The 115,343-nt window shown below is 54.5% G+C and carries 102 protein-coding genes (1 of these 102 running past the window's edge); 48 read left to right on the forward strand and 54 right to left on the reverse strand.

Annotated elements, in window-relative coordinates:
• Window positions 1-130: 130 nt before the first annotated feature.
• The gene (gene gmhB, locus ACWKXX_RS14515; RefSeq protein ID WP_017694475.1) at window positions 131-697 is read right to left on the reverse strand and encodes a D-glycero-beta-D-manno-heptose 1,7-bisphosphate 7-phosphatase; all 567 of its coding nucleotides are present in this window, start codon (window positions 695-697) and stop codon (window positions 131-133) included.
• A gap of 188 nt (window positions 698-885) precedes the next feature.
• On the opposite strand from gmhB, the gene metN reads away from it, so the two are divergent.
• The 6 genes from metN (at window position 886) to proS (ending at window position 6,465) form a co-directional block, all read left to right on the forward strand.
• Window positions 886-1,917, forward strand: coding sequence for a methionine ABC transporter ATP-binding protein MetN (gene metN / locus ACWKXX_RS14520; protein ID WP_006810022.1), 1,032 nt, complete (start codon window positions 886-888; stop codon window positions 1,915-1,917).
• The gene (locus ACWKXX_RS14525; RefSeq protein ID WP_003856130.1) at window positions 1,910-2,563 is read left to right on the forward strand and encodes a methionine ABC transporter permease MetI; all 654 of its coding nucleotides are present in this window, start codon (window positions 1,910-1,912) and stop codon (window positions 2,561-2,563) included. Before metN ends, ACWKXX_RS14525 begins: the two co-directional genes overlap by 8 nt.
• Window positions 2,564-2,603: 40 nt before the next feature.
• Window positions 2,604-3,419: a methionine ABC transporter substrate-binding lipoprotein MetQ gene (metQ, locus tag ACWKXX_RS14530; protein WP_003856132.1), complete on the forward strand. Its 816-nt coding sequence runs from the start codon at window positions 2,604-2,606 to the stop codon at window positions 3,417-3,419.
• A 106-nt stretch (window positions 3,420-3,525) separates the two neighbouring features.
• Entirely contained in the window at window positions 3,526-3,930 is a 405-nt protein-coding gene (rcsF, locus tag ACWKXX_RS14535; protein WP_015572735.1) for an Rcs stress response system protein RcsF, read from the forward strand.
• Entirely contained in the window at window positions 3,927-4,634 is a 708-nt protein-coding gene (gene tsaA, locus ACWKXX_RS14540; protein WP_017694476.1) for a tRNA (N6-threonylcarbamoyladenosine(37)-N6)-methyltransferase TrmO, read from the forward strand. The genes rcsF and tsaA overlap by 4 nt, the downstream gene beginning before the upstream one ends.
• Before the next feature lie 112 nt (window positions 4,635-4,746).
• A complete protein-coding gene (gene proS, locus ACWKXX_RS14545) occupies window positions 4,747-6,465 on the forward strand; it encodes a proline--tRNA ligase (RefSeq protein ID WP_003856138.1) in 1,719 nt (572 codons plus the stop codon).
• 45 nt (window positions 6,466-6,510) lie between these two features.
• Here proS and nlpE read toward each other — a convergent pair whose 3' ends face one another.
• Genes nlpE through ACWKXX_RS14560 form a run of 3 tightly spaced genes read right to left on the reverse strand, consistent with a single transcriptional unit; the run spans window position 6,511 to window position 8,207 of the window.
• Window positions 6,511-7,209 (reverse strand): envelope stress response activation lipoprotein NlpE, encoded by a 699-nt coding sequence (gene nlpE / locus ACWKXX_RS14550; RefSeq protein WP_017383734.1) that lies wholly within the window; start codon window positions 7,207-7,209, stop codon window positions 6,511-6,513.
• Window positions 7,210-7,248: 39 nt separating this feature from the next.
• Window positions 7,249-7,665 (reverse strand): alternative ribosome rescue aminoacyl-tRNA hydrolase ArfB, encoded by a 417-nt coding sequence (arfB, locus tag ACWKXX_RS14555; RefSeq protein WP_006810027.1) that lies wholly within the window; start codon window positions 7,663-7,665, stop codon window positions 7,249-7,251.
• The gene (locus ACWKXX_RS14560) at window positions 7,662-8,207 is read right to left on the reverse strand and encodes a YaeQ family protein (protein ID WP_003856144.1); all 546 of its coding nucleotides are present in this window, start codon (window positions 8,205-8,207) and stop codon (window positions 7,662-7,664) included. Before ACWKXX_RS14560 ends, arfB begins: the two co-directional genes overlap by 4 nt.
• Before the next feature lie 195 nt (window positions 8,208-8,402).
• On the opposite strand from ACWKXX_RS14560, the gene ACWKXX_RS14565 reads away from it, so the two are divergent.
• Both ACWKXX_RS14565 and rof read left to right on the forward strand, forming a co-directional pair.
• The gene (locus tag ACWKXX_RS14565) at window positions 8,403-8,603 is read left to right on the forward strand and encodes a YaeP family protein (RefSeq protein WP_003856146.1); all 201 of its coding nucleotides are present in this window, start codon (window positions 8,403-8,405) and stop codon (window positions 8,601-8,603) included.
• Complete coding sequence (gene rof, locus ACWKXX_RS14570) at window positions 8,590-8,850, forward strand: Rho-binding antiterminator (protein ID WP_003856148.1); 261 nt, start codon at window positions 8,590-8,592, stop codon at window positions 8,848-8,850. The genes ACWKXX_RS14565 and rof overlap by 14 nt, the downstream gene beginning before the upstream one ends.
• A gap of 26 nt (window positions 8,851-8,876) precedes the next feature.
• Here the strand turns inward: rof and tilS are convergent, their stop codons facing one another.
• The 20 genes from tilS to rpsB form a co-directional block, all read right to left on the reverse strand.
• Entirely contained in the window at window positions 8,877-10,163 is a 1,287-nt protein-coding gene (tilS, locus tag ACWKXX_RS14575; protein WP_086524269.1) for a tRNA lysidine(34) synthetase TilS, read from the reverse strand.
• 58 nt (window positions 10,164-10,221) lie between these two features.
• Window positions 10,222-10,611 carry a VOC family protein gene (locus tag ACWKXX_RS14580; RefSeq protein ID WP_003856151.1) on the reverse strand — a complete coding sequence of 130 codons (390 nt, stop codon included), beginning with the start codon at window positions 10,609-10,611 and terminating at the stop codon, window positions 10,222-10,224.
• A 66-nt stretch (window positions 10,612-10,677) separates the two neighbouring features.
• Entirely contained in the window at window positions 10,678-12,810 is a 2,133-nt protein-coding gene (locus tag ACWKXX_RS14585) for a lysine decarboxylase LdcC (protein WP_261666430.1), read from the reverse strand.
• A 100-nt stretch (window positions 12,811-12,910) separates the two neighbouring features.
• The gene (accA, locus tag ACWKXX_RS14590; RefSeq protein WP_003856154.1) at window positions 12,911-13,870 is read right to left on the reverse strand and encodes an acetyl-CoA carboxylase carboxyl transferase subunit alpha; all 960 of its coding nucleotides are present in this window, start codon (window positions 13,868-13,870) and stop codon (window positions 12,911-12,913) included.
• Between the two features lie 12 nt (window positions 13,871-13,882).
• Window positions 13,883-17,365, reverse strand: a complete 3,483-nt coding sequence (dnaE, locus tag ACWKXX_RS14595; protein WP_017694479.1) for a DNA polymerase III subunit alpha — start codon at window positions 17,363-17,365, stop codon at window positions 13,883-13,885.
• A 38-nt stretch (window positions 17,366-17,403) separates the two neighbouring features.
• Complete coding sequence (gene rnhB / locus ACWKXX_RS14600) at window positions 17,404-18,000, reverse strand: ribonuclease HII (protein ID WP_193136285.1); 597 nt, start codon at window positions 17,998-18,000, stop codon at window positions 17,404-17,406.
• Window positions 17,997-19,145: a lipid-A-disaccharide synthase gene (lpxB, locus tag ACWKXX_RS14605; protein WP_003856161.1), complete on the reverse strand. Its 1,149-nt coding sequence runs from the start codon at window positions 19,143-19,145 to the stop codon at window positions 17,997-17,999. The genes rnhB and lpxB overlap by 4 nt, the downstream gene beginning before the upstream one ends.
• Complete coding sequence (gene lpxA / locus ACWKXX_RS14610; protein ID WP_003856164.1) at window positions 19,145-19,933, reverse strand: acyl-ACP--UDP-N-acetylglucosamine O-acyltransferase; 789 nt, start codon at window positions 19,931-19,933, stop codon at window positions 19,145-19,147. The genes lpxB and lpxA overlap by 1 nt, the downstream gene beginning before the upstream one ends.
• 3 nt (window positions 19,934-19,936) lie before the next feature.
• Window positions 19,937-20,392, reverse strand: coding sequence for a 3-hydroxyacyl-ACP dehydratase FabZ (gene fabZ, locus ACWKXX_RS14615; protein WP_003856165.1), 456 nt, complete (start codon window positions 20,390-20,392; stop codon window positions 19,937-19,939).
• Window positions 20,393-20,496: 104 nt separating this feature from the next.
• Window positions 20,497-21,522: a UDP-3-O-(3-hydroxymyristoyl)glucosamine N-acyltransferase gene (lpxD, locus tag ACWKXX_RS14620; RefSeq protein WP_003856168.1), complete on the reverse strand. Its 1,026-nt coding sequence runs from the start codon at window positions 21,520-21,522 to the stop codon at window positions 20,497-20,499.
• Window positions 21,523-21,525: 3 nt separating this feature from the next.
• Complete coding sequence (gene skp / locus ACWKXX_RS14625) at window positions 21,526-22,020, reverse strand: molecular chaperone Skp (protein ID WP_006810039.1); 495 nt, start codon at window positions 22,018-22,020, stop codon at window positions 21,526-21,528.
• 123 nt (window positions 22,021-22,143) lie between these two features.
• Window positions 22,144-24,561 (reverse strand): outer membrane protein assembly factor BamA, encoded by a 2,418-nt coding sequence (gene bamA / locus ACWKXX_RS14630; RefSeq protein WP_003856172.1) that lies wholly within the window; start codon window positions 24,559-24,561, stop codon window positions 22,144-22,146.
• A gap of 31 nt (window positions 24,562-24,592) precedes the next feature.
• Window positions 24,593-25,945, reverse strand: coding sequence for a sigma E protease regulator RseP (gene rseP, locus ACWKXX_RS14635; RefSeq protein ID WP_261666431.1), 1,353 nt, complete (start codon window positions 25,943-25,945; stop codon window positions 24,593-24,595).
• Between the two features lie 11 nt (window positions 25,946-25,956).
• Window positions 25,957-26,814 (reverse strand): phosphatidate cytidylyltransferase, encoded by an 858-nt coding sequence (gene cdsA, locus ACWKXX_RS14640; RefSeq protein WP_003856175.1) that lies wholly within the window; start codon window positions 26,812-26,814, stop codon window positions 25,957-25,959.
• 12 nt (window positions 26,815-26,826) lie between these two features.
• Entirely contained in the window at window positions 26,827-27,585 is a 759-nt protein-coding gene (gene ispU, locus ACWKXX_RS14645) for a (2E,6E)-farnesyl-diphosphate-specific ditrans,polycis-undecaprenyl-diphosphate synthase (RefSeq protein ID WP_003856176.1), read from the reverse strand.
• A gap of 185 nt (window positions 27,586-27,770) precedes the next feature.
• Window positions 27,771-28,970 carry a 1-deoxy-D-xylulose-5-phosphate reductoisomerase gene (gene ispC, locus ACWKXX_RS14650; protein WP_015572723.1) on the reverse strand — a complete coding sequence of 400 codons (1,200 nt, stop codon included), beginning with the start codon at window positions 28,968-28,970 and terminating at the stop codon, window positions 27,771-27,773.
• A gap of 92 nt (window positions 28,971-29,062) precedes the next feature.
• Window positions 29,063-29,620, reverse strand: a complete 558-nt coding sequence (gene frr / locus ACWKXX_RS14655; protein WP_017383739.1) for a ribosome recycling factor — start codon at window positions 29,618-29,620, stop codon at window positions 29,063-29,065.
• Window positions 29,621-29,787: 167 nt separating this feature from the next.
• Complete coding sequence (pyrH, locus tag ACWKXX_RS14660) at window positions 29,788-30,513, reverse strand: UMP kinase (protein ID WP_002889306.1); 726 nt, start codon at window positions 30,511-30,513, stop codon at window positions 29,788-29,790.
• A 149-nt stretch (window positions 30,514-30,662) separates the two neighbouring features.
• Window positions 30,663-31,514, reverse strand: coding sequence for a translation elongation factor Ts (gene tsf / locus ACWKXX_RS14665; protein WP_015572722.1), 852 nt, complete (start codon window positions 31,512-31,514; stop codon window positions 30,663-30,665).
• Between the two features lie 117 nt (window positions 31,515-31,631).
• Window positions 31,632-32,357, reverse strand: coding sequence for a 30S ribosomal protein S2 (rpsB, locus tag ACWKXX_RS14670; protein WP_003856207.1), 726 nt, complete (start codon window positions 32,355-32,357; stop codon window positions 31,632-31,634).
• Between the two features lie 321 nt (window positions 32,358-32,678).
• Between rpsB and map the strand changes: the two genes are divergently transcribed.
• The 4 genes from map to ACWKXX_RS14690 all read left to right on the forward strand — a co-directional run bounded on the left by map (window position 32,679) and on the right by ACWKXX_RS14690 (window position 37,569).
• A complete protein-coding gene (gene map / locus ACWKXX_RS14675) occupies window positions 32,679-33,473 on the forward strand; it encodes a type I methionyl aminopeptidase (protein WP_015572721.1) in 795 nt (264 codons plus the stop codon).
• Window positions 33,474-33,535: 62 nt separating this feature from the next.
• Window positions 33,536-36,211, forward strand: coding sequence for a bifunctional uridylyltransferase/uridylyl-removing protein GlnD (glnD, locus tag ACWKXX_RS14680; protein WP_261666432.1), 2,676 nt, complete (start codon window positions 33,536-33,538; stop codon window positions 36,209-36,211).
• A gap of 32 nt (window positions 36,212-36,243) precedes the next feature.
• Window positions 36,244-37,068: a 2,3,4,5-tetrahydropyridine-2,6-dicarboxylate N-succinyltransferase gene (gene dapD, locus ACWKXX_RS14685; protein ID WP_003856214.1), complete on the forward strand. Its 825-nt coding sequence runs from the start codon at window positions 36,244-36,246 to the stop codon at window positions 37,066-37,068.
• A 111-nt stretch (window positions 37,069-37,179) separates the two neighbouring features.
• The gene (locus ACWKXX_RS14690; protein ID WP_015572719.1) at window positions 37,180-37,569 is read left to right on the forward strand and encodes a DUF3461 family protein; all 390 of its coding nucleotides are present in this window, start codon (window positions 37,180-37,182) and stop codon (window positions 37,567-37,569) included.
• Window positions 37,570-37,658: 89 nt separating this feature from the next.
• Here the strand turns inward: ACWKXX_RS14690 and ACWKXX_RS14695 are convergent, their stop codons facing one another.
• From ACWKXX_RS14695 to dgt, 3 genes are all read right to left on the reverse strand, one after another.
• Window positions 37,659-38,816, reverse strand: coding sequence for a CdaR family transcriptional regulator (locus ACWKXX_RS14695; RefSeq protein WP_003856217.1), 1,158 nt, complete (start codon window positions 38,814-38,816; stop codon window positions 37,659-37,661).
• 146 nt (window positions 38,817-38,962) lie between these two features.
• The gene (gene degP / locus ACWKXX_RS14700) at window positions 38,963-40,396 is read right to left on the reverse strand and encodes a serine endoprotease DegP (protein ID WP_015572718.1); all 1,434 of its coding nucleotides are present in this window, start codon (window positions 40,394-40,396) and stop codon (window positions 38,963-38,965) included.
• A gap of 132 nt (window positions 40,397-40,528) precedes the next feature.
• Window positions 40,529-42,043: a dGTPase gene (dgt, locus tag ACWKXX_RS14705; protein WP_045344480.1), complete on the reverse strand. Its 1,515-nt coding sequence runs from the start codon at window positions 42,041-42,043 to the stop codon at window positions 40,529-40,531.
• 82 nt (window positions 42,044-42,125) lie between these two features.
• On the opposite strand from dgt, the gene mtnN reads away from it, so the two are divergent.
• The 3 genes from mtnN to ACWKXX_RS14720 are packed head-to-tail and all read left to right on the forward strand — an operon-like array spanning window position 42,126 to window position 44,273.
• Window positions 42,126-42,824 carry a 5'-methylthioadenosine/S-adenosylhomocysteine nucleosidase gene (mtnN, locus tag ACWKXX_RS14710; protein ID WP_003856223.1) on the forward strand — a complete coding sequence of 233 codons (699 nt, stop codon included), beginning with the start codon at window positions 42,126-42,128 and terminating at the stop codon, window positions 42,822-42,824.
• Window positions 42,817-43,626: a vitamin B12 ABC transporter substrate-binding protein BtuF gene (gene btuF, locus ACWKXX_RS14715; protein ID WP_017383741.1), complete on the forward strand. Its 810-nt coding sequence runs from the start codon at window positions 42,817-42,819 to the stop codon at window positions 43,624-43,626. Before mtnN ends, btuF begins: the two co-directional genes overlap by 8 nt.
• A 23-nt stretch (window positions 43,627-43,649) precedes the next feature.
• Entirely contained in the window at window positions 43,650-44,273 is a 624-nt protein-coding gene (locus ACWKXX_RS14720) for a TRIC cation channel family protein (protein ID WP_003856227.1), read from the forward strand.
• A 58-nt stretch (window positions 44,274-44,331) separates the two neighbouring features.
• Here the strand turns inward: ACWKXX_RS14720 and erpA are convergent, their stop codons facing one another.
• Both erpA and clcA read right to left on the reverse strand, forming a co-directional pair.
• Window positions 44,332-44,676: an iron-sulfur cluster insertion protein ErpA gene (erpA, locus tag ACWKXX_RS14725; protein ID WP_003856230.1), complete on the reverse strand. Its 345-nt coding sequence runs from the start codon at window positions 44,674-44,676 to the stop codon at window positions 44,332-44,334.
• Window positions 44,677-44,761: 85 nt separating this feature from the next.
• Window positions 44,762-46,162 carry a H(+)/Cl(-) exchange transporter ClcA gene (gene clcA / locus ACWKXX_RS14730; protein WP_033486481.1) on the reverse strand — a complete coding sequence of 467 codons (1,401 nt, stop codon included), beginning with the start codon at window positions 46,160-46,162 and terminating at the stop codon, window positions 44,762-44,764.
• 177 nt (window positions 46,163-46,339) lie between these two features.
• On the opposite strand from clcA, the gene hemL reads away from it, so the two are divergent.
• The gene (hemL, locus tag ACWKXX_RS14735) at window positions 46,340-47,620 is read left to right on the forward strand and encodes a glutamate-1-semialdehyde 2,1-aminomutase (RefSeq protein ID WP_015572714.1); all 1,281 of its coding nucleotides are present in this window, start codon (window positions 46,340-46,342) and stop codon (window positions 47,618-47,620) included.
• Window positions 47,621-48,148: 528 nt separating this feature from the next.
• Here the strand turns inward: hemL and fhuB are convergent.
• The 10 genes from fhuB to hrpB form a co-directional block, all read right to left on the reverse strand.
• On the reverse strand, window positions 48,149-50,131 hold the full coding sequence (gene fhuB / locus ACWKXX_RS14740) for a Fe(3+)-hydroxamate ABC transporter permease FhuB (RefSeq protein WP_017383744.1): 1,983 nt from the start codon (window positions 50,129-50,131) through the stop codon (window positions 48,149-48,151).
• Complete coding sequence (gene fhuD, locus ACWKXX_RS14745) at window positions 50,128-51,018, reverse strand: Fe(3+)-hydroxamate ABC transporter substrate-binding protein FhuD (RefSeq protein ID WP_003856240.1); 891 nt, start codon at window positions 51,016-51,018, stop codon at window positions 50,128-50,130. The genes fhuB and fhuD overlap by 4 nt, the downstream gene beginning before the upstream one ends.
• The gene (fhuC, locus tag ACWKXX_RS14750; protein WP_048973393.1) at window positions 51,018-51,815 is read right to left on the reverse strand and encodes a Fe3+-hydroxamate ABC transporter ATP-binding protein FhuC; all 798 of its coding nucleotides are present in this window, start codon (window positions 51,813-51,815) and stop codon (window positions 51,018-51,020) included. Before fhuC ends, fhuD begins: the two co-directional genes overlap by 1 nt.
• Before the next feature lie 50 nt (window positions 51,816-51,865).
• On the reverse strand, window positions 51,866-54,076 hold the full coding sequence (gene fhuA, locus ACWKXX_RS14755; RefSeq protein WP_015572711.1) for a ferrichrome porin FhuA: 2,211 nt from the start codon (window positions 54,074-54,076) through the stop codon (window positions 51,866-51,868).
• 204 nt (window positions 54,077-54,280) lie between these two features.
• Window positions 54,281-55,228, reverse strand: coding sequence for a fimbrial protein (locus tag ACWKXX_RS14760; RefSeq protein WP_223259294.1), 948 nt, complete (start codon window positions 55,226-55,228; stop codon window positions 54,281-54,283).
• 44 nt (window positions 55,229-55,272) lie between these two features.
• A complete protein-coding gene (locus tag ACWKXX_RS14765; RefSeq protein WP_214586585.1) occupies window positions 55,273-57,750 on the reverse strand; it encodes a fimbria/pilus outer membrane usher protein in 2,478 nt (825 codons plus the stop codon).
• Between the two features lie 20 nt (window positions 57,751-57,770).
• Window positions 57,771-58,484 carry a fimbrial biogenesis chaperone gene (locus ACWKXX_RS14770; RefSeq protein WP_454540828.1) on the reverse strand — a complete coding sequence of 238 codons (714 nt, stop codon included), beginning with the start codon at window positions 58,482-58,484 and terminating at the stop codon, window positions 57,771-57,773.
• Between the two features lie 43 nt (window positions 58,485-58,527).
• Window positions 58,528-59,136: a fimbrial protein gene (locus tag ACWKXX_RS14775; protein ID WP_048984305.1), complete on the reverse strand. Its 609-nt coding sequence runs from the start codon at window positions 59,134-59,136 to the stop codon at window positions 58,528-58,530.
• Between the two features lie 272 nt (window positions 59,137-59,408).
• Window positions 59,409-61,934 (reverse strand): bifunctional glycosyl transferase/transpeptidase, encoded by a 2,526-nt coding sequence (gene mrcB, locus ACWKXX_RS14780; RefSeq protein ID WP_261666435.1) that lies wholly within the window; start codon window positions 61,932-61,934, stop codon window positions 59,409-59,411.
• A 152-nt stretch (window positions 61,935-62,086) separates the two neighbouring features.
• Window positions 62,087-64,516, reverse strand: coding sequence for an ATP-dependent helicase HrpB (hrpB, locus tag ACWKXX_RS14785; RefSeq protein WP_454540829.1), 2,430 nt, complete (start codon window positions 64,514-64,516; stop codon window positions 62,087-62,089).
• Window positions 64,517-64,589: 73 nt separating this feature from the next.
• On the opposite strand from hrpB, the gene thpR reads away from it, so the two are divergent.
• The 16 genes from thpR to ACWKXX_RS14865 all read left to right on the forward strand — a co-directional run bounded on the left by thpR (window position 64,590) and on the right by ACWKXX_RS14865 (window position 78,815).
• Window positions 64,590-65,144 (forward strand): RNA 2',3'-cyclic phosphodiesterase, encoded by a 555-nt coding sequence (gene thpR, locus ACWKXX_RS14790; protein WP_003856249.1) that lies wholly within the window; start codon window positions 64,590-64,592, stop codon window positions 65,142-65,144.
• Window positions 65,134-65,838: a DNA/RNA nuclease SfsA gene (gene sfsA / locus ACWKXX_RS14795; protein WP_017694492.1), complete on the forward strand. Its 705-nt coding sequence runs from the start codon at window positions 65,134-65,136 to the stop codon at window positions 65,836-65,838. Before thpR ends, sfsA begins: the two co-directional genes overlap by 11 nt.
• A 176-nt stretch (window positions 65,839-66,014) precedes the next feature.
• Window positions 66,015-66,470 (forward strand): RNA polymerase-binding protein DksA, encoded by a 456-nt coding sequence (dksA, locus tag ACWKXX_RS14800; RefSeq protein WP_001155232.1) that lies wholly within the window; start codon window positions 66,015-66,017, stop codon window positions 66,468-66,470.
• 59 nt (window positions 66,471-66,529) lie between these two features.
• Window positions 66,530-67,420 (forward strand): tRNA glutamyl-Q(34) synthetase GluQRS, encoded by an 891-nt coding sequence (gene gluQRS, locus ACWKXX_RS14805; RefSeq protein ID WP_032647293.1) that lies wholly within the window; start codon window positions 66,530-66,532, stop codon window positions 67,418-67,420.
• A gap of 42 nt (window positions 67,421-67,462) precedes the next feature.
• Window positions 67,463-68,860, forward strand: a complete 1,398-nt coding sequence (gene pcnB, locus ACWKXX_RS14810) for a polynucleotide adenylyltransferase PcnB (protein WP_026080645.1) — start codon at window positions 67,463-67,465, stop codon at window positions 68,858-68,860.
• Entirely contained in the window at window positions 68,857-69,336 is a 480-nt protein-coding gene (gene folK, locus ACWKXX_RS14815; RefSeq protein WP_015572706.1) for a 2-amino-4-hydroxy-6-hydroxymethyldihydropteridine diphosphokinase, read from the forward strand. Before pcnB ends, folK begins: the two co-directional genes overlap by 4 nt.
• A gap of 123 nt (window positions 69,337-69,459) precedes the next feature.
• Window positions 69,460-70,251: a 3-methyl-2-oxobutanoate hydroxymethyltransferase gene (gene panB / locus ACWKXX_RS14820; RefSeq protein WP_015572705.1), complete on the forward strand. Its 792-nt coding sequence runs from the start codon at window positions 69,460-69,462 to the stop codon at window positions 70,249-70,251.
• A gap of 11 nt (window positions 70,252-70,262) precedes the next feature.
• Window positions 70,263-71,114 (forward strand): pantoate--beta-alanine ligase, encoded by an 852-nt coding sequence (gene panC, locus ACWKXX_RS14825; RefSeq protein ID WP_003856282.1) that lies wholly within the window; start codon window positions 70,263-70,265, stop codon window positions 71,112-71,114.
• Between the two features lie 32 nt (window positions 71,115-71,146).
• On the forward strand, window positions 71,147-71,527 hold the full coding sequence (panD, locus tag ACWKXX_RS14830) for an aspartate 1-decarboxylase (RefSeq protein ID WP_003856284.1): 381 nt from the start codon (window positions 71,147-71,149) through the stop codon (window positions 71,525-71,527).
• A 277-nt stretch (window positions 71,528-71,804) separates the two neighbouring features.
• A complete protein-coding gene (locus ACWKXX_RS14835; RefSeq protein WP_032647291.1) occupies window positions 71,805-72,413 on the forward strand; it encodes a fimbrial protein in 609 nt (202 codons plus the stop codon).
• Between the two features lie 80 nt (window positions 72,414-72,493).
• On the forward strand, window positions 72,494-73,237 hold the full coding sequence (locus ACWKXX_RS14840) for a fimbrial chaperone (protein WP_032670544.1): 744 nt from the start codon (window positions 72,494-72,496) through the stop codon (window positions 73,235-73,237).
• 81 nt (window positions 73,238-73,318) lie between these two features.
• Window positions 73,319-75,910 (forward strand): outer membrane usher protein, encoded by a 2,592-nt coding sequence (locus ACWKXX_RS14845; protein WP_049017530.1) that lies wholly within the window; start codon window positions 73,319-73,321, stop codon window positions 75,908-75,910.
• 28 nt (window positions 75,911-75,938) lie between these two features.
• Window positions 75,939-76,514, forward strand: coding sequence for a fimbrial protein (locus tag ACWKXX_RS14850; RefSeq protein ID WP_015572703.1), 576 nt, complete (start codon window positions 75,939-75,941; stop codon window positions 76,512-76,514).
• Between the two features lie 26 nt (window positions 76,515-76,540).
• Window positions 76,541-77,104, forward strand: a complete 564-nt coding sequence (locus tag ACWKXX_RS14855; protein WP_111962173.1) for a fimbrial protein — start codon at window positions 76,541-76,543, stop codon at window positions 77,102-77,104.
• Window positions 77,105-77,118: 14 nt separating this feature from the next.
• Window positions 77,119-77,727: a fimbrial-like protein gene (locus ACWKXX_RS14860; RefSeq protein ID WP_045337993.1), complete on the forward strand. Its 609-nt coding sequence runs from the start codon at window positions 77,119-77,121 to the stop codon at window positions 77,725-77,727.
• A gap of 11 nt (window positions 77,728-77,738) precedes the next feature.
• Window positions 77,739-78,815, forward strand: a complete 1,077-nt coding sequence (locus tag ACWKXX_RS14865) for a fimbrial protein StkG (RefSeq protein ID WP_045350060.1) — start codon at window positions 77,739-77,741, stop codon at window positions 78,813-78,815.
• Between the two features lies 1 nt (window position 78,816).
• Here the strand turns inward: ACWKXX_RS14865 and ACWKXX_RS14870 are convergent, their stop codons facing one another.
• The 4 genes from ACWKXX_RS14870 to ACWKXX_RS14885 form a co-directional block, all read right to left on the reverse strand.
• Window positions 78,817-80,064 (reverse strand): polysaccharide deacetylase family protein, encoded by a 1,248-nt coding sequence (locus ACWKXX_RS14870; RefSeq protein ID WP_047726209.1) that lies wholly within the window; start codon window positions 80,062-80,064, stop codon window positions 78,817-78,819.
• A gap of 63 nt (window positions 80,065-80,127) precedes the next feature.
• Window positions 80,128-80,568 carry a PTS sugar transporter subunit IIA gene (locus ACWKXX_RS14875; protein WP_015572698.1) on the reverse strand — a complete coding sequence of 147 codons (441 nt, stop codon included), beginning with the start codon at window positions 80,566-80,568 and terminating at the stop codon, window positions 80,128-80,130.
• Between the two features lie 105 nt (window positions 80,569-80,673).
• Window positions 80,674-81,444 (reverse strand): ABC transporter permease, encoded by a 771-nt coding sequence (locus tag ACWKXX_RS14880; protein WP_006810078.1) that lies wholly within the window; start codon window positions 81,442-81,444, stop codon window positions 80,674-80,676.
• Window positions 81,441-82,367 carry an ABC transporter ATP-binding protein gene (locus ACWKXX_RS14885; protein ID WP_017383763.1) on the reverse strand — a complete coding sequence of 309 codons (927 nt, stop codon included), beginning with the start codon at window positions 82,365-82,367 and terminating at the stop codon, window positions 81,441-81,443. The genes ACWKXX_RS14880 and ACWKXX_RS14885 overlap by 4 nt, the downstream gene beginning before the upstream one ends.
• Window positions 82,368-82,474: 107 nt before the next feature.
• Between ACWKXX_RS14885 and can the strand changes: the two genes are divergently transcribed.
• Window positions 82,475-83,137 carry a carbonate dehydratase gene (gene can, locus ACWKXX_RS14890; protein WP_003856301.1) on the forward strand — a complete coding sequence of 221 codons (663 nt, stop codon included), beginning with the start codon at window positions 82,475-82,477 and terminating at the stop codon, window positions 83,135-83,137.
• Between the two features lie 64 nt (window positions 83,138-83,201).
• On the opposite strand, the gene hpt is transcribed toward can, so the two are convergent.
• Window positions 83,202-83,738 (reverse strand): hypoxanthine phosphoribosyltransferase, encoded by a 537-nt coding sequence (gene hpt / locus ACWKXX_RS14895; RefSeq protein WP_003856303.1) that lies wholly within the window; start codon window positions 83,736-83,738, stop codon window positions 83,202-83,204.
• A 206-nt stretch (window positions 83,739-83,944) separates the two neighbouring features.
• On the opposite strand from hpt, the gene ACWKXX_RS14900 reads away from it, so the two are divergent.
• Complete coding sequence (locus ACWKXX_RS14900) at window positions 83,945-86,335, forward strand: glucose/quinate/shikimate family membrane-bound PQQ-dependent dehydrogenase (protein ID WP_003856304.1); 2,391 nt, start codon at window positions 83,945-83,947, stop codon at window positions 86,333-86,335.
• Between the two features lie 86 nt (window positions 86,336-86,421).
• Here the strand turns inward: ACWKXX_RS14900 and cueO are convergent, their stop codons facing one another.
• The gene (gene cueO / locus ACWKXX_RS14905) at window positions 86,422-87,981 is read right to left on the reverse strand and encodes a multicopper oxidase CueO (protein ID WP_045344470.1); all 1,560 of its coding nucleotides are present in this window, start codon (window positions 87,979-87,981) and stop codon (window positions 86,422-86,424) included.
• Between the two features lie 145 nt (window positions 87,982-88,126).
• Here cueO and ACWKXX_RS14910 point away from each other — a divergent pair, with 145 nt between their 5' ends.
• The 3 genes from ACWKXX_RS14910 (at window position 88,127) to speD (ending at window position 90,240) form a co-directional block, all read left to right on the forward strand.
• Complete coding sequence (locus ACWKXX_RS14910) at window positions 88,127-88,474, forward strand: YacC family pilotin-like protein (protein ID WP_003856306.1); 348 nt, start codon at window positions 88,127-88,129, stop codon at window positions 88,472-88,474.
• A 101-nt stretch (window positions 88,475-88,575) separates the two neighbouring features.
• Window positions 88,576-89,445, forward strand: a complete 870-nt coding sequence (gene speE / locus ACWKXX_RS14915; protein ID WP_015572694.1) for a polyamine aminopropyltransferase — start codon at window positions 88,576-88,578, stop codon at window positions 89,443-89,445.
• Complete coding sequence (gene speD / locus ACWKXX_RS14920; protein ID WP_017694500.1) at window positions 89,446-90,240, forward strand: adenosylmethionine decarboxylase; 795 nt, start codon at window positions 89,446-89,448, stop codon at window positions 90,238-90,240.
• Window positions 90,241-90,271: 31 nt separating this feature from the next.
• Here speD and yacL read toward each other — a convergent pair whose 3' ends face one another.
• Together yacL and acnB are read right to left on the reverse strand one after the other, a co-directional pair.
• A complete protein-coding gene (yacL, locus tag ACWKXX_RS14925) occupies window positions 90,272-90,634 on the reverse strand; it encodes a protein YacL (protein WP_015572693.1) in 363 nt (120 codons plus the stop codon).
• Window positions 90,635-90,846: 212 nt separating this feature from the next.
• Entirely contained in the window at window positions 90,847-93,444 is a 2,598-nt protein-coding gene (gene acnB, locus ACWKXX_RS14930) for a bifunctional aconitate hydratase 2/2-methylisocitrate dehydratase (protein ID WP_017383766.1), read from the reverse strand.
• 449 nt (window positions 93,445-93,893) lie between these two features.
• On the opposite strand from acnB, the gene ACWKXX_RS14935 reads away from it, so the two are divergent.
• Both ACWKXX_RS14935 and ACWKXX_RS14940 read left to right on the forward strand, forming a co-directional pair.
• Entirely contained in the window at window positions 93,894-95,348 is a 1,455-nt protein-coding gene (locus ACWKXX_RS14935) for a DUF3300 domain-containing protein (protein WP_047733152.1), read from the forward strand.
• Between the two features lie 10 nt (window positions 95,349-95,358).
• Complete coding sequence (locus ACWKXX_RS14940) at window positions 95,359-96,150, forward strand: DUF2950 family protein (protein WP_023295924.1); 792 nt, start codon at window positions 95,359-95,361, stop codon at window positions 96,148-96,150.
• Between the two features lie 52 nt (window positions 96,151-96,202).
• Here the strand turns inward: ACWKXX_RS14940 and lpdA are convergent, their stop codons facing one another.
• The 4 genes from lpdA to pdhR form a co-directional block, all read right to left on the reverse strand.
• Window positions 96,203-97,627, reverse strand: coding sequence for a dihydrolipoyl dehydrogenase (gene lpdA / locus ACWKXX_RS14945; RefSeq protein WP_003856313.1), 1,425 nt, complete (start codon window positions 97,625-97,627; stop codon window positions 96,203-96,205).
• Window positions 97,628-97,802: 175 nt separating this feature from the next.
• Window positions 97,803-99,698 (reverse strand): pyruvate dehydrogenase complex dihydrolipoyllysine-residue acetyltransferase, encoded by a 1,896-nt coding sequence (aceF, locus tag ACWKXX_RS14950; RefSeq protein ID WP_017694504.1) that lies wholly within the window; start codon window positions 99,696-99,698, stop codon window positions 97,803-97,805.
• A gap of 14 nt (window positions 99,699-99,712) precedes the next feature.
• Window positions 99,713-102,376, reverse strand: coding sequence for a pyruvate dehydrogenase (acetyl-transferring), homodimeric type (aceE, locus tag ACWKXX_RS14955; protein WP_003856315.1), 2,664 nt, complete (start codon window positions 102,374-102,376; stop codon window positions 99,713-99,715).
• Window positions 102,377-102,499: 123 nt separating this feature from the next.
• Window positions 102,500-103,264, reverse strand: coding sequence for a pyruvate dehydrogenase complex transcriptional repressor PdhR (gene pdhR / locus ACWKXX_RS14960; RefSeq protein WP_015572686.1), 765 nt, complete (start codon window positions 103,262-103,264; stop codon window positions 102,500-102,502).
• A gap of 537 nt (window positions 103,265-103,801) precedes the next feature.
• Here pdhR and aroP point away from each other — a divergent pair.
• From aroP to ACWKXX_RS14975, 3 genes are all read left to right on the forward strand, one after another.
• On the forward strand, window positions 103,802-105,172 hold the full coding sequence (gene aroP / locus ACWKXX_RS14965; RefSeq protein WP_015572685.1) for an aromatic amino acid transporter AroP: 1,371 nt from the start codon (window positions 103,802-103,804) through the stop codon (window positions 105,170-105,172).
• A 164-nt stretch (window positions 105,173-105,336) separates the two neighbouring features.
• Window positions 105,337-106,734 (forward strand): glycoside-pentoside-hexuronide (GPH):cation symporter, encoded by a 1,398-nt coding sequence (locus ACWKXX_RS14970; RefSeq protein ID WP_261666436.1) that lies wholly within the window; start codon window positions 105,337-105,339, stop codon window positions 106,732-106,734.
• A gap of 10 nt (window positions 106,735-106,744) precedes the next feature.
• The gene (locus ACWKXX_RS14975) at window positions 106,745-107,695 is read left to right on the forward strand and encodes a glycoside hydrolase family 43 protein (protein ID WP_261666437.1); all 951 of its coding nucleotides are present in this window, start codon (window positions 106,745-106,747) and stop codon (window positions 107,693-107,695) included.
• Window positions 107,696-107,713: 18 nt separating this feature from the next.
• Here the strand turns inward: ACWKXX_RS14975 and ampE are convergent, their stop codons facing one another.
• Window positions 107,714-108,568, reverse strand: a complete 855-nt coding sequence (ampE, locus tag ACWKXX_RS14980) for a beta-lactamase regulator AmpE (protein ID WP_003856320.1) — start codon at window positions 108,566-108,568, stop codon at window positions 107,714-107,716.
• Window positions 108,565-109,128, reverse strand: a complete 564-nt coding sequence (gene ampD, locus ACWKXX_RS14985; protein ID WP_454540830.1) for a 1,6-anhydro-N-acetylmuramyl-L-alanine amidase AmpD — start codon at window positions 109,126-109,128, stop codon at window positions 108,565-108,567. The genes ampE and ampD overlap by 4 nt, the downstream gene beginning before the upstream one ends.
• Window positions 109,129-109,215: 87 nt before the next feature.
• On the opposite strand from ampD, the gene nadC reads away from it, so the two are divergent.
• From nadC to hofC, 4 genes are all read left to right on the forward strand, one after another.
• A complete protein-coding gene (gene nadC, locus ACWKXX_RS14990; protein WP_015572681.1) occupies window positions 109,216-110,109 on the forward strand; it encodes a carboxylating nicotinate-nucleotide diphosphorylase in 894 nt (297 codons plus the stop codon).
• Between the two features lie 174 nt (window positions 110,110-110,283).
• Window positions 110,284-110,721, forward strand: a complete 438-nt coding sequence (ppdD, locus tag ACWKXX_RS14995) for a prepilin peptidase-dependent pilin (protein WP_015572680.1) — start codon at window positions 110,284-110,286, stop codon at window positions 110,719-110,721.
• A 12-nt stretch (window positions 110,722-110,733) separates the two neighbouring features.
• A complete protein-coding gene (gene gspE, locus ACWKXX_RS15000) occupies window positions 110,734-112,113 on the forward strand; it encodes a type II secretion system protein GspE (protein WP_261666438.1) in 1,380 nt (459 codons plus the stop codon).
• On the forward strand, window positions 112,103-113,287 hold the full coding sequence (gene hofC, locus ACWKXX_RS15005) for a protein transport protein HofC (RefSeq protein WP_214600952.1): 1,185 nt from the start codon (window positions 112,103-112,105) through the stop codon (window positions 113,285-113,287). The genes gspE and hofC overlap by 11 nt, the downstream gene beginning before the upstream one ends.
• A gap of 33 nt (window positions 113,288-113,320) precedes the next feature.
• Here hofC and ACWKXX_RS15010 read toward each other — a convergent pair whose 3' ends face one another.
• Complete coding sequence (locus ACWKXX_RS15010) at window positions 113,321-114,364, reverse strand: GMP reductase (RefSeq protein ID WP_017383777.1); 1,044 nt, start codon at window positions 114,362-114,364, stop codon at window positions 113,321-113,323.
• A gap of 228 nt (window positions 114,365-114,592) precedes the next feature.
• On the opposite strand from ACWKXX_RS15010, the gene coaE reads away from it, so the two are divergent.
• Window positions 114,593-115,213, forward strand: coding sequence for a dephospho-CoA kinase (gene coaE, locus ACWKXX_RS15015; protein WP_049134037.1), 621 nt, complete (start codon window positions 114,593-114,595; stop codon window positions 115,211-115,213).
• Window positions 115,213-115,343: the beginning of a cell division protein ZapD gene (zapD, locus tag ACWKXX_RS15020; RefSeq protein ID WP_015572676.1), read on the forward strand. The gene runs 613 nt beyond the window's last position; the window shows 131 of its 744 coding nt (coding positions 1-131); it begins with the start codon at window positions 115,213-115,215; its stop codon lies off the right edge, out of view. The genes coaE and zapD overlap by 1 nt, the downstream gene beginning before the upstream one ends.

A 115,343-nucleotide genomic window follows, 5' to 3' on the forward strand; every position in this document is an offset into this window, starting at 1 on the left:
CCGACCGGGTTATCTGTGAAGTGATTCACATCCGCCGTGTCGATGGAGGCGCATTATAGGGAGCCGCCGAGGAATGACAAGCGGAAAAATGCATTTTTATTTCAACCGCTCACCTTTTCGCCAAAACGCCTTATTTTTGGTGCTTTTTAATCTCTTTTGGCAGTTCTGCCAGACTAGTTATCACCCAGTCGGCTGCATTTTCTGCTTCTGTGGTGACCGGTTTACCGGTACGCACTAATACCTTGGTACCTACACCTGCCGCCGCTGCTGCCTGCATATCTTCCAGTTTATCGCCCACCATATAAGATGCGGCCATATCAATGTGCAGGAATTCCTGTGCAGAGATAAACATGCCCGGGTGTGGCTTACGGCAATCACAGGTCTGACGATACGCCTCTACACTTCCCTGCGGGTGATGCGGACAATAATAGATGCCATCAAGATCGACGCCACGATCGGCCAGAGACCAGTCCATCCATTCCGTCAGCGTCTCGAATTGCGCTTCGGTGAATTTACCCCGGGCGATACCGGACTGGTTAGTTACCACCACCAGCGCATAGCCCATCTCTTTCAACTGGCGCATGGCATCTATTACGCCCTCGATAAATTCGAACTCATCAATCTCATGGACGTAACCGTGATCCACATTAATAGTGCCGTCACGATCGAGAAAAATTGCGGGTACAGATTTTGCCACCGGTTTGCTCCTGAAAAAGGCTTGTTCAGCTAGTATCTCATGAATCGCAGCGCAATAAAGTGCTCATCGCACAGAGGTGGATTGATTTAGACGTCTGGATGCCTTAACATCCATTTTGTTTACGGTCATTCCCCGTATCTGGCAGAAGAAAATGCCACGGCTAACTTACTTACGATAAAAATAATCTAATGATTAAACTTTCCAATATCACCAAAGTGTTCCAGCAGGGGAACCGAACCATTCAGGCGCTGAACAACGTCAGCCTGCATGTGCCTGCTGGTCAGATTTATGGCGTCATTGGCGCATCGGGTGCGGGTAAAAGTACGCTGATCCGTTGTGTTAACCTGCTTGAGCGCCCAACCCAAGGCAGCGTAGAAGTTGGCGGCCAGGAGCTTACCGCTCTCTCAGAAAAAGAACTCACCAAAGCGCGTCGCCAGATTGGCATGATTTTCCAGCACTTTAACCTGCTGGCATCCCGCACCGTGTTCGGCAACGTTGCCCTGCCGCTTGAGCTGGATAACACGCCGAAAGAAGAAGTTACGCGTCGCGTCACCGAACTGCTCGACCTTGTTGGTCTGGGTGACAAGCATGATAGCTACCCGGCAAATCTGTCCGGTGGGCAAAAACAGCGTGTGGCCATTGCCCGCGCGCTGGCAAGCAATCCTAAGGTGCTGCTGTGCGATGAAGCCACCAGCGCGTTAGACCCGGCCACCACGCGCTCTATTCTGGAACTGTTAAAAGACATTAACCGTCGCCTGGGCCTGACGATTCTCCTTATTACGCATGAAATGGATGTAGTGAAACGCATCTGCGACTGCGTGGCGGTCATCAGCAACGGTGAGCTGATTGAGCAGGACACGGTGAGTGAAGTCTTCTCACACCCGAAAACGCCGCTGGCTCAGCAGTTCATTCAGTCCACACTGCATCTGGATATTCCGGAAGATTATCTGGAACGTTTAAAAACAGACGCAACGCCTGACAGCGTCCCGATGCTGCGCATGGAGTTCACGGGCCAGTCCGTTGACGCACCGCTGCTGTCCGAAACCGCGCGTCGCTTTAACGTGAATAACAACATTATTAGTGCGCAGATGGACTACGCCGGTGGCGTGAAGTTCGGCATTATGCTGACGGAAATGCACGGCACACAGGAAGAAACCCAGGCGGCAATTGCCTGGCTGCAAGAACATCACGTAAAAGTAGAGGTACTGGGTTATGTCTGAGCCGATGATGTGGCTACTGGTTCGCGGCGTTTGGGAAACGCTGGCAATGACCTTCGTATCGGGCTTCTTTGGTTTTGTGATTGGGCTGCCGGTCGGCGTGCTGCTGTACGTTACGCGCCCGGGTCAAATTATTGAAAACGCGAAGCTGTATCGCACGCTCTCTGCGCTGGTGAACATTTTCCGGTCTATTCCGTTCATTATTCTGCTGGTGTGGATGATTCCGTTTACGCGCGTGATCGTCGGGACGTCGATTGGTTTGCAGGCAGCTATTGTTCCGCTGACCGTAGGCGCGGCACCGTTTATCGCCCGTATGGTGGAAAACGCCCTGCTGGAAATCCCAACCGGCCTGATCGAAGCTTCCCGCGCTATGGGTGCGACGCCAATGCAGATCGTTCGCAAAGTTCTGCTGCCAGAGGCGCTGCCTGGGCTGGTGAACGCAGCAACCATCACGCTTATCACCCTGGTCGGTTATTCCGCAATGGGCGGCGCCGTAGGTGCTGGCGGTTTAGGCCAGATTGGATATCAGTACGGCTATATTGGCTATAACGCTACCGTAATGAATACCGTTCTGGTATTGCTGGTTGTGCTGGTTTACTTAATTCAATTCTCTGGCGATCGTATCGTCCGGGCTGTTACGCATAAATAACGTTACAAACAACACAAACTCGACGAGTTAAGGATATAACATGGCGTTTAAATTTAAGACCTTCGCAGCAGTAGGCGCACTGATTGGCTCGCTGGCACTGGTGGGTTGCGGTCAGGACGAAAAAGATCCAAACCACATCAAAGTAGGCGTTATCGTCGGTGCAGAACAGCAGGTTGCTGAGGCCGCGCAGAAAATCGCTAAAGAGAAATATGGCCTGGACGTTGAACTGGTGACTTTCAACGATTACGTTCTGCCGAACGAAGCGCTGAGCAAAGGCGACATTGACGCTAACGCCTTCCAGCATAAACCGTACCTGGATCAGCAGATCAAAGATCGCGGCTACAAACTGGTTGCTGTCGGTAACACCTTCGTTTACCCGATTGCCGGTTACTCCAAGAAAATTAAATCTCTGGATGAACTCCAGCCGGGTTCACAGGTTGCCGTCCCTAACGACCCAACCAACCTTGGCCGTTCCCTGCTTCTGCTACAGAAAGTGGGCCTGATTAAACTGAAAGAAGGCGTTGGCTTGTTACCGACCGTTCTGGACGTAACCGAAAACCCGAAAAATCTGAAAATTGTTGAGCTGGAAGCACCACAGCTGCCACGTTCTCTGGACGATGCGCAGATCGCCCTGGCCGTGATCAACACCACTTACGCCAGCCAGATCGGCCTGACCCCAGCGAAAGATGGCATCTTCGTTGAAGATAAAGATTCCCCGTACGTCAACCTGATCGTGACTCGCGAAGACAACAAAGACGCGGAGAATGTGAAGAAATTCATACAGGCATATCAGTCTGAAGAAGTGTACCAGGAAGCCAATAAGGTGTTTAACGGCGGCGCGGTTAAAGGCTGGTAATCTCCCGGCAGTGTAATATCATCAAGACGGGCATTTGCCCGTCTTGTCATTTGTGCGGTCAACTGCTTCAATATCTGACGTTTTGATTATCCACTGAGGAATTATTATGCGTGCTTTACCGATCTGTTTTTTAGCACTGATGCTGAGCGGCTGTTCTATGCTAAGCAGATCTCCTGTTGAACCTGTTCAAAGCACTGCAACCCCGCCAAAAGCGGAGCCAGCAAAACCGAAAGCGCCTCGCGCTGCGCCGGTACGTATTATTACCAAAGCCGACGAGCTGGTCGGTAAGCCATTCCGTGAACTGGGCGAAGTGAGCGGCGAATCCTGCCAGGCAACGAATCAGGACTCCCCACCCAATATTCCGACAGCCCGCAAGCGTATGCAAATCAACGCGTCGAAAATGAAAGCCAACGCGGTGCTGCTGCACAGCTGCGAAGTCACCAGCGGCACACCAGGTTGCTATCGCCAGGCGGTATGTATCGGTTCTGCGCTTAACATTACGGCGAAATGAGTTCATTTCAGTTCGAGCAGATAGGCGTTATCCGCTCCCCTTATAAAGAAAAGTTCGCCGTGCCGCGTCAGCCGGGTCTGGTCATTAACGGCGGCGGCGAGCTTCATCTTGTGGCGCCGTATAATCAGGCCGATGCAGTGCGCGGGCTTGAGGCGTTCAGCCATTTATGGGTGGTCTTTGTGTTTCACCAGACCATGGAAGGCGGCTGGCGTCCTACCGTGCGTCCGCCTCGTCTGGGCGGAAATGCCAGAATGGGTGTCTTTGCCACCCGCTCAACCTTTCGTCCCAACCCCATCGGGATGTCGCTGGTCGAGCTGAAAGGCATACGTTGTCAGAAAGATCAGGTGATCCTGGAGTTAGGTAGCCTTGACCTGGTTGATGGCACGCCGGTCATAGATATTAAGCCTTACCTGCCCTTCGCCGAAGCGCTGCCGGATGCCCGGGCAAGCTATGCTCAGGACGCACCGCAGGCAGATATGGCGGTTCACTTCACGTCTGAAATTACAACGCAAATCAGCGAGCTGGAAAAGCGTTATCCTCGCCTGCGTGACTTTATCGTTGAAGTGCTGGCCCAGGACCCCCGTCCCGCCTACCGCAAAGAAGAGGAAGCCGGGAATACGTACGCCGTCTGGCTGCTGGACTTTAACGTGCGCTGGCGCGTGACTGCGGCGGGTTTTGAAGTGTTTGCCCTGGAACCCAGGTAATTTTGTTCTCCTCTCTTTTGGCATCTTTGCCACACTGGTAAACTAAACCACTTTTTTTGTGTCAGGCTGGTGTTTCAGCCTGTTCCAATCGTCGAAATGGAACCGTAACAACATGCGTACTAGCCAATATCTGCTCTCCACTCTGAAGGAGACACCTGCCGACGCCGAGGTGATCAGCCACCAGCTGATGCTGCGCGCCGGGATGATCCGCAAGCTGGCCTCCGGGTTATACACCTGGCTGCCGACCGGCGTGCGCGTCCTGAAAAAAGTCGAAAACATCGTGCGTGAAGAGATGAACAACGCCGGTGCTATCGAGGTGTTAATGCCGGTCGTTCAGCCCTCTGAACTGTGGCAGGAGAGCGGTCGCTGGGAGCAGTACGGTCCTGAACTGCTGCGTATTGCCGATCGTGGCGATCGTCCATTCGTTCTCGGTCCAACGCATGAAGAAGTGATCACCGATCTGATCCGTAACGAGCTGAGCTCTTACAAACAGCTGCCGCTGAACTTCTTCCAGATCCAGACTAAGTTCCGTGACGAAGTGCGTCCACGCTTTGGCGTCATGCGTTCTCGCGAGTTCCTGATGAAAGATGCTTACTCTTTCCATACTTCTCAGGAATCGCTGCAAGAGACCTACGACAAAATGTACGCGGCCTACAGCAAAATCTTCTCCCGCATGGGGCTGGATTTCCGTGCTGTACAGGCTGATACCGGTTCAATCGGCGGTAGCGCCTCCCATGAATTCCAGGTTCTGGCGCAGAGCGGCGAAGACGATGTGATCTTCTCTGACTCCTCTGATTACGCCGCGAACATCGAATTTGCAGAAGCGCTGGCACCAAAAGAACCACGCGGCGCGGCAACGCAAGAGATGACGCTGGTTGATACGCCAAACGCGAAAACTATCGCCGAGCTGGTTGAGCAGTTTACTCTGCCGATCGAAAAAACCGTGAAAACCCTGCTGGTGAAATCGGCTGAAGGTAGCGCTTATCCACTGGTTGCCCTGCTGGTACGAGGCGATCACGAGCTGAACGAAGTGAAAGCCGAGAAGCTGCCGCAGGTTGCCAGCCCGCTGACCTTCGCAACGGAAGCAGAGATCCGCGCCGTGGTGAATGCAGGTCCTGGTTCTCTGGGTCCGGTGAACATGCCTGTTCCGGTGGTCATTGACCGCACCGTTGCGGCGATGAGCGACTTCGCTGCGGGCGCAAACATCGACGGTAAACACTACTTCGGCATCAACTGGGATCGTGACGTGGCGACGCCGGAAGTGGCTGACATCCGTAACGTGGTCGCAGGCGATCCAAGCCCGGACGGCAAGGGTACCCTGATGATCAAACGCGGTATCGAAGTAGGCCACATCTTCCAGCTGGGCGATAAGTACTCGCGCGCAATGAACGCTGCCGTTCAGGGCGAAGATGGCCGTAACCAGGTTCTGACCATGGGCTGCTACGGCATTGGCGTAACGCGCGTTGTTGCTGCCGCTATCGAGCAGAACTATGACGAACGCGGAATCGTCTGGCCGGATAACATCGCGCCGTTCCAGGTGGCGATCCTGCCAATGAACATGCACAAGTCTTACCGCGTGCAGGAGCTGGCTGAGAAACTCTACGCTGAGCTGAGCGCGAAAGGTATCGACGTGCTGATGGATGACCGTAAAGAGCGTCCTGGCGTGATGTTTGCTGACATGGAACTGATCGGTATTCCACACACCATCGTCATTGGCGACCGTAACCTCGACAGCGACGAGATTGAATACAAATACCGTCGCAACGGCGAAAAACAGATGATCAAGACGGGAGATATTCTTGATTACCTGGTGAAAGCCATCAAAGGTTAAGAAACAAAAAACCCCGCCAGTGCGGGGTTTTTTAATGGCTATATCTTATTTGCTTTCGCAGTCTTTCCCCGCAGCAAACTTCGCATCTTTATCTGCCACCAGCGTTTTCACCAGCTCGCCGCTATCCGGGTTTGGCTCCAGCGTAAAATGCCCTTCAACCGTCAGCAACACTGGCTTACTGTCGTTGCCGCGCGCGACGGCATAGTCTCGCTCCAGCTGGGCATTGTTCGCCACGCTGACTTTCTTCCCGGTTGCACAGTCAGTGAAGATCGCCGCATCCGCCATGTAGAAATACATCCCTCGCATCGCCATTGGGGTGGCTGGCAGGGTCGCTTTCACCGGGGCCAACGTGTAGTTGAACTGGGATTCAATCGGATTGCCTTCGCGATCGAGCATCTCCATCCCCTCGCCTTTGGCGCGGAAGAAGGTTTTATCGCCCGTGGTATCCGTCAATACCAGCTTCTCAGCCGTACGCGCCCATGTTCCGTAAGATGCAAAAGAAGACGGTTCTTTCGCCCCCTGGTAACGCTGGTTCATGACCCAGGTGCCATCTTTTTGCAGGAACAGAGAGGTTTCGATGCCCTCGCAATCTGCACACGGTAATACGCCGCGCCAGCTTTGCTGCATCGGCTTTAATTCTTCATTTTGCGTTGGCTGTAGTACCTGCGTTTCTGAACGGTTATTACAGCCAAAAAGCGCGAACAGGCTTGTCACGGCCAGCGCTGATAATAATGCTTTTTTCACAATACTTTCCTTATGAAAAAGGGTATCCCTTTCGTCACATTATGGGTGACGGACTTTGCCACGCAGTGATTTTACAGTGGATTTCTGCGCCTTCGATGACAACCGACGTTCTTTCGATGCCCGCGTTGGACGTGTTGCCCGGCGACTTTTTTGTACAGCCGTCAGCTCTTTGATGACCGCGACCAGCCGGGCTATTGCCGCTTCCCGGTTAAGCTCCTGGCTGCGATACTCCTGCGCTTTAATCACCATCACACCCTCGCTGGTGATCAGGTGATGGCTGGCGGCAAGCAGGCTTTCTTTATAATACTCTGGCAGGCTGGAGGCCCGAATGTCAAAGCGCAAATGGATAGCCGTTGAGGCCTTGTTAACGTGCTGTCCCCCTGCTCCCTGGGCCCGGATGGCGGTGATCTCCAGCTCGTTATCAGGGATGCTGACGTTTCGGGACAATACAATCATGATGCGGGCTGCCAGGCCGTGAGATGAATTTCCAGATTATTCTGAGAATCGGAAAGCCAGATGGCGCCGTCCTGAATCGTCGCCTGTAGCGCCATCGTCCGGCTGGCGAACGCACTCAGCTGCGCCAGCTGTTCATCATCCAGATACCAGACGGTAAGATTTTTGAACTGCGCACATTTATTTTTATTTTGTTGCCACCAGATCTCCGCCGCTCTCTGGTTGTAGGCAAACAACGCCACTTCAGCAGACTGGGTGCAGGCCTTTTTGATCCGGCGTTCATCCGGCAGGCCAAGCTCAATCCATAAATCGATACCCAGATGATCGTTGCGCAGCCAGGCTTCCGGTTCATCTTCCGCGCTTAAACCACGGGTAAATTGCAGACGCTCGTCGGCATACTTAATCCACGCCAGCAGGCGCAGCATCATGCGCTCCTGGGTTTCAGAAGGATGACGCGCCAGCGTCAATGACGCATCCAGAAACTGGTTACGGTCAAGATCCGCCACATTGACCACAGCTTTATAAATTGTCGCTTTCAGCGCCATGAGAGAACTCCTTTCGAATCAGGCGTACATTGTAGCGAAAACCGCGACAAAAGGCTGTTACGAGGTGGTGGCTCCCTCTTATCAAGGCGCTGATATTGCTTAAATGAGTATGGTATAGTCACCTTGCTAAACCGAGTTTAACTTCGTAGGCTTAATGATATCTCACAGTAAGTCAGTACGCTGGCAGGAGGTGATGTGAATAATTATTGTGAGTTGATTCGCAGACGGTATGCGGAGATCGCCAGCGGAGATCTGGGGTACATTCCGGATGCGTTGGGCTGTGTTTTGAACGTGCTAAATGAAGTGGCCTCTGATGAGAGCCTTTCTGAATCGGTCAGGGAAAAAGCAGCGTATGCTGCGGCGAATTTACTGGTGAGCGATTATGTCGATGAATGATACCTATCAACCCATCAATTGTGATGACTATGACAACCTCGAACTCGCCTGCCAGCATCATTTAATACTGACGCTGGAGCTAAAAGATGGCGAAGTGCTAAAGGCAAAGGCCAGCGATCTGGTTTCCCGTAAAAATGTGGAATACCTGGTTGTGGAAGATGCAGGTGCAACGCGTGAGCTACGCCTCGACAAAATTGCCAGTTTCAGCCATCCGGAAATCGGCACCGTTGTGGTGAGCGAATCCTGATAACCAACGGGCAGCCAGGCTGCCCGTTACGCTTTCCATTCAAAATTAACTCCCGCTTCAGCCCACCCCTCTTCAGTGATGAACACCCCTGCCGCCGCGATGAGCGTGTCGCCGTAAAACAGAAGCGGCGTGGTATCACGTCGCCAGGGCGGAACGTTCTGTTCCTGCCAGATTTTCTTCAGCTTACGCCCGCCGTTACGTCCGACGATATGCAGCATGCCGCTGGCCCTGAAGCGTATAGTGACGTTCTCGTCCGGCTCAGGTAGACGCACATTGCCCGAATGGCTTAACGCAACGACACCGCCATTCATCGGTAGCGTTAATGCTTTTTCCGGCGACGGCCAGTCGAGCACAACGTCAGCCAGCGACGGCACAGATTTTACCCACCAGAGTTGCCCTTTATAGCGCCTGACGTCATAACCATTCAGGTGTATACACGGGGCAGCATCTTCCCTCGCCTGTGCAACTTCCTCCCAGATACGGTTGAGCATCGCCCGGGACGGCATAACCGCACGGTGGTAAGCCAGCCAGCGACGAATCAGAGCAGCCCGGCGCACGGGGCTCATCACCTTCAACGGCGCAATGTTCAGGGCACCGTCAGCGGTAGTCAGCGTATCCAGCTCCTCGCTCAGCAACTCATCCAGCAAGCTTTCCTGTTCAGCACACAGCATGGCGCTTCTGGCCGCCGCTTCGGAAAAATGCGCCCAGCGCTCACTCAGCAGCGGTAAGACGCGCAGGCGCAGGAAGTTACGGTCGTAACTGTCGTCCTGATTGCTCTCGTCTTCAATCCAGCACAGATGATGCTGCTGCGCCCAGGCTTCCAGTGATGCGCGCGTCTCACCTAGCAGCGGGCGGATGAGCTCTGTTTCAGCAAAATCTGCGCGCTCAGGCATGGCAGATAACCCCGCAGGCCCGCTGCCCCTCTTGAGCGCCAGTAAAAACGTCTCGCACTGGTCGTCCAGATGCTGCGCGGTGACCAACGCTTCCCCTTGCTGTAATGCGCCGGAAAACGCGGCGTAGCGGGCTTTCCGCGCCTGCGCCTCAATACCCAGCCCCTCATCCTCAAGCGTGACGCGTTCAACGATCAGCGGGATCGCCCACCCTGAGCACACCGCTTCGCAGTGCGCCACCCAGTCGTCGGCATGGGGGCTTAAGCCGTGATGGATATGCATCGCCCGCAGCTGGACGTCAGGCTCACGGTCGCGCCAGAGCTTAAGGCGGTGCAGCAAAACGGTGGAATCCAGGCCACCGCTGAACCCCACCAGCAGCTGGCGGTAGGGTGAAACGGCGTGCGCGATAGCAGGTAAGGTCATAGGAAATTACACATAAAAAATGCCCGAACTGAACGGGCATTATCACACATGACGGCGATTACTGCTGGTAAAGCTCCAGCGGCAGCCCGTCCGGATCGTTGAAAAAAGTGAAACGTTTATCGGTAAAGGGATCGACACGAATCGCTTCACAGGCCACGCCGTGGGCTTCCAGATGTTTTACCGCGCTGTCCAGGTCATCGACGCTGAAGGCCAGGTGGCGCAGGCCGCAGGCTTCCGGGCGCGAAGGACGCGCTGGCGGGAAAGGAAAAGAGAACAGTTCAATCACATATTGACCGTTTAACGCCAGATCGCCTTTCCAGGAGTCGCGCTCCTCTCGGTAGGCCTCGCTTAACAGCGTAAAGCCGAGAACGTCGCAGTAGAATGCCTTACTTTTCGCGTAATCGGTGGCAATGATCGCAATATGATGAACCGCTTTTAAACCCAGCATAGTTTCTCCTTTTTATGATGCCCTGAACGTTACAACCGACAACCCGCCCCTGGCAAGCAGACCCTTTTATTTTAGGACTCTCACCCAGTACACGCCGTTATCATCGCGTTTCGCGCCATGAATGTCCGTTTCAAAGCCCGGATAGTGGCGCCCTACCGAACAGAGCATCAGCAGGAAATCGAGCACCGCCCGGCTCTCCTCGGTGATCATTTCACCCGGCATCAGCAGCGGCACGCCCGGCGGATAAGGCAGGATCATGTTGGCCGATACCCGCCCGACCAGGTTCTCCAGCTCAACGGTTTCAACCTCCCCTTTCACCTGGCGCTGCCACGCCCAGTGCGGCGTCAGCTTCATTTCAGGCAGAACATCAAATGCCTGCAACATCAGGCGCGGCAGATCGTGCTGGCGGATCAGCCTGTGGATCCCCTGGGCCAGATCCTGAATACGCATATTGCGATAGAAGTCAGGATCTTCCGCGTAGAGATCCGGCAGCATATTCTTCACCCGCAGGTTCAGATCATATGCACGCTTAAACTCCATCAGTCCGCGCAACAGCCCCATCGCGCGGGTTTTATCGATCCCGATGCTGAACAGGAACAGCAAATTATAGGGGCCGGTTTTCTCCACCACCACGCCGCGCTCATCAAGGAACTTCGCCACCAGCGCAGCCGGGATCCCTTCCTCACCCATCACGCCCTGCTCATCCATGCCCGGCGTCAGGATCGTCACCTTAACCGGATCGAGGAACATGTGGTCCGCATCGGCATCCCGAAAACCGTGCCAGCTCTCCCCCGGCGCGACGGGCCAGCATTCTGCCTCATCAATCTCTTCCGGCTGCCAGATATCAAAGAACCAGCCGTCCGCTTCATCTTTAAGTCGCTGAACCTCTTTTCGGAAATGCAGCGCCCGTTCCACCGAACGATTGATCAGGCGTTTACCCGGATTACCGCGCAGCATCGCCGCCGCCGTTTCGATGGACGCCACCAGCGGGTAGCTCGGCGACGTGGTCGTGTGCATCATAAAGGCTTCGTTGAAGGTGTCCTCGTCGTACTCGCCCTTGATGTGAATAAGAGACGCCTGGGAAAACGCGGCCAGCATTTTGTGCGTCGACTGCGTTTCGAAGAACACCTTGCCCGGCACCCGCTCGCCGCTCATCCCACTTTTACCCGAGTAAATCGGGTGGAAATTGGTGTAAGGCACCCACGCGGAGTCAAAGTGGATCGACGGCACGTCCAACGTCTGCTTGATCCAGTTCGTGTTGTAAAGCAGCCCGTCATAGGTGGAGTTGGTGATCACCGCATGCACAGGCCAGCTTGCCTCGGGGATCGCCGCAATCTTATTTTCAATGGCTTCATGCGCGAATTCACGGCGAGGAATGCCGCCGAGAATACCCAGCGCATTACGCGTAGGCGACAGCCAGAGCGGCACCACGTCGCTCATCATCAGCAAATGCGCCAGTGATTTATGGCAGTTGCGGTCAATCAGCAGCGTACTGCCGGCAGGCGCGGCGTACATCCCGACGATTTTGTTCGAGGTTGAGGTACCGTTGGTCACCATGTAGCTTTGCTCGGCGCCAAAGGTCCGGGCGATGTACTCTTCGGCTTCCAGATGCGGGCCGGTATGATCCAGCAGAGAGCCTAACTCGGTGACCGAAATCGACACATCCGCCTTCAGCGTGTTACCGCCAAAGAAATCGTAGAACAGACATCCCACCGGGCTTTTTTGATAGGCTGTTCCCGCCATGTGGCCTGGCGTACAGAAGGTGTACTTCCCTTCATTCACATAGGTGAACAGCGCGCGCGTGAACGGCGGTGTGATGTTATCGAGGTATTCACCGGTGTACTGCTGAATGCGGGTCGCAATGTCCTCGGCAACGCCGAGTGAGTATTCGAAGAACCACAGCGCCATACGCATATCATGCGCGCTCACGTCCATGGTCGAGTGAGTGTTGATAAACGCGTACAGCGGAAGATATTCGTTGAGCTTATTGATATCGCTGCACAACTCCATGTCGTATTCGTCCCAGTCGAATATCACGCCACAGATGCGCGGATTGTGTTCGATAAATTTCAGCAGGTCGGCGCTGTTTTGCGGCCAGATCAGCTGGTATCCGCGTGCTTTAAGGGCTTGCTCCAGCTCCTTGATGGGTTCGTCTTTATAAAAGACGCCGTGTGGCCCCATGATGGCAATGATGTTCATGGTTTACCTCCTTGAAAAACATCAGATAAGCATAGTTAAGGTAAACGGCAGGTATAAAAAAAGCCGCAACAATGTGCGGCTTTTAGGATAATTGTGAGGCTTACGCGTAACCGTAGGTCATCAGACGCTGATAACGACGGTTGAGCAGATCTTCTGTGCTCAGCACGTCCAGGTCCGCCAGGTCTGCCAGCAGCTGCGCTTTCAGGGAAGCAGCCATCACTTCCGGCTTACGGTGCGCGCCACCCAGCGGTTCAGGGATAACGGTGTCGATCAGCTTCAGCTCTTTCAGACGTGGGGCAATAATGCCCATCGCTTCGGCAGCCAGCGGCGCTTTATCGGCACTTTTCCACAGAATGGAGGCACAGCCTTCCGGAGAGATAACGGAATAGGTACTGTATTGTAGCATATTCACTTTATCGCCCACGCCAATTGCCAGCGCACCGCCGGACCCACCTTCACCGATAACGGTACAGATGACCGGCACTTTCAGACGAGACATCTCGCGCAGGTTGCGTGCGATAGCTTCAGACTGACCGCGCTCTTCAGCGCCAACACCCGGGTAAGCACCCGGCGTGTCGATGAAGGTGATGATAGGCATATTGAAACGCTCAGCCATCTCCATCAGACGCAGGGCCTTACGGTAGCCTTCTGGCGCTGGCATACCGAAGTTACGACGGATTTTCTCTTTGGTTTCACGGCCTTTCTGATGACCAATAATCATCACCGGACGTCCATCCAGACGCGCGATACCGCCGACGATAGCTTTATCGTCAGCGTATGCGCGGTCGCCTGCCAGTTCGTCAAATTCGTCAAACGCCAGGCGGACATAATCCAGGGTGTACGGACGCTGTGGATGACGCGCCAGCTGGGCGATCTGCCATGCGCCGAGATCGGCAAAGATTTTGCGCGTCAGTTCTACGCTTTTTTCGCGCAGACGATGCACTTCTTCGTCGATGTTAATATCCAGTTTTTCATCCTGACGGCTCACGGCTGTCAGAGAATCGATTTTCGCTTCCAGCTCTGCAATCGGCTGTTCGAAATCAAGGAAATTCAGACTCATAGTATTCCTGTATTAGTCAAACTCCAGTTCCACCTGCTCCGAACCAATGAGGCCACGGAGATCGTTCAGTAAACGATCGCTCGGAGAGACACGCCACGTTGCACCAAAGCGCAACCGCGCACGTGCATCCGCCCTCTGATAGTAGAGATGTACTGGAATGGTCCCCGAGCGGTGGGGTTCCAGAGACTGACGGAGTCGGTTTAAAAGCTGGTCATCAATTTGCCTGTCCGTCAGCGAGATAGCAAGCCCGCGAGCATATTTTTCCCGGGCTTCGTCAATGTCCATCACTTCGCGGGCGGTCATTTTAAGCCCCCCGCTGAAGTCATCAAAGCTGACCTGTCCGCTGACGATAAGTATGCGGTCTTTTTCCAGCAATTGCTGGTATTTATCCAGCGCGTCGGTGAACAACATCACCTCCAGACGCCCGGAACGGTCATCCAGGGTACAGATGCCGATACGATTGCCGCGCTTGGTGACCATTACCCTTGCAGCAATCACGAGCCCCGCAGCCGTGGTGATTTTACCACGTTCTGTCGGATGCATGTCTTTAAGCCTGTGGCCGCCGACATAGCGCTCAATTTCTTTCAGATACTGGTTGATCGGGTGCCCCGTCAGGTACAGGCCTAACGTCTCACGCTCCCCATCCAGCACCACCTGTTCTGGCCAGGGCTGGCAGTTGGAATAAGACTGCTCAATCTGCTCTGGCTCTTCCGCCAGCACGCCGAACATATCCGCCTGGCCAATGGCTTCCGCTTTCGCGTGCTGATCGGCTGCTTTCAGCGCATCGCCGAGCGAGTTCATCAGCGCGGCGCGGTGTGGCCCCAGCCGGTCAAACGCGCCGGACATGATCAGTTTTTCCAGCACCCGGCGGTTCAGTTTTTTGGTATCGGTGCGGGCGCACAGATCGAACAGCTCGCGGAAATAGCCGCCGTTGTTACGCGCTTCGATGATCGCCTCGATCGGCCCCTCACCTACGCCCTTGATCGCGCCGATCCCATAGACGATTTCCCCGTCATCGTTAACGTGGAAATGGTACAGGCCAGAGTTAATATCCGGCGGCAGGATCTTCAGCCCCATGCGCCAGCACTCGTCCACCAGACCAACCACCTTCTCGGTGTTGTCCATATCGGCGGTCATTACCGCCGCCATAAATTCAGCGGGATAGTGAGCCTTCAGCCACAGCGTTTGATACGAAACCAAAGCATAGGCGGCGGAGTGGGATTTGTTAAATCCGTACCCGGCGAATTTCTCCACCAGGTCGAAGATTTTCATCGCCAGTTCGCCATCGACGCCGTTTTTCTTCGCCCCATCCTCAAAGATGGAACGCTGCTTGGCCATCTCTTCCGGCTTTTTCTTACCCATCGCACGACGCAGCATGTCTGCGCCGCCAAGGGTATAACCAGAAAGCACCTGGGCGATCTGCATGACTTGTTCCTGATACAGGATGATGCCATAGGTTGGCTCCAGTACCGGTTTCAGGCTTTCATGCTGCCACTGCACGTCCGGGTAGGAAATCTCTTCGCGCCCGTGTTTACGGTCGATAAAGTTATCTACCATCCCCGACTGCAACGGCCCCGGACGGAACAGGGCCACCAGCGCGATCATATCTTCGAAGCAGTCTGGTTGCAGACGCTTAATCAAATCTTTCATGCCGCGGGATTCAAGCTGGAAGACGGCTGTCGTCTCCGAGCGTTGCAGCATGTCGAAACTTTTCTTGTCATCAAGCGGGATAGCCGCGATATCCAGCGGAGGCTCGCCGTTCTTCTCGCGACGGGCGTTGATCATCTCCAGGGCCCAGTTGATGATGGTCAGCGTACGCAGGCCGAGGAAGTCGAACTTCACCAGCCCGGCGTATTCTACGTCGTTCTTGTCGAACTGGGTGACCGGATGCTGGCCCGCTTCATCGCAGTACAGCGGCGCAAAGTCGGTGATTTTGGTCGGGGCGATAACCACACCCCCCGCATGCTTACCGGCGTTACGCGTGACGCCTTCCAGCTTGCGCGCCATGTCGATCAGCGCTTTGACCTCTTCGTCGGCTTCGTAGATTTCCGGCAGCTGAGGTTCAGCTTCAAAGGCTTTCGCCAGAGTCATGCCCGGATCGGGCGGCACCAGCTTAGAGATACGATCGACAAAACCGTACGGGTGGCCCAGAACGCGGCCCACATCGCGGATAACCGCTTTCGCGGCCATCGTACCGAAGGTGATGATCTGCGAAACCGCATCACGACCATACATATCGGCCACGTGCTCAATCACCTGGTCGCGTTTTTCCATGCAGAAGTCGACGTCAAAGTCGGGCATGGAGACACGTTCCGGGTTGAGGAAACGTTCGAACAGCAGGTCAAATTCCAGCGGATCGAGATCGGTAATTTTCAGGGCATACGCCACCAGCGAGCCGGCACCAGAACCACGGCCCGGACCTACCGGCACGCCGTTATCCTTCGACCACTGGATGAACTCCATCACGATTAGGAAGTAGCCTGGGAACCCCATCTGGTTGATCACCTGGAGTTCAATATCCAGGCGCTCGTCATATTCAGGACGTTTCTCTTTACGGACCGCTTCATCCGGGAAGAGGAATTCCAGACGCTCTTCCAGACCCTCTTTCGATTTCATGACCAGGAAATCTTCGGTGGTCATGTCTCCCGTCGGGAACTGCGGCAGGAAGTATTCGCCGAGACGCACGGTGACGTTACAGCGCTTGGCAATCTCTACGCTGTTTTCCAGCGCTTCCGGGATGTCCGAGAAGAGCTCACACATCTCCTCTTCGCTGCGCATGTACTGCTGCGATGAGTAGTTGCGCGGACGTTTCGGATCGTCGAGGGTGAAGCCGTCGTGGATGGCGACGCGAATTTCATGCGCGTCAAAATCACCCGCCTCAAGGAAGCGCACATCGTTGGTGGCCACCACAGGCAGGCCACGCGCTTCCGCGAGGGCGACGGCCGCATGCAGGTAGCTCTCTTCATCCGCACGCCCGGTACGGATCAGCTCCAGGTAATAACGATCCGGGAAATACTCTTCGTAGAACGAGACGCACTGATCCACCAGCGCGTTGTTACCGCGCAGCAGACATTTGCCGACATCCCCCATACGGCCACCGGAGATCAGCAGCAGACCTTCGTTCAGCTCCGCCAGCCAGTCGCGGTCAATCCATGGACCCAGTGCGCCGTAACCGCGTTGGTAGGCTTTTGAGATCAGCAGAGTGAGGTTCTGATAACCCGTGTTATTCATGGCTAACACGGAAATTTGCGTCATCTCATCGCCGAGCAGGTCGCTCTGCACATGAAAATCCGCGCCGACGATGGGCTTTAATCCTGCGCCATGCGCCGTTCCGTAGAACTTCACCAGGCCACACAGGTTGGTAAAATCGGTGATCGCCAGCGCAGGCATGCCAAGCGAGGCCGCCTTTTTTACCAGCGGCCCGGTCTTTGCCAGCCCATCGATCATGGAGTAGTCGCTATGCACCCGCAGGTGTACGAAACGTGGTTCAGCCATCTTCAGATCCCGCGTTACTTAATTGCTTGCGTCTTGATTCAGGACACCAGTCCCAGCGCGCGTTTCACCGGGCCAAAGCTGCGCCGATGATGTTCAGTTGCGCCATGTTCAGCCAGCTTTTCCAGATGGAAAGCCGTTGGATATCCCTTGTGCTGGGCGAAACCATACGCGGGATAAGTGAGGTCCAGCGCGGCCATTTCGGCATCGCGCGTCACTTTGGCAATGATTGACGCCGCACTGATTTCTGCGACGCGGCTATCGCCTTTAACAACAGCCATGGAAGGCATCGGCAGCGCCGGGCAACGGTTACCGTCGATCAGCACATACTCAGGCACAATCTTCAGGCCAGCGACGGCACGCTGCATCGCCAGCATGGTGGCGTGCAGAATGTTCAGATCGTCGATCTCATCCGGCTCTGCGCGCCCGAGACTCCAGGCCAGTGCCTTTTCATTAATTTCATCGAACAGCGCCAGGCGACGCTTTTCACTCAGTTTTTTCGAGTCGTTCAGGCCAACGATCGGGCGGGCTGGATCGAGGATCACCGCCGCGGTCACAACGGCACCCACTAACGGGCCACGACCGACTTCATCCACACCGGCAACGAGGTGGGTATGGGGATAAATAAATTCCATCATTGTGCTAACTCCAGCACCGCATCGGCCGCCTGCTCATCAGCATTACAGCGGATCAGTTGATGCAGTTCACGGAAGGTATCATGCATCTGGTGGCTGGTTTTACCGTTGGCCAGCAGCGGCAGTAATGCATCAGCCAGCGCCTGCGGCTGGCATTCATCCTGCAAGAGCTCTTTCACCAGCTCGCGACCCGCAAGCAGGTTTGGCAGGGATACGTAATCTGTTTTTACCAGACGTTTTGCCAGCCAGAAGGTAAACGGCTTCATGCGATAACCGACCACCATTGGGCATTTTGCCAGCATACACTCCAGCGCAGCCGTGCCGGAAGCCAGTAGTGCGGCATCGCTCGCAAACATGGCTTGCCGCCCTTTCCCGTCCAGCAGGCGGACGTGAAGATCCGGGGCGACGTCAGCTTTGATACGCTCAAACTGCTCGCGGCGTTTGGCATTCACCAGCGGCACGACCACTTCAAGATCGGGATAAGTCTTGCGAAGAATTTGCGCCGTTTTCAGGAAATCGGCACTGAGCATTTCAACTTCCGCACCCCGGCTCCCTGGCAGCAGCGCCAGACAGTGCACATCATGCGGGATGCCCAGTTCGTCACGCGCCGCGTTTTTATCCGGATCCAGCGGCATGGCATCCGCCATGGTATGACCGATAAAACGGCACGGGACATTAAATCTGTCGTAAAACGCTTTTTCGAAAGGCAGAAAAGCCAGCACCAGATTAGTGGATCGTCCGATTTTGAAAACGCGTTTCTGTCGCCACGCCCACACGGACGGACTGACGTAATGGATAGTTTTGATCCCCTGCTTTTTCAGGTTCCCTTCAAGGGTAATATTGAAATCAGGCGCATCAATGCCGACAAAAACATCGGGCTTGAGGTCGGTAAAGCGGCGGGTAAGGTCGGCGCGAATATGCAGCAGGCGACGCAAGCGCCCCAACACCTCGACGATGCCCATCACAGCCAGCTCTTCCATTTCATACCAGGCTTCACAGCCTTCGGCCTGCATCAGCGGCCCAGCCACGCCCACAAAGCGAGCATTGGGTACACGGGCTTTAAGCGCGCGGATAAGACCTGCACCAAGAATATCGCCGGAGGTTTCTCCGGCGACCAGGGCGATGGTAAGCGGACGACTGTCGACCATTAACGAATCAGACCACGGGTTGAACGTTCAAAGAATTCCATGAACGTTTTCACTTCAGGGTGCTTATTCGCCAGCTCGGCAATTTCCGGCTTAGCCTCTTCCAGCGTTTTACCGCTACGGTACAGCAGTTTGTACGCGTTGCGGATCGCAGTAATCGCTTCGCGACTAAAACCACGACGCTTGAGACCTTCGATGTTCACGCCAAACGGCGTGGCATGGTTGCCCTGCGCAATCACAAACGGTGGGACGTCCTGCGCCACACCGGAGCATCCGCCGACCATCACGTGTGCACCAATGATGCAGAACTGATGGACTGCGGTCATGCCGCCAATAATGGCGAAATCATCAACCGATACGTGTCCCGCCAGCGTTGCGTTGTTGGCGAGAATACAGCGGCTACCCACGGTACAGTCGTGCGCAATATGCGCATTAACCATAAACAGGTTGTCGCTGCCCACCTTCGTCAATCCACCGCCTTGCGTTGTACCACGATGAATGGTGACGCTTTCGCGAATGCGGTTACGATCGCCGATTTCCACGCGGGTCGGTTCGCCAGCATACTTGAGATCCTGGTTAACTTCGCCGATGGAGGCGAACTGATAGATCTCATTGTTGCAGCCAATGGTGGTATGACCATTCACGACAACGTGAGATTTCAGTACTGTACCCTCACCAATTTCGACATGGGGTCCAACAATACAAAACGGGCCAATGTGGACGTTGGCACCAATGATGGCACCCGTTTCCACAATGGCGGTAGGATGAATAAAGGCGGATTTATCAATCACGTATCAGGCCTCCCGGCTACGCGCACACATCATTGTCGCTTCGCAAACAACTTTGCCGTCAACCATAGCTACGCCTTTGAAGCGAGTCAGGCCGCGACGCGTTTTTTCAAAAGTGACTTCCATGATCATTTGATCACCAGGCACGACCGGACGCTTGAAGCGCGCTTCATCGATACCCGCGAAGTAATAGAGTTCACCCGGTTCCAGTTTACCTACGCTTTTAAACGCCAGAATACCGGTAGCCTGTGCCATCGCTTCCAGGATCAATACACCCGGGAAGATAGGCTTACCAGGGAAGTGCCCCTGGAAGAACGGCTCGTTAACGGAGACATTTTTCACTGCGCGCAGAAAACGACCTTCTTCAAAATCCAGCACACGGTCTACCAGTAAAAACGGATAGCGGTGCGGCAGAAGTTCTAAAATCTCTTCAATATGCAGAGTATGAGTGTCAGTAGTCAAAATACTCTTCCTGTCAAATGTACTAAGTAGCAATAATAACACGGCCTGCCGGTTTATAAACAAAGCCGACAGGCCGGGAAATTTAGCGTTAAACGGATGAACGCTTAGTCTTGTTGATCGATTTTGCGCTCAATCGCTTTGAGTCGCTTGCTCATATCATCAATATTCATCACCAGTGCAGCTGTTTTACGCCAGACCTTGTTCGGTTGCAGCGGAATACCTGAGGAATAAACGCCAGGCTCAGTGATTGGACGCATCACCATACCCATCCCCGTCACCGTGACTTTGTCGCATATTTCCATATGGCCATTGATCACGCTGGCACCGCCAATCATGCAGTAACGGCCAATTTTCAGGCTGCCTGCCATGATAACACCACCCGCAACTGCGGTATTGTCGCCAATCACAACGTTATGTGCAATCTGGCACTGGTTGTCTATGATAACACCGTTACCAATAATGGTGTCGTCAAGCGCACCGCGGTCGATAGTTGTACAAGCGCCGATCTCCACACGATCGCCGATAATCACGCGACCCAGCTGAGGGATCTTAACCCAGTTACCCCGATCGTTGGCGTAACCAAATCCGTCAGAACCAATCACCGTGCTGGACTGTACGAGACAATTCTCGCCAATCTCAACCTCATGGTAGACAGAGACATTGGCCCACAGACGAGTCCCTGCGCCAATTTTCGTATTTTTTCCAACAAAGCAGCCAGGGCCAATCACCACGTTATCACCCAAAACAACGCCGGATTCGATAACGGCGTTTGCGCCGACTGATACGTTGTTACCCAACTGAGCCGTCGGATCAATCGCAGCACTGGCTGCAATGTTCTGTGCCGGCTGCGGCGTGGTATCAAGAATTTGGGCCATGCGCGCATAGGTCAGGTAGGGATTTTTCACTACCAGTGCAGCGCTAGTGGCAAACGGAAGATCGTCCTGCGTCAGCACAACGGCAGACGCCTGGCACTGGGCCAGGTGTTCACGGTACTTAGGGCTTACCATGAAGGTAATAGTGCCTGCTTTAGCAGATTGCATGGACGCAACAGCGGTGATGACGATATCGCCATCACCGTGTAATTCTGCATCCAACTGCTGAGCTAAATCAGCCAGTCGAATTGAAGGCATTACTTATTTAACCTGTTTCAGAACATCAGCGGTGATGTCTTTAACATCGCTGCTGTTGAATGCAACGGCGTTCGCATCAACAACCAGATCGATGCTCTGATCGGCTGCTACTGCTTTAACGGCAGACTGAATACGCGTCACCAGTTTGCCACGCTCTTCGTTAGAACGACGCTGACGATCCTGCTCGAAAGCCTGTGCTTTCTGAGAGAAGGTCTGGCGCTGAGACATGACGTCTTTTTCCAGTTTGCTGCGCTCGCTCGCTTTCATGGTAGAACCATCACGCTGAAGACGCTGCATCTTGGACTGAAGATCACCTTCCATACGTTGCAGTTCGCTCGCACGGCCTTTGAATTCGTTTTCCAGCGTTGCAGAAACACCGGTTTTCTGTGCAACCTGCTGGAACAAATTACCCATGTTGACGATTGCAATTTTATCCGCTGCCTGAGCAGAAGTTGCCATCGCTAAACCGAGACCTGCAGCTAATAACCACTTTTTCACAATTAACTCCTTACCATCCCATTGGCACCCGAGGGGTACCGTTCTTTGCGTGGCAAGGCGACCGTGTTACCGATCGCCGGTTGTCAGCGCTACACTGCCAACGCATTCCATTGCAGCGGATTATTACCAGGTTTTACCAATGTTAAACTGGAACTGCTCCGCTTTGTCTCCATCGTATTTCTTAAACGGCTGGGCGTAAGAGAAGACCAACGGCCCCAGCGGTGACATCCATTGTAATGCGATACCTGCGGACATGCGAATGTTGCTCGGATCGCTGTAGTCCGGAACCCCCGCCGCACGCATCTGGGCGGTGTTCTCCCAGTTGGTGTCCCACACCGTACCTGCATCCATAAAGAAGGAGGTACGCACGGAGTTCGCATACTTATCACTGATAAACGGCGTAGGCGTGATGAACTCGAGGCTCGCCACGGCCATAGCGTTACCACCTACTGCGTCATCAGAGCTACATACTTGCTTAGGATCACGGCTTGCGCAGTTATCTTCGTCATTACCGCCGTAATAAACCGCTTTCGGACCAATGTTATTGGACTGGAAGCCACGCACGGTGCTTGAACCACCGGCGTAGAAGTTTTCATAGAACGGCAGTTCTTTGCTTCCAATACCGTCACCATAACCCCAACGGGTACGACCCAGAACGACCCACTTGTGATCTTCATCAATTGGGAAGTAGGACGCCGTATCCAGCGTGACCTTGTAGAACTCGTTATCCGAGCCCGGGATAGTCACTTTACCGTTCAGGTTGACGCGTGAACCTTCCGTCGGGAAGTAGCCACGGTCAAGACGGTTGTAGGTCCAACCGTAGTTGAAGGTGAAGTCATCCGCGGCGAAACCGTTGTCATCGCTGGACGTACTCGCCGACTGACCGATGGAGTCCAGGTAACGCCACATCGCCACCTGCGGTTGCATGTTGGACAGGTCGTTATGCACGTACCCTAAACCTGCGCGCAAGGTGTTGTATTCGTTAACCGGGAAGCCAAGCGTACCATCCAGACCGTAACTCTTGTTGGTATACGAGGAGAGGTCCGCGTCGTCCGCTTTAAAGTCGTTATAGAAGATACGACCGCCCAGGCTTACACCGTCAACGGTGAAGTATGGGTTGGTAACGGAGAACTCAGAGTAGGTCTGGTAGTCGTTTTTCGTCCCGTTGATACCGACAGAGTAGCCCGTACCCAGCCAGTTATCCTGCTGAACACCGACCTGGAAGCTCACGCCACTTTCAGTACCGTAACCAATACCGAAGTTGAAGCTACCGGTATTACGTTCTTTAACTTTATAAACAACATCAACCTGATCCGGACGACCTGGTACACGCTGAGTATCGGTATCGACCGTTTCGAAGTAGCCCAGACGGTTCAGACGCTCTTTACCCTGATCTACCAGATCGCTTCCCAGCCATGCCCCTTCCATCTGGCGCATTTCACGGCGCAGAACGGAGTCTTTAGAGGTATCGTTACCTTCGAAGCGGATCTTACGCACGTAGAAGCGGTTGCCCGCATCAACGTTAACGTGCAGCTTAACGGTTTTATCCGTGTCGTTAATTTCCGGCTGCGTTTGCACACGCGGATACGCATAACCATAACGGCCGAGCAGCTTCTTAATGCTGTCTTCCATTTTGGTGACTTTAGATCCGCTGTACAGATCGCCCGGCTGAATTTTGGTCAGAGATTCAATTTCAGCTGAATGTCCTGCCAGGTTGCCGCTGACTTCAACACCCGAAAGCGTGTACTTATCGCCTTCTGTGATGTTAACGGTAATGTAGATACCTTTCTTGTCCGGAGTCAGACTCACCTGAGTTGAATCGATGTTGAAACGGGCGTAACCGCGATCCAGATAGTAGCTGCGCAGGGTTTCAAGGTCACCCGCCAGTTTCTGCTTCTGGTATTTACGATCGCCTACCACGTTCCACCACGGCACTTCGTCACGCAGCTGGAAGTTGGAGATCAGTTCGTCGGTGCTGAACGCGTGGTTACCCACGATGTTGATCTGCTGGATCTTCGCAGAAACACCTTCCTGGAAGACCAGTTTCAGGTCAACACGGTTACGTGGCAGCGGTGTAACAACCGCTTTAACGCTCGCGCTGTATTTACCGACGCTGTAGTAGAAATCTTCCAGACCTTTTTCAATGTCTGCAAGGGTTGTGCGGTCCAGAGATTCCCCCACACGAACACCCGATGCCTCAAGGTTCTGCTTGAGCATGTCGTCTTTCACCGATTTGTTACCGGAGAAAGTGATGCTGGCAATCGTTGGACGTTCTTTTACCTGAACCACCAGCGTATCACCATCGCGCAGGACGCGGACGTCCTCAAAGTTGCCAGTGGCAAACAGAGCACGGATGGTGTTACTGATATCTTCATCATTAACCGTATCGCCGGGGCGCACAGGCATACTGAGGAGGGCCGCACCAACGGCGACACGCTGAAGGCCTTCGAAATGAATATCTTTCACTACGAACCCGTCAGCACCGTATACGGTCGCGCTGCTAAACAGCAGCGACGCTATGAGCAACTTTTTCATCGCCATCGTTATTATGCGTTCTTCCTAACTAACTCTCTTACAACCGAGAGAAATCATTGAAAAGTGCAAGCCCCATTAACAGCACCAGCAAAATCGAGCCAATGCGATAACTAAAGTCTTGAACTCGCTCGGATACCGGTCCGCCTTTTAGCTTTTCAATCGCTAAAAACAGCAGATGGCCCCCATCTAATACGGGAAGCGGGAACAGGTTGATTATCCCCAGGTTCACGCTAATCAGTGCAAGGAACATGAGATAGTAAATCACCCCGAACTCCGCTGACATCCCAGCCCCCTGAGCAATCGAAATTGGCCCACTGAGGTTGTTCAGTTTCACATCACCGGTTATCAATTTCCCCAACATGTTGACCGTAAGCTTCATCAGCTGCCATGTTTTATCCGTGGCCTCAACGATGGCGCTAAACGGCCCATACTGGCGTATTGTCTTGTACTCATCTGGCAGTGGGATCACTTTCGGCACAACGCCTGCAAACCCTTCCGCCTTACCGCCGCCCGATTTGGTATCCGGGGTGAGAGTCAGTGAGAGCGAACTCCCCTGCCTTTCAACTTCCAGCGCGAGCGGCTTGCCTGGATTATCGCGCACCAGAGTAACAAAGGTCATCCATTGTGTTAATGGCTGACCATCGACTTTAACGATCCTGTCACCCGCTTGTAAACCTGCTTTACTCGCTGCCGATTTGGCCTGTACTTCGGCTAATACCGGCTCGATCTGCGCGCCGCGCGGTCGAATCCCGAGTGCGGCGACAGGGTCCTCTTTGTCTGGCTCAAAGCGCCAGTGGCGTAAATCCAGCACTTTTTCCTGCCACTGGTCGGAACCAAATGGCGATACGCTGACGGTTGTCTGCTCATCACCAATTTTGGCAACCAGTTGTAACCTCACGGCATCCCAATCAGGGGTTTCGATACCATCAATCGCTTTAAGTTCCATTCCCGGTGTAATTTGCGCCGTTGCCGCAATAGAACCCGTAGTGATTTCGCCCACGACCGGGCGCACGCCAGGCACGCCGATGATAAACACCAGCCAGTAAGCGAAGATAGCGAAGATGAAATTGGCTACCGGGCCGGCAGCGATGATGGCAGCACGTTGTCCAACAGTTTTATTGTTAAACGCGCTATGGCGAAGTTCCGGGGCGACAGGCTCAACGCGTTCGTCGAGCATTTTGACATAGCCGCCCAGGGGAATCAGAGCAATGACAAACTCGGTGCCATGCTTATCGGTGCGCTTCCAGAGCGATTTGCCAAAGCCAATCGAGAATCGCTCCACCCGCACACCACAGCGCCGGGCAACCCAGAAATGGCCAAATTCATGCACGGTAATCAGTACACCCAGTGCAACAATGAACGCCGCCAGATTCCAGAGAATGCTCAGCATAAAACCTTCCGTTATATCGTCCCAAACACCAGTAAAAGCAGGCAAGCAAATACGGGAACAGCCGCGGTAAGGCTGTCAATGCGATCCAGTATTCCGCCATGTCCTGGAATCAGGTGACCACTGTCCTTAATCCCTGCTTCACGCTTAAACATACTCTCGGTTAAATCACCCAGCACCGATGCCAGCGCCGCGAAAATCGAACATACCAGCAGCGTGGAGGGGGCAACCTCAAGATTCGCCCAGACGCCATAGCCCCAGGAGATAATCGCTGCCGTAAACAGGCCGCCGATGAAGCCTTGCCAGGTTTTGCCCGGAGAAACCTTTGGCGCCAGTTTATGTTTGCCGAACAGTTTACCAAACATATAGGCTCCGGAGTCAGCCCCCCAGACGAGAATCATCACATAAAGCAGCCATATCGCGCCGCTGTAGTGGTTTTCGTCATAGTGCCAGGCGCGCAACGCAACCATCCCCCAGAAAAACGGAACAATCGTGAGCAGACCAAAAATAAGGCGCAACACTTTAGAGTTACGCCAGATCGCCGCAGAGCCCGGATAGAAAAGCACTAAAACAAGCGCAGCAATCCACCAGGCCAGCGATATCCATAAGGATCCGGCAACCAGCGGCTGGTGAACATCATGATGATATTCAGGCAAGGTATACAGCATCAGGGCCAGTAAAAAACCACAGAGTACCGCCAGCCATACCCGCTGAGTGCGCGAGGTAAAGCCGCTAAGCTGCCCCCATTCCCACGCGGCGAGCATACACACCACCAGCGTAACAATAGCGAATCCCACCGGAGGCAGTAAAAACAGCGCTGCGATGACGACGGGTATTAATACAAAAGCGGAAATCAGGCGATACTTCAGCAAAAGCTACCCCCATCAGGCGTTATCGCCACCAGGCTCGGTGCCGCCGAAACGACGCTCTCGATTGGCAAAGGCATGCAGCGCACCTTCAAAGTCTTGTTCATCAAAATCTGGCCAAAGAACATCCGTAAAGTAAAGTTCGGCGTAGGCAATTTGCCACAGCAAAAAGTTACTTATGCGATGTTCCCCCCCTGTCCTTATAACCAAATCCACGGGTGCCAGTTCATTCATGCAGATTTGCTGACTCAGCGCCTCTTCATCAATCTGGTCGGGTCTTAACAGCCCTTCCTGAACCTGCTCAGCCAAATGCCGAACCCCCTGGATAATATCCCAGCGTCCGCCGTAATTCGCCGCGATATTGAGCGTCAGGCCGGTATTATTTTCCGTCAGCGCTTCTGCTTTGCGAATCCGTTCCTGCAAACGTGAGTTAAAGCGACTGGTTTCGCCAATAATACGCAAGCGGACGTTGTGGCGGTGCAGGCTTTTTACTTCACTATCGAGCGCCCACACGAACAGTTCCATCAACGCAGTCACTTCCTGCGCAGGTCGATTCCAGTTCTCACTGCTAAAAGCATAGAGCGTTAACGCATCAATGCCGTTATTGGCGGCAAAAGAGACGGCGCGGCGAACAGATTTCGCCCCAGCTTTATGCCCAAAGGCTCGTATCTTCCCTTGTCTTTTCGCCCAGCGGCCATTGCCATCCATGATGATTGCAACATGGCGACAGCCATGTGCTGGCAAGTTTTCGCTTATTGGTTGATTCGCAGACAACATAACGCGTTTTTAGTCCCTGAAAGGATTTAACGGTACACAGGAATACTGAAGCCTATACATAAAAAAGCCGTGTCAAACCACGGCTTACCTGACCACTTAAAGCCAAATACCTGCGATCAGGTGGCGCAGACTATATCACTGAAGCCCAACGCTAACAAATAGCACGACGACTAGTGCTTGCTTTATCACCAGCTTGCGAGACGTGTCACCTGTTTACGCGCAACAATGCGTGCCTGTTCATCCACGGCCAGCACCTCTTCCACGCTCTGCGGCTCACGCAAATCCATTATCTCCAGCACGGATAAATTCAACGCGGCGATGTCAGTAAAGCGGATCTGCTGATTCAGGAATGCTTCAACGGTCACTTCATTGGCTGCATTAAGCGCCGTTGTCGCCGCCTGCCCCTGATCGAAGGCCGTCATCGCCAGTTTCAGGCAGGGATAACGGTCGTAATCAGGCTCGCTAAACGTCAGTGAACTCAGCTTACAAAAATCGAGAGGCTTAACGCCCGATTTTACGCGGTTTGGCCACGCCATCGTATGAGCAATAGGCGTACGCATATCCGGTTCGCCCAGTTGGGCCAGCACGCTGCCGTCCTGATAGCGCACCATCGAGTGAATCACCGACTGCGGGTGGATCAGCACTTCCATCTGTTTCGCCGACGCATTGAACAGCCAGCGAGCTTCAATGTATTCCAGACCTTTGTTCATCATGGTGGCCGAATCGACGGAGATCTTACGCCCCATTGACCAGTTCGGATGACGACACGCCTGATCCGGCGTCATTGCGCTCAATTCAGACAGTGGCGTTTCACGGAACGGGCCACCAGACCCGGTAAGCAGAATCGACACAACGCCATTCTGCTCCAGGTCAGCGTACCCCAGGTTTTGTTGAAAAGGTTGAGGCAAACTCTGAAAAATCGCGTTGTGTTCGCTATCGACCGGCAAAAGACGCGCCCCACGCTGTTTTACCGCTTCCATAAAGAGGCGTCCGCAGGTGACGAGCGACTCTTTGTTCGCAAGCAGGACATCTTTACCCGCATCAATAGCGGCAAGCGTCGGCAGAAGACCCGCCGCCCCGACGATTGCCGCCATGACCTGATCAACTTCATCAAGCGCGGCCATATCGCAAGCCGCCTGTTGCCCGCTGAGTACCTCGGTACGGCAGCCCTTCTCCTGCAACAGCGCTTTCACCTGGCGGGCGCTCTCTTCGTCATCCATCACCGCAAATCGGGGGGTAAACTCCAGGCACTGTTCGACCATTCGCTGCACGTTTTTTCCGGCCACAAGCGCGGCCACGGTGTAGCTGTCAGGATTATGACGTACAACGTCGAGAGTGCTGCAACCGATAGAGCCGGTCGAGCCGAGGAGAGTGAGATGCTTCATGAGATGCCCAAAAGTTAGACCAGATAAAAGCAAAACGCCGCCAGCAAGACTCAATGTCCTTCTGAACGGCGTTTATCAGTGTACAGCGAAAATCAGAACTGCATCAGTTCCGCTTCTTTTTCTGCCAGCGCCGCATCAATTTTCTTGATGGCCGCGTCGGTCATTTTCTGAATGTCGTCCTGAGAACGACGATCGTCGTCTTCGCTGATCTCTTTTTCTTTCAGCAGGGCTTTCACTTTATCGTTCGCATCGCGACGCACGTTACGTACGGAAACACGACCCTGCTCAGCTTCACCACGAACTACTTTGATCAGGTCTTTACGACGCTCTTCCGTCAGCGGAGGCAGTGGAACGCGAATATCCGCGCCGGCTGAGCTTGGGTTCAGACCCAGGTCAGATGCCATGATCGCTTTTTCAACGGCCGGGCTCATTGAGCGGTCGAACACGTTGATTTTCAGGGTACGGGTATCTTCTACCGTCACGCTCGCCAGCTGACGCAGAGGCGTTGGCGTACCGTAATATTCTACGATGATGCCATCCAGCAGGCTTGGGGAAGCACGGCCAGTACGGATTTTGCTGATTTGGTTTTTGAACGCTTCTACGCATTTTTCCATGCGTACTTCAGCATCTTTTCTGATGTCGTTAATCACGTTACGGATCCTTGAAAACTTGTCTCAGGCAGACTATCCGCCAGCACAGCGCTACAGGTGTGCTAAGTATAGTCGCGTTTAATTCATGACAACGCCAAAGGCGCGCCCGGGTAAGATACCACGTCGAAATAAAGCGGAATCTTACCTGTATTTATCGCCGACGGAAATTATTCCGTGATCAAAGTGCCTTCTTTTTCGCCCATAACAACGCGACGCAGCGCGCCAGGCTTGTTCATGTTGAAGACACGGATCGGTAGTTTGTGGTCACGAGCCAGCGTAAAGGCGGCAAGATCCATCACTTTCAGCTCTTTTTCCAGCACTTCGCTGTAGGTCAGCTGATCGTACATGGTCGCTGAAGGATCTTTTGCCGGGTCGGCAGTAAACACGCCATCTACTTTGGTCGCTTTCAGCACCACATCGGCTTCGATTTCGATACCGCGCAGGCAGGCTGCGGAATCGGTGGTAAAGAACGGGTTACCCGTACCGGCGGAGAGGATCACCACGCGGTTGTTGCGCAGCAGGCTGATGGCCTCTGCCCAGCTGTAGTTATCGCATACGCCATTCAAAGGAATAGCGGACATCAGACGAGCGTTCACATAGGCGCGATGAAGCGCATCACGCATCGCCAGGCCATTCATCACGGTTGCCAGCATACCCATGTGGTCGCCCACTACGCGGTTCATCCCCGCTTTCGCCAGACCAGCACCACGGAAAAGGTTGCCACCGCCAATGACCACGCCAACCTGAATACCCAGTTCGACCAGTTCTTTGATTTCCTGTGCCATGCGATCAAGGATGCTTGCGTCAATACCGAAGCCTTCCGATCCTTGCAGCGCTTCGCCACTCAGCTTAAGCAGAATGCGTTTGTACACGGGTTTTGCATTGGTAGCCATGTTTCTTTCCTGAGACTGTCAACGATTAAGATGGGGTTAATTCTGGCGACATGATATGTCGCAAATCAGCACAGCGATACTGGAGCCTGTCTGATTTCGTGAGACGGGTGACAAAAAGAAGCCGCCCTCAGGCGGCTCCTTTTCAATCATTAAGACTGCTTGGACATTGCAGCAACTTCTGCTGCGAAGTCAGTCTCAACTTTCTCGATGCCTTCGCCCACTTCGAAGCGGATGAAGCCAGTTACATCAGCGTTGTGCTCTTTCAGCAGCTGAGCAACAGACTTGCTTGGATCCATTACGAAAGGCTGGCCAGTCAGAGAAACTTCGCCAGTGAATTTCTTCATGCGGCCTTCAACCATTTTCTCTGCGATTTCTTTTGGCTTACCAGACTGCATCGCGATGTCCAGCTGAACCTGGTACTCTTTCTCTACCACTTCAGCAGACACGTCTTCTGGCTTAACGAATTCTGGTTTGCTTGCAGCGATGTGCATTGCCAGCTGTTTAACCAGCTCTTCGTCAGCGCCTTTAGCCGCAACCAGAACACCGATACGCGCGCCGTGCTGGTAAGAGCCCAGAACATCGCCTTCCAGGGAAGAAACGCGACGGATGTTGATGTTCTCACCGATTTTAGCAACCAGCGCTACACGCTCTTCTTCGAACTGTGCTTTCAGAACTTCAACGTCAGTGATTTTGCCTGCAACCGCTGCGTCCAGAACTTTGTTAGCAAATGCCTGGAAACCAGCATCTTTAGCAACGAAGTCAGTCTGGCAGTTAACTTCCAGAATGATGCCGTAGTTGCCGTCGATTTTGGTGATGATCACGCCGTCAGCAGCAACGTTGCCTGCTTTCTTAGCTGCTTTGATCGCACCGGATTTACGCATGTTTTCGATTGCCAGCTCGATGTCGCCGTTCGCTTCGGTCAGCGCTTTTTTGCAATCCATCATGCCTGCGCCAGTACGCTCACGCAGCTCTTTTACCAGGGATGCGGTAATTTCAGCCATTCTTAAATCCTCGGGAGATGTGAACTGCCCGGCCGGGAGCCAAACAGTATAAATTGAAAAAAGGGGCCGATAATGGGCCCCTATTCATACACGGTACTAATAAGGGGTAAAACCTTATTATTCAGCTTCTACGAAGCTTTCTTCCGCCTGAGAAGCCAGATCCTGGGAACGGCCTTCACGAACGGTAGCAGCTACAGCGCTCAGGTACAGGCTAACAGCACGGATTGCGTCGTCGTTACCCGGGATAACGAAGTCAACACCGTCCGGATCGGAGTTGGTATCAACGATAGCGAATACCGGGATACCCAGGTTGTTAGCTTCTTTGATTGCGATGTGCTCGTGGTCTGCATCGATTACGAACAGCGCGTCTGGCAGGCCGCCCATATCTTTGATACCGCCCAGGCTGTTTTCCAGCTTGTCCAGTTCACGAGTACGCATCAGCGCTTCTTTCTTAGTCAGCTTATCGAAAGTACCGTCCTGAGACTGGGTTTCCAGATCTTTCAGGCGCTTGATGGACTGACGAACAGTTTTCCAGTTGGTCAGCATGCCGCCCAACCAGCGATGGTTCACGAAGAACTGGTCGCAGCTGTTAGCAGCATCTTTCACAGCTTCGCTTGCAGCGCGCTTAGTACCAACGAACAGAATCTTACCTTTACGGGAAGAGATCTTGTTCAGCTCAGCCAGGGCTTCGTTGAACATTGGTACAGTCTTCTCAAGGTTGATGATGTGAACTTTGTTACGTGCGCCGAAGATGAAAGGCTTCATTTTCGGGTTCCAGTAACGGGTCTGGTGACCGAAGTGAACACCAGCCTTGAGCATGTCGCGCATGGAAACAGTTGCCATGTTTAAAACCTCTATATTGAAAGTTGGGGTTATGCCTCCACGTATCCCATATTACCGACCCCGAAGGGCACCCCGGAATATGTGCCGATACGTGTGTGTTGTTACACAAAGTGAGATTTGTCGCTCCCGTCCAGCCTGTGTATCTGAGATGGATCGGAAGTCCGGCGCGCTTTATATCACAAAACACGGCCAGAAACCAATAATTGTTGGCGGAGTGTGCTGTTAATGATTCTCAATTTGGCACGGGGTGCGCCTGACTGATACCATTGACAACACTTACACTAGTATTGTCGAAAAAATCGACACCGATGGACAGATTACATGGCTATCTCTATTAAGACACCTGAAGAAATTGAAAAGATGCGCGTCGCCGGTCGTCTGGCCGCGGACGTGCTGGAAATGATCGAGCCGTTTGTGAAGCCGGGCGTCAGCACTGGCGAACTGGATCGCATCTGTAACGACTATATCGTCAACGAGCAGCACGCGGTCTCCGCCTGCCTTGGCTATCACGGTTTCCCGAAATCCGTCTGCATCTCTATTAATGAAGTGGTTTGCCACGGCATTCCGGATGACGAGAAGCTGCTGAAAGATGGCGACATCGTCAACATCGACGTGACCGTGATTAAAGACGAGTACCACGGCGACACTTCTAAGATGTTCATCGTTGGCAAGCCAACGATTCTGGGCGAGCGTCTGTGCAAAGTGACGCAAGAGAGCCTCTACCTGGCGCTGAAAATGGTGAAGCCGGGCATCCGCCTGCGCACCATCGGCGCCGCAATCCAGAAATTTGTGGAAGCGGAAGGTTTCTCCGTGGTGCGCGAATATTGCGGTCACGGTATTGGTCGTGTGTTCCATGAAGAACCGCAGGTTCTGCACTACGATGCAGACGACGGCGGCGTAGTGCTGCAAAAGGGCATGACCTTCACTATCGAACCAATGGTCAACGCGGGTGATTACCGCATCCGTACCATGAAAGATGGCTGGACGGTAAAAACCAAAGACAGAAGCTTGTCTGCCCAGTACGAGCATACTATTGTGGTTACAGACAACGGCTGCGAAATTATGACGTTGCGCAAGGATGACACCATCCCGGCGATACTGACGAACATTGAGTGATAAGAAGCCGGCGAATGCCGGCTTTTTTAATGGCGATAGCTTTTTCTAATGGGTGGCGCACGATGAGTAATCTCTTACCCGAACAGTATGCTAATACAGCACTTCCCACCCTCCCCGACCAGCCTGATAACCCGGGCGTCTGGCCACCGCATGAGCTGACCTGCGCGCATATCAAAGCCCACATGGAGGTTTTCCATCGCTGGCTGGGTAACGCATTTGACGCAGGCGTTTCGGCCGAGCAGCTCATTGAAGCGCGCACCGAATTTATCGACCAGCTCCTGCAACGTCTGTGGATCGACTACGGTTTCGGACAGGTGAGCGACGTCGCGCTGGTTGCGGTCGGCGGCTATGGCCGGGGTGAACTGCATCCGCTCTCTGATATCGACCTGCTGATCTTAAGCCGTAAAAAACTGCCGGACGATCGGGCGCAGAAAATCGGTGAACTGTTGACCCTGCTCTGGGACGTAAAGCTGGAAGTGGGCCACAGCGTACGCACGCTGGAAGAGTGTCTGCTGGAAGGGTTATCTGACCTGACCGTCGCCACCAACCTGATTGAAACCCGCCTGCTGATTGGCGACGTTGCGCTGTTCCTCGAACTGCAAAAGCACATCTTTAGCGACGGCTTCTGGCCTTCGGAAAAATTCTTCGCCGCGAAAGTCGAAGAACAAAACCAGCGCCACCAGCGCTATCACGGTACCAGCTATAATCTCGAACCGGATATTAAAAGCAGCCCCGGTGGCCTGCGCGATATCCACACGCTGCAATGGGTCGCCCGTCGACATTTTGGAGCAACATCGCTGGACGAAATGGTCGGGTTTGGTTTTCTGACCGAAGCCGAACGTAACGAACTCAATGAGTGTCTGCATCTGCTGTGGCGCATCCGTTTTGCCCTGCACCTGGAAGTCACCCGCTACGATAACCGCCTGCTGTTTGACCGACAGCTCAGCGTGGCGCAGCGCCTGAATTACCAGGGCGAGGGCAACGAGCCGGTCGAGCAAATGATGAAGGATTTCTTCCGCGTCACCCGCCGCGTCTCTGAGCTAAACCAGATGCTGTTACAGCTGTTCGATGAGGCGATCCTCGCGCTGACGGCAGACGAAAAACCGCGTCCGATTGATGACGAATTTCAGCTGCGCGGCACGCTTATCGATCTACGCGACGAAACGTTGTTCATTCGCGAACCGGAAGCGATCCTGCGAATGTTCTACACCATGGTGCGCAACAGCACGATCACCGGGATCTACTCCACCACCCTGCGTCATCTGCGCCATGCACGGCGTCATCTGAAGCAGCCGCTGTGTTACATCCCGGAGGCGCGCTCGCTGTTCCTGAGCATGCTTCGTCATCCGGGCGCCGTCAGCCGCGGTCTGCTGCCGATGCACCGTCACAGCGTATTGTGGGCCTATATGCCCCAGTGGTCGCATATTGTCGGGCAGATGCAGTTCGACCTGTTTCACGCCTATACGGTAGATGAGCACACGATCCGCGTCATGCTGAAGCTGGAAAGCTTCGCTAAAGAAGAGACGCGATCCCGCCATCCGCTGTGCGTTGATCTGTGGCCACGTCTGGCGCACCCGGAGCTGATCCTGATCGCCGCCCTGTTCCATGATATCGCCAAAGGTCGCGGCGGCGACCACTCCGTACTCGGTGCCCAGGACGTGCTGAAATTTGCCGAGCTGCACGGCCTGAACTCGCGTGAAACGCAGCTTATCGCCTGGCTGGTTCGCCATCATCTGCTGATGTCAGTTACCGCTCAGCGTCGTGATATTCAGGATCCGGAAGTGATCAAGCAGTTCGCCGAGGAAGTGCAAACGGAGAACCGCCTGCGCTACCTGGTCTGCCTGACGGTAGCCGATATCTGCGCCACCAACGAAACCCTGTGGAACAGCTGGAAGCAGAGCCTGCTGCGCGAACTCTACTTCGCCACCGAAAAACAGCTGCGTCGCGGGATGCAGAACACCCCCGACATGCGCGAGCGTGTGCGCCACCATCAGTTGCAGGCGCTGGCTCTGCTGCGCATGGATAACATCAACGAAGAGGCGCTGCATCAGATTTGGGCGCGCTGTCGCGCCAACTACTTTGTGCGCCACAGCCCAAACCAGCTTGCCTGGCACGCCCGGCATCTGCTGAAGCACGACCTGACAAAACCGATGATTCTGCTCAGCCCGCAGGCCACGCGCGGCGGGACAGAGATCTTTATCTGGAGTCCGGACCGGCCTTATTTGTTTGCAGCGGTCTGTGCCGAGCTGGACAGGCGTAACCTGAGCGTTCACGACGCGCAGATTTTTACCACCCGCGACGGCATGGCGATGGACACCTTTATTGTGCTGGAGCCGGACGGCAGCCCGCTGTCGTCGGACAGGCATGAGGGGATACGCTTTGGCCTCGAGCAGGCGATTACGCAGCGCAGCTGGCAACCTCCGCAGCCGCGTCGTCAGGCGGCAAAACTGCGCCACTTTACCGTCGATACCGAGGTCAATTTCCTGCCGACCCATACCGACCGTAAATCGTTCCTTGAGCTGATTGCGCTCGACCAGCCAGGGCTCCTCGCCCGCGTCGGCCAGGTTTTTGCCGATCTGGGAATTTCGCTTCACGGCGCCCGAATTACAACCATTGGCGAACGAGTAGAAGATTTATTTATAATCGCGACGGCCGACCGGTGTGCCCTTAATAATGACCTGCAACTTGAAGTGCAACAACGGTTGACAGCAGCCCTCAATCCAAACGATAAAGGGTGACGTGTTTTTTAGTGAAATGGAAAGAGTAAACAATGCAGCAGTTACAGAACGTTATTGAGTCCGCTTTTGAGCGTCGCGCCGACATCACTCCGGCAAATGTGGATACCGTGACCCGTGAAGCGGTAAACCAGGTTATTTCCCTGCTGGATTCCGGCGCGCTGCGCGTGGCAGAAAAAATCGACGGTCAGTGGGTTACTCATCAATGGCTGAAGAAAGCTGTGCTGCTCTCTTTCCGCATCAACGATAACCAGGTTATCGACGGAGCAGAAAGCCGCTACTTCGATAAAGTGCCAATGAAATTTGCGGATTACGACGAAGCGCGCTTCCAGAAAGAGGGCTTCCGCGTAGTACCTCCGGCGGCCGTTCGTCAGGGTGCCTTCATCGCACGCAACACCGTGCTGATGCCATCCTACGTGAACATCGGCGCCTACGTTGACGAAGGCACCATGGTGGACACCTGGGCTACTGTCGGCTCCTGCGCGCAGATCGGTAAAAACGTTCACCTGTCCGGCGGTGTGGGCATCGGTGGCGTTCTTGAGCCACTTCAGGCTAACCCAACCATCATCGAAGACAACTGCTTCATCGGCGCACGTTCCGAAGTGGTTGAAGGCGTGATCGTCGAAGAAGGTTCTGTGATCTCCATGGGCGTTTATATTGGCCAGAGCACCCGTATTTACGATCGCGAAACCGGTGAAATTCACTACGGCCGCGTTCCAGCCGGTTCCGTTGTGGTTTCCGGCAACCTGCCGTCTAAAGATGGCAAATACAGCCTGTATTGCGCGGTCATCGTGAAAAAAGTGGACGCGAAAACGCGCGGTAAAGTGGGCATCAATGAACTGCTGCGCACCATCGATTAATCGGGTATAACAAAAAGCGGGGGCAACCCCGCTTTTTTTATATCCGAAGGTGGCGAAAATAGATTTTTTCGTTAATTATTCATAGGTTATGTTGAGATCAAGGGTACCGCTATGTACGATAATCTGAAAAGTCTGGGCATTACCAATCCTGATGAAATTGATCGTTATAGTCTCCGCCAGGAAGCCAATAACGATATTTTGAAAATCTATTTTCACAAGGACAAAGGAGAGTTCTTCGCCAAAAGCGTGAAGTTTAAATACCCTCGCCAGCGTAAGACCGTTGTCGCTGACGGTATCGGTCAGGGATATAAAGAAGTACAGGAAATCAGCCCTAACCTGCGCTACGTGATCGACGAACTCGATCAAATCTGCCAGCGCGATCGCAGCGAAGTCGATCTGAAACGTAAGATCCTTGACGACCTGCGTCACCTGGAAAGCGTAGTCACCAATAAGATCAGCGAGATTGAAGCGGATCTTGAGAAATTGACGCGTAACAAATGAGCCGTTTTATTGCCCGGTGGCGCTTCGCTTACCGGGCCTATGAACGCATGTAGGCCGGGTAAGGCGAAGCCGCCACCCGGCAAACAGCATCATCTCTGTTCATCCAGCTGCAACGCCACATACAGCAGTAGCCGGTCGTCAAAATTCCCTAAATCCAGCCCCGTCAGTTCCGAGATCCGGTTTAGCCTATACTCCAGCGTATTACGGTGAATAAACAGCGCTTTTGACGTTGCCAGCGGCTGCACGTTATGCCGGAACCACGCCTGCAACGTGCGGCGCAGCAGCCCGTTGTTGTCCATTGCTTTCAGACGCACCAGCGGACGCGCCAGCTCGTTGGCCTGCCAGCCGCCGCGCAGGCTGTCGAGCAGGACCGGCAGCATCAGATCCTGATAGAAATAACTGCGGCTCTCCGGCATGCGCTGTTTACCCACCATCATGGTGGTGCGCGCCGTTCGCCATGAACGAGCGATGCTTCCCGGCCCGGTAAAGTAATTTCCCAGCGCGACGCGAAAACGGAGCTGTCCGTTCTCCTTCATACGCTCGATGAGCAGCTCAACGCGGCGACGATGATCTTCCGCGTCCCAGCGACCAAACTGATTAAGCGCAGGCTTGAGCACCACCATTTCCGTCAAAGAGACAATCGCCACCAGGTTGTTACGCTCCGGCGTCGCCAGCATGTTTTGCAGCTGCTGTAGCTCCACCATGGCGCTGTCCACACCAAGCTGGCCGCTATCCACCTCAATAACGGCGACTACGCGCGGCTGATTCAGGTCGATACCCAGACGCTGCGCCCATTCGCTCAGGGCAGGCGTGTGCTCCTCCGCCTGAATCAAATTCATCACCAGCTCTTCACGCAGGCGGCTGTCCTGGGCGAGCAGATGCATCAGACGCGACTGCTCCAGCATCATCTCCGCCGTCATGCAGACCAGCTCGCCGTATTTACGCAGCGATTCAGGATCGCCTGTCAGACCGATAACGCCAACAATCTCTCCTTCCAGACGCAGCGGCAGGTTGATCCCCTGACGGACCCCGTGCAGATGTTTCGCCACGGCGTCATCGATATCGACCACGCGCCCCTGAGAGAGCACCAGCAACGCCCCTTCGTGCAATTCCCCAATACGCTCACGATCGCCGCTGCCGATAATGCGCCCGCGGGCATCCATTACGTTGATATTGGTATCAATGATGCGCATGGTTCGCGCCACGATATCCTGCGCCATTTTGGTATCAAGATGCCAGCCAGCCATATAACCCTCCCGTGAGCAGAGCTCAAGCATAGGGAAGTTCAGCTAAGGCTGCATTGTGCAGATGCCCAAAGGCAGAGAGAGATGTATGGAGTTGTGGGAAAGGTCACAGAAAAGAGAAAGCCCCTGCGAACAGGGGCTTAAGAAGATTATTGCATCAGGAGATAAATAGAGGTATCACCACGCTGAATATTCAGTGCCAGCACAGAAGGCTTGCTGTCGAGAATTTTGCGCAGTTCAGCGATGTTTTTCACCGGCTGCTGGTTAGCGCCCATGATCACATCACCTTTTTTCAGGCCGATACGGGCAGCAGGTGAGTTCGCTTTCACGTTGTTCACCACCACGCCTTTATCTGCCCCTTTGTTGCTCATCTCGGCACCTTCAATACCGCTGAAGATGGTACTGGAATCGACCTGATTCTGACTGCTTTGTTGCAGTTCCAGGCTCACGTTAACCGGCTTACCTTCACGCAGCAGGCCGAGGGTCACTTTACTGCCGATTGGCATAGAACCCACTTCCGCACGCAGGGCGGCAAAGCTGCTGATCGGCTTACCGTTCAAAGAGGTGATGACGTCACCCGCTTTAATGCCGGCTTTCGCCGCCGAAGAGTTCGGCATGACCTGGCTTACGAATGCGCCGCGCTGAGCGTCCACTTTCATCGCTTTCGCCAGCTCGGAGTTCAGTTCGGTACCCATGATCCCCAGCTCACCGCGTTTCACCTGTCCATATTGCACCATCTGCGCAGTCAGGTTTTTCACCATATTGCTCGGGATAGCAAAGCCGATACCGATGTTGCCACCGTCCGGTGCCAGGATAGCGGTGTTGATACCGATCAGCTCACCGTTCAGGTTAACCAGCGCACCGCCGGAGTTACCACGGTTAATGGCCGCATCCGTCTGAATGAAGTTTTCATAGTTTTCCGCATTCAGGCCGCTACGTCCCAGCGCAGAGACGATACCCGAGGTCACGGTTTCGCCCAGACCAAATGGGTTACCGATGGCGACGGTGTAGTCACCCACGCGCAGCGCGTCAGAGTCGGCAAGCTTAATCGCCGTCAGGTTCTTCGGATCCTGAATCTGAATCAGCGCGATATCAGAGCGCGGATCTTTACCGACCACTTTGGCATCGAATTTACGGCCATCGCTCATCTGCACCTTAATGGTGTTAGCATTATCTACCACGTGGTTATTGGTCACCACGTAGCCTTTCGCTGCATCAATAATCACGCCCGAGCCGAGTGCCATGAATTTCTGCTGCTGGCCGCCGCCCTGACCGTCATCCCCTGCGCCGCCGCCCTGACAGAACGGAGAACTCTGGAATGGCGAACCGTCCTGGCAGAATGGCGAATTATCGCCGAAGAACTGCTGGAAATTACGCGGCATACGCGGCGTATTGACGGTCGTGCTGCCCTCAACGTTAATACTCACCACCGATGGCATCACTTTTTCGAGCATCGGGGCCAGGCTTGGCATCTGCTGCGCAGTCGCTGCCGAGGAAGCTGTCTCGGCCGCCATCGCCAGAGGGGATAGCGCTAAACCTAAACTCAGAGCCAGTGCACTCATTGCTAATGTGGTTTTTTTCATGTTTCTCAATCTCGATTTACCAGATAACGCAAAATTGCTGTGTAACTCAGATTCGTTTTATACCGCTTAGTTCCGGGATTAAGTTTATGGAAAAAGTAAAAATTTATTGGTCGTCTTTACAAAACTCATGGCTTATTCAACGGCCATAAGCTTGCGGTATTCATCCCAGGCATACAAATCTGTCATCCCGCTGATATAGTCCTGGATAAGACGACAGCGATAATAATATTCCATGACTGGCCATTGGGAAGAATGGCGTTCTATTTTACTGACGGCTTCAATGTATGCCAGCCGGTGGCGGGTTGAAAGCTTCTGATAGAGACGAGATTCAATCGGCAGGCGGCGAACACGTTCATTTTCGACCAGCTCACTGAACTCATCGACCGTCAGCTGGAGCAGCGGGCCATAAATCTCCAGTAACCCGCTGATAACCCGGTATCCTTGCAGCTCCAGCTGCTCGACATCCGGGTGGCTGAAAACATGGCGAACAGCCACGTTTTTATATAATTCAAGAAGCTGACTAAAACTGCTCTCATCTTCCAGCAGGGCGTGATTAAATTCCCCGCTAAATATCATCGGCAAATTATCAATGAAACGGGCGGCCGCATACGGCACCAGTTTATTCAGCGTGTTCACCCGCAAATACATAAAGAACTGATCTTCGGTACTGCGGCTCAGCGAATTTGAACGCGATTTATCCCAGGCATTCTCGACGACCTGCGCAAACAGAGAACCTTTTTCATGCTCTCCCCAGGCATCATGAAGATGCTGATACAGCTCCTCGACGCTGAATATTCTTTTTTCCACCGCGTCTTCCAGATCGGCCACGCAATAAGAAATGTCATCAGCCGCTTCCATAATCCATGTCAATGGAAAACGGCCATTAGGGGTCAGAGACAGTTCTTTACGCAACCGCGCGATGTATGCTTCTTCCGATAAGTAATAGCCCGGTTTTTTCATCAGGTAGCTATGCGTGGCGGGCGTTTCTCCGGTCCACCATGCGGGACGCGTGTATTTAAGAATACAGCCCACCTGGGCCCAGGTCAGATTCATCCGCATCAGGGAGTGCACCAGACGGATCCCCTGCGCGTTACCTTCGAAATGACACAGATCCTGGCGCACCTTACGGCGCAGATCGTTCAGGCTATCTTCGCCTTCACGCAGGCATAAATCGCGTACCACACAGCGGTCATCGCTGAGCGGCTGGCTTATGGCGTCAGAGGGAAAAAGCCGCTGTTTAAACCAGTCATTGATGGCGGCCTCGCCGAAATGACCAAAGGGAGGATTGCCGATATCGTGCATCAGGCAGGCCATCTCAACGATGCTTTCGAACGGCCCGGTCAGTTCATCCAGTCCGTAGGTTTCCAGCAGACGTTGCTCTTTGAGACGGCTGAGGATCTCTTTCGCAATGTAGCGCCCCACCTGCTGCACTTCCATGGAGTGCGTTAACCGCGTACGCACCGCGGCGTTACGCTCCAGCGGGAACACCTGGGTTTTTTGCTGTAACCGACGGATGGCGGGCGAGTTGATGATGCGTCCGCGATCGCTTTCGAAAATGCGCAGGATCTCATGTTCGCTCTTATCGCCCTGTGGCGAACGGAAACGTCGGTGCCAGTTAATTTTGGTGCGAAAATCGATTGGTGCCATGTGCTCCCCCGCGTGAGAATGCGTTTCCCCTTAACCGCATGATAGACTATGCATCTTAACAAGGCACATCGCGAGTAAATCTATGAAAATCGGCATTATTGGTGCAATGGAAGAAGAAGTTACGCTGCTGCGTGACAAAATTGAGAACCGTCAGACCCTCTCCCTCGGTGGCTGTGAGATCTACACCGGCCAGTTGAACGGTGTTGACGTGGCTCTGCTGAAATCAGGCATCGGTAAAGTTGCAGCGGCACTGGGCGCGACCCTGCTGCTTGAGCGCTGCAAGCCTGACGTTATCATTAATACGGGTTCTGCGGGCGGTCTGGCGCCGACGCTGAAAGTGGGCGATATCGTGGTTTCCGACGAAGCGCGTTATCACGATGCAGATGTCACCGCATTCGGCTACGAATATGGTCAGCTTCCGGGCTGCCCGGCCGGGTTTAAAGCGGATGATAAGCTGATTGCCGCCGCTGAAAGCTGCATTAACGAGCTGAACCTCAATGCGGTGCGTGGCCTGATCGTCAGCGGCGATGCCTTTATCAACGGCTCTGTCGGTCTGGCGAAAATCCGTCATAACTTCCCGCAGGCTGTGGCCGTGGAGATGGAAGCCACAGCCATCGCGCACGTATGCCATAACTTCAGCGTGCCGTTCGTGGTCGTTCGCGCGATCTCTGACGTGGCGGACCAGCAGTCCCACATCAGCTTCGACGAATTCCTGGCCGTTGCGGCCAAACAGTCCACCGTGATGGTGGAAACCCTGGTGCAGAAACTGGCGCGTGGGTAAGGTGTCATTCAGGGCGCTGGTCGCCCTGCTTCTGCTCGCTCCGGCCTGGCTCATCGCCGCGCCGCGGGTGATCACTCTCTCCCCTGCCAATACGGAACTGGCGTTTGCCGCCGGGATCACGCCCGTTGCGGTGAGCAGCTTTTCCGATTATCCACCGCAGGCCGCCCATATCGAACAGGTTGCCACCTGGCAGGGAATGAACCTGGAACGCATCGTGGCGCTGAAGCCCGATCTGGTCCTCGCCTGGCGCGGCGGTAATGCCGAACGGCAGGTAAACCAGCTCTCTTCGCTGGGAATAACGGTGAAATGGGTGGACGCGGTGAGCATCGAACAGGTGGCGCAAACCCTCCGTGACCTCGCGCCCTTCAGCCCTACCCCCCAACGCGCCGGGCAGGCTGCACAGCAGATGCTCAACGACTATGCCGCGCTAAAAGCCCGATACGGCACGCAACCGAAACAACGCGTTTTTCTGCAATTTGGCAGTCAGCCGCTGTTCACTACCGGGAAAGGCTCGATCCAGAACCAGGTGCTTGAAACCTGTGGAGGTGAAAATATCTTTGCCGAAAGCCGGGTTCCCTGGCCCCAGGTCAGTCGTGAGCAGGTTCTGGCACGACAACCGCAGGCCATTGTGGTGGTCGGAAATGCGAGCGAGATTCCTAAAATAGAACAATTCTGGCATCGGCAGCTTAAAATTCCGGTCATCGCACTCAACAGCGACTGGTTTGAACGCGCCAGCCCGCGTATTATCCTCGCCGCAAAACAACTCTGCGCCGAACTGGCAGAGAGTCACTCAAACAGATAAATACCCCCTTCGAGGATTTAACGATGCTCGTGTATTGGCTGGATATTCTTGGCACAGCCGTTTTTGCTATCTCCGGCGTTTTGCTTGCCGGAAAACTGCGCATGGACCCTTTTGGCGTACTGGTACTCGGCGTTGTTACGGCGGTGGGAGGCGGAACGATCCGCGATATGGCGCTGGCAAATGGCCCGGTATTTTGGGTAAAAGATCCCACGGATCTGGTGGTGGCGATGGTCACCTGCCTGTTAACCATCGTGCTGGTTCGTCAGCCTCGCAGACTGCCAAAATGGATATTGCCGGTGCTGGATGCCGTCGGTCTGGCGGTCTTTGTGGGAATAGGCGTGAATAAAGCCTTTATTGCCGGGACTGGCCCGCTGGTGGCGATCTGTATGGGCGTGTTAACCGGCGTGGGCGGAGGGATTATTCGCGACATACTGGCGCGAGAAGTCCCGATGATCCTGCGAACGGAAATCTACGCGACGGCCTGTATCATCGGGGGGATTGTTCACGCCACGGCGTATTACACCTTTGCTGTCCCGCTGGAGAATGCGGCGATGCTGGGGATGGTGGTCACGCTGGTGATCCGTTTAGCGGCGATACGCTGGCACCTGAAGCTGCCGACGTTTGCGCTGGATGAAAATTCAAGATAGGCGTCGTTTATAAGCCCGGTAGCGCTTCGCTTACCGGGCCTACAATCTGCATTCAGGCTTAAATACTGAACGAAGAACCACACCCGCAGGTGCTGGTCGCATTCGGGTTAGTCACCACAAAGCGCGAACCTTCCAGACCTTCAGTGTAGTCCACTGAACCGCCCACCAGATATTGCAGGCTCATCGGGTCAACCACCAGCGCGACGCCCTGTTTCTCGATAGTCATATCACCATCGTTAACCTGATCGTCAAAGGTAAAACCATACTGGAAGCCACTACAGCCGCCGCCGGTAATATAAACACGCAGTTTCAGATCCGGATTGTCCTCGTCGGCAATCAGGGTTTTCACTTTTTTCGCTGCTGCTTCGGTAAATTCCAGCGGCAACGCTACGTCATCACTCATCTTATGCTCCCATGAATACTGCGACTGCTATTGGGCAAAAATCACCCAATTCTTTTTGTCATTATCTAATACCCTGGTAATTCATTCAAGTATTCTGCTTCAGGGCCTGTTCAGCTTCCTGTTTCGCCAGGGTACGGGCAAGAATGGTGGAGTATAGCGGTTTTCCACCCAGGAATTGGGCTAATAGTGTCGCGCCGAGACAGGTAATGATCATTGGCAAAATGAGCTGGTAATTGTCGGTCATTTCCAGCACCAGTACGATCCCGGTCAGCGGCGCGCGCAGGGAGGCCGCCAGCAGCGCCCCCATTCCCGCAACCGCAAACGTCCCCGCCTCCAGATGGTAGGCCGGGAAACCTGCCGCCGCCGCCATCCCGAACGCCGTACCCAGCAGCGTCCCCAGTGCCAGCATCGGAGCAAAAATGCCGCCCGGGGCGCCAGAGGAGAAGCATAATACCGTGGTGATGACGCGTGAAATAAACATAAACAGCAGCAGGCCTACGCTGAAATTCCCCGCCGCGGCAATGGGAATCAGGCCGAAACCGCCGCCTGCCGCATTCGGTTCAATGAAACCGAGGATCCCGCACACGCCGCCAAGCAGGCCTCCCACCAGCACCCATTTCGTGGTATTTCCGCCATGGATGCGCTGAAACATATCCTGCGCCCGTAAAATCAGGGTGTTAAAAAGCGGGCCGACGACGCCAAAAATCATCCCAAGAACCAGATACAGCCATAAAGTATTGACCGGCGCATTGGTCAGCTTGCCAACTTCAATCACCGCTCCTTCGCCGTTAAAGACGCGAAAGACAATGCTCGACATAATCACGCCGGTAAACACCGCTTTAATGGAGATCAGGTTGTAGCGGAACTGGGCGCGCATCTCTTCAATGATAAACAGGATACCCGCCAGCGGCGCGTTAAACGCCGCAGACAGCCCCGCTGCGGCCCCCGTCGCCAGCAGTGTATGTCGTGCTTCGGCGCTGCGCATACGGAACAGATCGCCGACCATGCGCCCGACGTTACCGCCCAGCTGTACCGTTGGCCCTTCCCGACCGAGCACCATGCCCGCCCCGAGGGTTCCCATCCCGCCGATAAATTTCACAGGAAGCACCCGCCACCAGCGAACCGGGCGTAGTTCCTCCAGCGCCCCCTCAATTTCAGGGATCCCCGAGCCACCTGCTTCAGGTGCGAATTTACGCACCAGAAAATACCCCACCATGGCAAACAGCGCCGAAAGGCCAAAGGCCCACACCCAGACCAGCCATTCCCGATCGGCAAAGCTGGCGACGGTACCTATGCGCCAGTTGAGCACCGCGTTGACCGCTTTCTCGAATGCGACCCCCACCAGCCCGGCCAGCGTACCGACCACGGCGGCTGCCAGCAGAATGGCTAACGGGGTTTTGTCACGGTTGAGCAGCCGCCGGATACTGACCCGGTGCTTCGCGCGCGTAAACTGTTGTTGTTCAAAAGAAGGTGTGTTCTCGTTCATTACCTGTTCTGTTTCGTCATACAAATGGCCGCAGGGATTCTACCAGAGACAATCCCCTCGTCCCCTGAAAAATACTTAACAATTGTTAAGCCTTCTGAGGGGCAAAAATTTTATAACCTCTTCCGAATCACTTAGAATAGTTGCCTTAACTTATTTCTACGAACCAGGAACGACGCCATGAGCAAGTCTGAAAACCTCTACAGCGCAGCCCGCGAGCTTATCCCAGGCGGCGTGAATTCACCCGTGCGCGCCTTTACCGGCGTGGGTGGCACCCCGCTGTTTATCGAACGTGCGGATGGGGCATATCTGTATGATGTGGATGGTAAAGCCTATGTCGATTACGTCGGCTCCTGGGGCCCGATGGTACTGGGGCACAACCACCCGGCGATCCGCAACGCGGTGATTGAAGCCGCTCAGCGCGGCCTGAGCTTCGGCGCGCCAACCGAGATGGAAGTCAAAATGGCGGAGTTGGTCACCGAGCTGGTGCCAACGATGGACATGGTGCGTATGGTGAACTCCGGTACCGAAGCGACCATGAGCGCTATCCGTCTGGCGCGCGGTTTTACCGGTCGTGACAAGATCATCAAGTTCGAAGGTTGTTATCACGGCCACGCCGACTGCCTGCTGGTAAAAGCCGGTTCCGGCGCGCTGACGCTCGGTCAACCGAACTCCCCGGGGGTGCCGGCTGATTTCGCGAAACACACGCTGACCTGCACCTATAACGATCTGAACACCGTTCGCGCCGCGTTCGAGCAGTATCCGCAGGAGATCGCCTGCATCATCGTTGAACCGGTGGCGGGCAACATGAACTGTATTCCACCGCAGCCGGATTTCCTGCCGGGCCTGCGCGCGCTGTGCGATGAGTTCGGCGCGCTGCTGATCATCGACGAAGTGATGACCGGTTTCCGCGTCGCGCTGGCGGGGGCGCAGTCATACTACGGCGTTGAGCCGGATCTGACCTGCCTCGGCAAAATCATTGGCGGCGGCATGCCTGTCGGCGCGTTTGGCGGCCGTAAGGACGTGATGGACGCGCTGGCGCCAACCGGTCCGGTTTACCAGGCGGGTACGCTCTCCGGTAACCCGATTGCGATGGCGGCGGGCTTTGCCTGTCTGACCGAAGTGGCGCAGCCGGGTATCCACGAAACCCTGACGGACCGGACGACGCAGCTGGCAAACGGCCTGCTGGAAGCCGCAGAAGACGCGGGTATTCCGCTGGTGGTAAACCACGTCGGCGGGATGTTCGGGATTTTCTTCACCGATGCGAAAACCGTGACCTGCTATCAGGACGTGGTGAAATGCGACGTGGAACGCTTCAAACGCTTCTTCCATCTGATGCTGGAAGAAGGCGTGTATCTTGCGCCGTCAGCGTTTGAAGCGGGCTTTATGTCCGTGGCGCACAGCGAAGAAGATATCAATAACACCATCGACGCAGCGCGTAAGGTGTTTGCGAAGCTGTAAAATGTGCGGCTTGATGCCCTCATCCCAACCCTCTCCCACAGGGGAGAGGGTTCCCCAGTAATTTGAAAGCAAAAGCGATAACGTTGCCTCAGAATAACTGAGGACTTTCAGCGATGCCTCGGTCCGGCTGTAAATCGCTGAGGCGTTTCCTGTAGGTCGGGGCGAGGCGCAGGGATGCGCCGAGAGGGCGGGCTTTACAGGGACGTTTCCTCCGCCCGTACCCGATTAGCCGGAAGGAATAAGCCGAAGGTACCGCGAAGCGGCGATTTTCCGCCGGAAGCCCGGGTCGCCAGGGTGGTGGCGACTGAGCCACCCTGGCACGTTCACCGGTCATGTCGTGACAGAGTAGCAAGGAACATAACGTGAACGGAATGACCACCAGAGCCGTATGTTCCCCCTCACCCCAGCCCTCTCCCTCAAGGGAGAGGGGGCCGTCTGTGCAGGCATTATTTTGTGGGGAACCCTCAGCCCACAGGGGAGAGGGAGCAAACACGAAAACGGCAATCTAAGGATTGCCGTTTACTTTTATTACCGACTCTGCTTTCTCAACAGATATATAAAGTACGGCGCGCCGATAAAGGTCGACAGCAGGCCCGCCGGGATCTGATACGGGAACAGCACCATCCTTCCGCACCAGTCAGCAAAAACCAGGATCGCTCCGCCCGTCAGCGCAGAGATCACGATATGCGGCAAAGTCCTGCGGAAGCCCATCATACGGGCGATGTGCGGCGCCATTAATCCGACAAAACTGAGCGGGCCGATAGTCATGGTGGCCGTCGCCGTCAGGCACGCGGCCAGCAGCAACAGGGCGATACGCGTTGGCGTCAGCGCCACCCCGACCGCGCGGGCGGTATCCCCACCCAGCGGCAGAATGGTCATCCAGCGACGGCACAGCGGCACAATCGCCAGCAGTACGATCATCACAATCCCGGTATGCACCACCTGACTGCCGGTGGCGTTGTACGTTGAACCGGAAATCCAGGTCAGGATCTGCGCCATGCGCGGATCGCCGCTCGCCTGCAACATCATCAGCAGCATAGTAAACGCGGTGCTGAGCGCCATCCCGGCCAGCAGCATGCGGTGAGGTGAGAACCCCCCTCGCCCGGAGGCGATCAGGATAATCATCAGCGTGACTGCCGCGCCGATACTCCCGGCAGGCATCAGCCAGCCGAACGCATTTCCCGGCACGAGGAACAACATCAACACTACGCCAAACGCGGCCCCGGAGCTGATCCCTAATACTTCCGGGCTTGCCATCGGGTTGCCGGTGAGACGCTGGATAATACAGCCCGCCACCGCCAGCATGACGCCCGCAATCAGCGCGGAGAAGATCCGCGGCCAGCGCCACTGCATGAGTTCATGCAGCAAATCCCCCGTCGCCCAGTGCCAGCCTGTGGCGTCGCGTCCCAGCGAGAGTGCGGCAAACGAGGCGATAACCAGCACCGCCAGTCCGGCAAGGCTGAACCACACCACCGACTGACGTTCGGCATGTACTTTATCGCCAGCATCCATTGCCGGGGCGCTAATGCTGCGCAGGCGCGGCAACAGCCACAGCAGCAGCGGCGCGCCGATCAGGGCCGTCACCGAGCCCGTGGAAACTTCCATCCAGACGCGCGCCAGCCAGAGAATGAGTTGATCGGAAAGCCAGAGGATCAGCGCGCCAATCAGCGGAGCCAGCATCAGACGCGCCAGCAGACGGCGCGCGCCGAGCATTTTTGCCAGCAATGGCGCAAACAGGCCGATAAACCCGATGATGCCGACGGCGTTAACCAGTAACGCGCTCAGCACAATCGCCAGGGTCAGGGCCGCCAGACGCGCCAGCGACAGCGCCAGCCCCAGATTGCGCGCCACGCCGTCATCGAGGCCCATCAACGTCAGCGGACGCAGCAGCAGCAGCGTCAGCACTACGCCGCCGAACAGCTGCGGCCACAGGCGCTGGACGATACTCCAGTCGGTCTGGGTGAGCGTGCCGGTACTCCACATAAACATGCTTTGCAGCTGGTCGTGGTGAAACAGCACCAGCAGCTGGTTGATCGCCCCACAGTAGAGGCTGACGACCAGCCCCGCGAGGATCAGCGTGACCGGCGAGAGACGTTTTCCCCAGGCCACGCCAAAGACCAGCGCACCGACCACACATGCGCCTGCCAGCGCGGCAAACTGCGAGGTTAACGCTCCCGGCAGGGTCCAGAGAGTGGTGATGGTGATCCCCAGCTGAGCCCCCGTCGCCACGCCCAGCGTGGTCGGCTCTGCAAGCGGGTTACGCAGCACCTGCTGAAACAGTACGCCCACCAGTCCCAGCCCCGCCCCGACCAGCAGGGAGATAGCCAGACGCGGCAGCAGGCTGTAGTGGAACAGCATTTGCTGAATATTATCGATATCCGGTGCGGCAAACGCGGCTGCCCATTGATCGCGCGGTAACGCCGTGCTCAGGTTAAAGCCGGTTAACATCAGGGCAGCCAGAAAAATGAGCGCTAACAGCAACATTGGGAAACGGGCCATACGCGTGCTCATGCCTTGCCTCCCAGTGCATTGTCCAGCACGCGGGCAAAATGCATTGCCGACAGCGTCGCGCCGTAGAACCATACCGCTGGCGCGCGCAGGAAGCGCTGCTCGCGGACGAACGGCATTGCCTGCCAGAGCGGGGTCGCCATCAGGGTTTGCATCTCGCGCTCGTTCCCGTGATCGAAGCACAGCACGTCCACATCACGAAACGCCGCCAGACGGTCAATACCCACGGCGGTACTGCCCCAGAATGTCATCTCGCCTTCCCAGGCATTGCGAATGCCAAAGCTGTCGAGCACTTCCTGGAACAGACAGTTATTTCCAAAGACCAGCATATGGCGGGCATCCAGCAGGGTTACCATCAGCAAAGGCCGATCGCCACGATGGGCAAAGCGCGGCTTGAGGGAATCAATCAGCGCATCAAATTCATCGAGATGTTTTTTCGCCTGAGCCTCACGGTTGAGAAACTGCGCCATCTCGTGGATGGAATTTTTTGCCATGGTCAGCGGCTTTTTGCCGTCGCTAAAGGAAAAGCCCCGCCCTGGCGCAATCTTCGCCATGGTCTCTTCCGACGGGCCATACCCCGCAGACCAGAATAAATAAGACGGTTTCATCTGGGTGAGAAGCTCAAGGTTCGGCTCCGTACGCAGGCCAATGTCGATGACGGAGTCCGGCAGTTTTGGCTCATTCACCCACAGGGTGTAGTTGGGAATATCGGCCACGCCGTAAGGCGTCACGCCAAGCGCCATCATCAGTTCGACGGGCAACCACTCCAGCGCCACGATGCGGTGCGGATCGATAGCCGCAGCGCGGGCCGGGCCCATCTTTAACAGCAGCGGTGAGAGCGCCATGGCCGTCAGCAGGCGACGGCGGCTAATGAATGTTGAATCCAGCATCAGTAGACAAAGCTCACGGGTGCAGCCCCGGCTGGGTGAGGCAGGATGCCCATAGGAATACCGTAGATATGTTCCAGCGTTTCGCTGCGCATCAGTTCGGCAGGCGTACCCTGAGCGATCATTTCACCGCCGCGCAGCGCTACCAGGTAGTCGCAATAGCGTGCCGCCATGTTGATATCATGCAGAACGGCAATCACCGTCAGGCCGCGCTGCTGACTTAAGCGATGCACCAGCGCCAGGACGTCAACCTGATGAGCAATATCCAGCGCCGAAGTGGGTTCGTCGAGCAGCAGGCAGCGGCTGTCCTGCGCCACCAGCATCGCGATCCATGCGCGCTGACGCTCGCCACCGGACAGGCTATCCACCAGACGGTGCGCCAGCGGTTTTAACCCAACCAGCGCGATCGCCTCTTCCACTTTCTCCCTGTCAGCGACGCCAAAACGCCCGAGCGCACCGTGCCACGGATAACGTCCAATCGCCACCAGCTCGCGCACCGTCATCCCCTCCGCCTGCGGCAACTGCTGCGGCAGATAGGCCACCTTGCGGGCAAAGGCCTTACTGCTCCAGCTCGCCAGCGGCTGGTCATCCAGCAATATGTCGCCCTCGGACGGCGGCTGATGACGACCCAGCATCTTCAGCAGCGTCGATTTACCGGAACCATTGTGCCCGATTAAACCGGTCACTTTACCTGCGGGAAACGTCAAAGAGAGCGGATGCAGCAAGGTGCGCCCGGGTACGCGAAAGGAGAGATTGTTAAGCGTGAAGGTTGTGTCGGATTGCGTTTTATTATCCTGCATGTCAGCCAACTTAAATAAAAAGGGCACGGCGAACCGTGCCCCTAAAGAGGTTAGAAGCGGAAGGTCGCGGTGGCAACAACCTGGCGTCCTGCTCCCCAGTAGCATGCATACTCGCTGTAGCAGCTGGAGACGTATTCACGGTCAAAGATGTTGTTCACGTTGACGCCGACGGAAGATCCCGGCAGACCGAAGCGCGCCAGATCGTATTTCACGGTCGCATCCGCCAGGGCATAACCCGCGACGTTAAAGGACTCATAGGCTTTAGGCGACGCTGAGGAGTAGTACGTCACCGTGTTACCGATGTAACGCGCGCCCGCACCGACGGTCAGGCCACTCAGCGCCGTCTCGTGGAAGGTGTAATCCGCCCACAGGGATGCCATGTTGCGCGGTACTTCTGCCGGACGACGACCTTCATACCAGGTATCGTGGGTATATTCCGCATCTGTGTAGCTGTAGGCCGCCGTTACGTTCACGTTAGCCGACACCGCCGCTTTCGCTTCCAGCTCAAAGCCACGGGAGCGAATTTCACCGCCCTGCACGCTAAAGCCGCTGGTCGGGTTCGCCGGATCGGCGGTCAGGTTGTTGTTCTTGGTCAGCTGGTATACCGCGGCCGTCACCACAACAGGCAGATCTTTCGGAACATACTTCACGCCCGCTTCATACTGCTTGCCGCGCGCCGGATCGAACGGTTTGCCGCCCTGGGTGGTGCCAGAGAGCGGTTCAAAGGATTCACTGTAGCTGAAGTATGGGGTAATCCCGTTGTCGAACAGGTAGTTAATCCCCCCGCGCCAGGTAAATGCCTGATCGTTAATTTCCGCGGTGGTCCCGTTATTACGGTTAAAGGCAGACGTTTTTGCAAAGTCATAGCGGCCACCCATGGTGAGTACCCACTTATCCCATTCCGCCTGATCCTGCGCATAGAGCCCGGTCTGCTCCTGACGATTGAGCATGGCATACGGGAAGTTCACATTGACGTTCGCATTGCCGTGTTGCGGATTGTTCATGCTGATCGGATCGGCGGTACCGTAGTCAGCATCAATATCATTGCGCATACGAAGGTAATCCACCCCCGTCAGCAGCGTATGGTCAACGGCACCGGTCGCGAATTTCGACTGGAGCTGTGTATCAACCGTGAACGAGTTGAGGTCTTCATCTGAGCGCACGTACGCACGGCTGATCTGGGCCGGAGCGATATAGCCATTACCGTAAACTGAACGGTAAAGCGTATTGATTTTGGTATAACGCAGATTCTGACGCACGGTGAAGGTGTCGTTGAATTCATGCGCGAAGCTGTAACCCACCATTTTCTGACGACGGGAGATCTTATTGTCTTCATCGCCTTCGTTGAAATCGGTCGGCAGTTTGTGCGCCTTTCCGTTAGCATCATAGTAAGGCACAACGGTACCTTCACGCGGCAGCCAGCCGTAGTAACCCGCATCCGGATCGCTCTGGAAGTTGCTCAGGAAAGTGAAATCGGTTTTATCATCAGGACGCCAGCTGAAAGACGGCGCAATCGCGTAACGAGTAGACTTCACCATCTCCTGCTGCGCATTTTCACTGCGTCCCAGGCCGGTCAGACGGTAGGACCACACGCCGTTATCATCAATCGCGTCGCTGAAGTCAAACCCAGTCTGCCACAGGTTATCCGTCCCCATTTTGAACTGAATTTCTTTTAACGGTTCCGTGGTTGGACGCTTGCTGACCATACTCACTACGCCGCCAGGGTGGCTTTTTCCATACAGTACGGACGTCGGGCCTCGCAGCAGCTCTACGCGCTCCAGGAAGTATGGGTCCATCGACGCTTCAGAGTAGTTATCCCCTTGCAGCTTCATACCATCCAGATACTGGTTGGTATTCACGGTGCTGGAGGTGGTGAACCCACGAATCGAAACCACATCATAGGTCGTTGAGGCGCCGCGCGTTGCGAAAACGCTCGGCGTGTAGGCCAGCGCCTGTTTAACCGTCCCCGGCTGTTTCATGTCCATCTCTTCACGTGTGACCACGGAAATGGACTGCGGGGTTTTCTCGATCGGTGTATCGGTTTTCGTCGCCGTTGCAGTGCGCTTTGCTGCAATCGTCGGTGCAGGCCCCCAGGCACTCTCCTGCGCAGCCGGTGCGGCAGTAACAGTAATGGTTTCTTCTTTTTTCGGGGTTTCGGCGGCATGAGCATAAGCAGACATGCCGGCAACCGCTGTGGCTACGACGACCGCGATTTTACGCAGCGACGTGTTAATTGGCTGAGCAGTATTGGAAAGCGCCATGATGGATCTCTGATGGAAAAGTGAATGATAACGTAAACGAGAATTATTATTATGACCGCAGAATAATATGCGAAACGTTGGCTGCATAGCAAGCAGTATGCGGCCCTACAAGATATAAGGGTTTAAGAATTAACCAGATGAAAATAGAGGGTTAATGAAGTTAGCGAAATGATCGCTAAAGCCCGCCGAAACGGGCCGGAGGGCTTAACGATAGAAGAGTTCGAAAGTCGCGACGGCGTCGACTTTCCCGGCTTTAACCTCTCCCGTTTTGATGTAACGGGCTTTGAGTGGGATCTCAACCGGGACGTTGTCCTGGGTACGGGTTATTGCCGTGTAGCTCTGGTCGAACTGTAACACCGCATCGTTCTTGTCGAGGATTTGAATGCCTACGCCGCTTGCAGCGTTGTCTCCGGTAGCAATATTGAGGATATTGCCATCCGTTACGCCAGTCGACCCTGCACTGGTGAACTGATAATCAATTTTTGTCCCGGCGGCGCAGTCCGTAATATCAATCCTGAAACGACTGTCGGTCAGGATGTCAGAATACTGACCGTTAAAATCGTGCGCATTGACCGTTTCCAGAGGCACGTAGATGTTTTTATCCGCCAGGTTACAGGTGTTTGTCGTGATGTGCACACTGGTTGGTGAAAAGCGAATTTCGCCTATCACGTCGTTATCGTAAGTTTCATGTGAGGTTAACAGGGACGTATTAAGATCGCCCTCTTCGACTTCACCAATAACGATCAACTGAGCGGTAGCCCGGAAATTGTAATTCGTTGAAAAGCTTCTGATCGTGCCAAGATAAGTTTCCGGCCTGATAATGTCTTCTTCGGTATAGCTGGGGAACTGGGTTGTAGACGCTGCAACGCGAATGCCAATCCCGGCCACGTTGGTTTTATACACTCCGGGTAAAACATCTTCACGTGCATCAGCATCACTCAATGAGAGATAGCCTCTACGTACCCGAACGGAATCACCATCACATCTTTGCGCAATTTCACCTGATTCCACGCTGGCGTCATAAATAATGGTACCGACCTGAACGTCTGGCTCAAGCTGGATGACAGCGGGAATGTTGAAGGTAACAATTCCCCCGCTACTTCCGCCTCCCGTAAATGTACAAGTTGCGAAGGCCGGAGCTGAAAACAGCATGATTAGGCCAGCCATTGCGCTGATGAATAGTTCTTTGCTACGCCTCATTGGCAATTTACCGTCATTTTCAAAATAGTTGCTGAGCGCCCGGGAGGGAGATCCCCCGCCCACGCACACCGTTGATCGCGCCCGTCACCCCACTGCACATTCAGGGAAACCGCTTCATGCAGACCGGTAAGCCAGACTTCTCCTTCATCACCGACGATAGCCGTTGCACTTTCCTGCGTGACAATGGCGCCGAAAGGTACCGGCTTGCCGTGGAAAAGCAGCGTGATAAGCGCACGCTTCCCCACTCGTGCATCAAAATTCGCTGAGATGGCCGCGCCTTTTGTTGGGACAACATCCTGGGTAGCGGCGGCAATTTCAATATCTTCACGATCCTGGGTGTTGACCGTAATACCGTTTTTCCGGTAGGCCGTCAGGGAAGGGACAATCGCGTTACCAAAGCGATCGGTGTAGATCCCTCGCCCGTTCTGTACTTTGACGTTATCGCCATCTTTGATATGGACAATGGCAAAGGCGTCGCGGACGGATTGCCCCAGGGTTACTCCATGTTCATGCGCAACAATTGAACCCTGCGCGCTGTAGTTCCACTGTCGGTTATCGCCCCCGTAGTTATACCCCAGCCCGACATCACCGGCAGATCCCCGGTAGCGCCCGGATACACTGCCGCCATAGCCAGTATCTTGACTGGCATAGGTCTGCTGGAGGTTATAGCTGAGGTTATTGTTCTCAAGTGCCGTGCCGCCGATCCCTACCTGATGCGAAACGAATCCACCGCTGGCAGTGTTGGCGCTGTAAGTTGACCATGCGTTCGCTAGCCAGCGTGAAAGAGGTACGTTGACCATCAACGCCATTTGCCGATCGGTATTGGCGTCCGGCGTACGCGTCAGGCTGTAGCTTACCGACCAGGTTATACCGCGCCAGCCGGAGCTTAGCCCCGCACTGACGCTGCGCTCGTGTCCCGCCATGTTCCAGTAATCCTGCTGATAACCATTAAGGTAAGCCGATCCCCAGTCCGAAACGCGTTGGGAAAGATTAACCTGCATGCGGCTGCGCCGATTATTGGTTCGCCGATAGGTATAAATCCCATCGTCAATCTCGCTGTCACGCTGGTCGACAGCTTCCTGAAAGGTATAAAACCCTGAGGTGGAATAACGGTAGCTGGCAAGCGTCACGGTGGTGTCTGTATCCGGAATATCCCTGGAATACTGCGCACGCCATGACATCCCGCGGGCATCATCTCGTCCATCATCAAAAGCCGTACGGGCGGCGGTCACATCCACGGATGCCGATCCGAAACGGCCAAGATCGGCCCCTGTTCCCGCCAGCATAGCCTGATACGACGATGCAACGAGCGCGCCGGCGTATGTTGTTACGCCATAAGGCAGGCCGTAAATGACCGTCCCTTGCAGAAAAGGGGGCTCGTCCTCACCTTCATTACCGCGATAACGCCCTGCTGCCAGCGAATATTTAAATGCTCCTTCCCGCTGTAGCACCGGAACCGATGCACTGGCCTGGATGAAGCTGTGTTCGCTGCCGTCGGCCTCTTCCACCGTCACCTCCAGATCCGCGCCGGATGTGACCTGGCTTAAATCGCGGATCTCAAATGGCCCCGGAGAGACGTTGCTTTGATAAATGGTGTAGCCGTTTTGCCTGATGGTGACTTTTGCATCGCTATTTGCGATACCACGCACCACGGGGGCAAACCCCTGCTGGCTGGTGGGCAGCATGGAAGTATCCGTTTCCAGCTTCACGCCGGTCATTTGGACGCTGTCGAAAAGCTCGCCGTTAGTGTACGTCTGGCCTATCTCAAGCTGGCTTTGCAGGGTTTTGATATCACGTTGCAGCGTACTGGCGATTGCATCCCAACCGGCGTTGTCACTCCAGGTGCTGTTGTTACGCAACCGCCACGCCCCGAGGTTGATCCCCGACTCCAGACCAAGCCATACAGATGACGTTTCACCAGAACGGTAGTGCTGCTGAGAGCCGCTAAACTGGTAGCTTGTCCAGGCGGCGGGAGCACCGTCATCCCAGAATTTAGGCTCGATAGCCCCGGCCGCAGCCTGATCGCGGTATTTTTGCGGGATCACCAGCTTGAGGGTCTGATTATCCTGGTCGTAATCGTAGCGGGCATTATCAATAAAATGGGAGATGTCATCGATTATCACCGCATCATCCAGATCTTTCATGTCCGGGATCGTGTCGACTTTTACCCCTAATGCACGCAGATCCGCTTTGGTCAGCTCCGGTAACAGGCGCTGCTTATCGTCAGACAAGATCCAACTCACCGTGCGTTTATCCAGAACATCCCGATCCCACATAATGGTCGTCAGAAAGTTTCCGGGCAGTAAGCCATTATCATTGATGAAATTTTTTAGCGTTGAGGTGTTTTCCAGCGGAGTGTCCATCTCGAGGATCCGCAGGTTAAATTCGTCATCTGCACTCACAGGCTGGATCATCGCGAGCAGCGCTAACGCGATTCCCTTCAGAACCTGTTTGTAGAGTGGAGATGACGACATAGGGTACCAGCATTGTGTGTTTAAAGAGCCTGCTTGCGCTGGGAGGTTTGCGCGCCGAAATCGCTAATAGCAGTCCACGTCACGGGCCCGTTTGCAGATTGAGGCACAGAAAAATATTGCTCGCTGAAAGGTGCGACCATCATTGAAATCGCCCCCGGCGTGGTTTTTGTGTCAGTCACAGGGACACTTTTCCCGCCCACGGCCAGCTCGCCAAAGGAGACGTAAAACGGCGTTGGGTTTTTCGCAATGAGCTTGTTCCCCTGGCGGCGGAAGGTGATTTTTTCATAGGCTTGTAGCGCATCGGCTTCTTTCAAATCAGCAGGGCGCCAGAACAGCTTCAGACGCGTTTTCATCGCGAATTGCAGCGTATTCTTGTCTTTTAAGTCAGGTGATAACGCCGAGACGGATTTCACATTCGCCAGAAATAAAGATTCGCGATCTGCGGGCAGATTTTTTTTATCGCCGGTAAAAATGATGTGCAAAAGGGTCTGACGATTTTCCTGTAATTTATAGACAGGCGGCGTAATGATGAAAGGTGCTTTTGCATCGTTGGGGTAACTCACCCAGCTTTGCACCAGATATCGAGTATGAGGGTCTTTATTTTTGAGTGCTATTTGTACTTCGGATTTATTCGATGGATAAATAATTCGCGTGTCACCGAGAACCACACTTGCCTGTACTGAACAGCAAGAGATAATCAAACATCCACCTAACAATTTTAATAAATAATTCATACTACGTTCCAGAAGGCAGCCCTTTCAGGCTGCCAAAATAGATTTAGCGATAAACAACCTCGAACGTTGCAGATGAGGAGTAGTGACCTGCTGTTGGTTTGTTATCACCAACCTGAATAACTTTCGCGGTGTAATTAAAGACAGATGCTGTGGTGCCAGTGGCATCGTTCGCAACATCGGTACCGGCTTCCGGTTCTGATCCGTTGAAAACCACGTCCCCCTTAGTCCCATTTTCATTACTGACAATGATGCCAACGTTGGTCGCATTGCCAGCGCCGGAAAGATCGTTCTTCAGGCGCTTGTATTCCGCATCCGTTGTGGTGCCGCTGAACTTGAGGTTCAGTTTGGCAACCAGCGGATCACATTTTTTCACTTCAATCTTAAAGGCCTTCGACGTCCCGACCTGACCGTCAGTGCCAAAATCAGAAGGATAAGTATCTGCAAATGTGACGGTGGAAGTATTGGACCCCGAGCCATCAACATCAATTTCACAGGTATCCGCCACAATTTTTCCGGCGAAATTTACCGTACCAGAATCATTCGCTGCAAATACCGGCAGAGAGAGTGCAGCCATAAGCGTGCTGGCCAACACCGTTGAAACAACATATTTACTCATAACAATATCCTTATATGTGATGATGAAGATATCCATTCTTGATATATACAAAAATGTTGGGAAGTCCTCTAAGGAATATCCTGTGAGGTCAGTAAATTTCTGGAGAGGATTTAATCAGATTATTCTTCATCACGTCTAGATCGCAAAATGATAACACCCGAATAATCGGACACAACTTTCTGTTTTAGATGAAAAAAAGCAAAAATTAATAATTCTACATTTTAAATTTAATAATTTTAAATATAAATGAATGTAAACATAAAAAAAGGCCGCTTAATCATTAAGCGGCCTTTTATTCAGGAAACTAATTAGTTTCCGCCAAACATGTCCTTGATCCAGCCGGCGACACCGTCGCTGTCTTTCTTCTCATTCTGCTGCTGCGGCTGTTGCTGCTGCGGCTGCTGAGGTTGAGAAGACTGATCGAACGGGTTACCTGTCGGTTCTTCTGGCTGACTTTGCTGACACAGCGCATCCGGGTTAGTCGTCCAGACCGGCAGCGTACGCATCCCGCCACCGCAGATAAAGTTGCCCGATGCGTCCACGCCCATATCAACGATATCTTCCGGGGCAACCAGGTTCAGCGGCACCGGAGACTGGTTGGCCAGGTAGCGCTGGTAAATCGACATCGCACCGCTCGCGCCATACAGTTTGGTCGGCTGGTTGTTATCGCGCCCCACCCAGGTGATGACCACTTCACGGCCATCAATACCGGCGAACCAGGTATCGACGTTGTTGTTGGTGGTCCCGGTTTTACCCGCCAGATGCAGGCCCGGATACTTCGCTCCCAGCTGACGGCCTGTACCGCGCTGGACAACCTGCTGCATGGTCCACAGCGTCATATAGGCCGCCTGCGCCGGAACTGCACGTTCTGCCTGCGGGAAGCTCTGATACAGCACGGAGCCATCTTCGGCAATCACCGAACGCAGAGCGGAAAGCGGAGCACGGTTACCGCCGCTGGCGATGGTCTGGAACGCCTGCGCCACTTCGATTGGCGTCAGGTTAAGCGCCCCCAGAATCATCGCTGGCACCGGGTGCAGCTGATCTTTCGGTACCCCCAGCTTCTGCCAGGTGTCGGTAATGGCCAGCAGGCCCAGCGCCATTCCGAGGTTAACCGTTGGCACGTTCATCGAGCGGGTTAACGCATCCACCAGCATGACCTGGCCGCTGAACTGTCTGTCATCGTTCTGCGGTGACCAAACCTGGCCGTTAGGCTGGCGCAGGGAAATTGGCGCATCGGCAATCCAGGTATTCAGGCGATAAAGATTCGGCTGGCTCAGCGCGGTCAGATAGGTCGCCGGTTTTGCCAGTGAACCAATTGAACGACGCGCCTGCATGGCACGGTTATAGCCCGCAAACTGCGGCTCAGCACCGCCCACCATGGCACGAACTTCGCCGGTGTTACGGTCAACCACTACCATCGCGGTTTCCAGATCGCTCAGCTTACGCTGCTTTTTCAGCGCCGGAATACCTTCTACCGCCGCTTTTTCTGCGGCGTCCTGTGCCACGGAGTCAAAGGTGGTAAAGATCTTCACGCCGGAGAGATCTTTCACTTTATCCCCGAGCTTAGACTGCAACTCCTGACGCACCATCTGCATAAAGGCAGGCTGCGGAGAGATCACCCCACCACGCGGCTGAACGCCCAGCGGACGCGCGCTCAGCATGTCGTACAGCTCCTGGTCAATCACCTGCTGTTGTTGCAGCAGACGCAGCACCAGGTTACGACGCTCCAGCGCCAGTTTCGGGTTACGCCACGGGTTGTAGATCGACGCGCCTTTCACCATGCCCACCAGCAGCGCCTGCTGGTCAAGGCTCAGCTCTTCTACCGGACGACCAAAGTAGTACAGGCTCGCCAGCGGGAAGCCGCGGATCTCGTTGTCACCGCTCTGACCGAGGTACACCTCGTTCATGTACAGCTCAAGAATACGATCCTTGCTGTAGCGCGCATCCATCAGCACGGCCATGTACGCTTCGTTGGCTTTACGCCAGTAAGAGCGCTCGCTGGAGAGGAACAGGTTTTTCACCAGCTGCTGGGTCAGGGTACTTGCCCCCTGCACCGTACGCCCGGCAGTCAGGTTCGCCAGTACCGCACGACCAATGGAGTAAAGGCTAATACCGTCGTGCTCGTAGAAGTGGCGGTCTTCGGTTGCCAGCAGGGTATCTACCAGCAGATCCGGGAAGCCGTTACGCGCCACGAACAGGCGCTGTTCGCCGTTTGCGGACGACAGCATGGTGATGAGACGCGGATCGAGACGGAAGAAACCGAACTGGCGATCGTTATCCATGTTCTCAATGGTTTCCAGACGATCGCCGTCAAAGGTCAGACGCGCGCGCACCTGCCCTTCTTTACTGTCCGGGAAGTCGAACGGACGGCGGATCATCTCAATGCTTTTCGCCTGGACGGTAAATTCACCCGGACGGGTCATTTTCGTGACCTGACGATACTGCGTGGCTTGCAGCAGCTTCACCATCTCGTTCTTGCTGATGGACATGTCCGGCTCAAGGTTCACCATGCGGCCGTACACTGCCGCAGGCAATTGCCAGACTTTCCCGTCGATACGGCTGCGGATCTTCTGATCCAGATAAACGCCGTAAATCGCGATCAGGACAACAAAAACAATGAACAGCTTCAGCAGCAACCAGAACCAGCCGCGCTTACCACGAGGCTTACGCCCTTTGCCTTTCCCTTTACGTGGCATCGGTTCTTCATCCTCATAATCGTCTTCATAGTCATCGTCATACTCCTCATCTCTGAGGCGACGATGGCTTACCTTTTCTTTCGCCGGACGCGTCGGCTTTCCCTTACGTCCTATTGGCTCGCGGTCATTCCCCGCCATGCTTTTTCTCCGCAACATTCAGGCGCAAAGGCCAGATTTTCTTATCTTGCACAGGTCAGTGAAAGAAGAAATCTCTCAAAGTTTGTTTATCCCTTTCCCCGTGGGAGAGGGCCGGGGTGAGGGCATCAGGCCGCACTCCCCTTTTCGATCCATTACGAATATTTCTTCGTGCGCCGTGTCGGCGCGGTATTCGCCGGATCGTCCGGCCAGACGTGTTTGGGATATCGCCCTTTCATCTCTTTCTGCACTTCACGATAGCTCCCCGCCCAGAACGCCCCCAGATCGCGGGTGATCTGCAAGGGACGATGCGCAGGCGAAAGCAGCTCAAGCACTAACGGCACGCGCCCTTCAGCGATGGACGGCGTGGTGGCCTCACCAAACATCTCCTGCATCCGAACCGCCAGCGCCGGCGGATTATCCTCATGATAACGAATGGCAATCCGGCTCCCGGTTGGCACAGTGTAATGCCCAGGCAGTTCACTATCCAGACGTTGACGTAACGACCAGTCCAGTAAATTCTGTAACGCTGCCTTAACATCAAGCGCCTTCAGGGCGCGCAGCGAGTGTACGCCGTTCATCTGCGGCAACAGCCACTGTTCAAGCGTCGCGAGCAGCGTCTCATCATCCACCGCTGGCCACCCCTGTTCCGGCAGCCACTTCGCGGCGCAATGCAGGCGAATGCGATACTGTTCGGCCTCCGGCGTCCAGTTCAGTACGCTCAGCCCTTTTTCCCGAATGCCGTTCAGCATCGCCTGGTGTAACTCTTCCTCCGACGGCTTCGCCAGCGGTTTCGTCTCGAGCGTCAGTTTGCCAATCTGGCTACGACGGAACGCCTTCAGCGTGCCCTGGGCATCATCCCATTCCAAGATGTCAGATTGCTGAAGCAGCTGCGGGCAGGCACGCGTCAGCGCGTCAATATCCACGGCAACCGCCTGTAAAATACGCGCGTCCGGGGAGTGGCTGCCCTGGAGCAAGAGCGGCGCGATCAGCCATTCGTGACGCGTCAGGGCGTCATCGCTGTCCAGCATCGCGCCCATCCCATTTGCCAGCTGATAGCGACCATCCAGCCCGCGACGGCGAGCGATCCTGTCCGGGAAGGCCTGGGCCAGCAGAGGGATAACTTTATCGCTGTCAGGCGAACCGCCCCGGCAATTCAGGCGTTTACACAGCTGCTGCGCGCGTTGTTGCCAGTTTCCCTGATGGCGAGAAAAGGCCTGTCCCAGATCGCTGCTGCCACCGCGCGGCGGCTCCTCAAGAATAGCCGCCAGTTTTGCCGCCGTGGCAATTTCATCGTCGCCCTGTGCTGCCACCAGCATTGCCGCCAGACGCGGATCGTTGCCCAGCGCCGCCATTTTCTGGCCGCGCGCCGTCAGTCGCTCGCCTTCCAGCGCGCCAAGCTGGGTCAGCAGGCTGCGCGCAGCGGAAAGGTTCACGACAGGCGGAGGATTAAGCCAGGTGAGCTGGTCAGGGTCCGGGCAGCCCCACTGCATCAGATCCATCACCAGCCCGGAGAGATCGCTTTGTAAAATCTCAGGCGTGCTCTGCAATGCCGCACGCTCCGCCTGCTCGGCGCTGGTTAAATGCAGGCAAATACCCGGCTCAAGACGCCCTGCTCGCCCTGCGCGCTGCACCATCGAGGCCTGGCTGATGCGCTGCGTCAGTAGCCTGGTCAGCCCGGTACGCGGATCAAAACTGGCCACCCTCTCCTGCGTACTGTCCACCACCAGGCGAATGCCTTCGATGGTCAAACTGGTTTCCGCGATATTGGTTGCCAGCACCACTTTGCGCTGCCCCGCCGGTGCGGGAAGGATCGCCTTGCGCTGGTCAGCCAACGGCAGCGCGCCGTAGAGCGGGCACAGCATAACGTCACTGTTCACCCGGGATGCCAACTGCTCCTGTACGCGCTGGATTTCGCCTACGCCGGGTAAAAACAGCAGCAGCGAGCCGGGCTCCTGGCGGAGCAATTCGGCGGTGGCGATGGCAACCGCTTCGTCAAAACGCTGATGGGCAGGCAGCGGCTGATAGCGGCGCTCGACCGGGAACGCACGCCCTTCAGAGGAGATCATCGGCGCGTCAGGGAGCGTCTGCCGGAGCCGCTCGTTATCCAGCGTCGCCGACATAATCAGCAGCCGAAGGTCGTCGCGCAGCCCCTGCTGAACGTCGAGCAGCAGCGCAAGGGCCAGATCGGCCTGGAGGCTACGCTCGTGAAATTCATCAAGGATCACCAGCCCGACGCCGGTCAGCTCCGGATCGTTTTGCAGCATACGGGTGAGAATGCCTTCGGTGACCACTTCCAGCCGCGTGGATGGTCCAACGCAGGTTTCGGCGCGCATCCGGTACCCTACCGTCTCGCCCGGTTTTTCATTCAGCAGTTCCGCCAAGCGCTGCGCCACATTGCGCGCGGCCAGCCTGCGCGGCTCCAGCAGGATAATTTTCCCGCTGATGCTCCCCTCACGCAGAATTTGCAGGGGCAGCCAGGTGGATTTACCCGCCCCGGTGGGCGCGCTGAGCAAAACCTGTGGCGCATGTTCTAAGGCTGCGAGTAGCTCAGGAAGGACGACGGCGACGGGCAAAGAGGACACTTACGGCTCCAGAGGGTTAACATTAATCGGCGTACATTGTAGCATCGGCGCATATCATTACCGAGTCTTGCGCATGTCTGAGTCAAAACGGCTATTCTTCGCCATTGAATTACCCACCACGCTTCAACGGCAGATTGTTCGCTGGCGCGCCAGCCACTTCCCCGCGGAAGCGGGCCGCCCCGTCGTCGCCGCCAATATGCACCTGACGTTAGCCTTTCTTGGTGAAGTAAGCGCTGAAAAGCAGCGCGCGTTAAGCGCAATGGCCGGACGCATTTCGCAGCCGGGGTTTACGCTGCATCTTGACGATGCCGGGCAATGGCTGCGCTCTCGGGTGGTCTGGCTGGGGACGCGGCAGCCCCCTCGCGGACTGCTACAGCTCGCCAACATGCTGCGGGCGCAGGCCGCGCGCAGCGGCTGTTATCAGAGCCCGCAGCCGTTTCATCCCCACATTACCCTGCTGCGCGACGCGGGTCAGGCCGTTGCCATCCCGCCACCGGGCTTTCACTGGTCCTTTCAGGTGAATGAATTTGCGCTGTACGAATCTGCCTTTGTACAAGGACGCACCCGCTATACTCCGCTCCAGCGCTGGACGCTGGGCGACACGTTAAGGAATCCTGATGAAGTTTAGCCCTGCACTCCAGCCCGCCACGCTGATCCAGCGTTACAAACGCTTTCTCGCTGACGTGATCACCCCTGAGGGCGAAACGCTCACGCTGCACTGCCCTAACACCGGCGCCATGACCGGTTGCGCCACGCCGGGTGACACGGTCTGGTATTCCACATCAGAAAATACTAAACGCAAATATCCTCATACCTGGGAAATGACCGAGACGCAAAGCGGGGCATTTATTTGCGTGAATACCCTGCGCGCAAATCAGCTGGTTAAGGAAGCCCTGACAAATGGAATGCTTCCTGAACTGGTGGGTTACGGCACGCAAAAAAGCGAAGTGAAATATGGCGATGAAGGCAGCAGAATTGATTTTATGTTACAGGCGGAAGACCGCCCTGAGTGCTATATTGAAGTGAAATCAGTGACGTTAGCGGAACAGGAAAACGGCTTCTTTCCGGATGCGGTAACGCTACGTGGCCAGAAGCATCTGCGAGAGCTAATGAGTGTAGCGGCGGCGGGCAAGCGCGCCGTGTTGCTGTTTGCGGTTCTGCATTCAGCCATTGAACGGTTTTCCCCGGCCCGTCATATTGATCCTAAATACGCGCAATTGTTGAATGAGGCACAAAAGCAGGGGGTAGAGATTTTCGCTTATAAAGCGGAACTTTCTGCCGATAATATGACTCTGAGATCCTCTCTTCCCATTGTCTTATAAGGGATTAGACGATTGACTAATAAGTGTTCTGGCCGCGTGCGCAAATACGCTTTTCCTCACAGGGTTGTCAAGTGTTACGTTTAGATAATTGCCATACGGAAAAGCATCTGCTATTTATAGCGACCTGATTTTTCCCCCAACACGGGGATCGATAGTGCGTGTTAAGGAGAAGCAACATGCAAGAAGGGCAAAACCGTAAAACATCGTCCCTGAGTATTCTCGCCATCGCTGGGGTGGAGCCGTATCAAGAGAAGCCGGGCGAAGAGTATATGAACGAAGCCCAGCTGTCGCACTTCAAGCGTATTCTTGAAGCATGGCGTAATCAACTCAGGGATGAAGTCGATCGCACCGTTACACATATGCAGGATGAAGCTGCTAACTTCCCGGACCCGGTTGACCGTGCCGCTCAGGAAGAAGAGTTCAGCCTCGAACTGCGTAACCGTGACCGCGAGCGCAAACTGATCAAAAAGATCGAAAAAACGCTGAAGAAGGTCGAGGACGAAGATTTTGGCTACTGCGAATCCTGCGGTGTTGAAATCGGTATTCGTCGCCTGGAAGCGCGTCCAACAGCCGATCTGTGCATCGACTGTAAAACGCTGGCAGAAATCCGCGAAAAACAGATGGCTGGCTAACGCCTGCCCTCTCACTACTCTGCTAAGGCGGGAGTCTCTCCCGCCTTGTTACCGTTGATATGTCTGAATCTCACTATATCGGGCGCTTTGCGCCATCTCCCTCCGGTGAATTACACTTCGGCTCATTAATTGCCGCGCTTGGCAGCTACCTACAGGCTCGCGCCCGTCAGGGTAAATGGCTGGTCCGCATTGAAGATATCGATCCTCCGCGTGAAGTTCCCGGTGCAGCAGAAACTATTCTGCGTCAGCTGGAACATTACGGTCTTCACTGGGACGACGACGTACTCTGGCAGTCTCAACGCCATGATGCCTACCGTGAACGTCTGGCGTGGCTTGCTGAACAGGGCCTTTCCTATAACTGCACCTGCACGCGGGCGCGTATTCAGAGCGTAGGTGGCGTTTATGACGGCCACTGCCGCACGCGGCACAACGGTCCTGAGAATGCCGCCGTACGGCTAATACAGCGTTCTCCGGTGACGCAGTTTACCGACGTTCTCTCAGGAACAATTCAGGCGGATGAACGCCTGGCGCGTGAAGATTTTATTATTCACCGTCGTGATGGTTTGTTTGCCTATAACCTGGCGGTGGTTGTCGATGACCATTTCCAGGGCGTCACGGAAATCGTACGCGGGGCGGATCTGGTTGAGCCTACCGTGCGGCAAATATCGCTTTACCAGCAGTTTGGCTGGGCGGTGCCGGATTACATCCATCTGCCGCTGGCAGTCAATGAACGGGGAAATAAGCTATCGAAACAGAATCATGCCCCGGCGCTGCCTGAGGGCGATCCGCGCCCGGTTTTGATCGACGCGCTGCGATTTCTCAACCAGAATGTAACGCAGGAATGGCAGGATCTGAGTCTGGATGAATTGCTGAAAACGGCCATTGCTGACTGGGCGCTTATGGCCGTGCCAAAAATCCAGCATTCTCAAATGCGTTGCGCTGAGCTATGATTAGCCGCTTTTTTGATAACAAAACACACTACGAGGTGTACTATTTTTACCCGAGTCGCTAATTTTTGCCGTAAAGTGCTGAGCCGCGAAGAGAGCATGGCGAACGACGCTATTGCACAGCCACACATGTCGGTCATTCCGCGTGAGCAGCACAATATTTCCCGCAAAGATATCAGTGAAAATGCCCTCAAGGTGCTCTATCGTCTGAATAAAGCAGGCTACGAGGCCTATCTCGTCGGCGGCGGGGTGCGCGATTTACTGCTGGGCAAAAAACCAAAAGATTTCGACGTGACGACCAGCGCCACGCCTGAGCAGGTGCGTAAATTATTCCGCAACTGCCGTCTGGTTGGCCGCCGTTTCCGTCTGGCGCACGTGATGTTTGGACCGGAAATTATTGAAGTGGCGACCTTCCGCGGTCACCACGAAGCGGGCGTTAACGATCGCACGACTTCCCAGCGCGGCCAAAACGGCATGCTGCTGCGTGACAACATCTTCGGCTCTATTGAAGAAGATGCTCAGCGTCGCGATTTCACCATCAACAGCCTTTACTACAGCGTGGCGGATTTTACCGTGCGCGATTACGTCGGCGGTATGCAGGATCTGAAAGACGGCCTGATTCGCCTGATCGGCACGCCGGAAACGCGCTATCGCGAAGATCCGGTCCGAATGCTGCGCGCCGTGCGTTTCGCCGCCAAGCTGAACATGCGTATCAGCCCGGAAACCGCAGAGCCGATCCCGCGCCTGGCGACGCTGATCAACGACGTACCCCCTGCCCGTCTGTTTGAGGAGTCGTTAAAGCTGCTCCAGGCAGGCTACGGGTTTGAAACCTACAACCTGCTGCGTGAATACAACCTGTTCCAGCCGTTGTTCCCGACCATTACCCGCTACTTCACCGAAAACGGTGACAGCGCAATGGAGCGGATAATTGCGCAGGTGCTGAAGAACACCGATACCCGTATTCATAACGATATGCGCGTGAATCCGGCGTTCCTGTTCGCGGCCATGTTCTGGTATCCGCTGCTGGAAACGGCGCAGCGCATTACCCAGGAGAGCGGTCTCGCCTATTATGATGCGTTCGCGCTGGCGGCAAACGACGTGCTGGACGAAGGCTGTCGCACGCTGGCGATCCCGAAACGTATTACCACGCTGGTGCGTGATATCTGGCAGCTTCAGCTGCGTATGTCCCGCCGTCAGGGTAAACGCGCCTGGAAGCTGATGGAGCATCCTAAGTTCCGCGCCGCGTTCGATCTGCTCTCTCTGCGTGCTGAAGTTGAAAGGAACCCGGAACTACAGCGCCTGGCGCAGTGGTGGGGCGAGTTTCAGGTTTCTGCGCCACCGGAGCAAAAAGATATGCTTACGGATCTGGATGATGAACCGGCACCGCGCCGTCGTCACCGTCGCCCGCGCAAACGCGCACCGCGTCGTGAAGGCACGGCATGACCCTTGCGTATATCGCCATCGGCAGCAATCTGGCCTCTCCGCTGGAGCAGGTTAACGCTGCCGTGCAGGCTCTGGGAGAGATCCCCCAAAGCCGCATCGTCGCGCTGTCCTCATTTTACCGTACGCCGCCGCTTGGCCCGCAGGATCAGCCTGATTATCTGAACGCCGCCGTGGTGCTGGAAACGACCCTTGACGCAGAAACGCTGCTGGATAATACCCAGCGTATTGAGCTACAGCAGGGTCGCGTCCGCAAAGCCGAACGCTGGGGACCGCGCACGCTCGATCTCGATATTATGCTTTTCGGTCACGAGGTGATTAACACCGAACGCCTCACCGTTCCGCATTACGACATGAAAAACCGTGGGTTTATGCTCTGGCCGCTGTTTGAAGTCGCGCCCGATCTCACCTTCCCTGACGGCTCCTCACTGCAAGCCGTTCTGCAAAATCTCAACGCGGATAAACCGGCCCGCTGGTAATCCCGCCTCCGCATCGATTAACCATTCCTTATTTGCGGTTAATCGATTGCCTAAAATCATTGTTCCCTCAAATGTTACTGTTAGAATGCGCAAAGATTCGCTTTTGGGCCATCAGGAAACAGTATGAAACCAACCACCATCTCCTTATTGCAGAAATGCAAACAGGAAAAAAAACGCTTCGCCACTATCACCGCGTATGACTACAGCTTCGCAAAACTGTTTGCCGAAGAAGGGATCAACGTCATGCTGGTCGGAGACTCGTTAGGGATGACGGTACAAGGACATGATTCCACTCTGCCGGTCACGGTCGAGGATATTGCTTACCATACCCGCGCCGTGCGCCGGGGTGCCCCCGCCTGCCTGCTGCTTTCCGATCTGCCGTTTATGGCGTATGCCACCCCGGAGCAGGCCTTCGAAAATGCGGCGACAGTGATGCGCGCCGGCGCCAATATGGTCAAAATCGAAGGCGGCGCCTGGCTGGTCGATACGGTGAAAATGCTCACCGACCGCGCCGTGCCGGTTTGTGGTCATTTGGGGCTGACGCCGCAGTCGGTCAACATCTTTGGCGGATATAAGGTGCAGGGCCGAGGCGATGCGGCGCAGACGCTGTTTGATGATGCCGTGGCGCTGGAAGCCGCGGGCGCGCAGCTGCTGGTGCTGGAGTGTGTGCCGGTTGAGCTGGCTAAGCGTATCACTGAGGCGCTGTCGATTCCGGTGATCGGCATCGGCGCGGGTAACGTCACCGATGGCCAGATTCTGGTCATGCACGACGCCTTCGGGATCACCGGCGGCCATATTCCAAAATTTGCTAAAAATTTCCTGTCAGAAGCAGGCGACATGCGTGCTGCTGTGCGGCAGTATATTGCCGAAGTTGAGTCCGGCGTTTATCCGGGCGAAGAACACAGTTTCCATTAAGGAGTCCAGGTGTGCTAATCATAGAAACTCTGCCGCTGCTACGTCAGCATATCCGCCGCGCACGTCAGGAAGGTAAACGTATTGCACTGGTCCCGACCATGGGCAACCTGCACGACGGCCATATGAAGCTGGTCGATGAAGCGAGAGCCCGGGCAGATATCGTGGTGGTCAGTATCTTCGTTAACCCGATGCAGTTCGATCGCGAAGACGATCTGGCGCGCTACCCACGTACCTTGCAGGAAGATTGCGAGAAGCTCAAAAAACGTCATGCGGATATCGTCTTCGCACCGGCACCCGCAGATGTGTATCCCCAGGGTACCACTGAATCGACCTACGTCGACGTGCCGGGTATTTCGACCATGCTGGAGGGCGCCAGCCGCCCGGGCCATTTCCGTGGCGTCTCCACCATCGTCAGCAAGCTGTTTAACCTTGTGCAGCCGGACATCGCCTGCTTTGGCGAGAAAGATTTCCAGCAGCTGGCGCTGATCCGCAAAATGGTTGCCGACATGGGCTACGACATCGAGATCGTCGGCGTGCCGATTGTACGCGCGAAAGATGGCCTGGCGCTCAGTTCCCGTAACGGCTATCTGACCGCCGAACAGCGTAAAATTGCGCCGGGCTTAAGCAAAGTCATGAATACGATGGCAGAGCAACTGCTGGCAAAAGAGTTAACAGCAGAAGAGATTATCGCCCTGGCTGAACAGGCGCTGAACGAGAAAGGTCTTCGTGCTGACGACGTTCAAATTCGGGATGCCGATACGCTTCTGGCACTTACAGAGACCAGCAAACGTGCGGTAATTCTGGTGGCGGCATGGCTCGGCCAGGCCCGCCTTATCGATAACAAAGTGGTTGAGCTGGCGTAGTTTTTCTACCCGGAAGATGAAAGGTAAACGTAATGATTCGCAAAATGCTGCAAGGTAAACTTCACCGTGTGAAAGTCACTCAGGCCGACCTGCATTATGAAGGCTCCTGCGCGATCGACCAGGATTTTCTCGACGCGGCGGGTATTCTCGAAAACGAAGCCATTGATATCTGGAACGTAAATAACGGCAAACGCTTCTCTACCTACGCCATTGCCGCTGAGCGCGGGTCCAAAATCATCTCCGTCAACGGGGCGGCGGCGCACTGCGCGGACGTAGGCGATATCGTGATTATCGCCAGCTTTGTCATGATGTCTGACGAAGAAGCGCGTCGCTGGCAGCCAAAAGTAGCCTACTTTGAAGGCGACAATGAGATGAAACGTACCGCGAAGGCGATTCCGGTGCAGGTTGCCTGATAATATTTATCCCACGACCCATTCCTGTGCATTTATTAAATGAATGGGTCTTTAAAAAGCATTTATTGAATTAATATCCAAACTCTCCCCGCACAACCAGACAAACACATCATATTGATAACAAATAATTTTAAATTTACTAAACTATTCATTTAGTTTAAATCACGCACAATATCTACATTTCATTGAGATTAACAATATAATTCGCCACGAAATTTAATTTCAAATAAAAGCTTTACGGGCACTTATTATTTACTCAACGAATATGGATATTGAAATGATTTCTAAAAAATATGGTTTGGCAATTGCTATGGCAAGCGTTCTGGCTGCGGGTTCAGCGGTAGCAGCAGATTCTGACACCGGGACTATTACTTTCCACGGCATGGTTTCTAACAACACTTGCCAGGTCTCCCTTGACCAGAAAATCAACCAAGACGGTAACGATTTTGACGTAACGCTGGACACCGTATTTGTGCGTGATTTCGCAAACGCACTGGGTAGCACCAGCACCCTGGGTGAAAAGAAATTCAGCCTTTCACTGACCGGTTGTGATACCGCAACTGTGAAGAAAGCATCTGCACAGTTCTCTTCCTGGGCTGGCTCCTCTTCTACCGAAGGCGGTCTGCTGGTTCCACCAAGCAATGCTCAGGGTTCAGCTAAGAACGTTAACCTGGTGCTGTCAAACGACGGTAACTCAGCTACCGATCAGATCAAAATTGACCAGACTAACAACTCCCAGAAAGCAACCATCGATGGAACTTCTGGCGCAGGAAACCTGTACTACCGCGTAGCGTACACGCAGGGTCAGGGTTGGGATGCAACAAGTAATCCAGTTTCTGCTGGTACCGTGCAGGCACAGGTTGCCTTCACCATGATTTACGAATAAGAGATTCGTAAACTTTAAATTAAGCAATCCTTCATGATGAGTGAGGGATTGCTTGTGTAATTCCAAAAGGAAGTGGAAAAATGTCTCATTCAGTCTGCATTAAAAGTTTTCAAGCCGTATTGCTCGCAACTGCCGTTTTGGCCACATCGAATGCAAGTGCGGATATTGTTATTTCCGGCACCCGTATTATCTATCCACAGTCATCGAAGGATGTTGTTGTTAATCTCGATAACCATGGAACCAAACCGCTTTTGGTTCAAACCTGGCTTGATGATGGGCGTGATGGCGTAAATCCGGAAGAGTTAAAGCTTCCTTTTATCATTACCCCTCCAGTATCCCGTATTGACCCGAAAAAAGGCCAATCCGTACGTATTACCTACACAGGTACACCTTTACCACAGGATCGTGAATCGCTTTTCTGGTTCAATGTCCTGGAGATTCCACCAAAATCAAAAGCTGCGGATAAAGAGAATCTTAACCAGCTTCAGCTGGCATTCAGAACACGTATAAAATTCTTTTACCGTCCTGACGGGTTAAAAGGCTCGGCAGGTGAAGCAGCTGAGCATTTGACATGGACGCAGAAAAAAGAAGGAAACGCGGTTAAGCTTGTTGCCCATAATAATTCACCGTATAACGTCTCCGTTTCGGCGGTAACCATTAAAGCCAGTCAAAAAACATACGACGTTGATCATAAGGCCGTTCCACCGTTCAGTGATACCACAATGACGGTTAAAGGTTTAGCTTCTGCCGTAAATGGTAAAGTAGAGTTTGATTCTATTAATGACTATGGCGGCACAGACCATCACGAAGCGGGACTAAAATAGAGCACCCTTTAATACATATAATAATTAATAGCATTAACTCTGTGGAGAGCACCCTCTCTGCACTGATTAAGTGGATGTGCCATGTTATTTAAACGTTCTCTTTTATGTCTTACGATAAGTGCAGCATTGCCTTTTTATGCCTGTGCAGAAAATATCACGCCAGCAAAAGATCTGCCTGATAATGAAGAAGAGGTCGAGTTTAACGATCAATTTCTTTTAAATGGCAGCGCTAATATTGATATTAATCGTTTTTCACATGGCAACCCGGTTTTACCGGGGACCTATCGCACTAAGATCAACCTGAACGGTAAACTGAAGTCCACCGTGGAGGTCACGTTTAAAGATAACGGAACACCTCGTGCGACCCCGTGCATAACAAAACTGCTGCTGTCACAATCGGGTGTCGACACCAGCACATTGCCTGACGGACCGGAAGACGATGAAACCTGCGTCGATATTAAAAAATCTTTCGCTGGCGCTACGGTTAGCTATGACAGTGGCAAGCAGGCTATGGATTTTAATTTTCCCCAGATTTATGTGCTGAAACGCCCGGCGGGCTATGTCGATCCATCGTTGTGGGATAACGGGATTCCTGCCGCTCTGCTCTCTTATGACATGAACGGCTGGCGTAGCGAGAACAACGGCAGTACATCAGAAAGTGCATATGTAGGGTTACGCTATGGCCTGAATATGGGGCCATGGCGCCTGCGCTCGCGTGGCAATTTTAACTGGGACAAAGATAGCGGCACAAAATACTCCAGTCAGGATGTCTATTTGCAGCGCGATATCACACCGTTGAGTGCCCAGTTTGTCATCGGCGACTCTTACACGCGTGGCGAGGCATTTAACTCTATGAGCCTGCGCGGCGCACGCATGTACAGTGACGATCGCATGCTGCCAATGGGGTCCACAGGCTACGCGCCTGTCATTCGGGGTGTCGCGAACAGTAACGCGAAGGTCAGCGTCACGCAGAGCGGCAATAAGATTTATGAAACCTCGGTGCCACCAGGCGCGTTTGAAATAAACGACCTGAGTACCACAGGTTACGGAAATGATTTACTGGTAACGATTGAAGAAGCTGATGGCAGCAAACGCTCCTTTACCGTACCCTTTTCATCCGTCACGCAGATGCTCCGTCCGGGAGCCTCTCGCTGGGACGTCGGTTTAGGTGAGTTAAATGATGAGTCACTTATTGATGCGCCTAAAGTGGGTTACGGTACGCTTTACTATGGCCTGAATAATACGTTCACGGGTTATATTGGCGCGCAATATACCGACATGGATTTTTATGCCGGTATTCTCGGCGTGGCAATGAACACCCCTGTTGGTGCGTTTGCATTCGACGTTACGCAATCTTATGCAGATATTGAGGGGCTGGATAAATTAAGCGGGCAAAGTTATCGTTTAACCTACAGCAAAATGATTGAGTCGACGAATACTTCCTTTAACGTTGCGGCTTATCGTTTCTCGACGGAAGACTACCTGACGCTTAACGATGCGGCGCAACTTCAGGACAGTATTAGGCACCAGAAGTACTCAAACCGTAGCTATGACTCAAACGAAGCGTTATATGCAGACTATCAGCGCACCAAAAACCAGGTGCAAATTAGTCTTAACCAACCGCTGACCTCCGGAGAAGACAATTTTGGCTCCCTGTATGTAAGCGGCACCTGGCAGGATTACTGGAACGCGACGGGCTCTACTTCCAATTACAATATTGGGTATAACAATAGCTTCACCTACGGCAGCTACAGCTTGTCAATACAGCGAACCTATGATCAGAACGGCAAGAAAGACGACAGCGTTTATTTAAGCCTAAGCATTCCATTAAGTGTATTCTCAAAAGATAGAGGGAATGCCGGTGGATTCTCGAACATCAATATGGGATTACGTTCCGACCTTAAAGGCGGCACAAGTTTTAACACGTCCGCGGGTGGAAATACGCAAGATAATAAGGTGAGTTATTCCGTTAGCGCCTCGTCAAACAGTGGTAATTATGGTGACCTGAATCAGATAAGCGGCTACGGGTCCTATAACAGTGAATATGGCCCGCTGGGTTTATCTGCCTCTTTTGGTGATGACAACAGTAAACAATATTCTGCCTCCTATAACGGTGGCATGGTCATCCATTCAGGAGGTATTGCATTTGCGCCAGGGAGTATTGGTGACAACGATGCGCTGGCACTGGTCAAAGCGAGTGGTGCGAAAGGCGCCGGTATCGGCTTTGGTAACAGCGAAATAGGCAGTTCCGGCTATGGCATTCTGCCTTATATGTCTGCCTACCGTGAAAACCGCGTATACCTTGATATCAGCACGCTGGAAAACGACGTTGAAATTAAAAACACCAGTGAAATTACGGTTCCCCGCAGTGGTTCCGTTGTGCTGGTTGATTTTGCAACCGATGAAGGTCGTTCATTAATTTTAGAACTTAAGCGCACCGATAACGGATTTATTCCTTTAGGCGCTGATGTTTTAAATGAAAAAAATGAATCTATTGGCACCGTGGGACAGGCGGGGCAAGCCTATGTCCGCGGCGTTGAGGATGAAGGCACGCTTCATGTTGTCTGGGGAAGCGATAAAGACAGTAAATGTGACGTGCATTATAACGTCTCATCACATGCTCAAAAAGTAGGACTTACAACGGTGCTCAGCAATCAAGTGTGCCAGATGTAATTATTCGGGAAAATAGACGAGAGTTTGTATGAAAAAAAATCTTTATAGCCTGTCAGTCGTTGCCGTAACGATGCTGGCGTTATCAGGTTCGGCGCTCGCCGAGGGCACGAATCTCGATGTTAACTTTACGGCCAATATCCGTGAAACCACTTGTGATATGAAACTGATGGGCGGTACGGGTTCCGATACGGATCAAACACTGCTCATTGGTAACGGCGGCCAGGTGCGTCTCGACGATGTCAAAGCTGGCACCGCAAATGCCAATTTCAAAATTGTGATTGTTGAATGCCCGGCCTCTCTGACCTCACTGAAAGCCACGGTAAAAGGAAGCCAATCGGGTTATTTGCTTAGCGGCCTTGTTAATCAAAAACCAAAAGCCGATGGAGGCGCAGATTTCTCTGCTGTTGAAATTGCCAGAGCCAGCGCACCGGAGGCCCCTTTTATCATCAACTCTGACGATGATGCTAAGCGACTGGTCTGGAGTGCAACAGAAATCCAGAATAAAGAAGTTCCTTTAGTAGCCACAATACGTGAAACCAAAGTTAATAGCATGACAGTTGGTGATTTTGAGGCTACTGCGACTTTTGAATTTAGCTACGAGTAATTGGTGCAGGAAAACGGAGCAACATTATGAAATTTGAATCTACTTTTATCGCCCTGTCCGTTTCTGCACTTCTGTATTCGGGAATGGCAAACGCAGCAATTACAGGTACTGACAGTGTTAAATTAACGATAAAATCAAAAATAGTCTCGGGCACGTGTACAGCAAAAGTGCTTAACGGTGCAGGAACTGCGTCCACTGAAATTGCGTTTGGCGACGTATATAAAACCGATCTGGTAAATAAGACTCGTGTCGAGCCGTTAAAAATTGCCTTTACAAACTGCTCTGGTGTAACTAAGGCAACGGTAGCCGCAGCGAGTGGTGCTGGTGGGGGATGCTCGGGTCCGAAAATGGACGGTGATTCTTATTCTGCTGGGTTAGCAACAGGCTTCGAAATCTGGTCAGGAGTTGTAGATACTGGCGTAATGTTGAGTTGCAAAAGGCCTCCGGCGGCACAGGAGGTCACCATTGCTGACGGTGTAGGCGAATTCCCGATGAACTCACGCATTGTGATTGCGAAAGACAGAAATATTGCCGATGTTGGCACAGGTGCCGTTACTGCGCCAGTAACCTTCACAGTCACCTATCAATAATTCCAGGAACCATTATGCAACAATCACCGTTTAATTTACACCAGCCCGGTCTTGTGTTGCTTATCGGTCTGGCTGGTAGCACTCTGCCTGGCGTAAGCCAGGCAGGTTCAGGTATGGATGTAAACCTGACAGCAAACATCGTTAATAATACCTGTCGGCTAAGCGTCGAAAACGGCGGAGAGATCACTTTGCCGACCGTGTCACGAGACTGGTTTTATAACAGCGACAAGAGCGATCGTTTATCGCCAAACGATGATGAAGCTGGAACGCCTTTTACCATCCACGTAGATGACTGCTATGCGAGCAGTACAGAAGGCGCAACGATTAACAAACTAAAATTTAGTTTTGCTCCGCAAAATGGTTTCTGGAGTAATCACAACCAGGTGTTTAAAAACGATGCCACAGCCGGTGCGGCTGAAAATGTGGGTATCGTTATTTTTTCAGATACGTTCAAAACTAACGTCCTGAACAGCGACGGGACATCAAACGTTATTTACGATGTCGGTGGAAGTAGTGAGAACTATATAAAGGATTATGGCTTTTACGCACGTTATCAGAATATTGGAACGATCACCAGCGGCGCTGTGATAAGTAATGTTCTGGTTAATGTCAGCTACGAATAAAGGGATTTAGGATGAAAAAATACCTCACTATATTAGCGTTCGCAGCGTTCGGGCTGTCTGGCGCAGCACGGGCTAATTTCGAGGAGTGCAAATTTTACGGTAATGATGACTTGCAGATTATGTCTCCAGGTGCACAACCAGTTATCACTCCTCTGCCTGTGGGTACAGTAACAACTCCCATACAGATCAGTAATACGATCATTATGGAAACAACGCCTGCGTTAAAATCTCACTGTGCTGGGGGAAATGACGGTGAAAACACCTATCAGATTACCGACAACTCAATGCTGGCAGGCTACATAGATAACAAAGCCACCTTCCGGACGAATATTCCGGGTATTGTCTATACCCTGGCGATGTATCCCGATGGTAACGGCGTCACCGCGTGGTTCCCGCCCAACGCAGGGTCCTGGTATATGACCGCACCTAATGACGATCACGAAGAGCTGCTTGACGAAAAAACCTGGCATGTGCGCATGGAAATCTATCAAACCAATGGATTTCAGGGTGTTCCTTCGGATGTTAATTTTTTAACGGCCGGTGCAGGCCCGATTGGTCAGATCATTCTGGGCGATCCAAGCGATCCGAAGACATCCGATCACCCTCGTCCCCATGTGAACATGAGCGAGATGTCATTTAGCATGCCATTAAATCGCCCGACCTGTGTCTTACGTGCGCCCACAACGGTAAATCTTGGTGACTGGTATCCCGCAGAAGTCGAAAACGGGAATACCAGCAAAGTCGAGTTCCATGTTACGGGTACATGTGTAAATACAACCGCGGTTTACTATACGTTATCCTCCACACATACCACCGCAGATAAAAAATATTTTACCAATACCGTCGAGAATACTGGTGGTGTTACTGCGGCAGGAGGCGTCGGCGTCATGATTACGGATTCTGAAAATGATCATTACCCCGTGCCGGCAGACAGTTACCAACGTGTCATTGCTATAGGAGAGGTTGTTGGGGATCCTGTTAGTATTATTGACAGATCACTTTGGGCCAGGTTGGTCAAAACCGGTAGCGATCCGGTAACCGTCGGTGTTTTCGGTACCACCGTGACCATTCAGACCACGTACGAATAACCTACCCCTGCGGCTGATTGCTGATCAGCCGCGACATTGTCTCCAGCGAATCCGTTCTCAGAATATACAGTCGCTTCAGTAAGAACGGATTATCCCCCGGCTTCACCTTCCCCTTCACCGTTGTCACTGCCAGATGAAAACCGGCATCATTCGCGGCTTTAATCGCTTTATTGTCATACCCGCCAAACGGGTACGAAACATACAGCACGCGCGGGTTGAACTGCGCCAGTGCACGCCGTGAGCGTTCAAAATCGAACAGGATCACGTGATAGCTGCGGCTCAATAAGATGGGGTGTTTATACCCATCCACGCGATGCAGGAAGTGGGTGTGAGACTGAATGTCGAACACATCCTGGATGCCCTTGATTTCCTGAACGCTCATAAACTGTAGCGATCGGGGATCCCACTTCTGCGGGTGACCTTTGATTCGGGATGAAATAATAAACGCCGTCGCGTTGAAGCCATACTCTTTCAGCACCGGATACGCGTAGCGGCTCACCGATTTCAGGCCATCATCAAAAGTGATCACCACCGCTTTCGCGGGGAGGTTCATCTTGTTACGCACGTACCCTTCAAGCTGGTACATTGTCAGCGTGGTATAGCCTTGATCGCGTAACCAGGCCATCTGATTATTAAACGCACGTACGCTGGTTGTCGTGGAGGTATGTCGAAAACGGGTGTTCTCTTCATCACGCAGGATATGGTGGTAGGTCAGAATCGGCAGTCCGTTATCTTCCTGTGCATCCAGGCTGCTGATCCACGCCAGACGATTGCCGATGCGGATCTGAAACCAGGTCTGGTTCAGGCGATCTTTCAGCTTATTCAGAATCGGATAGCGAAGATTGGCGCTTAAGGTGCCAAAGGGCGCGCTTCCGCTGCTGGGGGCATTATACACTGGCGTGTCTTTCCAGGTGATGAGGTTTTGATTGCTGAGCGGCTTGTTCAGATCGCCCAGGCTATCCTCGACGCGTTGCTTACCCTGCACTTTTTCCAGGTGCTCTTTATCAATAAACCCCGTACCGAATCCGAAACGAAATTCATAGTAATCCGCCGCGGCCGGAAAGACGGCGAGGATCTGCCCGGCGCGGACATTGCCCACGTTCACGACAGCATTTCCCACCTGCGCCCAGATGGCTGCATCTTCGGTGGTTTGCATATATTGGGCAGGAAGGCCTTGCTGACTGGTCAGGCTGGCAGACGCACCACCGGAGACCAGTAGCAGAAGGATAAAGATAACGCGCATGAGCATGGGATATAAATCGATACGGAAAATCAGTCGCCATTGTAGCAAAAGCGACATCAATACCAATGTTTAATGCTTATACAGATCGTGAAGCAGAACGAAAGGCGGATTCTTCTGCTGCTGGTGCCACAGGCTGCTCACGCCCGGCGAGCCCTGCGCCACAATGGCGTGACGAAACTCAGCGCTGCTCAACGTTGCGCGCAGCGGATACATCGCTTCGAGTAAAGGCAGGCTGATACCGGAGATCACTTCACAGTTATCATGCTTATGGCTCATTAACGCCGCTGAACGGTAAGGCGCCGCGCCCGATCTGTCGGTGAGAAAAATCACGCCATCACCGGTGTCGGTTTCATGCAGCGCGTCGCACATCATCCGGCTTAGCATATTGGTGCTCAGCCCTCGCCAGTAATTTACCGCACGACATTGCGCCAGAGGGCCAAATCGGGCCTCCAGCTTCAGGAGCATTTCCTGTGCCTCTTCATCGTGGCAGGTGATAACCCATCCCAGCATAACGTCTCTCCTTAGCAGGCGAGTAGTTTATCCAGGTGAAGGTTAGTTTACGGTGATAACTGTCAAAGAAAGTGCCCGGCAAACAGAACGTTGCCGGGCAGAAGATTAGCTACGCAGCCCACGTCCACGCTGGATCAGATACCAGCACAGCAGATAGAACGCCACGATAAATACCGCCAGCACCACAACGGTGGTGAACAGCGGGACATCGGTAATGCCGAGGAAACCAAAGCGGAAGCCGCTGATCATATAGACAATCGGGTTCAGGTGCGACAGCGCCTGCCAGAACGGCGGCAGCAGCGTCAGGGAGTAGAACACCCCGCCCAGATAGGTCAGCGGCGTCAGCACGAAGGTCGGGATCAGGCTGATGTCATCAAACGTTTTGGCGAACACGGCATTCAGCAAGCCAGCCAGTGAGAACAGGATCGCAGTAAGCAATAACGTGAGCGCGACGAATAGCCACGAGTGCACCTGGAACGGCACGAAGAACAGCGAAATCGCCGTCACCAGAATACCCACGCACAGCCCGCGCGCCACGCCGCCGCCCACGTAACCGGCGATAATGACGTGCGTCGGCACTGGCGCCACCAGCAGCTCTTCAATGTTGCGCTGGAACTTGGCGCTGAAGAATGAGGATGCCACGTTCGCGTAAGCGTTGGTGATCACTGCCATCATGATCAGGCCCGGCACGATAAACTGCATATAGGTAAAGCCGTGCATCTCACCAATGCGGGAGCCAATCAGGTTGCCGAAAATGATGAAGTAGAGCGTCATGGTGATCACCGGCGGCACCAGGGTTTGCACCCAGATGCGCATAAAGCGGTTAATCTCTTTCGCCCAGATGCTTTTCAGCGCGACCCAGTAAAGATGCGTCATGCCTTGTCTCCTTGTTTATCGTGCACCAGAGAGACAAACAGCTCTTCCAGTCGGTTCGCTTTGTTACGCATGCTTAATACCTGAACGCCCTGCGCGCTCAACTGGGAGAACACGCTGTTGATTCCCTGCTCGCGCAGCACTTCTACCTCCAGCGTCGAGGTATCGACCAGGCGATAATTATACCCCTCCAGCTTCGGCAGGGCGCTTTTCGCCGCCAGATCGAGGATAAAGGTCTCTGATTTTAGCTTGGAGAGCAGGTTCTTCATCGAGGTGTTTTCCACCAGCTCGCCGTGCTGAATGATGCCGATGTTGCGGCACAGCATCTCTGCCTCTTCAAGGTAGTGCGTGGTCAGAATGATGGTGGTGCCTTTGTCGTTCAGATCCTTCAGGAAGCCCCACATGGAACGACGCAGTTCAATATCCACGCCAGCGGTCGGTTCATCAAGAATGAGCAGCTTTGGCTCGTGCATCAGCGCGCGAGCAATCATCAGGCGGCGCTTCATCCCCCCGGACAACATCCGCGCGCGCTCGTTACGCTTCTCCCACAGGTCAAGCTGTTTGAGATACTTTTCGCTGCGCTCCAGCGCTTCTTTGCGCTCAACGCCATAGTAACCCGCCTGGTTAACAACAATCTGCTGTACCGTCTCAAACGGATTGAAGTTGAACTCCTGCGGCACCAGCCCCAGCTGGCGCTTGGCGTTGACCACGTCTTTTTGCAGGTCGTAGCCAAACACGCTAACGCGGCCAGACGTTTTATTGACCAGCGAGCTGATAATCCCGATGGTGGTCGATTTTCCCGCCCCGTTCGGCCCCAGAAGCGCGTAGAAATCTCCCGCTTCGACTTTAAGATCTATCCCGCGCAGCGCCTGGACGCCCCCCGGGTAGGTTTTTTTGAGCTGTTCAAGCTCCAGTGCAATCGCCATGAATTCAACTTACCTTAAGTTCTGACACACGTTGTGTGGTTTCATTAAAAGTCGGGTTACCCTATAGTAGCGCAACGCAATCACTTGGTTACAGGTCGCTAACCTCCATGAACGACATAGATACACTCATCAGCAACAATGCACTATGGTCAAAAATGCTGGTGGAGGAAGACCCCGGATTTTTTGGAAAACTGGCACAGGCGCAGAACCCGCGCTTTCTCTGGATTGGATGTTCCGACAGCCGCGTCCCCGCCGAACGTCTGACCGGTCTTGAACCGGGCGAACTGTTTGTTCACCGCAATGTTGCTAACCTCGTTATTCATACCGATCTCAACTGCCTTTCGGTTGTTCAGTATGCCGTTGACGTTCTGGAGGTTGAGCACATCATTATTTGTGGCCACTACGGCTGCGGCGGCGTACAGGCGGCGGTCGAAAATACAGAGCTGGGGTTAATCGATAACTGGCTGCTGCACATCCGTGATATCTGGTTCAAACATAGCTCACTGCTGGGCGAAATGCCGCAGGAGCGCCGTCTCGACACGCTGTGTGAGCTGAACGTGATGGAGCAGGTCTATAACCTGGGCCACTCGACGATTATGCAGTCTGCCTGGAAACGCGGACAGAAGGTCTCCATCCACGGCTGGGCGTACGGTATTCACGACGGCCTGCTACGCAATCTGGAAGTGACCGCCACCAACCGCGAAACGCTGGAACAGCGTTACCGCTCGGGAATTGCCAACCTCAAGCTTAAGCACGTTAACCATAAATAACAAAGCCGGGGGTTTTCACCCTCTCCCTGTGGGAGAGGGCTGGGGTGAGGGCATCAGCCCGCAATTATTCGTCCAGAATCACTACTTTCCCAACATACGGCAGATGGCGATAACGCTGCGCGTAATCAATGCCGTAACCCACCACGAATTCGTCCGGGATGGAGAAACCAACGAACTCCACCGGCACCTGCACTTCACGGCGCTCAGGCTTATCCAGCAGAGTACAAATCGCCAGTGATTTTGGTTCACGCAGGCTCAGGATCTCACGCACTTTAGAGAGCGTGTTGCCGGAGTCGATGATGTCCTCAACAATCAACACATCTTTGCCACGAATATCTTCATCCAGATCTTTCAGGATTTTCACATCACGGGTTGTGGACATGCCGCTGCCGTAGCTGGAGGCGGTCATAAAATCGACCTCGTGCGGCACCTGCACTTCACGGCACAGGTCTGCCATGAACATGAAAGAGCCACGCAACAGACCGACCAGCACCATTTCGCTGCCGCTGTCCTTGTAATGTTCGGTGATTTGACGACCCAGTTCGGCGATACGCGCTTTGATCTCGGCTTCCGGGATCATCACTTCAACAGTATGTTTCATATTACTAACCAAATGATTTTAGTGAAAATCTCTCAATGCGGATGACTCTCGCTCCGGCATCGATACGCAAGCCAGCCATTATACCAGTAAATGGATAAGCCTGGCGTATGAGTTATAAAAAGCAATATTTGTGATTCCGATCACAGTTGTTAATACCTATAATTAATTGCTAGCAAATAATTAACAAAACTGACGAGTACTTTTCTATGGCTGAAACAAAAACTAAACAGCCGCGTCTACTGGTGACATTAACAGCCGCGTTTGCCGCATTCTGCGCGCTGTATTTGTTAATCGGTGGCGTATGGCTGGTCGCGATTGGCGGCTCCTGGTACTACCCGATTGCGGGTCTGGTTATGGTTGGCGTAACCGTCCTGCTTTTACGCAGAAAACAATCTGCTCTGTGGCTGTACGCAGCGTTACTGCTCGCAACCATGATCTGGGGCGTCTGGGAAGTCGGGTTCGACTTCTGGGCGTTGACGCCGCGCAGCGACATTCTGGTCTTCTTCGGTATCTGGCTGATCCTGCCGTTTGTCTGGCGTCGTCTGATCGTCCCTTCCAGTGGCGCCGTGGCCGGTCTGGTCGTTGCCCTGCTGATTAGTGGCGGCATCCTGACCTGGGCCGGTTTTAACGACCCGCAGGAGATCAACGGTACGCTGAACGCGGAATCCACGCCGGCTGCGGCTATTTCGCAGGTGGCGGACGGTGACTGGCCTGCTTATGGTCGTAACCAGGAAGGTCAACGCTACTCCCCGCTGAAGCAGATCAACGCGGACAACGTGAAAAACCTGAAGGAAGCCTGGGTATTCCGTACCGGCGACCTGAAGATGCCAAACGATCCGGGTGAGCTGACCAACGAAGTGACCCCAATTAAAGTGGGCAACATGCTCTACCTGTGTACGGCGCACCAGCGTCTGTTCGCGCTCGACGCGGCTACCGGTAAAGAGAAATGGCACTTTGATCCACAGCTGAACTCCAACCCGTCGTTCCAGCACATTACCTGCCGCGGCGTCTCTTACCACGAAGCGCGCGCCGATAATGCCAGCCCGGAAGTCATTGCCGACTGTCCTCGCCGCATTATGCTGCCGGTGAACGATGGCCGCCTGTTTGCCATTAACGCTGAGACCGGCAAGCTGTGCGAAACCTTCGCCAATAAAGGCATTCTGAATCTTCAGACCAACATGCCGGACACCACGCCGGGCCTGTATGAGCCGACCTCCCCGCCAATCATCACCGACAAAACCATCGTGATTGCCGGTTCGGTAACGGATAACTTCTCTACCCGTGAAACCTCCGGCGTTATCCGTGGTTTCGACGTGAACACCGGTAAACTGCTGTGGGCCTTCGACCCGGGCGCGAAAGATCCTAACGCGATCCCATCGGATGAACACACCTTTACCTTTAACTCACCGAACTCCTGGGCACCGGCAGCGTATGACGCGAAGCTGGACCTGGTCTACCTGCCGATGGGCGTGACCACGCCGGATATCTGGGGCGGTAACCGTACGCCGGAGCAGGAACGTTACGCCAGCTCCATCGTGGCGCTGAACGCAACAACCGGTAAACTGGCATGGAGCTACCAGACCGTTCACCACGATCTGTGGGATATGGATATGCCGTCCCAGCCGACGCTGGCGGACATTACCGTTAACGGTAAAACCGTACCGGTGATTTACGCCCCGGCGAAAACCGGTAACATCTTCGTGCTTGATCGTAGCAACGGTAAGCTGGTTGTTCCTGCGCCGGAAAAACCGGTTCCGCAGGGTGCGGCCAAAGGCGACTACGTCACCAAAACGCAGCCGTTCTCTGACCTGAGCTTCCGTCCGAAGAAAGATCTCAGCGGTGCAGACATGTGGGGTGCCACCATGTTTGACCAGCTGGTATGCCGCGTGATGTTCCACCAGCTGCGCTACGAAGGGATTTTCACCCCGCCGTCAGAGCAGGGTACGCTGGTCTTCCCGGGTAACCTGGGGATGTTCGAATGGGGTGGGATCTCCGTTGACCCTAACCGTCAGGTCGCCATCGCTAACCCAATGGCGCTGCCGTTCGTTTCCCGCCTGATCCCTCGTGGTCCGGGTAACCCAATGGAGCAGCCGAAAGATGCGAAAGGCAGCGGTACCGAAGCCGGTATCCAGCCGCAGTATGGCGTTCCTTATGGTGTGACCCTGAATCCGTTCCTTTCTCCGTTCGGTCTGCCGTGTAAACAGCCTGCCTGGGGTTACATCTCCGGTCTGGATCTGAAGACCAACAAGATCGTCTGGAAGAAACGTATTGGTACGCCACAGGACAGCATGCCGTTCCCGATGCCTGTTCCAGTGCCTTTCAATATGGGTATGCCAATGCTGGGTGGCCCAATCTCCACCGCCGGTAACGTGCTGTTCATCGCGGCAACCGCAGATAACTACCTGCGCGCGTACAACATGACCAACGGTGAGAAACTGTGGCAAGGCCGTCTGCCAGCCGGTGGACAGGCAACGCCGATGACCTATGAAGTGAATGGCAAGCAGTACGTTGTCATCTCTGCGGGTGGTCACGGTTCGTTTGGCACGAAGATGGGCGACTATATTGTCGCGTATGCACTGCCTGACGACGCTAAGTAACGAAAAAGCCCGGTGGCGCTAACGCTTACCGGGCCTACGGGTGCCCTATGTAGGCCGGGTAAGGCGAAGCCGCCACCCGGCTTTTTTTATACGGTAAAACCGAGCATCATCCCCGTATCTTCATGCTCCAGCAGATGACAGTGGGCCATATAGGCAAACTCTTTCGGCGCCTCGTGGTCAAACTTCACCAGCACCTCGCTGACGCCGCCTTCCACTCTCACCGTATCTTTCCAGCCCGCACGATGCGCCTCCGGCGCTTTACCATTTTCAGACAGAATACGGAACTGCGTGCCGTGGATATGGAACGGGTGCAGCATCATGTCGCCTTCGCCTGAAATCACCCAGCGTTCAAACTGCCCTTTCATGGCGGCGAACATGGGCGTGTTCATATCGAACGCTTTGCCGTTGATGCGGTTGGCGTTGTGGAAATCGAAACCATGGCCGCCGTGATCCATGCCGCCCATTTTACCGTGGTCCATATTCATATGGCCCATCATCTGGCCGTGATGCATTCCCGCCATGGCCTGATTGCCGTACTTCTTCATCAGCGCCTGCATGCCCATCATGTCTAGCATCGGGTCCATAGAAAGCTGAAGTTTACGCTGCGTAAGCCCGTCCAGCGACGGGAGTGCTGGCAGCGTGGTGAGGGTCTCCGGCAGCGTACCGGAGGCGGTGATCTGTAGCGGCTGAATGCGCAGGACCGGATGCGGCTTATCAAACGGCGCAACGGCCATCCCCATCTGGCTGACCGGCAGGGTCACCAGGTCAAACGCTTTGCCATCGCTGATGTCCACCAGCACCTCGAAGCGCTCCCCCATCAGCATCGGCAGCTCGCTCACCTTCACCGGCTCCGGCAGCAGGCCGCCGTCGCTTGCCACCACGTAAAGCGGGCGTTTATCGCTGGTGGCGAAGTTCAGCGAGCGGGCGTTACAGCCGTTAAGCAGACGTAAGCGCAGCCAGCCTTTTGGCGCGGCATGCTGCGGGTAGATCGCGCCGTTGGTCAGGAGTGTATCGCCAAACCAGCCTACCGCCGCGCTCATTACGTCCAGCTGATAGTCAATTTGCCCGTCAGCGTTGAATTTTTTGTCCTGCACAATCACCGGGACATCGTCGATTCCCCACTGTTTTGGCAGGCGCAGCAGGCGGCTTTCATCGTCTTCAATCAGCACCAGGCCGGCCAGCCCCATCGCCACCTGATGGCCCGTTTTGCCATGCTGATGCGGGTGGAACCAGCAGGTCGCCGCGCGTTGTTCCGGAGTAAAGGTTACGCTGCGTTTACCACCAGGCCTGATAATGCCCTGAGGCCCTCCATCCACTTCGCCCGGGACTTCCAGCCCGTGCCAGTGCAGCGTGGTCTCTTCCGCAAGCGTGTTATGAATGTCTACGGTCACCGCCTTCCCTTTGCGTAACTGCAACGCCGGGCCGAGCAGATTGCCGTTATAGCCCCACGTCGTGGCGGCGTGCTGACCGAACGTGGTTTTACCGGCCTGCACCACAAGCTGAATGCGGCTCCGGGCATCTGCGGCGAGTAATTCAGGAATGGGTAAAGCCGGTCTGTCGGCGGCAAAAACGGCGCGGCTCCAGAGAGGTAACGCGCTGGCAACCCCCAGCGCGGCAGAAAATTTTAAAAAATCACGACGTTGCATGTGCATTTCCTTATTTCCAGCAGGCGATCTTTTGAGCATAAACCCTCCCCTTACCGGAAGGTCAAGCACGGCGGCAATAATAAAGATCGTCGGCCTGGCATCAAGTATGCTAACGTTAATTTTCCGTGATGCAGTGGTAAAGGCAATGAAGACGTTTTTCAGAACAATTTTGTTCGCCAGCCTGATGGCGATGTGTGCGAACAGTTACGCGCTAAGTGAAAACGAAGCGGAAGATATGGCCGATCTGACGGCAGTTTTTGTTTTTCTGAAAAACGATTGTGGTTACCAGAATTTACCCAATGGGCAAATTCGTCGCGCACTGGTCTTTTTTGCCCAGCAGAACCAATGGGACCTCAGCAACTACGACAGCTTCGACATGAAGGCGCTCGGTGAAGACAGCTACCGTGATTTAAGCGGTATTGGCATTCCCACTGCTAAAAAATGCAAAGCGCTGGCTCGCGATTCACTCAGCCTGCTCGCCTACGTGAAGTAACCTTCCCGACGCCCCTTGTTGACCCGCTTACCGCCTCACGGCGGTGTTGTGTTGCGCCCATCTGCCGGATGTAATGGATGTTAACGAAGGAGGTGCTCCCCATGACCGAAAAAACGGTATGGCAAGAAACGCTGCATGACCAGTTTGGTCAGTATTTTGCCGTGGATAACGTGCTCTATCATGAGAAAACCGATCATCAGGATTTGATAATCTTCGAAAACGCCGCCTTTGGCCGCGTGATGGCGCTGGACGGCGTGGTGCAAACCACCGAGCGCGACGAGTTTATCTATCACGAAATGATGACCCACGTCCCGCTGCTGGCCCACGGCCACGCGAAGGACGTGCTGATTATCGGCGGCGGCGACGGCGCGATGCTGCGTGAAGTCTCTCGCCATCAGAATGTCGAAACCATCACCATGGTGGAAATCGACGCCGGTGTGGTGTCGTTCTGCCGCCAGTATCTGCCCAACCATAATGCCGGCAGCTATGACGATCCGCGGTTTAATCTGGTTATCGACGATGGCGTCAATTTTGTTAACCAGACCACGCAAACGTTTGATGTCATTATCTCTGACTGTACCGACCCTATCGGTCCGGGCGCGTCGCTGTTTACCTCGTCGTTTTACGAAGGCTGCAAGCGCTGCCTGAAGCCTGGCGGAATTTTTGTGGCGCAAAACGGCGTTTGCTTCCTGCAACAGGATGAAGCACTTGATAGCCACCGTAAGCTGAGCACCTATTTTGCTGACGTCAGCTTCTACCAGGCGGCGATCCCCACTTACTACGGTGGGATCATGACCTTTGCCTGGGCGACGGATAACGACGTACTGCGCCATCTTTCTACCGAGATCGTGCAGGCCCGCTTCCACCAGGCCGGACTCCAGTGCCGGTACTACAACCCGGCGATCCACACCGCAGCCTTTGCGTTGCCTCAATATCTGCAAGACGCGCTGTCCTCAAAGGAGGTGAACTAATTGAAAAAGCTTAAACTGCATGGCTTTAACAATCTGACCAAAAGCCTGAGTTTTTGTATTTACGATATCTGCTACGCCAAAACAGCAGAAGAGCGCGATGGTTACATCGCCTATATCGATGAACTCTACAACGCCAACCGTCTGACCGAGATCCTGACAGAGACCTGCTCGATTATCGGCGCGAACATCCTGAATATCGCGCGCCAGGATTATGAGCCTCAGGGTGCGAGCGTCACCATTCTGGTGAGTGAAGAGCCGGTTGACCCGAAGCTTATCGACAAAACCGAGCACCCCGGCCCGCTGCCGGAAGTGGTAGTCGCCCACCTGGATAAAAGCCACATCTGCGTGCACACCTACCCGGAAAGCCACCCGGAAGGCGGGCTGTGTACCTTCCGCGCGGATATTGAAGTGTCGACCTGCGGCGTGATTTCACCGCTGAATGCGTTGAATTATTTAATCCACCAGCTGGAATCCGATATCGTCACTATTGATTATCGCGTGCGTGGTTTTACCCGTGATATCAACGGCATGAAGCACTTCATTGATCATGAGATCAACTCCATTCAGAACTTCATGTCCGAGGACATGAAGTCGCTGTACGACATGATGGATGTGAACGTCTATCAGGAGAATATCTTCCATACCAAGATGATGCTTAAAGAGTTCGATCTTAAGCACTATATGTTCCATACCAGGCCGGAAGATTTAAGTGACGAAGAGCGTAAGGTCATTACCGACCTGCTCTGGAAAGAGATGCGCGAAATTTACTACGGCCGTAACATTCCGACCGTGTAAACGTGATCCGGAGCAGGGACGCTTCGGGGAATTACTTCTGTTGCATAAAATCGCGGTAGGCGTTCAACACGCTCAGGAAGTCTTCCACGCCGCAAAGCGACAGGCTCTCTTCGTCGTAGTAGCTCATCCCCTCTTCCATCTCATCACCCGAGAACTCAAGTTGGTTGGCGCGCACCATCACCTCTTCGCCATCCATCCACAGCGTGTATTCGTGCCCGGCGCGTTGCCAGGAGCGTTCACTGCCTTTCACCGTTTCCGCCGCCTGTTCGACTTCATCCAGCAGCGCGAGGTTCTCTTTCACCTCTTCGTTAAACCAGTGTCCAACGGCTTCGTGCCCCATCGACATTCGCACTTTCACCACGCCGGTGATGTCGCGCAAAAATTCGTAATCCATAGCGTTTTCCTCTGCAAAGCCATTAGGGTAATTATCGCAGCAGAGAGGAAGAAAAAAAGCGGGAGAGGTGGGAGGAATGAAAATAAAAAACCCACCGACGTTGCGATGGGTTTTGTAGGCCCGGTAAGCGTAGCGCCACCGGGCAATGGGTCAGGTGCGGAGCGGTCTGGAGCCCTCACCCCCAGCCCCTCTCCCACGGGAGAGGGTAGCATTTATACTGCGGTCTGGAAGATCACCCCGTCAGCCTTCTCGGTGTACTGAGAGAGCTGGTCGAAGTTCAGATAACGATAAGTATCCACCGCCGTCTTATCTACCTGAGCCACAAAGGTCTGGTACTCTTCCGGCGTTGGCAGTTTGCCAATCAGCGCCGCAACCGCCGCCAGCTCCGCAGAGGCCAGGTAAACGTTCGCCCCGGTTCCTAAACGGTTAGGGAAGTTACGGGTTGAGGTGGAAACCACCGTCGCACCGTCGGCCACGCGCGCCTGGTTGCCCATACACAGGGAACAGCCAGGGATTTCAATACGCGCCCCGCTCTTACCAAACACGCTGTAGTAGCCCTCTTCGGTCAGCTGCGCCGCATCCATACGGGTTGGCGGCGCCACCCACAGACGGGTCGGCAGCTGGCCTTTGTGGGTATCCAGCAGCTTACCGGCAGCACGGAAGTGGCCGATGTTGGTCATACAGGAGCCGATGAACACTTCGTCGATCTTATCGCCCTGCACGTCAGAGAGCAGACGCGCATCGTCCGGATCGTTAGGCGCACACAGGATTGGCTCTTTGATATCCGCCAGATCGATCTCAATCACCGCCGCGTACTCTGCGTCAGCGTCGGCTTCCAGCAGCTGCGGATCCGCCAGCCATTTTTCCATGCCCTGAATACGACGCTCCAGCGTACGACGGTCGCCGTAGCCTTCCGCTATCATCCACTTCAGCAGCACGATGTTGGAGGTCAGATACTCAATAATCGGCTCTTTGTTCAGCTTGATGGTACAGCCCGCCGCAGAACGCTCGGCAGAGGCATCGGTCAGCTCGAACGCCTGCTCCACTTTCAGATCCGGCAGACCTTCAATTTCCAGAATGCGGCCAGAGAAGATGTTTTTCTTGCCTTTCTTCTCTACGGTCAGCAGACCCTGTTTAATGGCATACAGCGGGATCGCGTGCACCAGATCGCGCAGGGTAATGCCCGGCTGCATTTTACCTTTGAAGCGCACCAGCACCGACTCAGGCATGTCCAGCGGCATCACGCCGGTCGCCGCAGCAAACGCCACCAGACCGGAGCCCGCCGGGAAGGAGATACCGATTGGGAAACGGGTGTGGGAGTCACCGCCGGTACCGACGGTATCCGGCAGAAGCATGCGGTTCAGCCAGGAGTGAATCACGCCGTCACCCGGACGCAGGGAGACACCGCCACGGTTCATAATGAAGTCTGGCAGCGTGTGGTGCGTGGTTACGTCAACCGGCTTCGGATACGCCGCGGTGTGGCAGAAGGATTGCATCACCAGATCGGAAGAGAAGCCCAGGCACGCCAGGTCTTTCAGTTCATCACGGGTCATTGGGCCAGTGGTGTCCTGAGACCCCACGGAGGTCATTTTCGGTTCGCAGTACGCGCCAGGACGGATACCAGTGACGCCGCAGGCGCGACCCACCATTTTCTGCGCCAGAGAGTAACCGCGGTTGCTCTCGGCCACGTCTTTCGCCTGACGGAATACGTCACTGTGCGGCAGACCCAGCGCTTCACGCGCTTTGGTGGTCAGGCCACGGCCGATGATCAGCGGAATACGGCCACCGGCACGCACTTCGTCGATCAGCACGTCGGTTTTCAGCTCAAAACTGGCCAGCAGTTCGTTGGTTTCGTGGTTGCGCACTTCGCCTTTATACGGGTAAACGTCAATCACGTCGCCCATGTTCAGGTTGCTCACATCCACTTCAATTGGCAGCGCGCCCGCATCTTCCATGGTGTTGAAGAAGATTGGCGCAATTTTGCCGCCGAGGCACAGGCCGCCGCCGCGCTTGTTCGGCACGTGCGGAATGTCGTCGCCCATGAACCACAGCACGGAGTTGGTGGCGGATTTACGGGAAGAACCGGTACCGACCACGTCACCGACGTAAGCCAGCGGGAAACCTTTTTGTTGCAGGGCTTCGATCTGTTTGATCGGGCCAACCACGCCTGGCTGATCCGGCTCAATGCCTTCACGGGCGTTTTTCAGCATCGCCAGGGCGTGCAGTGGGATATCCGGGCGAGACCATGCATCCGGCGCCGGAGAAAGGTCATCGGTGTTGGTTTCACCGGTCACTTTAAAGACGGTAACGGTAATTTTTTCAGCAAGCTGAGGGCGGTTCAGGAACCATTCGGCATCGGCCCAGGACTGCATCACCTGCTTCGCGTAAACGTTGCCTGCTTTGGCTTTTTCTTCCACATCGTAGAAGTTATCGAACATCAGCAGCGTTGAAGAGAGCGCTTTGGCAGCAATTGGCGCCAGCTTGTCGTTATCCAGCGCGTCAATCAGCGGATGAATGTTATAGCCGCCCTGCATGGTGCCGAGCAGTTCAATCGCTTTTTCAGGAGTAACCAGTGGGGAGGTGGCTTCGCCTTTGGCAACGGCGGCAAGGAATCCGGCTTTTACGTAGGCAGCTTCATCTACGCCAGGCGGTACACGGTTGATCAGCAGATCTAACAGGAATTCTTCTTCGCCCTCAGGCGGGTTCTTCAGCAGCTCGACGAGCGCGGCCATTTGGGTTGCATCTAACGGTTTGGGTACAATTCCCTCGGCGGCACGTTCTGCTACGTGCTTACGGTATTCTTCTAGCACGACGGTTCTCCTCGCTCTCATTGTCATATGCGGCGGGCGTTCTCTTCACGCTCCTGTGAGACAGCAGTTTGTAGGGTAAATGCCCGATACCGCGTCGGGCAGCATAGCAGGATTTCTGCACAGTGTTAATCTGTTTACAAAAAAGCAACATTAAAAAATTTGCTGAATCGTTAAGCATGGTATAGCACCCCGTCACCGGGCCCGAAAGCAGTTCCGTAAGTTTGTCGCCACCCCAGCAGCTAGCTGCTGGCCGCTCGCAAGAGCGGCCTTCTGAATGTCCGTCGCCTGCTCAGCCGTCCGATATAATTGTGTAATAAATACTCACACTCTTTATCCGGATGCTTCGGAGGTTTTCCCAACAAAAGTCAAAACTGTAAAACACGGGTGAATGATACTCGCGGCAACAGCAACGCCTCACGGCACTGCACTCGTCTCGTTGGAGTCAATCTATGAAGTTGCCTTTTAAACCACATCTTCTTGTTCTGCTTTGCAGTGCGGGGCTGTTTGCCGCCTCAGGCGTCATGTTCGTTAAAAGCCGCGCTACGGAACCTGCTCCCCCACCTGCGCCGGTAGCTCCGCAGCTCCCCGACCCGGCAGCACAGCCTGCCCCGGTGGCGACTCCGGCCTATACCGCCGCGCAGATCGATCAGTGGACAGCGCCCATTGCGCTCTATCCCGACGCGCTGCTGTCGCAAATTCTGATGGCCTCAACCTATCCGGCGAGCGTGATTCAGGCCGCCCAGTGGTCAAAGGACAACCCTAAAATGCAGGGCGATACCGCTATTCAGGCGGTCAGCGGGCAGCCATGGGATGCCAGCGTGAAATCGCTGGTCGCCTTTCCGCAGTTAATGTCGTTGATGGGAGAAAACCCGTCGTGGGTACAGAGCCTCGGCGACGCCTTTCTGGCCCAGCCAAAGGATGTGATGGATTCCGTGCAGCGTCTGCGCCTGCTGGCGCAGCAGACAGGCACGTTGCAATCCACCCCGCAGCAGACCGTCACCACCGTGAAAAAATCTGCGCCAGCCTCCGCCAGTACAGCCGCGACGTCAACGCCGGCTAGTCCGACGGTGATTAAAATTGAGCCAGCCGATCCACAGGTGGTTTATGTCCCTACCTACAACCCTTCCACCGTTTACGGCACGTGGCCAAACGCCAGCTATCCGCCTGTGTATCTGCCCCCGTCTCCCGGCCAGCAGTTTACCAATAGTTTTGTCAGAGGCTTTGGCTATAGCCTCGGCGTAGCCACTACCTATGCGCTGTTCAGTAACATAGACTGGGACGATGACGACGAACATCATCACGATCATGATGACGATCACCACGGCGGTTATTCGCATAACGGCGATAACATTAATATTAATGTTAATAACTTCAATAAGATCACCGGCGAGCACCGTACCGATAATCATCAGGTCTGGCAGCATAATCCGGCCTACCGCAACGGCGTGCCCTACGCCAATAGCCAGCTTGCCAGCCGCTATCATCAGACTTCAGTGCCGGGAGGGCTGAGCGCTACCCGGCAGCAGACGGTCAACCGCGATAGCCAGCGGCAGGCTGCGATGGCGCAGATACAGCAGTCGACGGGCAAAACCCTCACACAGCTACAGCATGGCGACGCGCATTTCCCGCAACATTCAGCGTCCGCGCAGCAGCTGAAGCAGCTCTCTCAGCGCAGCAACTATCGCGGCTACGACAGCGCGCGGCCCCACGCACAACGGATGAATAATACTCTTGCGCAAACCAGACGCCCGACGCAGGTTCAGCATCAGCCGCTGCGGGCAAACGCCCTGAGCGGCAACGACAGCCGCTCGGCCAACTGGCAGGCCCAGCACCAGCGCGGGCTGCAAAGCCGCCAGCAGCTGTCCGAACATCATACCGAACACCGTGAATTCCATCGTCGTTAAGGAAGCCGCTATGAACATGAAACCGATCGGTGGAATGCTGTTGTTGATGGTATCCACCTTCGCCTGCGCCCAGCAATCTTTCTCCACGCCTGAGCAGGCGGCCAATGCCCTGACGAAGGCCATCAGCGAGCAGAATGAGCGCGCGATGGCCGACCTGCTGGGGGATAACTGGCGCGACTATCTGCCACCTGAAGGGGTTGATCCGGAGGCGGTAGCTCGATTCCTGCGTGACTGGAAGATTAACCATCGTACCGAAATCAGCGGCGATATTGCCCATCTGTCAGTTGGCGATAACGGCTGGCAACTCCCCATACCGGTAGTGAAGAAAAAAGAGGGCTGGCAATTTGATATGCAGAAAGCGGCGGATGAGATCCTGACCCGCGAAATCGGCCGCAACGAACTCGCGGCTATCGAAGCGCTGCACGCCTACGTCGACGCACAGCAGAGCTACTACGCCATGAACCACCGCTATGCGCAGAAGATTGTCAGCACGCCAGGGCTAAAAGACGGCCTGTACTGGCCCATCTCGCCGGGCGAAGCGCCAAGCCCGCTGGGTCCCGCCTTCAGCCCGCCGGAGCCGGGTATGGGCTATCACGGCTATCGGTTCCGCATTCTGCCGGATAAAAATGGCTTTGCGATGGTTGCCTGGCCCGTGAGCTATGGTCAGACGGGGGTAATGAGCTTTGTCGTTAACCAGGATGACAAGGTGCATCAGGCAAATCTCGGCAACGATTCGGCACAAAAAGCGCAGGCGCTCGCTGCATACCACCCGGATAAAACCTGGCAGCCTGTCACCCCCTGAACGCGGCGCATAAAAAAAGCGGCCTGAGGCCGCTTTTTTCATCTGAAGAAATTTATTTCTTCTTCGCTTTCGCGTTTGGCAGGTCCGTAATGCTACCTTCAAACACTTCTGCCGCCAGGCCAACGGACTCGTGCAGAGTCGGGTGAGCGTGGATGGTCAGCGCGATGTCTTCCGCGTCACAGCCCATTTCGATAGCCAGACCGATTTCACCCAGCAGCTCGCCGCCGTTGGTACCGACAATCGCACCACCGATCACGCGGTGAGTCTCTTTGTCGAAGATCAGTTTGGTCATACCGTCTGCGCAGTCGGACGCGATAGCACGGCCAGAAGCAGCCCACGGGAAGGTGGCGGTTTCATAGCTGATGCCTTTCTCTTTCGCTTCTTTCTCAGTCAGACCGACCCATGCAACTTCTGGCTCGGTGTACGCGATAGATGGGATCACTTTCGGATCGAAGTAGTGCTTCATGCCGGCGATAACTTCAGCGGCAACGTGACCTTCGTGAACACCTTTGTGCGCCAGCATTGGCTGACCGACGATATCGCCGATAGCAAAGATGTGCGGCACGTTGGTGCGAAGCTGTTTATCAACGCGGATGAAGCCACGGTCGTCCACTTCCACGCCAGCTTTGCCCGCGTCGAGGTTTTTACCGTTCGGCACACGACCGATAGCCACCAGCACGGCGTCGTAACGCTGTGGTTCGGATGGGGCTTTTTTGCCTTCCATGGAAACGTAAATACCGTCTTCTTTCGCTTCAACGGCAGTCACTTTGGTTTCCAGCATCAGGTTGAATTTCTTGCTGATGCGTTTGGTGAAGACTTTAACGATGTCTTTGTCGGCAGCCGGGATAACCTGGTCGAACATTTCAACCACGTCGATCTCTGAACCCAGCGCATGGTACACGGTACCCATTTCCAGACCGATGATACCGCCGCCCATAACCAGCAGGCGCTTAGGAACGGTTTTCAGCTCCAGCGCATCGGTGGAATCCCACACGCGTGGATCTTCATGTGGAATGAATGGCAGTTCGATTGGGCGAGAGCCTGCCGCGATGATCGCGTTGTCGAAGTTAATCACGGTTTTACCGTTTTCGCCTTCCACTTCCAGGGTGTTCGCACCGGTGAATTTACCCAGACCGTTTACCACTTTCACTTTACGGCCTTTGGCCATACCCGCCAGACCGCCGGTCAGCTGAGTGATAACTTTCTCTTTCCAGGTACGAATTTTGTCGATGTCGGTTTTCGGCTCGCCGAAGACGATACCGTGTTCAGCCAGCGCTTTGGCTTCTTCGATAACTTTCGCTACGTGCAGCAGCGCTTTAGAAGGGATACAGCCGACGTTCAGACAAACACCGCCGAGGGTGCTGTAACGTTCTACGATGACGGTTTCCAGACCTAAATCCGCGGCGCGAAATGCTGCGGAGTAACCTGCCGGGCCTGCCCCAAGTACTACGACCTGAGTTTTGATTTCTGTGCTCATCATGACCTCTTAATGTATACCCGTCGTCCACCGGGTCGTTCTATCCGCCCGTATTTTACAAAATTGTTAACAATTTTGAAACAACAAACGGCTCACGAATTATCGCTTTCACCAATAACCTCAAAAACCCCATGAGATTATCAGAAAAAAGCCGGCCGACTGGCCGGCTTTTCGATTACATCACCAGGCGGCGAATGTCGCTCAGCATGTTGTTGATGATGGTGATGAAACGCGCACCATCAGCCCCGTCGATCACGCGGTGGTCGAAGGACAGAGAGATTGGCATCATCAGACGCGGCACGAACTCTTTGCCATTCCATACCGGCTCCATCGCGGACTTGGACACACCGAGGATAGCCACTTCCGGCGCGTTCACAATCGGCGCGAAGTGGGTGGTACCCAGGCCGCCGATGCTGGAGATAGTGAAGCAGCCGCCCTGCATTTCGCCGGCAGTCAGCTTACCATCACGCGCTTTTTTGGAGATGGTGGTCAGTTCACGGGACAGCTCAGTGACGCTCTTCTTGTTCACGTCTTTGAAGACCGGAACAACCAGACCATTTGGCGTATCAACCGCAACACCGATGTTGATGTACTTCTTCAGCGTCAGCTTCTGGCCGTCTTCGGACAGGGAGCTGTTGAAGCGAGGCATCTGCTCAAGGGCAGCGGCAACCGCTTTCATGATGAAGACCACTGGAGTGAACTTCACGTCCAGCTTACGCTTCTCAGCTTCGGCGTTCTGCTGTTTACGGAACGCTTCCAGATCGGTGATATCGGTCTTATCGAAGTGGGTAACGTGCGGGATCATTACCCAGTTACGGCTCAGGTTAGCACCCGAGATTTTCTGGATACGGCCCAGTTCCACTTCTTCGATTTCACCGAACTTGCTGAAGTCCACTTTCGGCCATGGCAGCATGCCCGGGATACCGCCACCGGCAGCAGCAGGTGCAGCTTCGGCGCGTTTCACCGCATCTTTCACGTAAGCCTGAACGTCTTCGCGCAGGATACGGCCTTTACGACCAGTGCCCTTCACTTTCGCCAGGTTCACACCGAATTCGCGCGCCAGGCGACGAATCAGCGGAGTCGCGTGGACGTAAGCGTCGTTTTCAGCGAACTCAGATTTTTCTGCTTTAGCAGCAGGGGCAGCAGCCGGTTTAGCAGCCTGAGCCGGTGCAGCAGCCGGTGCCGGAGCAGCCGCGGCAGCTGGAGCGGCGGCAGGTGCTGCGCCTTCCACTTCGAAGACCATGATCAGAGAGCCGGTAGATACTTTGTCGCCGGTGTTGATTTTGATCTCTTTAACGGTACCGGCGAACGGCGCAGGCACTTCCATAGAAGCTTTGTCGCCTTCAACGGTGATCAGTGACTGTTCAGCGGCAACTTTGTCGCCCACTTTTACCATCACTTCGGTCACTTCAACTTCGTCACCGCCGATGTCCGGTACGTTAACGTCTTTCACGCCGCCAGCAGCCGCTGGTGCAGCAGCCGGAGCCGGAGCAGCTTCCGCTTTCGCTGGAGCCGCAGCGCCTTCAGCGCCCGCCACTTCGAAAATCATGATCAGGGAACCCGTAGACACTTTGTCGCCGGTGTTGATCTTGATCTCTTTAACGGTACCCGCGAACGGTGCCGGCACTTCCATAGAGGCTTTGTCGCCTTCTACGGTGATCAGTGACTGCTCGGCCGCAACGGTATCGCCCACTTTCACCAGGATTTCAGTGACTTCAACTTCGTCACCGCCGATGTCAGGCACGTTCACTTCTTTCGCTGCCGCGGCCGCTGCTGGAGCAGCAGCAGGAGCGGCTTCTTTCTTCTCTTCCTGCGCAGGTGCAGCAGCTGCTGCACCGTCGGCGGAATCGAAAATCATGATCAGTTTACCGGTCTCGGTTTTATCGCCAACAGAGACTTTGATCTCTTTAACGATGCCAGCCTGAGGAGACGGGACTTCCATAGAAGCTTTGTCGCCTTCTACGGTGATCAGCGACTGTTCAGCTTCAACTTTGTCGCCCACTTTGACCAGGATCTCGGTGATTTCAACTTCATCAGCCCCGATGTCCGGTACATTGATTTCGATAGCCATTATTCTTTTACCTCTTACGCCAGACGCGGGTTAACTTTATCTGCATCGATGTTGAATTTGGTGATTGCGTCTGCAACCACTTTCTTATCGATTTCGCCACGTTTAGCCAGTTCGCCCAGTGCTGCTACTACCACGTAGGAAGCATCAACTTCGAAGTGGTGACGCAGGTTTTCGCGGCTGTCAGAACGACCGAAGCCGTCAGTACCCAGTACGCGATAATCATCAGCTGGAACGTAAGTACGAACCTGCTCAGCGAACAGTTTCATATAGTCAGTAGACGCCACCGCTGGCGCGTCGTTCATCACCTGAGCGATGTACGGAACGCGTGGGGTTTCCATTGGGTGCAGCATGTTCCAGCGCTCACAATCCTGGCCATCACGCGCCAGTTCAGTGAAGGAGGTAACAGAGTACACATCGGAACCCACACCGTAGTCTTTCGCCAGGATCTGCGCTGCTTCACGAACGTGACGCAGGATAGAACCGGAGCCCAGCAGCTGAACTTTACCTTTGCTACCTTCGATGGTTTCGAGTTTGTAGATACCTTTACGGATACCTTCCTCGGCACCTGCTGGCATTGCCGGCATGTGGTAGTTTTCGTTCAGGGTGGTGATGTAGTAGTAAATATTCTCTTGCGCTTCACCGTACATGCGCTGCAAGCCGTCATGCATGATGACTGCCACTTCGTACGCGTAAGACGGGTCGTAAGAGATACAGTTAGGGATAGTCAGAGACTGAATGTGGCTGTGACCATCTTCGTGCTGTAGACCTTCACCGTTCAGGGTCGTACGACCAGAAGTACCCCCGATCAGGAAGCCGCGAGCCTGCTGGTCGCCTGCCTGCCAGCACAGGTCACCGATACGCTGGAACCCGAACATGGAGTAGTAGATGTAGAACGGGATCATCGGCAGGTTGTTGGTGCTGTAAGAAGTCGCAGCAGCCAGCCAGGATGCGCCTGCACCCAGTTCGTTGATACCTTCCTGAAGGATCTGACCTTTCTCGTCTTCTTTGTAGTATGCAACCTGCTCACGGTCCTGCGGGGTGTACTGCTGACCGTTCGGGCTGTAGATACCGATCTGACGGAACAGACCTTCCATACCGAAAGTACGCGCTTCGTCGGCGATGATTGGAACCAGACGATCTTTGATCGACTTGTTCTTCAGCATCACGTTCAGGGCACGAACGAAAGCGATAGTGGTAGAGATCTCTTTGTTCTGCTCTTCCAGCAGCTGAGAGAAATCTTCCAGCGCTGGCAGTTCCAGCTTCTCGGTGAAGTTAGGCTGACGAGCAGGCAGGTAGCCTTTCAGCGCCTGACGACGTTCGTGCAGGTACTTGTGCTCTTCAGAACCTTCCGGGAAGGTGATGTAAGACAGTTTTTCTACCTGCTCATCGGTCACTGGAACGTTGAAACGGTCGCGGATATAACGCACGCCGTCCATGTTCATTTTCTTAACCTGGTGAGCGATGTTTTTACCTTCTGCGGTATCACCCATGCCGTAACCTTTAATGGTGTGGGCCAGGATCACAGTCGCTTTACCTTTGGTTTCACGCGCTTTTTTCAGTGCAGCGTAAACTTTCTTCGGATCGTGACCACCGCGGTTCAGCGCCCAGATCTGCTCGTCAGTCCAGTCTGCAACCAGGGCTGCGGTTTCAGGATATTTGCCGAAGAAGTGCTCACGAACGTAGGCACCGTCTTTGGATTTGAAGGTCTGGTAGTCGCCGTCAACGGTTTCGTTCATCAGCTGGATCAGTTTACCGCTGGTGTCTTTACGCAGCAGCTCATCCCAACGACCGCCCCACATCACTTTGATCACGTTCCAGCCAGCACCTGCGAAGATGCCTTCCAGTTCGTTGATGATCTTGCCGTTACCGGTTACCGGACCATCCAGACGTTGCAGGTTACAGTTGATGATGAAGCACAGGTTGTCCAGCTTCTCACGGGTCGCGATGGTGATCGCGCCTTTAGATTCTGGCTCATCCATTTCACCGTCGCCCAGGAAGGCGTAAACGGTCTGCTCAGAGGTGTCTTTCAGACCACGGTGTTCCAGGTACTTCAGGAATTTAGCCTGATAGATCGCACCGATTGGACCCAGACCCATAGATACGGTCGGGAACTGCCAGAACTCAGGCATCAGTTTAGGGTGCGGGTAAGAAGACAGACCCTTACCGTGAACTTCCTGACGGAAGTTGTTCATCTGCTCTTCAGTCAGACGACCTTCCAGGAAGGCACGTGCATAGATGCCCGGAGAGATGTGGCCCTGGAAGTACACCAGATCGCCGCCATCTTTCTCGTTAGCTGCACGGAAGAAGTGGTTGAAGCACACTTCGTAAATGGTCGCAGAAGACTGGAAGGACGCCATGTGGCCACCCAGTTCCAGGTCCTTCTTGGATGCGCGCAGAACGGTCATGATGGCGTTCCAGCGGATAGCAGAACGGATACGGCGTTCCAGATCCAGATTGCCCGGGTATTCCGGTTCGTCTTCGACGGCAATCGTGTTTACGTAGTTGCTAGCCCCTGCACCTGAAGCCACTTTCACGCCGCCTTTGCGTGCTTCTGAAAGCAGCTGATCAATCAGATACTGAGCGCGCTCAACACCTTCTTCACGGATGACCGATTCGATCGCCTGTAGCCAGTCGCGAGTTTCGATCGGATCCACGTCATTTTGGAGACGTTCTGACATGGGGGTATTCCTTATCTATCTAATACGTTGATTTGTCTGGAACCTGTCCCATTGTATTTTCGCCAGAAAACACAATAAGACAGGTTCTGCGTTTAGTTGCCGCGCTCTAAAAGTACCTGGCGCTTAATCCTTTCGTTGCTGTATGCGGCGTAATGAACGTTCGCGACGCGATTGTTCACGGCTGCGGTCCAGCAAGATTTCCTCAATGAAAGCCAGATGGCGGTGCGACGCTTCGCGCGCCTGCTCCGGTTCCCCGGCCATTATCGCCTCGAATACTCGGGTGCGATGGTTGCTTACCAGCGGGAGCATCTCCCGACGGGCATACAACAATTCAAAATTCTGACGAACGTTCTGGGCCAGCATCGGCTCCATGCAGCGTAGCAGATGGAGGAGCACCACGTTGTGCGCCGCTTCGGTGACGGCAATTTGATACTGGACGACGGCATTGGACTCGGCGTCTAAATCGCCGGACTGCTGTGCCCGTTCAATGGCCTGATGCAGCTCGCGAATACGTACGCGGTCTTCATCAGTGCTGCGAAGGGCGGCGTAATAAGCCGCGATACCTTCCAGCGCGTGACGGGTCTCAAGCAGATCAAACTGGGATTCTGGGTGGTCAGAGAGAAGTTCTACCAGCGGGTCGCTGAAGCTCTGCCACAGGCTGTTTTGCACAAAGGTTCCGCCACCCTGGCGACGGAGCAACAGGCCCTTTGCTTCGAGACGTTGAATCGCCTCACGCAGAGAGGGGCGTGAAACGTCGAACTGTTTTGCCAGCTCGCGTTCTGGCGGGAGCTTCTCGCCCGGGCGCAGTGTCCCTTCGAGAATTAAAAACTCCAGCTGCTGCTCAATCACATCGGAAAGTTTTGGTTGGCGAATTTTGCTGTAGGCCATATTCCCTGTCTTACGCCTTTTTGCCCGGAGTCAATTGGTCTTACCAATTTCATGTTCGTATCGCTAAAGTAACAAAGTATTCACCTTCTGTCCATATTGGTTTTGATTGAAATCAGTAAACCCGGCACATTTTAACAACCTTACAGAACTAACGTTTCAGGAATGTAACTTTGCACAAATGAAATGGTTACTACCAAAGAGGCAGTTTTAACCATAATGAAACGAGGGTTTTTGCAATCTGAAGCGATTCAACAAGGCAAAAAATGAAAATTCGCCCTCTTCTGACGCATTTCTATTCTATAGGTTGGGGTATGAGGGGTTAACGTACCGATTTACAATTGGTTTCTTTTTATTCAAGTCGTCTTCATCCCTTCATAAAGCAGGTGCATTCGCTGGCACTTACCACTATTCTTGCGCTAACGGAAGCCATCTCCGCTTTTTTCGGTATCGTTAACCGTAAAGAAATAAATACAGAATATGGACTTTCATAATTACACACGCACAGCGTGAACATAACAACCACACACGAGGTTTCAAATGGAAGCTCAACAGCATGGCGATCAGCTAAAGCGCGGCCTTAAAAACCGCCATATTCAGCTCATCGCCCTGGGCGGTGCTATTGGTACTGGCCTGTTTCTGGGCAGTGCATCGGTTATCCAGTCGGCCGGTCCGGGCATTATTCTGGGGTACGCGATTGCGGGTTTTATTGCATTTCTGATTATGCGCCAGTTAGGTGAAATGGTTGTTGAGGAGCCGGTCGCAGGCTCATTCAGCCACTTCGCCTATAAATACTGGGGCAGCTTCGCAGGTTTCGCCTCGGGGTGGAACTACTGGGTTCTGTACGTTCTGGTTGCCATGGCCGAGCTGACCGCCGTTGGGAAATACATTCAGTTCTGGTACCCGGAGATCCCCACCTGGGCGTCTGCGGCGGCCTTCTTCGTCATTATCAATGCCATTAACCTGACCAACGTAAAAGTGTTTGGTGAGATGGAGTTCTGGTTTGCCATCATCAAAGTGATTGCCGTTGTAGCGATGATCATCTTCGGCGGCTGGCTGCTGTTCAGCGGCAACGGCGGTCCACAGGCCACCGTGCGCAACCTTTGGGAGCAAGGCGGGTTCCTGCCGCACGGCATGACCGGTCTGGTGATGATGATGGCAATTATCATGTTCTCCTTCGGCGGTCTGGAGCTGGTGGGCATCACCGCCGCGGAAGCCGACAACCCGGAGCAGAGCATCCCGAAAGCCACTAACCAGGTTATCTACCGTATTCTGATCTTCTATGTGGGCTCCCTGGCGGTCCTGCTCTCCCTGCTGCCATGGACGCGCGTGACGGCGGATACCAGCCCGTTTGTGCTCATCTTCCACGAGCTGGGCGACACCTTCGTGGCGAACGCGCTCAACGTCGTGGTGCTGACCGCCGCGCTCTCCGTTTATAACAGCTGCGTTTACTGCAACAGCCGTATGCTGTTCGGCCTGGCGCAACAGGGCAACGCACCGAAAGCGCTGCTTACCGTTGATAAGCGTGGCGTACCGGTTAATACCATCATCGTGTCGGCGGTCGTGACGGCGCTGTGCGTTCTGATTAACTACCTGGCACCGGAATCTGCTTTCGGTCTGCTGATGGCGCTGGTGGTTTCCGCGCTGGTGATTAACTGGGCGATGATTAGCCTCGCGCACATCAAGTTCCGCCGCGCCAAGCACCAGCAGGGCGTAACCACGCGCTTCCCTGCCCTGCTCTATCCGCTGGGGAACTGGGTTTGCCTGCTGTTCATGGCAGCTGTGCTGGTCATCATGCTCATCACCCCAGGCATGGCGATTTCCGTCTACCTGATCCCGGTCTGGATTGCGATCCTCGGCGTGGGTTATATGGTGAAACAGAAAAATGCCAAAACGGTGAAAGCGCACTAAGTGTTTTCTCGCTGTACTCGCGGTTGCGGGTACAGCGTCTTGTTACCTTCCTCACAAATTCGCGCCTACAGCAAAATCCTCCATATCACCGCCTTTATATTGCAACGCATATATTCGTTTGCCAGCGAATAATTCTCTCCATACCGAAACCCGGAGAGCTGTCGATGAATAACAACAAACTGTCAGTGAAAGAAAAGATCGGCTATGGCATGGGTGACGCCGGATGCAACATTATCTTTGGCGCCATCATGTTATTTGTTAACTACTTTTATACGGATATTTTTGGTCTGGCTCCTGCACTGGTTGGCGTTTTACTCCTGTCCGTACGCGTCATTGATGCCGTCACGGACCCAATTATGGGCGCGATTGCCGACCGTACCCGCAGCAAATATGGCCGGTTTCGTCCATGGCTGCTGTGGATTGCCTTCCCCTACGCGCTGTTCAGCATCCTGATGTTTACCACGCCTGACTGGAGCTATAACAGCAAAGTTATCTATGCCTTTGTCACCTACTTCCTGCTGTCGCTGACCTATACGGCTATCAACATTCCCTACTGCTCGCTGGGCGGAGTGATTACCAACGATCCCAAAGAGCGCGTCGCCTGCCAGTCATATCGCTTCGTGCTTGTCGGCATCGCCACGCTGCTGCTGTCGCTGACGCTGCTGCCGATGGCCGACTGGTTCGGGGGAGATAACAAAGCCAAAGGCTACCAGATGGCGATGACCGTGCTGGCGCTGATTGGTACCTGCATGTTCCTGTTCTGCTTCGCCACGGTGCGCGAGCGCGTGCGTCCGGCGGTGCAAACCCATGACGAACTGAAAAACGACCTGAAAGACGTGTGGAAGAATGACCAGTGGGTGCGGATCCTGCTGTTAACCCTGTGCAACGTCTGCCCTGGCTTTATCCGCATGGCGGCTACCATGTATTACGTCACCTGGGTCATGGGGCAAAGCACCCATTTCGCCACGCTGTTTATCAGCCTGGGCGTGGTCGGCATGATGTTCGGCAGTATGCTGGCGAAAGTGCTGACCGACCGCTGGTGTAAGCTGAAGGTCTTCTTCTGGACCAACATCGTGCTGGCGATTTTCTCCTGCGCCTTCTACTTCTTCGATCCGAAAGCGACGACAACCATTGTCGTGCTCTACTTCCTGCTGAACATTCTGCACCAGATCCCGTCACCGCTGCACTGGTCGCTGATGGCCGACGTGGACGACTACGGTGAATGGAAAACCGGGAAACGCATCACCGGGATCAGCTTCTCCGGCAACATCTTCTTCCTGAAGCTGGGTCTGGCGATTGCCGGGGCAATGGTCGGCTTCCTGCTCTCCTGGTACGGCTACGACGCGGGCGCAAAAGCGCAGAGCGCGGATGCCATCAACGGGATCGTGCTGCTGTTTACCATCATTCCCGGCATTGGATACTTAATTACCGCGGGCGTAGTACGTCTGCTGAAAGTGGACCGTGAGACCATGAAGCAGATCCAGTCCGATCTGGAAAAGCGTCGCACCAACTATCGCGAGCTGAACGATTATCAGGAACTCAAAGCCGCTGAGACTAAATAAGGAAAGCCGAATGCAAACCTGGCCAAACCCGTTTATTGAACAACGCGCCGACCCGTATATCCTGCGTCACGATGGGCAATATTACTTTATCGCCTCCGTGCCGGAATACGATCGGCTGGCGATCCGCCGCGCGCACTCGCTGGAAGGTTTACGCGATGCCGAAGAGGTGGTTGTCTGGCGCAAGCCCGACACCGGCCCGATGAGCCAGCTGATCTGGGCACCGGAACTGCATCATATCGACGGCAGGTGGTACATCTATTTTGCCGCCACGCATACCCAGGCGCTCGATCAGCTCGGGATGTTCCAGCATCGCATGTTTGCCATTGTATGCGCAGACGGCGATCCGCTCACCGGTACGTGGGTGGAAAAAGGACAAATCAAAACCCCGTTTGACACCTTCGCGCTGGATGCCACCACCTTTATTCATCAGGGTAAACGCTGGTATCTGTGGGCGCAAAAAGCCCCGGACATTTCCGGTAACTCCAATCTTTACCTGTGTGAAATGGAAAATCCGTGGACGCTGAAAGGCGAGCCGGTGATGCTCAGTAAACCGGAATATGACTGGGAGTGCCGTGGGTTCTGGGTCAACGAAGGCCCGGCGGTGCTGTTCCATGGCGATAAGCTGTTTATCAGCTATTCCGCCAGCGCCACCGACGAGAACTACTGCATGGGATTACTGTGGGCAGACCTGAATGCCGATCCGCAAAACCCGGCTAACTGGCATAAATCCCCGCGCCCGGTGTTCGTCACCAGCTACGAAAACCGTCAGTATGGGCCAGGCCATAACAGCTTTACGCAGACGCCGGAAGGCGAAGATGTGCTGGTCTACCACGCGCGAAACTACACTGAAATTGAAGGCGATCCGCTTTACGATCCCAATCGCCATACTCGCCTGAAACTCGTCCGCTGGAACGAAAACGGGATGCCTGATTTCGGCATCCCGCCCGTGGACACGCCGTAACAGCTTCGGCGCGCTGGCTTAGACCAGCGTGCCGTAAATCGTCAGCAGCGCCACAATCACCACCACCACAAAGGATGTTTTCTTCGCCATCGAGACGGCAGCTTTTGGCGTTGCGACTTTGTCCGTGTGCGGCTCACGCGCCAGCGAGAACTGTGCCAGTCGGGTTAAAACCTGATACTGCGAGGTATGGCGGTCTGCAAGGGAGACAAACCACGCGGGCAGCGCCTTTTCACCGTGACCGATGAGGGCATAGACCACGCCTACCAGACGCACCGGAAGCCAGTCGAGCACGTGCAGGATGGCATCAATGCCGGACTGTAGACGTTCATGCGGCGTAAGATAGCGGGCAAGCCAGGTCTGCCAGGCGCGCAGGAACGCATAACCCATCAGCAGTACCGGCCCCCAGGGTCCGCCCACCACGAACCAGAACAGCGGAGCCAGGTAGTAACGGAAGTTAATCCACAGCAGCGCGTTTTGCAGCTCCCGCAGAAACTCGCGTTCATCGCAATCCGGCGGTACGCCGTGGATCATCGTCAACTCGCTCGCCATCGCGCCGCGCGCGTGGGCATCGTCCCGGGAAGCGGCTTTCAGATACGCGTGATAGTGCAAACGCACCTTGCCCGCGCCAATACACAGCACGCCGAGCAGGATCCACACCACCAGCAGCGGCACGTTGAAAAAGAGGCCGTAAAGCGAGCGCAGCAACAGGAACGTAATCGCCATCACGCCTGCCGCCATCAGCAGCGTGCGCAGCATGGAAAAATGCCTGATGCGGCGGAATAACACCTCCAGCCGGTGATCCAGATGCCAGTGCTCGCCGAGCTTAAACAGGCGTTCAGCGATCATAACCAGCAGCATGGTAAACAACGTCATGTTATCTCCTTATCTGACGACGTGGTAAGCATGGCGTGAAACCGGGACCAGTCAAACGCCGGGCCGGGGTCGGTTTTTCTTTCCGGGGCGATGTCGCTGTGCCCTGTAATATTGTCTGCAATGGCGGGATAGCGCCCGATTAACGTTTGCGTTACAGCAACCAGTTTCTCATATTGCGCATCGGTGTAAGGCGTGGTGTCCGTTCCTTCCAGTTCAATTCCAATAGAGAAATCATTGCACCGCTCGCGCCCCTGATACATCGACACGCCAGCATGCCAGGCTCGCTTATCAAAAGGAACATACTGAACCACTTCGCCATCACGACGGATCAGACAGTGCGCCGATACGCGCAGATGCGCAATCTCAGCAAAGAAGGGGTGGGCATCGGGATCTATCGTTCCAGTGAATAACGCATCGATCCACGGACCGCCAAACTCACCCGGCGGGAGACTAATATTGTGAACCACCAGCTGTGTGGGCTTTTCATCCTCCGGGCGGCAGTCGTGGTGCGGCGACGGTACATGCCGCGCGTCCACCAGCCATCCGTTTTCTAACAACATGCTGGAACTCCTTATCTATGGTGCTGTTACTCGGTTCAGAGTAGCATGTTTCAATATTATGATTCGTTACCAATTTGGAGTTTTATCATGCCGCCTCGCCGCTATAACCCCGACCACCGACGTGACGCGCTTCTGGAACGTATTAATAGTGATATCCCGGCAAGCGTTGCCCATGCCCTGAAAGAAGATCTCGGCGGCGACGTCAGCGCCGATAACGATATTACCGCCCAATTGTTGCCAAAAGAGACACGCTCGCATGCGGTGATCATCACCCGCGAAGCGGGGGTTTTCTGCGGCAAACGCTGGGTTGAGGAGGTCTTTACCCAGCTGGCAGGCGACGAGGTGCAGGTAACATGGCACGTTGAAGACGGTGATGCGGTCACGGCGAATCAGCCACTGTTCGAGCTGGACGGCCCGTCCCGCGTCTTGCTGACCGGTGAACGCACCGCGCTCAATTTTGTGCAAACGCTCTCTGGCGTTGCCAGTGAAGTACGCCGCTACGTTGACCTGCTGGCAGGCACCCGCACGCAGCTGCTGGATACCCGTAAAACCCTGCCGGGCCTGCGGACCGCGCTGAAATACGCGGTACTCTGCGGTGGCGGCGCCAACCATCGTCTGGGGCTATCCGATGCCTTCCTGATCAAAGAGAACCACATTATTGCCTCTGGCTCGGTGCGTCAGGCCGTGGAAAAAGCCTTCTGGCTGCATCCGGATGTGCCGGTCGAAGTGGAAGTGGAAACGCTGGAGGAGCTGGACGAGGCCATTAAAGCGGGGGCTGACATCATCATGCTCGATAACTTCGACACGGAGCAGATGCGTGAAGCGGTCAAACGCACAAACGGCCAGGCGCAGCTTGAGGTGTCCGGCAACGTGACGTTCGACACCATCCGCGAATTTGCTGAAACCGGCGTCGATTACATCTCCGTTGGCGCCCTGACCAAGCACGTCCGTGCCCTCGACCTCTCGATGCGCTTCAAATAAATTAGCCTCCCCTCTCCGCCCGGAGAGGGGAAATACGAAACCGCTCGCAATTACGCTGTCCTTCTCTGCAACACTGAATCATTTCCCTGAAAGCCCCTTCACGTTCACGCTTTTGTCCCTCGTTTCTGCATGCTGGCACTGCCACAGTAGCGCCACTTAACGTAAGGAGCAGACATGAACAGACAACAAGGATTTACCCTGATTGAGCTAATGGTGGTCATTGGCATTATTGCCATCCTGAGCGCGATTGGCGTTCCGGCTTATCAGAACTACCTGCGAAAAGCCGCGCTCACCGATATGCTGCAAACGTTCATCCCCTACCGCACCGCCATTGAGCTTTGCGCCCTGGATCGTGGTGGTGTGGATAGCTGCGACGCAGGCACCAATGGCATCCCCTCCCCGACAACCACACGTTACGTTTCAGCGATGAGCGTGGCAAAGGGGGCCGTATCGTTAACAGGGCAGGAAAGCCTTAACGGACTTGAAGTGCTCATGACACCGATCTGGAGCGACGGTAACGGTATGACGGGCTGGACGCGTGACTGCAAAATTGCGTCCGACACGGCGCTCAGACAAGCTTGTGAAGATGTTTTCCGCTTCGACAACAACTGACAGGAGTGGACAATGAATACCGAACAGCTAATGACGCTCTGTCAGCGCCATCACGCACTGCTACTCGCAAGCGACACCGATATGATCAGCATTGCGGTGGTGGGTAATCCTGCCTCTGAGCTGATGGAAGCGTTACGCTTCGCCACGCAGAAGCGTATTGATATTGAGTGCTGGACGGCAGAACGGATGGAAAAACGGCTTCAGTCCGTCTCATCATCACACCTGCCGGGCATAGCGCCAAACTCAGCCGCTGACGTGCTCAGTACAACCTTGCAGCAGGCAGTAAACCAGCGGGCTTCTGACATCCATATTGAACCGACGGAGCACGGCTACCAGATCCGTTTGCGAATCGACGGTGTTCTCTACCCGCAACTGCCGATTTCCACCGCCCTCGGAACGACGCTTGCCGCACGCCTGAAGGTGCTGGGTCAACTGGATATTGCGGAGCGTCGCCTGCCGCAGGACGGCCAGTTTACGGTGGAGCTGGCAAGCGTCCCCGTCTCTTTTCGTATCGCAACCCTTCCCTGTAGCGGTGGAGAAAAAATCGTGCTTCGTCTGCTTCACCAGGTACAGCAGGCACTGGAGCTTGAACAGCTGGGGATGAGCGCAGACCAGCAGGCCCGTTTTGCCGGGGCGCTTAACAGCCCTCAGGGGTTGATTCTGGTCACCGGCCCGACCGGTAGCGGGAAAACGGTGACGCTGTACAGCGCGTTACAGGCGCGAAATACCCCTGACGTCAATATTTGCAGCGTGGAAGATCCCGTTGAAATCCCGCTTGCAGGCTTAAACCAGACGCAGATTAATCCGCGCGCGGGGCTGACCTTCCAGAGCGTGCTGCGCGCCCTGCTCAGGCAGGATCCTGACATCATTATGGTGGGTGAAATTCGTGACGGCGAAACGGCAGAAATTGCCATTCAGGCGGCGCAAACCGGACATCTGGTGCTGTCCACCCTCCATACTAATTCGACGACTGAAACGCTGGTACGACTGCAACAGATGGGCGTCGCGCGCTGGATGATCTCTTCGGCGCTCTCGATGGTGATTGCCCAGCGACTGGTGCGCCGTTTATGTCCGTACTGCCGACAGGAAGCCAGCCGCCACACCGAATTACCCCGCACGCTGTGGCCCCGGCCGCTTCCTCGCTGGCAACCCACCGGCTGCGATCGCTGCTACCACGGTTTTTATGGTCGCGTAGCCATTTTTGAAGTGCTCGCCATCGACGACACGCTGCGGCAGGCCATCGCCAGCGGAGCAAGCACGGAGGTGATTGGGTCCAGCGCTCGTCAGGCGGGAATGACCTCTTTGTTTGAGCATGGCTGCATGGCCGTAGAACAAGGGCTGACCACGCTCGAAGAGCTGTTGCGCGTCCTGGGAATGCCCGATGGCTGCTAATTCGCTCTGGCGCTGGCGTGCCCTGAACACCGAGGGGGAGGTGCAAACCGGCACCCTCTGGGCCATCGACCGTGACGCAGCTTACACGGCTCTGGTGCTTAAACAACTGCACCCGCTGGCGCTAAAACGCTGTCAGCAGCGCCAACGATGGCAGGTGCAGCACTGCTACGATATTTTTCGCCAGCTCGCCACGCTGCTACAGGCTGGACTCACGCTATCCCAAAGCCTGCACATGCTGGCGGAACAGCATCCTTTGCAGCACTGGCAGGCGCTGCTGCACAGTCTTGCTGATGACCTGAGCGAAGGTTGCGCCCTGTCAGAGGCCATGAAGAAATGGCCAGAGGTGTTTAGCCCTCTTTATGTCTCAATGGTGAAGACGGGTGAGCTGACGGGTAAGCTCGAAGCCTGCTGCCGTCAGCTTGCGCAGCAACAAAAATCCCAGCAGCAGCTCAGTGCGAAGGTGAAGAAAGCGCTGCGCTATCCGCTGATCATCCTGACGCTGGCCGTTTTCGTGGTGCTGGCGATGGTCACGCTGGTTTTGCCTGAGTTTGCTGCAATCTACAAAACGTTCAACACCCCGCTCCCTTTGCTCACGCAGGCAGTCATGGGGCTGGCGGCCTTGGTTCAGGCGCATATCCTCACCCTTTTGGCCCTGCTCGTGGCAATGGTTGTCATCGCCTGTAAGCTGCGGCGGCATCCACGCTGGCAGTATGTCTTGTTACACGTACCGGTGATGGGCACGCTGACGCGCGGGCAAAAACTGGGGCAGATTTTTACCGTGCTGTCATTAACCCAGCAGGCCGGAATTGCCTTTTTACAAGGACTGGAGAGTGTGGAGGAGACCGTTGAGAGGGGCTACTGGCAGGAGAAAATCCGTGAGATACGCAGCGATATCGAACAGGGAATGCCCGTGTGGTCCTCCTTCCAGAAGACCTCTGTTTTTACGCCACTGTGTATTCAGCTCATTCGCACCGGAGAAGTGTCGGGTTCACTGGATGTCATGCTGATGAATCTGGCCCGCCACCATACGGAACAGACATTTCAGCAGGCAGACAATCTGGCGGCGCTTCTTGAGCCTTTGCTACTGGTCGTGACGGGACTGATTATCGGCACGTTGGTAGTGGCAATGTATCTGCCGATTTTCCATCTGGGGGATGCAATGAGCGTGGGGTAATGCTGGCGCACGGGCGCGCGCCAGCCCTAGCCGTCAGAGGCTATTGAATACGCGGTTTTCCTGCTCCTGAACGCGGATAAACGTCGTGCGTTTCGTCAGCTCTTTCAGGCGGGAAGCACCAACGTAGGTGCAGGCAGAACGCAGACCGCCGAGGATATCGCGCGCCGTGTTTTCGACCGGACCACGCAGTGGCAGCTTAACGGTTTTGCCTTCCGCCGCACGGTATTTCGCGACACCGCCCACGTGACGGGTCATCGCGGATTCAGAGCTCATTCCGTAGAACAGCATGAACTTCTCACCGTTTTCTTCCACCACGGTACCGCCGCTCTCTTCGTGGCCTGCCAGCATGCCGCCGAGCATCACGAAATCCGCGCCGCCGCCGAAGGCTTTCGCGACATCGCCTGGCATGGTGCAGCCACCGTCGCTGATGATCTGGCCGCCCAGACCGTGCGCAGCGTCAGCGCATTCAATTACCGCAGACAGCTGCGGATAACCCACACCGGTTTTCACGCGCGTGGTGCAAACGGACCCCGGGCCAATGCCAACTTTCACAATGTCGGCCCCGGAGAGTATCAGCTCTTCACACATTTCACCGGTCACCACGTTGCCCGCGATGATGGTTTTGGTTGGCCAGGCCTCACGTGCCTTGCTGACGAACTGAACGAAATGCTCGGAATAACCATTTGCCACGTCAATGCAGACAAAATTCAGCGCTGGATTGGCGTTCAGGATCTGTTTGGTTTTCTCGAAATCTGCATCAGAGGTACCGGTCGAGACCATCACATGCTTCACCACGTCAGCCGAGGCGGAGGCGACAAACGCATCCCACTCTTCAGCGCTGTAGTGTTTGTGTACCGCAGTAAGGATGTCGAATTGCGCCAGTGCGGTAGCCATCTCGAAGGTTCCGACGGTGTCCATGTTGGCCGCGATAATCGGCACGCCAGACCACGTCTGACCGGAATGCTTAAAGGTGAATTGACGTTCGAGTTCAACGTCTGAGCGACTTTTCAGTGTAGAGCGTTTAGGGCGGATAAGAACGTCTTTGAAACCTAACTTCAGATCTTCTTCGATACGCATGTGCGGATTCCTGGGGTTAGAGGCAAATATATTAAAAGCACAACTCCAGTGACGCTATCATACGCACTAATACCTGCTCCGCAAGACTGCGAAATTCTCTTTTTTTACGCTACAATCCTATAAATTTACCTGGTAAAAAGCGGGTAAAGAGAGCTAAACATTGGCTGTTGTAAGTTTGAATTTTAAGCAACTGATTTTAAAACTGAATAATTCCCAGGATCTGATTTAATGGGGTATATCGTCGCATTAACCGGCGGCATCGGTAGTGGTAAAAGCACCGTTGCGCACGCGTTTGCTCGTCTCGGCATCACGATTATCGACGCCGATATCATTGCCCGTCAGGTGGTAGAACCCAATACACCCGCCTTAAACGCCATCGAAGCGCATTTTGGTCGCCGTGTGATACAGGCTGACGGCACCCTGAATCGTCGGCAGCTGCGTGAGTGCATATTTTCCGATCCAGCGGAAAAAGCCTGGCTTAATGCCCTGCTCCACCCCATTATCCACCAGGAAACTCAGCGTCAGATTGCCGCAGCCAGTTCGCCCTATGTGTTGTGGGTGGTCCCGTTACTGGTGGAAAATCAGCTTCAAAATAAAGCAGACAGAACGCTGGTGATTGACGTTTCCCGCGAAACGCAAATCCAGAGAACCATGGCGCGTGACCATGTTTCTCGCGAGCATGCTGAACAAATTCTTGCCGCACAGGCCACGCGCGAAGCGCGCCTCGCCATTGCGGATGATGTTATTGATAATAACGGCGCACCAGATGCCATTGCATCGGATGTTGCTCGTCTGCACGCGCAGTATCTGACCTTCGCCGCGCAGGCCGTTGCACAGGAAAAACCATAATGTCGACTCATATCCTTTTTGAGCACCCGCTTAACGAAAAAATGCGTACCTGGCTACGCATAGAATTTCTTATTCAACAGCTTTCACAACATCTGCCTGTCAACGATCACGCCACCGCGCTGCATTTTTT

Source organism: Enterobacter sp. UPMP2061, from assembly GCF_053709615.1.

Coding starts and splice junctions, on each gene's coding strand:
- metN (WP_006810022.1), top strand. CDS start 886: ATGATTAAACTTTCCAATATCACCAAAGTGTTCCAGCAGGGGAACCGA.
- ACWKXX_RS14525 (WP_003856130.1), top strand. CDS start 1,910: ATGTCTGAGCCGATGATGTGGCTACTGGTTCGCGGCGTTTGGGAAACG.
- metQ (WP_003856132.1), top strand. CDS start 2,604: ATGGCGTTTAAATTTAAGACCTTCGCAGCAGTAGGCGCACTGATTGGC.
- rcsF (WP_015572735.1), top strand. CDS start 3,526: ATGCGTGCTTTACCGATCTGTTTTTTAGCACTGATGCTGAGCGGCTGT.
- tsaA (WP_017694476.1), top strand. CDS start 3,927: ATGAGTTCATTTCAGTTCGAGCAGATAGGCGTTATCCGCTCCCCTTAT.
- proS (WP_003856138.1), top strand. CDS start 4,747: ATGCGTACTAGCCAATATCTGCTCTCCACTCTGAAGGAGACACCTGCC.
- arfB (WP_006810027.1), bottom strand. CDS start 7,665: ATGATTGTATTGTCCCGAAACGTCAGCATCCCTGATAACGAGCTGGAG.
- ACWKXX_RS14560 (WP_003856144.1), bottom strand. CDS start 8,207: ATGGCGCTGAAAGCGACAATTTATAAAGCTGTGGTCAATGTGGCGGAT.
- rof (WP_003856148.1), top strand. CDS start 8,590: ATGTCGATGAATGATACCTATCAACCCATCAATTGTGATGACTATGAC.
- tilS (WP_086524269.1), bottom strand. CDS start 10,163: ATGACCTTACCTGCTATCGCGCACGCCGTTTCACCCTACCGCCAGCTG.
- ACWKXX_RS14580 (WP_003856151.1), bottom strand. CDS start 10,611: ATGCTGGGTTTAAAAGCGGTTCATCATATTGCGATCATTGCCACCGAT.
- ACWKXX_RS14585 (WP_261666430.1), bottom strand. CDS start 12,810: ATGAACATCATTGCCATCATGGGGCCACACGGCGTCTTTTATAAAGAC.
- accA (WP_003856154.1), bottom strand. CDS start 13,870: ATGAGTCTGAATTTCCTTGATTTCGAACAGCCGATTGCAGAGCTGGAA.
- dnaE (WP_017694479.1), bottom strand. CDS start 17,365: ATGGCTGAACCACGTTTCGTACACCTGCGGGTGCATAGCGACTACTCC.
- rnhB (WP_193136285.1), bottom strand. CDS start 18,000: ATGATGGAATTTATTTATCCCCATACCCACCTCGTTGCCGGTGTGGAT.
- lpxB (WP_003856161.1), bottom strand. CDS start 19,145: ATGGTCGACAGTCGTCCGCTTACCATCGCCCTGGTCGCCGGAGAAACC.
- lpxD (WP_003856168.1), bottom strand. CDS start 21,522: ATGCCTTCAATTCGACTGGCTGATTTAGCTCAGCAGTTGGATGCAGAA.
- bamA (WP_003856172.1), bottom strand. CDS start 24,561: ATGGCGATGAAAAAGTTGCTCATAGCGTCGCTGCTGTTTAGCAGCGCG.
- rseP (WP_261666431.1), bottom strand. CDS start 25,945: ATGCTGAGCATTCTCTGGAATCTGGCGGCGTTCATTGTTGCACTGGGT.
- ispU (WP_003856176.1), bottom strand. CDS start 27,585: ATGTTGTCTGCGAATCAACCAATAAGCGAAAACTTGCCAGCACATGGC.
- ispC (WP_015572723.1), bottom strand. CDS start 28,970: ATGAAGCATCTCACTCTCCTCGGCTCGACCGGCTCTATCGGTTGCAGC.
- pyrH (WP_002889306.1), bottom strand. CDS start 30,513: ATGGCTACCAATGCAAAACCCGTGTACAAACGCATTCTGCTTAAGCTG.
- tsf (WP_015572722.1), bottom strand. CDS start 31,514: ATGGCTGAAATTACCGCATCCCTGGTAAAAGAGCTGCGTGAGCGTACT.
- rpsB (WP_003856207.1), bottom strand. CDS start 32,357: ATGGCAACTGTTTCCATGCGCGACATGCTCAAGGCTGGTGTTCACTTC.
- map (WP_015572721.1), top strand. CDS start 32,679: ATGGCTATCTCTATTAAGACACCTGAAGAAATTGAAAAGATGCGCGTC.
- glnD (WP_261666432.1), top strand. CDS start 33,536: ATGAGTAATCTCTTACCCGAACAGTATGCTAATACAGCACTTCCCACC.
- dapD (WP_003856214.1), top strand. CDS start 36,244: ATGCAGCAGTTACAGAACGTTATTGAGTCCGCTTTTGAGCGTCGCGCC.
- ACWKXX_RS14690 (WP_015572719.1), top strand. CDS start 37,180: ATGTACGATAATCTGAAAAGTCTGGGCATTACCAATCCTGATGAAATT.
- ACWKXX_RS14695 (WP_003856217.1), bottom strand. CDS start 38,816: ATGGCTGGCTGGCATCTTGATACCAAAATGGCGCAGGATATCGTGGCG.
- degP (WP_015572718.1), bottom strand. CDS start 40,396: ATGAAAAAAACCACATTAGCAATGAGTGCACTGGCTCTGAGTTTAGGT.
- dgt (WP_045344480.1), bottom strand. CDS start 42,043: ATGGCACCAATCGATTTTCGCACCAAAATTAACTGGCACCGACGTTTC.
- mtnN (WP_003856223.1), top strand. CDS start 42,126: ATGAAAATCGGCATTATTGGTGCAATGGAAGAAGAAGTTACGCTGCTG.
- ACWKXX_RS14720 (WP_003856227.1), top strand. CDS start 43,650: ATGCTCGTGTATTGGCTGGATATTCTTGGCACAGCCGTTTTTGCTATC.
- erpA (WP_003856230.1), bottom strand. CDS start 44,676: ATGAGTGATGACGTAGCGTTGCCGCTGGAATTTACCGAAGCAGCAGCG.
- clcA (WP_033486481.1), bottom strand. CDS start 46,162: ATGAACGAGAACACACCTTCTTTTGAACAACAACAGTTTACGCGCGCG.
- hemL (WP_015572714.1), top strand. CDS start 46,340: ATGAGCAAGTCTGAAAACCTCTACAGCGCAGCCCGCGAGCTTATCCCA.
- fhuB (WP_017383744.1), bottom strand. CDS start 50,131: ATGAGCACGCGTATGGCCCGTTTCCCAATGTTGCTGTTAGCGCTCATT.
- fhuD (WP_003856240.1), bottom strand. CDS start 51,018: ATGCTGGATTCAACATTCATTAGCCGCCGTCGCCTGCTGACGGCCATG.
- fhuC (WP_048973393.1), bottom strand. CDS start 51,815: ATGCAGGATAATAAAACGCAATCCGACACAACCTTCACGCTTAACAAT.
- fhuA (WP_015572711.1), bottom strand. CDS start 54,076: ATGGCGCTTTCCAATACTGCTCAGCCAATTAACACGTCGCTGCGTAAA.
- ACWKXX_RS14760 (WP_223259294.1), bottom strand. CDS start 55,228: ATGCTGTTTTCAGCTCCGGCCTTCGCAACTTGTACATTTACGGGAGGC.
- ACWKXX_RS14765 (WP_214586585.1), bottom strand. CDS start 57,750: ATGTCGTCATCTCCACTCTACAAACAGGTTCTGAAGGGAATCGCGTTA.
- ACWKXX_RS14770 (WP_454540828.1), bottom strand. CDS start 58,484: ATGAATTATTTATTAAAATTGTTAGGTGGATGTTTGATTATCTCTTGC.
- ACWKXX_RS14775 (WP_048984305.1), bottom strand. CDS start 59,136: ATGGATATCTTCATCATCACATATAAGGATATTGTTATGAGTAAATAT.
- mrcB (WP_261666435.1), bottom strand. CDS start 61,934: ATGGCGGGGAATGACCGCGAGCCAATAGGACGTAAGGGAAAGCCGACG.
- thpR (WP_003856249.1), top strand. CDS start 64,590: ATGTCTGAGTCAAAACGGCTATTCTTCGCCATTGAATTACCCACCACG.
- sfsA (WP_017694492.1), top strand. CDS start 65,134: ATGAAGTTTAGCCCTGCACTCCAGCCCGCCACGCTGATCCAGCGTTAC.
- dksA (WP_001155232.1), top strand. CDS start 66,015: ATGCAAGAAGGGCAAAACCGTAAAACATCGTCCCTGAGTATTCTCGCC.
- gluQRS (WP_032647293.1), top strand. CDS start 66,530: ATGTCTGAATCTCACTATATCGGGCGCTTTGCGCCATCTCCCTCCGGT.
- folK (WP_015572706.1), top strand. CDS start 68,857: ATGACCCTTGCGTATATCGCCATCGGCAGCAATCTGGCCTCTCCGCTG.
- panB (WP_015572705.1), top strand. CDS start 69,460: ATGAAACCAACCACCATCTCCTTATTGCAGAAATGCAAACAGGAAAAA.
- panD (WP_003856284.1), top strand. CDS start 71,147: ATGATTCGCAAAATGCTGCAAGGTAAACTTCACCGTGTGAAAGTCACT.
- ACWKXX_RS14835 (WP_032647291.1), top strand. CDS start 71,805: ATGATTTCTAAAAAATATGGTTTGGCAATTGCTATGGCAAGCGTTCTG.
- ACWKXX_RS14840 (WP_032670544.1), top strand. CDS start 72,494: ATGTCTCATTCAGTCTGCATTAAAAGTTTTCAAGCCGTATTGCTCGCA.
- ACWKXX_RS14845 (WP_049017530.1), top strand. CDS start 73,319: ATGTTATTTAAACGTTCTCTTTTATGTCTTACGATAAGTGCAGCATTG.
- ACWKXX_RS14850 (WP_015572703.1), top strand. CDS start 75,939: ATGAAAAAAAATCTTTATAGCCTGTCAGTCGTTGCCGTAACGATGCTG.
- ACWKXX_RS14855 (WP_111962173.1), top strand. CDS start 76,541: ATGAAATTTGAATCTACTTTTATCGCCCTGTCCGTTTCTGCACTTCTG.
- ACWKXX_RS14860 (WP_045337993.1), top strand. CDS start 77,119: ATGCAACAATCACCGTTTAATTTACACCAGCCCGGTCTTGTGTTGCTT.
- ACWKXX_RS14865 (WP_045350060.1), top strand. CDS start 77,739: ATGAAAAAATACCTCACTATATTAGCGTTCGCAGCGTTCGGGCTGTCT.
- ACWKXX_RS14870 (WP_047726209.1), bottom strand. CDS start 80,064: ATGCTCATGCGCGTTATCTTTATCCTTCTGCTACTGGTCTCCGGTGGT.
- ACWKXX_RS14875 (WP_015572698.1), bottom strand. CDS start 80,568: ATGCTGGGATGGGTTATCACCTGCCACGATGAAGAGGCACAGGAAATG.
- ACWKXX_RS14880 (WP_006810078.1), bottom strand. CDS start 81,444: ATGACGCATCTTTACTGGGTCGCGCTGAAAAGCATCTGGGCGAAAGAG.
- ACWKXX_RS14885 (WP_017383763.1), bottom strand. CDS start 82,367: ATGGCGATTGCACTGGAGCTTGAACAGCTCAAAAAAACCTACCCGGGG.
- can (WP_003856301.1), top strand. CDS start 82,475: ATGAACGACATAGATACACTCATCAGCAACAATGCACTATGGTCAAAA.
- hpt (WP_003856303.1), bottom strand. CDS start 83,738: ATGAAACATACTGTTGAAGTGATGATCCCGGAAGCCGAGATCAAAGCG.
- ACWKXX_RS14900 (WP_003856304.1), top strand. CDS start 83,945: ATGGCTGAAACAAAAACTAAACAGCCGCGTCTACTGGTGACATTAACA.
- cueO (WP_045344470.1), bottom strand. CDS start 87,981: ATGCAACGTCGTGATTTTTTAAAATTTTCTGCCGCGCTGGGGGTTGCC.
- ACWKXX_RS14910 (WP_003856306.1), top strand. CDS start 88,127: ATGAAGACGTTTTTCAGAACAATTTTGTTCGCCAGCCTGATGGCGATG.
- speE (WP_015572694.1), top strand. CDS start 88,576: ATGACCGAAAAAACGGTATGGCAAGAAACGCTGCATGACCAGTTTGGT.
- yacL (WP_015572693.1), bottom strand. CDS start 90,634: ATGGATTACGAATTTTTGCGCGACATCACCGGCGTGGTGAAAGTGCGA.
- ACWKXX_RS14935 (WP_047733152.1), top strand. CDS start 93,894: ATGAAGTTGCCTTTTAAACCACATCTTCTTGTTCTGCTTTGCAGTGCG.
- ACWKXX_RS14940 (WP_023295924.1), top strand. CDS start 95,359: ATGAACATGAAACCGATCGGTGGAATGCTGTTGTTGATGGTATCCACC.
- lpdA (WP_003856313.1), bottom strand. CDS start 97,627: ATGAGCACAGAAATCAAAACTCAGGTCGTAGTACTTGGGGCAGGCCCG.
- aceF (WP_017694504.1), bottom strand. CDS start 99,698: ATGGCTATCGAAATCAATGTACCGGACATCGGGGCTGATGAAGTTGAA.
- aceE (WP_003856315.1), bottom strand. CDS start 102,376: ATGTCAGAACGTCTCCAAAATGACGTGGATCCGATCGAAACTCGCGAC.
- pdhR (WP_015572686.1), bottom strand. CDS start 103,264: ATGGCCTACAGCAAAATTCGCCAACCAAAACTTTCCGATGTGATTGAG.
- aroP (WP_015572685.1), top strand. CDS start 103,802: ATGGAAGCTCAACAGCATGGCGATCAGCTAAAGCGCGGCCTTAAAAAC.
- ACWKXX_RS14970 (WP_261666436.1), top strand. CDS start 105,337: ATGAATAACAACAAACTGTCAGTGAAAGAAAAGATCGGCTATGGCATG.
- ACWKXX_RS14975 (WP_261666437.1), top strand. CDS start 106,745: ATGCAAACCTGGCCAAACCCGTTTATTGAACAACGCGCCGACCCGTAT.
- ampE (WP_003856320.1), bottom strand. CDS start 108,568: ATGACGTTGTTTACCATGCTGCTGGTTATGATCGCTGAACGCCTGTTT.
- ampD (WP_454540830.1), bottom strand. CDS start 109,128: ATGTTGTTAGAAAACGGATGGCTGGTGGACGCGCGGCATGTACCGTCG.
- nadC (WP_015572681.1), top strand. CDS start 109,216: ATGCCGCCTCGCCGCTATAACCCCGACCACCGACGTGACGCGCTTCTG.
- ppdD (WP_015572680.1), top strand. CDS start 110,284: ATGAACAGACAACAAGGATTTACCCTGATTGAGCTAATGGTGGTCATT.
- gspE (WP_261666438.1), top strand. CDS start 110,734: ATGAATACCGAACAGCTAATGACGCTCTGTCAGCGCCATCACGCACTG.
- hofC (WP_214600952.1), top strand. CDS start 112,103: ATGGCTGCTAATTCGCTCTGGCGCTGGCGTGCCCTGAACACCGAGGGG.
- ACWKXX_RS15010 (WP_017383777.1), bottom strand. CDS start 114,364: ATGCGTATCGAAGAAGATCTGAAGTTAGGTTTCAAAGACGTTCTTATC.
- coaE (WP_049134037.1), top strand. CDS start 114,593: ATGGGGTATATCGTCGCATTAACCGGCGGCATCGGTAGTGGTAAAAGC.